97 protein-coding genes, 4 tRNA genes and 11 pseudogenes are annotated in these 114288 nt (G+C 63.8%); 40 read left to right on the top strand and 72 right to left on the bottom strand.

All coding sequences use genetic code 11. From position 1 onward, the window contains the following. From V5B44_RS11105 to V5B44_RS11145, 10 genes and pseudogenes are all read right to left on the bottom strand, one after another. A partial coding sequence (locus V5B44_RS11105) for a hypothetical protein (RefSeq protein ID WP_332359124.1) occupies positions 1-203 on the bottom strand: 203 nt, incomplete at its 3' end. Further along, positions 203-757 carry a patatin-like phospholipase family protein gene (locus V5B44_RS11110; RefSeq protein ID WP_332359125.1) on the bottom strand — a complete coding sequence of 185 codons (555 nt, stop codon included), beginning with the start codon at positions 755-757 and terminating at the stop codon, positions 203-205. The genes V5B44_RS11105 and V5B44_RS11110, both read right to left, overlap by 1 nt. A 105-nt stretch (positions 758-862) precedes the next feature. Continuing rightward, on the bottom strand, positions 863-1375 hold the full coding sequence (locus V5B44_RS11115; RefSeq protein WP_332359126.1) for a patatin-like phospholipase family protein: 513 nt from the start codon (positions 1373-1375) through the stop codon (positions 863-865). Between the two features lie 151 nt (positions 1376-1526). After that, on the bottom strand, positions 1527-1742 hold the full coding sequence (locus V5B44_RS11120; RefSeq protein WP_434735449.1) for a TIGR02647 family protein: 216 nt from the start codon (positions 1740-1742) through the stop codon (positions 1527-1529). 115 nt (positions 1743-1857) lie between these two features. After that, positions 1858-2442, bottom strand: a complete 585-nt coding sequence (locus tag V5B44_RS11125) for a protein adenylyltransferase SelO family protein (RefSeq protein WP_332359127.1) — start codon at positions 2440-2442, stop codon at positions 1858-1860. A 62-nt stretch (positions 2443-2504) separates the two neighbouring features. Next, positions 2505-2741, bottom strand: a pseudogene (locus tag V5B44_RS26645) (protein adenylyltransferase SelO family protein); the annotation flags it as partial. Next, positions 2665-3204: a protein adenylyltransferase SelO family protein gene (locus V5B44_RS11130; RefSeq protein ID WP_332359128.1), complete on the bottom strand. Its 540-nt coding sequence runs from the start codon at positions 3202-3204 to the stop codon at positions 2665-2667. The pseudogene V5B44_RS26645 and the gene V5B44_RS11130, both read right to left, overlap by 77 nt. A 316-nt stretch (positions 3205-3520) precedes the next feature. Then, positions 3521-4462: a GTPase gene (locus V5B44_RS11135; protein WP_434735437.1), complete on the bottom strand. Its 942-nt coding sequence runs from the start codon at positions 4460-4462 to the stop codon at positions 3521-3523. A gap of 271 nt (positions 4463-4733) precedes the next feature. Further along, positions 4734-5006, bottom strand: a complete 273-nt coding sequence (locus V5B44_RS11140; RefSeq protein ID WP_332359129.1) for a hypothetical protein — start codon at positions 5004-5006, stop codon at positions 4734-4736. 29 nt (positions 5007-5035) lie between these two features. Further along, positions 5036-5335, bottom strand: coding sequence for a histidine kinase dimerization/phospho-acceptor domain-containing protein (locus V5B44_RS11145; RefSeq protein WP_332359130.1), 300 nt, complete (start codon positions 5333-5335; stop codon positions 5036-5038). A gap of 1 nt (position 5336) precedes the next feature. Between V5B44_RS11145 and V5B44_RS11150 the strand changes: the two genes are divergently transcribed. Further along, entirely contained in the window at positions 5337-6050 is a 714-nt protein-coding gene (locus V5B44_RS11150) for a hypothetical protein (RefSeq protein ID WP_332359131.1), read from the top strand. Here V5B44_RS11150 and V5B44_RS11155 read toward each other — a convergent pair. Continuing rightward, positions 6029-6700, bottom strand: a pseudogene (locus V5B44_RS11155) (response regulator); the annotation flags it as partial. The gene V5B44_RS11150 and the pseudogene V5B44_RS11155 sit on opposite strands and share 22 nt — an antisense overlap. A gap of 196 nt (positions 6701-6896) precedes the next feature. Here V5B44_RS11155 and V5B44_RS11160 point away from each other — a divergent pair. Continuing rightward, positions 6897-7403: a periplasmic heavy metal sensor gene (locus V5B44_RS11160; RefSeq protein ID WP_332359132.1), complete on the top strand. Its 507-nt coding sequence runs from the start codon at positions 6897-6899 to the stop codon at positions 7401-7403. A gap of 221 nt (positions 7404-7624) precedes the next feature. Here the strand turns inward: V5B44_RS11160 and V5B44_RS11165 are convergent. From V5B44_RS11165 to V5B44_RS11175, 3 genes are all read right to left on the bottom strand, one after another. Next, a tRNA-His gene (locus V5B44_RS11165) sits at positions 7625-7700 on the bottom strand. Positions 7701-7708: 8 nt separating this feature from the next. Then, positions 7709-7785, bottom strand: a tRNA-Arg gene (locus V5B44_RS11170). A 75-nt stretch (positions 7786-7860) separates the two neighbouring features. Then, positions 7861-7937 (bottom strand) — tRNA-Pro (locus tag V5B44_RS11175). A 238-nt stretch (positions 7938-8175) separates the two neighbouring features. Between V5B44_RS11175 and V5B44_RS11180 the strand changes: the two genes are divergently transcribed. Beyond that, complete coding sequence (locus tag V5B44_RS11180; protein ID WP_332359133.1) at positions 8176-9282, top strand: M12 family metallopeptidase; 1107 nt, start codon at positions 8176-8178, stop codon at positions 9280-9282. A gap of 256 nt (positions 9283-9538) precedes the next feature. Here the strand turns inward: V5B44_RS11180 and V5B44_RS11185 are convergent, their stop codons facing one another. Together V5B44_RS11185 and V5B44_RS11190 are read right to left on the bottom strand one after the other, a co-directional pair. Continuing rightward, complete coding sequence (locus tag V5B44_RS11185) at positions 9539-10714, bottom strand: benzoate/H(+) symporter BenE family transporter (RefSeq protein WP_332359134.1); 1176 nt, start codon at positions 10712-10714, stop codon at positions 9539-9541. Positions 10715-10768: 54 nt separating this feature from the next. Next, the gene (locus V5B44_RS11190) at positions 10769-11635 is read right to left on the bottom strand and encodes a patatin-like phospholipase family protein (RefSeq protein ID WP_332359135.1); all 867 of its coding nucleotides are present in this window, start codon (positions 11633-11635) and stop codon (positions 10769-10771) included. Between the two features lie 444 nt (positions 11636-12079). On the opposite strand from V5B44_RS11190, the pseudogene V5B44_RS11195 reads away from it, so the two are divergent. Then, a pseudogene (locus V5B44_RS11195) lies at positions 12080-14692 on the top strand (glycogen/starch/alpha-glucan phosphorylase). 54 nt (positions 14693-14746) lie between these two features. Here V5B44_RS11195 and V5B44_RS11200 read toward each other — a convergent pair. The 6 genes and pseudogenes from V5B44_RS11200 to glgA form a co-directional block, all read right to left on the bottom strand. Then, the gene (locus V5B44_RS11200; RefSeq protein ID WP_332359589.1) at positions 14747-14953 is read right to left on the bottom strand and encodes a hypothetical protein; all 207 of its coding nucleotides are present in this window, start codon (positions 14951-14953) and stop codon (positions 14747-14749) included. Beyond that, positions 14929-15885 (bottom strand): annotated as a pseudogene (locus tag V5B44_RS11205) (alpha-1,4-glucan--maltose-1-phosphate maltosyltransferase); the annotation flags it as partial. The gene V5B44_RS11200 and the pseudogene V5B44_RS11205, both read right to left, overlap by 25 nt. Beyond that, positions 15839-16318, bottom strand: coding sequence for a hypothetical protein (locus V5B44_RS11210; RefSeq protein ID WP_332359136.1), 480 nt, complete (start codon positions 16316-16318; stop codon positions 15839-15841). The pseudogene V5B44_RS11205 and the gene V5B44_RS11210, both read right to left, overlap by 47 nt. Before the next feature lie 88 nt (positions 16319-16406). Beyond that, entirely contained in the window at positions 16407-16514 is a 108-nt protein-coding gene (locus V5B44_RS11215; RefSeq protein WP_332359137.1) for a maltotransferase domain-containing protein, read from the bottom strand. Positions 16515-16521: 7 nt separating this feature from the next. Further along, the gene (locus tag V5B44_RS11220; RefSeq protein WP_332359590.1) at positions 16522-16638 is read right to left on the bottom strand and encodes a maltotransferase domain-containing protein; all 117 of its coding nucleotides are present in this window, start codon (positions 16636-16638) and stop codon (positions 16522-16524) included. Between the two features lie 92 nt (positions 16639-16730). Next, a pseudogene (gene glgA / locus V5B44_RS11225) lies at positions 16731-17941 on the bottom strand (glycogen synthase). A gap of 231 nt (positions 17942-18172) precedes the next feature. Here glgA and tsaB point away from each other — a divergent pair. From tsaB to V5B44_RS11255, 6 genes are all read left to right on the top strand, one after another. Next, positions 18173-18850 carry a tRNA (adenosine(37)-N6)-threonylcarbamoyltransferase complex dimerization subunit type 1 TsaB gene (tsaB, locus tag V5B44_RS11230; protein ID WP_332359138.1) on the top strand — a complete coding sequence of 226 codons (678 nt, stop codon included), beginning with the start codon at positions 18173-18175 and terminating at the stop codon, positions 18848-18850. Beyond that, a complete protein-coding gene (gene rimI, locus V5B44_RS11235) occupies positions 18847-19323 on the top strand; it encodes a ribosomal protein S18-alanine N-acetyltransferase (RefSeq protein ID WP_332359139.1) in 477 nt (158 codons plus the stop codon). Before tsaB ends, rimI begins: the two co-directional genes overlap by 4 nt. Next, entirely contained in the window at positions 19320-20168 is an 849-nt protein-coding gene (locus V5B44_RS11240) for a uracil-DNA glycosylase (protein WP_332359140.1), read from the top strand. Before rimI ends, V5B44_RS11240 begins: the two co-directional genes overlap by 4 nt. 87 nt (positions 20169-20255) lie before the next feature. Further along, complete coding sequence (locus V5B44_RS11245) at positions 20256-20900, top strand: LemA family protein (protein WP_332344837.1); 645 nt, start codon at positions 20256-20258, stop codon at positions 20898-20900. 2 nt (positions 20901-20902) lie between these two features. Next, complete coding sequence (locus V5B44_RS11250; protein ID WP_332359141.1) at positions 20903-21784, top strand: TPM domain-containing protein; 882 nt, start codon at positions 20903-20905, stop codon at positions 21782-21784. Continuing rightward, entirely contained in the window at positions 21784-22278 is a 495-nt protein-coding gene (locus tag V5B44_RS11255; protein WP_332359142.1) for a TPM domain-containing protein, read from the top strand. The genes V5B44_RS11250 and V5B44_RS11255 overlap by 1 nt, the downstream gene beginning before the upstream one ends. 81 nt (positions 22279-22359) lie before the next feature. Here V5B44_RS11255 and V5B44_RS11260 read toward each other — a convergent pair whose 3' ends face one another. From V5B44_RS11260 to lplT, 3 genes are all read right to left on the bottom strand, one after another. Further along, positions 22360-23286: an ISAs1 family transposase gene (locus V5B44_RS11260; RefSeq protein WP_332359143.1), complete on the bottom strand. Its 927-nt coding sequence runs from the start codon at positions 23284-23286 to the stop codon at positions 22360-22362. 229 nt (positions 23287-23515) lie between these two features. After that, positions 23516-24037: an Lrp/AsnC family transcriptional regulator gene (locus V5B44_RS11265; RefSeq protein ID WP_332359144.1), complete on the bottom strand. Its 522-nt coding sequence runs from the start codon at positions 24035-24037 to the stop codon at positions 23516-23518. 85 nt (positions 24038-24122) lie between these two features. After that, the gene (gene lplT, locus V5B44_RS11270) at positions 24123-25385 is read right to left on the bottom strand and encodes a lysophospholipid transporter LplT (protein ID WP_332359145.1); all 1263 of its coding nucleotides are present in this window, start codon (positions 25383-25385) and stop codon (positions 24123-24125) included. Between the two features lie 190 nt (positions 25386-25575). On the opposite strand from lplT, the gene V5B44_RS11275 reads away from it, so the two are divergent. From V5B44_RS11275 to radA, 4 genes and pseudogenes are all read left to right on the top strand, one after another. Next, positions 25576-25809 (top strand): LysR family transcriptional regulator, encoded by a 234-nt coding sequence (locus tag V5B44_RS11275; RefSeq protein WP_332359146.1) that lies wholly within the window; start codon positions 25576-25578, stop codon positions 25807-25809. Then, positions 25806-26444 (top strand): LysR substrate-binding domain-containing protein, encoded by a 639-nt coding sequence (locus V5B44_RS11280; RefSeq protein ID WP_332359147.1) that lies wholly within the window; start codon positions 25806-25808, stop codon positions 26442-26444. The genes V5B44_RS11275 and V5B44_RS11280 overlap by 4 nt, the downstream gene beginning before the upstream one ends. After that, positions 26444-27551 (top strand): annotated as a pseudogene (alr, locus tag V5B44_RS11285) (alanine racemase). Before V5B44_RS11280 ends, alr begins: the two are co-directional and overlap by 1 nt. A gap of 2 nt (positions 27552-27553) precedes the next feature. Beyond that, a complete protein-coding gene (gene radA, locus V5B44_RS11290; RefSeq protein ID WP_332359148.1) occupies positions 27554-28933 on the top strand; it encodes a DNA repair protein RadA in 1380 nt (459 codons plus the stop codon). Positions 28934-28991: 58 nt separating this feature from the next. Here radA and V5B44_RS11295 read toward each other — a convergent pair whose 3' ends face one another. Continuing rightward, positions 28992-29591, bottom strand: a complete 600-nt coding sequence (locus V5B44_RS11295; RefSeq protein ID WP_332359149.1) for a PEP-CTERM sorting domain-containing protein — start codon at positions 29589-29591, stop codon at positions 28992-28994. 472 nt (positions 29592-30063) lie between these two features. Here V5B44_RS11295 and V5B44_RS11300 point away from each other — a divergent pair, with 472 nt between their 5' ends. The 3 genes from V5B44_RS11300 to V5B44_RS11310 all read left to right on the top strand — a co-directional run bounded on the left by V5B44_RS11300 (position 30064) and on the right by V5B44_RS11310 (position 34892). Next, on the top strand, positions 30064-31068 hold the full coding sequence (locus V5B44_RS11300) for an SGNH/GDSL hydrolase family protein (protein ID WP_332359150.1): 1005 nt from the start codon (positions 30064-30066) through the stop codon (positions 31066-31068). Positions 31069-31232: 164 nt separating this feature from the next. Further along, the gene (locus tag V5B44_RS11305; protein ID WP_332359151.1) at positions 31233-33773 is read left to right on the top strand and encodes an ABC transporter permease; all 2541 of its coding nucleotides are present in this window, start codon (positions 31233-31235) and stop codon (positions 33771-33773) included. 147 nt (positions 33774-33920) lie between these two features. Next, complete coding sequence (locus V5B44_RS11310) at positions 33921-34892, top strand: histidine phosphatase family protein (protein ID WP_332359152.1); 972 nt, start codon at positions 33921-33923, stop codon at positions 34890-34892. A gap of 19 nt (positions 34893-34911) precedes the next feature. On the opposite strand, the gene V5B44_RS11315 is transcribed toward V5B44_RS11310, so the two are convergent. From V5B44_RS11315 to V5B44_RS11325, 3 genes are all read right to left on the bottom strand, one after another. Further along, positions 34912-35070 (bottom strand): hypothetical protein, encoded by a 159-nt coding sequence (locus V5B44_RS11315; protein ID WP_332359153.1) that lies wholly within the window; start codon positions 35068-35070, stop codon positions 34912-34914. Positions 35071-35237: 167 nt separating this feature from the next. Further along, the gene (locus tag V5B44_RS11320) at positions 35238-36410 is read right to left on the bottom strand and encodes a phosphoglycerate dehydrogenase (protein WP_332359154.1); all 1173 of its coding nucleotides are present in this window, start codon (positions 36408-36410) and stop codon (positions 35238-35240) included. Between the two features lie 70 nt (positions 36411-36480). Next, a complete protein-coding gene (locus V5B44_RS11325) occupies positions 36481-37596 on the bottom strand; it encodes a phosphoserine transaminase (RefSeq protein ID WP_332359155.1) in 1116 nt (371 codons plus the stop codon). A gap of 474 nt (positions 37597-38070) precedes the next feature. Between V5B44_RS11325 and V5B44_RS11330 the strand changes: the two genes are divergently transcribed. From V5B44_RS11330 to V5B44_RS11350, 5 genes are all read left to right on the top strand, one after another. After that, a complete protein-coding gene (locus V5B44_RS11330; RefSeq protein ID WP_332359591.1) occupies positions 38071-39516 on the top strand; it encodes a DEAD/DEAH box helicase in 1446 nt (481 codons plus the stop codon). Positions 39517-39581: 65 nt separating this feature from the next. Further along, positions 39582-39836, top strand: coding sequence for an RNA recognition motif domain-containing protein (locus V5B44_RS11335; protein WP_332359156.1), 255 nt, complete (start codon positions 39582-39584; stop codon positions 39834-39836). Between the two features lie 117 nt (positions 39837-39953). Continuing rightward, complete coding sequence (locus tag V5B44_RS11340; protein WP_332359157.1) at positions 39954-40424, top strand: YchJ family protein; 471 nt, start codon at positions 39954-39956, stop codon at positions 40422-40424. Positions 40425-40454: 30 nt separating this feature from the next. Next, positions 40455-41255 (top strand): pseudouridine synthase, encoded by an 801-nt coding sequence (locus tag V5B44_RS11345; RefSeq protein ID WP_332359592.1) that lies wholly within the window; start codon positions 40455-40457, stop codon positions 41253-41255. Positions 41256-41418: 163 nt separating this feature from the next. Further along, positions 41419-42129 (top strand): serine aminopeptidase domain-containing protein, encoded by a 711-nt coding sequence (locus tag V5B44_RS11350; protein ID WP_332359158.1) that lies wholly within the window; start codon positions 41419-41421, stop codon positions 42127-42129. 9 nt (positions 42130-42138) lie between these two features. Here V5B44_RS11350 and paaI read toward each other — a convergent pair whose 3' ends face one another. Further along, a complete protein-coding gene (gene paaI, locus V5B44_RS11355) occupies positions 42139-42663 on the bottom strand; it encodes a hydroxyphenylacetyl-CoA thioesterase PaaI (protein ID WP_332359159.1) in 525 nt (174 codons plus the stop codon). Between the two features lie 130 nt (positions 42664-42793). On the opposite strand from paaI, the gene V5B44_RS11360 reads away from it, so the two are divergent. Further along, positions 42794-42884 (top strand) — tRNA-Ser (locus tag V5B44_RS11360). Positions 42885-43491: 607 nt separating this feature from the next. Here the strand turns inward: V5B44_RS11360 and V5B44_RS11365 are convergent. Continuing rightward, a complete protein-coding gene (locus V5B44_RS11365) occupies positions 43492-43929 on the bottom strand; it encodes a hypothetical protein (protein WP_332359160.1) in 438 nt (145 codons plus the stop codon). Positions 43930-44370: 441 nt separating this feature from the next. Between V5B44_RS11365 and V5B44_RS11370 the strand changes: the two are divergent. Continuing rightward, positions 44371-45116: pseudogene (locus V5B44_RS11370) on the top strand (PD-(D/E)XK nuclease-like domain-containing protein). Between the two features lie 93 nt (positions 45117-45209). Beyond that, positions 45210-45953 (top strand): recombinase RecT, encoded by a 744-nt coding sequence (locus tag V5B44_RS11375; protein WP_332359161.1) that lies wholly within the window; start codon positions 45210-45212, stop codon positions 45951-45953. Positions 45954-46717: 764 nt separating this feature from the next. Here the strand turns inward: V5B44_RS11375 and V5B44_RS11380 are convergent. From V5B44_RS11380 to V5B44_RS11415, 8 genes are all read right to left on the bottom strand, one after another. After that, positions 46718-47587, bottom strand: a complete 870-nt coding sequence (locus V5B44_RS11380; protein WP_332359162.1) for an NHL repeat-containing protein — start codon at positions 47585-47587, stop codon at positions 46718-46720. A gap of 90 nt (positions 47588-47677) precedes the next feature. Further along, positions 47678-47956: an HU family DNA-binding protein gene (locus V5B44_RS11385; RefSeq protein WP_332359593.1), complete on the bottom strand. Its 279-nt coding sequence runs from the start codon at positions 47954-47956 to the stop codon at positions 47678-47680. 63 nt (positions 47957-48019) lie between these two features. Further along, positions 48020-49225: an IS701 family transposase gene (locus V5B44_RS11390; RefSeq protein WP_332359594.1), complete on the bottom strand. Its 1206-nt coding sequence runs from the start codon at positions 49223-49225 to the stop codon at positions 48020-48022. A 565-nt stretch (positions 49226-49790) separates the two neighbouring features. Then, positions 49791-50054, bottom strand: a complete 264-nt coding sequence (gene avs1c / locus V5B44_RS11395) for an AVAST type 1 anti-phage system protein Avs1c (protein ID WP_332359163.1) — start codon at positions 50052-50054, stop codon at positions 49791-49793. A 14-nt stretch (positions 50055-50068) separates the two neighbouring features. Further along, positions 50069-55894 (bottom strand): AVAST type 1 anti-phage system protease Avs1b, encoded by a 5826-nt coding sequence (gene avs1b, locus V5B44_RS11400; protein WP_332359164.1) that lies wholly within the window; start codon positions 55892-55894, stop codon positions 50069-50071. Then, on the bottom strand, positions 55891-57069 hold the full coding sequence (gene avs1a / locus V5B44_RS11405) for an AVAST type 1 anti-phage system MBL fold metallo-hydrolase Avs1a (RefSeq protein ID WP_332359165.1): 1179 nt from the start codon (positions 57067-57069) through the stop codon (positions 55891-55893). Before avs1a ends, avs1b begins: the two co-directional genes overlap by 4 nt. A gap of 786 nt (positions 57070-57855) precedes the next feature. Next, positions 57856-59340: an IMP dehydrogenase gene (guaB, locus tag V5B44_RS11410; RefSeq protein WP_332359166.1), complete on the bottom strand. Its 1485-nt coding sequence runs from the start codon at positions 59338-59340 to the stop codon at positions 57856-57858. Between the two features lie 151 nt (positions 59341-59491). Then, the gene (locus tag V5B44_RS11415) at positions 59492-60427 is read right to left on the bottom strand and encodes a LysR family transcriptional regulator (RefSeq protein ID WP_434735450.1); all 936 of its coding nucleotides are present in this window, start codon (positions 60425-60427) and stop codon (positions 59492-59494) included. Positions 60428-60640: 213 nt separating this feature from the next. On the opposite strand from V5B44_RS11415, the gene V5B44_RS11420 reads away from it, so the two are divergent. From V5B44_RS11420 to V5B44_RS11440, 5 genes are all read left to right on the top strand, one after another. Next, complete coding sequence (locus tag V5B44_RS11420) at positions 60641-61285, top strand: lysozyme inhibitor LprI family protein (protein ID WP_332359168.1); 645 nt, start codon at positions 60641-60643, stop codon at positions 61283-61285. A gap of 4 nt (positions 61286-61289) precedes the next feature. Further along, positions 61290-62441 (top strand): hypothetical protein, encoded by a 1152-nt coding sequence (locus tag V5B44_RS11425; protein WP_332359169.1) that lies wholly within the window; start codon positions 61290-61292, stop codon positions 62439-62441. Positions 62442-62692: 251 nt separating this feature from the next. Then, entirely contained in the window at positions 62693-65974 is a 3282-nt protein-coding gene (locus V5B44_RS11430) for a S41 family peptidase (RefSeq protein WP_332359170.1), read from the top strand. Between the two features lie 24 nt (positions 65975-65998). Then, positions 65999-66643 (top strand): aquaporin Z, encoded by a 645-nt coding sequence (gene aqpZ / locus V5B44_RS11435; RefSeq protein WP_332359171.1) that lies wholly within the window; start codon positions 65999-66001, stop codon positions 66641-66643. Between the two features lie 588 nt (positions 66644-67231). After that, positions 67232-67852: a hypothetical protein gene (locus V5B44_RS11440; protein ID WP_332359172.1), complete on the top strand. Its 621-nt coding sequence runs from the start codon at positions 67232-67234 to the stop codon at positions 67850-67852. A 276-nt stretch (positions 67853-68128) separates the two neighbouring features. Here the strand turns inward: V5B44_RS11440 and V5B44_RS11445 are convergent, their stop codons facing one another. From V5B44_RS11445 to V5B44_RS11455, 3 genes are all read right to left on the bottom strand, one after another. Beyond that, the gene (locus V5B44_RS11445) at positions 68129-70297 is read right to left on the bottom strand and encodes a transglutaminase family protein (protein ID WP_332359173.1); all 2169 of its coding nucleotides are present in this window, start codon (positions 70295-70297) and stop codon (positions 68129-68131) included. A gap of 9 nt (positions 70298-70306) precedes the next feature. Next, positions 70307-71098, bottom strand: coding sequence for an SDR family NAD(P)-dependent oxidoreductase (locus tag V5B44_RS11450; RefSeq protein WP_332359174.1), 792 nt, complete (start codon positions 71096-71098; stop codon positions 70307-70309). 100 nt (positions 71099-71198) lie between these two features. Next, complete coding sequence (locus V5B44_RS11455) at positions 71199-71339, bottom strand: hypothetical protein (RefSeq protein ID WP_332359175.1); 141 nt, start codon at positions 71337-71339, stop codon at positions 71199-71201. Positions 71340-71455: 116 nt separating this feature from the next. Here V5B44_RS11455 and V5B44_RS11460 point away from each other — a divergent pair, with 116 nt between their 5' ends. After that, a complete protein-coding gene (locus tag V5B44_RS11460) occupies positions 71456-71974 on the top strand; it encodes a rhodanese-like domain-containing protein (protein ID WP_332359176.1) in 519 nt (172 codons plus the stop codon). A gap of 361 nt (positions 71975-72335) precedes the next feature. Here V5B44_RS11460 and V5B44_RS11465 read toward each other — a convergent pair whose 3' ends face one another. From V5B44_RS11465 to V5B44_RS11520, 11 genes are all read right to left on the bottom strand, one after another. After that, on the bottom strand, positions 72336-73460 hold the full coding sequence (locus V5B44_RS11465; protein ID WP_332359177.1) for an ABC transporter permease: 1125 nt from the start codon (positions 73458-73460) through the stop codon (positions 72336-72338). Between the two features lie 4 nt (positions 73461-73464). Then, positions 73465-76236, bottom strand: coding sequence for a ribosome-associated ATPase/putative transporter RbbA (rbbA, locus tag V5B44_RS11470; RefSeq protein WP_332359179.1), 2772 nt, complete (start codon positions 76234-76236; stop codon positions 73465-73467). Then, a complete protein-coding gene (locus V5B44_RS11475; protein WP_332359595.1) occupies positions 76233-77306 on the bottom strand; it encodes an HlyD family secretion protein in 1074 nt (357 codons plus the stop codon). The genes rbbA and V5B44_RS11475 overlap by 4 nt, the downstream gene beginning before the upstream one ends. Positions 77307-77632: 326 nt before the next feature. Continuing rightward, on the bottom strand, positions 77633-79093 hold the full coding sequence (locus V5B44_RS11480) for an efflux transporter outer membrane subunit (protein WP_332359596.1): 1461 nt from the start codon (positions 79091-79093) through the stop codon (positions 77633-77635). A gap of 403 nt (positions 79094-79496) precedes the next feature. Further along, positions 79497-80846: a cation:proton antiporter gene (locus tag V5B44_RS11485; protein ID WP_332359180.1), complete on the bottom strand. Its 1350-nt coding sequence runs from the start codon at positions 80844-80846 to the stop codon at positions 79497-79499. After that, entirely contained in the window at positions 80843-82156 is a 1314-nt protein-coding gene (locus tag V5B44_RS11495; protein ID WP_434735438.1) for a beta-ketoacyl-[acyl-carrier-protein] synthase family protein, read from the bottom strand. The genes V5B44_RS11485 and V5B44_RS11495 overlap by 4 nt, the downstream gene beginning before the upstream one ends. After that, a complete protein-coding gene (locus V5B44_RS11500) occupies positions 82156-82446 on the bottom strand; it encodes an acyl carrier protein (protein ID WP_332359181.1) in 291 nt (96 codons plus the stop codon). The genes V5B44_RS11495 and V5B44_RS11500 overlap by 1 nt, the downstream gene beginning before the upstream one ends. Next, a complete protein-coding gene (locus V5B44_RS11505; protein ID WP_332359182.1) occupies positions 82443-83780 on the bottom strand; it encodes an NAD(P)/FAD-dependent oxidoreductase in 1338 nt (445 codons plus the stop codon). Before V5B44_RS11505 ends, V5B44_RS11500 begins: the two co-directional genes overlap by 4 nt. After that, the gene (locus V5B44_RS11510) at positions 83780-84523 is read right to left on the bottom strand and encodes a methyltransferase (RefSeq protein ID WP_332359183.1); all 744 of its coding nucleotides are present in this window, start codon (positions 84521-84523) and stop codon (positions 83780-83782) included. The genes V5B44_RS11505 and V5B44_RS11510 overlap by 1 nt, the downstream gene beginning before the upstream one ends. A 49-nt stretch (positions 84524-84572) precedes the next feature. Then, positions 84573-85628, bottom strand: a complete 1056-nt coding sequence (locus V5B44_RS11515; protein WP_332359184.1) for a 3-oxoacyl-[acyl-carrier-protein] synthase III C-terminal domain-containing protein — start codon at positions 85626-85628, stop codon at positions 84573-84575. A 52-nt stretch (positions 85629-85680) separates the two neighbouring features. Then, complete coding sequence (locus V5B44_RS11520; RefSeq protein ID WP_332359185.1) at positions 85681-86187, bottom strand: hypothetical protein; 507 nt, start codon at positions 86185-86187, stop codon at positions 85681-85683. A gap of 458 nt (positions 86188-86645) precedes the next feature. On the opposite strand from V5B44_RS11520, the gene V5B44_RS11525 reads away from it, so the two are divergent. The 3 genes from V5B44_RS11525 to V5B44_RS11535 are packed head-to-tail and all read left to right on the top strand — an operon-like array spanning position 86646 to position 88754. Then, positions 86646-87356 (top strand): TIGR04283 family arsenosugar biosynthesis glycosyltransferase, encoded by a 711-nt coding sequence (locus tag V5B44_RS11525; RefSeq protein ID WP_332359186.1) that lies wholly within the window; start codon positions 86646-86648, stop codon positions 87354-87356. After that, positions 87331-87984, top strand: a complete 654-nt coding sequence (locus V5B44_RS11530; protein WP_332359187.1) for a TIGR04282 family arsenosugar biosynthesis glycosyltransferase — start codon at positions 87331-87333, stop codon at positions 87982-87984. Before V5B44_RS11525 ends, V5B44_RS11530 begins: the two co-directional genes overlap by 26 nt. Continuing rightward, the gene (locus V5B44_RS11535) at positions 87972-88754 is read left to right on the top strand and encodes a DUF3047 domain-containing protein (protein WP_332359188.1); all 783 of its coding nucleotides are present in this window, start codon (positions 87972-87974) and stop codon (positions 88752-88754) included. Before V5B44_RS11530 ends, V5B44_RS11535 begins: the two co-directional genes overlap by 13 nt. 104 nt (positions 88755-88858) lie before the next feature. On the opposite strand, the pseudogene V5B44_RS26650 reads toward V5B44_RS11535, so the two are convergent. The 5 genes and pseudogenes from V5B44_RS26650 to V5B44_RS11555 all read right to left on the bottom strand — a co-directional run. Beyond that, positions 88859-88954 (bottom strand): annotated as a pseudogene (locus V5B44_RS26650) (type II toxin-antitoxin system HicA family toxin); the annotation flags it as partial. Positions 88955-89088: 134 nt separating this feature from the next. Next, positions 89089-89475 (bottom strand): VOC family protein, encoded by a 387-nt coding sequence (locus tag V5B44_RS11540; protein ID WP_332359189.1) that lies wholly within the window; start codon positions 89473-89475, stop codon positions 89089-89091. A gap of 130 nt (positions 89476-89605) precedes the next feature. Then, positions 89606-90220: a cold shock and DUF1294 domain-containing protein gene (locus V5B44_RS11545; protein WP_332359190.1), complete on the bottom strand. Its 615-nt coding sequence runs from the start codon at positions 90218-90220 to the stop codon at positions 89606-89608. Positions 90221-90297: 77 nt separating this feature from the next. After that, entirely contained in the window at positions 90298-90930 is a 633-nt protein-coding gene (locus tag V5B44_RS11550; RefSeq protein WP_332359191.1) for a LysE family translocator, read from the bottom strand. Between the two features lie 102 nt (positions 90931-91032). Further along, positions 91033-91353 carry a hypothetical protein gene (locus V5B44_RS11555; RefSeq protein WP_332359193.1) on the bottom strand — a complete coding sequence of 107 codons (321 nt, stop codon included), beginning with the start codon at positions 91351-91353 and terminating at the stop codon, positions 91033-91035. A gap of 511 nt (positions 91354-91864) precedes the next feature. Here V5B44_RS11555 and ltrA (V5B44_RS11560) point away from each other — a divergent pair. Further along, on the top strand, positions 91865-92959 hold the full coding sequence (gene ltrA / locus V5B44_RS11560; RefSeq protein WP_332359194.1) for a group II intron reverse transcriptase/maturase: 1095 nt from the start codon (positions 91865-91867) through the stop codon (positions 92957-92959). Between the two features lie 42 nt (positions 92960-93001). Continuing rightward, positions 93002-93208: a maturase gene (locus V5B44_RS11565; protein WP_332359195.1), complete on the top strand. Its 207-nt coding sequence runs from the start codon at positions 93002-93004 to the stop codon at positions 93206-93208. Between the two features lie 81 nt (positions 93209-93289). On the opposite strand, the gene yfcF is transcribed toward V5B44_RS11565, so the two are convergent. The 6 genes from yfcF to ltrA (V5B44_RS11590) form a co-directional block, all read right to left on the bottom strand. Next, positions 93290-93922 (bottom strand): glutathione transferase, encoded by a 633-nt coding sequence (yfcF, locus tag V5B44_RS11570; RefSeq protein ID WP_332359196.1) that lies wholly within the window; start codon positions 93920-93922, stop codon positions 93290-93292. 89 nt (positions 93923-94011) lie between these two features. Next, positions 94012-95046: a DUF4365 domain-containing protein gene (locus V5B44_RS11575; RefSeq protein WP_332359197.1), complete on the bottom strand. Its 1035-nt coding sequence runs from the start codon at positions 95044-95046 to the stop codon at positions 94012-94014. A gap of 839 nt (positions 95047-95885) precedes the next feature. After that, entirely contained in the window at positions 95886-96617 is a 732-nt protein-coding gene (locus tag V5B44_RS11580) for a transposase (RefSeq protein WP_332359198.1), read from the bottom strand. A 604-nt stretch (positions 96618-97221) separates the two neighbouring features. Beyond that, complete coding sequence (locus V5B44_RS11585) at positions 97222-97938, bottom strand: hypothetical protein (RefSeq protein WP_332359199.1); 717 nt, start codon at positions 97936-97938, stop codon at positions 97222-97224. Beyond that, complete coding sequence (maoP, locus tag V5B44_RS26655) at positions 97853-98206, bottom strand: DUF413 domain-containing protein (RefSeq protein ID WP_434735439.1); 354 nt, start codon at positions 98204-98206, stop codon at positions 97853-97855. Before maoP ends, V5B44_RS11585 begins: the two co-directional genes overlap by 86 nt. 257 nt (positions 98207-98463) lie before the next feature. Beyond that, the gene (ltrA, locus tag V5B44_RS11590) at positions 98464-99798 is read right to left on the bottom strand and encodes a group II intron reverse transcriptase/maturase (protein WP_332358919.1); all 1335 of its coding nucleotides are present in this window, start codon (positions 99796-99798) and stop codon (positions 98464-98466) included. Positions 99799-100379: 581 nt separating this feature from the next. Between ltrA (V5B44_RS11590) and V5B44_RS11595 the strand changes: the two genes are divergently transcribed. After that, positions 100380-101393, top strand: coding sequence for an IS110 family transposase (locus V5B44_RS11595; RefSeq protein ID WP_332359200.1), 1014 nt, complete (start codon positions 100380-100382; stop codon positions 101391-101393). A gap of 972 nt (positions 101394-102365) precedes the next feature. Here V5B44_RS11595 and V5B44_RS11600 read toward each other — a convergent pair. Further along, positions 102366-103202, bottom strand: a pseudogene (locus V5B44_RS11600) (IS91 family transposase); the annotation flags it as partial. 362 nt (positions 103203-103564) lie between these two features. Here V5B44_RS11600 and V5B44_RS11605 point away from each other — a divergent pair. Then, positions 103565-103994 (top strand): annotated as a pseudogene (locus tag V5B44_RS11605) (reverse transcriptase domain-containing protein); the annotation flags it as partial. Positions 103995-104102: 108 nt separating this feature from the next. Here V5B44_RS11605 and V5B44_RS11610 read toward each other — a convergent pair. The 3 genes from V5B44_RS11610 to V5B44_RS11620 all read right to left on the bottom strand — a co-directional run bounded on the left by V5B44_RS11610 (position 104103) and on the right by V5B44_RS11620 (position 105331). After that, positions 104103-104432 carry a hypothetical protein gene (locus V5B44_RS11610; RefSeq protein ID WP_332359202.1) on the bottom strand — a complete coding sequence of 110 codons (330 nt, stop codon included), beginning with the start codon at positions 104430-104432 and terminating at the stop codon, positions 104103-104105. Beyond that, positions 104419-104712, bottom strand: coding sequence for a toxin (locus V5B44_RS11615; RefSeq protein ID WP_332359203.1), 294 nt, complete (start codon positions 104710-104712; stop codon positions 104419-104421). Before V5B44_RS11615 ends, V5B44_RS11610 begins: the two co-directional genes overlap by 14 nt. Before the next feature lie 343 nt (positions 104713-105055). Next, positions 105056-105331 (bottom strand): group II intron maturase-specific domain-containing protein, encoded by a 276-nt coding sequence (locus V5B44_RS11620; protein ID WP_332359204.1) that lies wholly within the window; start codon positions 105329-105331, stop codon positions 105056-105058. Between the two features lie 271 nt (positions 105332-105602). Here V5B44_RS11620 and moaA point away from each other — a divergent pair, with 271 nt between their 5' ends. Both moaA and V5B44_RS11630 read left to right on the top strand, forming a co-directional pair. After that, the gene (moaA, locus tag V5B44_RS11625) at positions 105603-106682 is read left to right on the top strand and encodes a GTP 3',8-cyclase MoaA (RefSeq protein WP_332359205.1); all 1080 of its coding nucleotides are present in this window, start codon (positions 105603-105605) and stop codon (positions 106680-106682) included. 88 nt (positions 106683-106770) lie between these two features. Next, positions 106771-108297 carry a mechanosensitive ion channel family protein gene (locus V5B44_RS11630; RefSeq protein WP_332359206.1) on the top strand — a complete coding sequence of 509 codons (1527 nt, stop codon included), beginning with the start codon at positions 106771-106773 and terminating at the stop codon, positions 108295-108297. Between the two features lie 20 nt (positions 108298-108317). On the opposite strand, the gene V5B44_RS11635 is transcribed toward V5B44_RS11630, so the two are convergent. From V5B44_RS11635 to V5B44_RS11650, 4 genes and pseudogenes are all read right to left on the bottom strand, one after another. Further along, positions 108318-109424 (bottom strand): lipocalin-like domain-containing protein, encoded by a 1107-nt coding sequence (locus tag V5B44_RS11635; RefSeq protein ID WP_332359207.1) that lies wholly within the window; start codon positions 109422-109424, stop codon positions 108318-108320. A gap of 11 nt (positions 109425-109435) precedes the next feature. After that, positions 109436-111946 (bottom strand): ABC transporter permease, encoded by a 2511-nt coding sequence (locus tag V5B44_RS11640; RefSeq protein WP_332359208.1) that lies wholly within the window; start codon positions 111944-111946, stop codon positions 109436-109438. After that, positions 111943-112604: pseudogene (locus tag V5B44_RS11645) on the bottom strand (ABC transporter ATP-binding protein). The gene V5B44_RS11640 and the pseudogene V5B44_RS11645 overlap by 4 nt, the downstream one beginning before the upstream one ends. Before the next feature lie 28 nt (positions 112605-112632). Then, positions 112633-113937, bottom strand: a complete 1305-nt coding sequence (locus V5B44_RS11650; RefSeq protein WP_332359209.1) for an HD-GYP domain-containing protein — start codon at positions 113935-113937, stop codon at positions 112633-112635. Between the last annotated feature and the right edge of the window lie 351 nt (positions 113938-114288).

The raw sequence follows: 114288 nt of genomic DNA on the forward strand, positions 1-114288 counted from the left end.
GTTGAGCCAGGTCTTCTGGTAGGCAGCGCGCAGGTGTAGGTGGAGTCGGTCTTGAAGTTGCTGTCGAGGTTGATGCCATAGCGCAGGTAATCGGGGCCCCAGCTCTTCTCGAGCGGCGTCACGCGCAGGATGTTGCGGTCGCGCAGCGTGTCGTCCAGCGAGTAATCGACCTGCTCGTAGTAGCCGTCGCCATAGGCGCGCATCAGATCGGCATTGATTCACCGGGTCGACGGTGTCGCCCGGCTTGATCTGAGGTAGCGCTCGACCATGCCGGGTTGACCCGCTTGAGTCCGGCGATCTCGATTTCGTTAACCTCGCGGTGCGGCGCGCATCGGGCGGCTGGACCTGTCCCGACCCAGGCGGCGTAAGCGGTTTCGCTGACCGCCAGCGGGCGCAGGCGATCGGCGACCGCTTCGGTTGCCGCAACGCCGCGATCGGCGGTTTCCGAGGTGCGCTTGAAGTCGCCCGCCGTGATCCCTTCGAGGTCGGGCTTGATGTAGATGTCGGTCGGCTTGAGCGTCGCCAGCGAGCGGGTGACATTCTGCTCGGTGAGGATGTTGACCATCTGCGCCGAAACGCTCAGCAGGCCGCTGATATCTTCGGCCTTGAGCAGCGGCGAGCCGACGTTGACGGCGATGACGATGTCGGCCTGGCAGCGCGCACGCGCTTCGTCGATCGGCACGTTGTCGACCAGGCCGCCATCGACCAGTTTCTTGCCATCGGCCTCGACCGGCGACATCAGGCCGGGAACCGACATGCTGGCGCGCATCGCCGTGCGACAGGCTGCCCCGCGGAAGACCACTTTCTCGCCGCCGACGATGTCGGTGGCGATGATCGACAGCGGCAGCGGCAGGCCTCGATTTCACGTTCGCCGAGATAGTCGCCGACCAGCTGGTTGAAAAACAGCTTGATCTTCTGACCGGTGACGATGCCGGGTCTGCCCTTCACGCCTTGCGGACCGACGCCGGTTTCCGAAGCCGGCAGGAAGCGCTTGTCGTAGCACCTTCTTGCGGAAGTTCTGCTGGTCCAGTGGCGGATCGTCCTGGAACAGGTCGTCCCAGTCGGCTTTGGCCAGCTTGCTGCGCATGGTTCGCCGGCTCAGGCCGCTGGCGTAGACGCCGGCGACCAGGGCGCCCATGCTGGTGCCGGCGACGCAGTCGACCGGCACGCGCAGTTTTTCGAGCACTTCGAGGACGCCGATGTGCGCCGCGCCGCGCGCGCCGCCGCCGCCGAGGACCAGGCCGACGCGCGGCCTGGCCGGTTCGCTGGCGGCCGTTTGCGCGGCAACGCCGCCGGCAAAAAGAAGTATCCCGGCGGCGAAGGCCATGCGCCCCAGCCTGACTGCCACGGTCGATTCGAACACGCTTGTACTCACTCCCAACTCCTTGTTTTGATCCGGTCGACAATGCGCTTGCCGCGAGTCGAAGGCTGCGCGCGCCACCCGTCGCCACGCAGTTGATCGGGCATTTAGTGCTTCAGGGCTCGACGCGAAGGTAGCCGCCGCCCCTGGCCTGACGGCCAGGGAATTACTGCAGAGCGGTCATCGGCAGCGAGTCGAGAATGGTCAGCGCGGCGTGCGCGTTCTCGGCGGCATCGCGGCCCAGGCTGGTGAGATAACCGCCATCGACCTGCGTCAGCAGGCCTTTGGCGTGTAGCCGCTCGGCGGCAGCGATGATTGCCGGGTGCGGCGGTCTTGTGGATCTTGATTCCCTGCTGGGGCTTGCCAGGTCAAAGCGGGCCAGGTGTTGAGTTCATCGACCAGATCGGGCGTGAAGGGCATGGCAAGTCCTCGTTGGTCGGAAACGGCGCGGTTGCGCTTGTGGGGCGCCATTCTAGCGCGACCTGCACGCCTCACGCTCAGGAACTGCACGAGAGCGTCGAGCAGCCGGCCCGGTGGCGTGCCCAGTCGGGGCGTTTGGCGCTGAAAGCTTCGCGTCCCGGCTGCTCGTCGTAGGGCCGGCGCAGGACTTCGAGCAGTTCATGGATCATCTGCGTGTCGCCCTGTTCGGCGCGGTCGATCGCCTGCTGCGCCAGGTAGTTGCGCAGTACGTAGCGCGGGTTGGCGGCGTTCATGGTGCGCCATGCGGCGTTCTGCCGGCTGCCCGTCCGTGGCGCAGGCGAGCGCGTAGCGCAGCAGCCAGCGCGCCAGGTCGGGGCAAAACGCTGGCGGAGATCGTCGCGGTAGAAGGCTTCACGCACGACTTCGACCTCGGCTTGCTCGATGTCGAGCGCGCCAGGCTGCGGAAGAACTCGGTCATGTCGATCTCGGCCAGGATGCATCAGTTCGAACAGGTCTTCGAGCAGCTCGACATCGTCGTGCTGCCAGCTGCGCAATCCCAGCTTGGCGGCGAAAGCCGTGCAGAACTCGGCCGAATAGACTTCGTCGTAACGCTCGAGCCGCGCCAGCTGCCAGGCGCCGTCTGTCGGTTTCGGCAGCAGCACGGAAGCAGCGCGTCGGCGAGTCGTTCGAGGTTCCAGCGCGCGATCGCCGGCTGGCGGGCAAAGCAGTAGCGCCGGCTCGAGGCGTCGGTGGTGTTCGGCGTCCAGCCGGGGTCGAAGTTGTCGACCCAGCCGTAGGGGCCGTAGTCGATGGTCAGGCCGAGGATCGACATGTTGTCGGTATTCATCACGCCATGCACGAAGCCGACGCGCATCCAGTGGCCATCAGGCGCGCGGTGCGCTCGCAGATTTCGCTGAACCAGGCGCGAGTCCAGCCGGGTGAGCTTTTGTTCGCGGGGCAGTGGCCACCAGTTCGGGGAAGTCGCGGGCGATGGTGAAGTCGACCAGGCGCTGCAGCAGGGCGCGATCGCCGCGCGCGGCCAGCAGCTCGAAATGGCCGAAGCGGGTGAACGAGGGCGCGACGCGGCAGACGATCGCGCCGGGCTCGGCGACCGGATGGCCGTCGTAGAACATGTCGCGAACGACCGTCTCGCCGGTGCCGACCAGGCTCAGCGCGCGCGTCGTCGGCACGCCGAGGTGATGCATCGCCTCGCTGCACAGGAACTCGCGGATCGACGAGCGCAGCACCGCGCGCCCGTCGGCGCGGCGCGAGTACGGCGTCGGGCCGGCGCCCTTGAGTTGCAGTTCAAAGCGCTGCCCCTGCCGGTTGACCGCTTCGCCGAGCAGGATCGCCCGGCCGTCGCCGAGCTGCCCGGCCCACTGCCCGAACTGGTGGCCGCCGTAGCAGCTTGCATAGCTGACCATGCCAGGCAGCAGCGGTTGCCGGAAAGGGCGCGAGCATCGCCGGCGAGGCCATCGCCTGTTCGTCGAGATCGAGGCCGCCGCGACTTCGCGCGAATGGGCGAGCAGCGTCGGTGCGGCGACCGGTGTCGGATCGACCGGCGACCAGCAGGCGCCGAAGACCTGCCGCGGCTGTTGCGCTGTTCGGGGTCACCGGGCAGCTCGCGCACGAAGCGGTTATCGAAGTTCAGCATGAGCGCTGCCATCAGCATCTGTCCAGAGCGGCCGACCAGTCCGGCGGAGAGGCGTTCATCCAGAATCGACGCCTCACCTTCGCCCATCAGCCCTGGCGAACCAGGTCGACGATCTGGGCCGTGTCCAGCGTGCGTGCCCGGGCCTGCATCTCGGGCAGATAGCGGCTCTGCAGGCCCTTGGCTTCGCCGAGCACGTTGTCGAAGCTTCGCGCAGCATCTGCGTCGAGAAGCTGCGGCCGCCGGCGTAGTAGCGTTTGGCGACGTGGCCGAGCGCGTAGGTGCTGGCGAAGCTCATTCCCGAGCTGACCGCCTGCTTGCCCGAGGCCGCCCAGCAGGCCGCCGCCGACCTTGCCGAGCAGGCCGCCAAGCAGCTTGCGCCCGGCCTGTTCGAGATACTGCGAAGTCAGCCCGACGCCGAGCGTGGCGAGAAAATCCTTGATATGGCCGCGGTCGAGTTCGAAACCGTAGGACTTGCCGATGCGGTAGACGAGCTTCATCTGCAGCGGAATGATGGCCATCGTCGACAGCGATTCGGGCAGCAGTTCGAGCGCGCCGTTGAGGATCGCGGCGTTGAGGATGGCCTGGTCCATTTCGGCCTCGCTCATCGTCGACGCGTAGCCGGCAGCGGTGGCCTGGCACGGCGGTGCGGGGCGTGCGGCGGTCGTCGGCGCGCGCTGTCGCTGGCTGCCGCCACCGGCAGTGCGGCGATCGCTTCCGCCTGCGGCTGTAGGCGCCTGGCCTGCTGCACGTCGAGCCCCAGGGCGCCGCGCAGCTCGGCGAGAAAGGCTGTTCGGCAGCCGATTGCACGCCGTCGGCGTCGCAGACGCAGACCGCCATTTCGAAGGCGAGTTGGCGCGTCTCGGGGTCGTCAGCGCTGCCGCGGCCGCCGGCATCGAGACGCGTTTGAGCAGCACGTCCTGATAGAGCGCGGCGATATTGATCGATCCCTCGCCGGCCAGGGCGTCGGCGATGCGCTTGAGTTCGGCACGTTCGCTTTCGTCCTTGTTGCCGTCGGCGAAAGCGGCCATCAGGCTGAGGGTGAGGATGGCTTGTCTGTTCCTGCTCGTTCATGCGAAGTGTCTCCTGTCAGGTCGGGGTGGTTTGGGCCCGGCGAGTATCCACAAGTTCCCGGATCAAGGCGGCGAGCAAGCGATCGCCAGCATAGCGCAAGGCGAGGACTGGGCGACCCCAGCGTAGCGCGCGGGGGGTCGGCGCGGCGGTGCTCAGCAAGTCGGCAGCAGGCGGGCAAGCGGACGACGACTTCCAGGCCGCCGCCAGGCGCGTCTGCCGAGCGTCAGCTCACCGCCGCAGCCGGTGGCGATTCGCCGCACGATCGCCAGACCGAGGCCGCAACTGCCGTCGGTGGCGCGGCCGGTTCGAGCTGGGCGAAGGGTTCGAGCGCGCGCTCGCGATCAGCGCCGGCGATTCCCGGCCCGTGGTCACGTACGCGCAGGTGGCGAGCGATCGACTGGCCATGCTCAGGGCGACCTCGACCGGCGGCGCGCCGTGCTGCAGGGCGTTGTCGATCAGGTTGTCGAGCAGGCGCTGCAGATTGCCAGGCGCGATCGCCACCCGGCATTGCGTCGCGCCGTCGCTGACGGTCAGCGCTCGAGCGGCCGGCCGAGTTCGCGCTGGCGGGCGACCTCGTCGATGCAGCAGCGTCGCGAGGGCCGATCGGCGCCGGCGCTCGGTCGGTGTTCTTCGCTGCGCAGGAAGGCCAGGCACTGGCCGACGATGCGCTCCATGTCGTCGATGTCGCGCACCAGGCCGGCTCGCTCGAGATCGCTTTCGAGCAGGGCCAGGCGCAGACGCAAGCGGGTCAGCGGTGCGCGCAGGTCGTGCGTCAGCCCGGCGAGCATCTCGCGCCGCTCGGCTGCCGCGCTCGCCAACTGCCCGAGCATCGTGTTGTGGCGCTCGGCGAGGCGCGACCTCGCGCGGACCTTCCGGCGTTGCCGTGCGCGCCGCGCCGTCGCCGGTCGCCGCGACGGCTTCGCCGAGGCGCGCCAGCGGCCCGACGATGCCGCGCACGAAGAGGCCGGCGATCAGCAGGACGGCGATCAGGTCGCCGCCAGAAACAGCCACAGATCGGAGGGCAGCGCCTGCGGCTCGAAGCGCGGTGGCGGCAGCAGCAGCCACCAGCGCTCGCTCGCCGGCCATGAAGCCGATCCACAGGCCGCTGCGCTGCCGCGGCCGCCGTGCCGCAGCAGTACCGGCTCGCCGAGACTGGTCGGCAGATCGCTGGCAGGCGGCGGGCAAAGGGAACTGTGGCTGAGTGGCGCGGGACGCGCTGCCATCGGGCCGCAACTGCAGTCCCTGCTCGCCGGCATCGGCAGCGCTCAGAGCCTGCCGGGCGCCTGCGTCGAGCCCTGGCAGGACGATCTGCAGCAGGCGCACCTGGCCGGCGATCAGCTGGACCGTCTGATTGACGTGCGAGGTGCGGCGGAAATGCCCGAGGAGCGAGAAGGTGGCGAATTCCGCGACGGCGATGACGGCGATCACCAGCAGCACGGTGCGACCGGCCAGCGAGGCGGGAAGGAGTCGCAGCTTCATTCTGCGGGCCGCTTCCGCTGCGTCGGGGACGAAGACGTAACCGATCCCCACACCGTCTGCAGGTAGCGCGGGCGTGCGGGATCGACCTCGATCAGACGACGCAGGCGGTGGATCTGGACGTCGATCGCGCGGTCGAAGGCTTCGCTCATTTCGCCGCGCGTCAGTTCGAGCAGACGCTCGCGCTTCATCGGCTGGCTGGCGTTGGCGACCAGGGCGTTGAGCAGCGCGAACTCGCCACTGGTCAGCGGCACCACCTGTCCGTTCCTTCGACAGCTGGCGGGTGCCACGGTCGAATAGCCAGTCGCCGAAGCGGGACACCCCTCCCTCGGGATCCGGCGCGGCCGGCGGCGCGCGTGCCGCGACGCAGCACGGCTTCGATGCGGGCGACCAGTTCGCGAGGATCGAAGGGCTTGCCGAGGTAATCGTCGGCGCCCATCTCGAGCCCGATCACCCGGTCGACGGGTTCGTCGCGCGCGGTCAGCATGATCACCGGCCGCGTCTCGCCGCGCGCGCGCAGGCGCCGGCAGGCTGCCAGGCCGTCCTCGCCAGGCAGCATCAGGTCGAGTACCAGCAACTGCGGCTGGTAGCGCTCGAGGAAGGCGTCGAGCTGGCGCGTGTCGGGCAGCAGCAGCGTGTCGAAGCCGTGGCGGCCGAGATAGGTGGCGAGCAGGCTGGCGCAGCTCGGCATCGTCGTCAACGAGGAGGATCTTTCGCATGGTTTTGGCCAGTTGGGCGATGGGGGTCATTCTATGCCGCCAGCAGCGTCTGGCTGACAAGCAGAAACAATTTGCAATCACGTACCACGGCCGACGAAATCGTTTGCAATGAGTGCCAGAGGACAATGGCTCCATCGCGAGAGAGGCAGGAAGAACTGCTCGTCGCGATCAATCAACCTCAGCCAAGGAGTTCACCATGAAATCAAAGTTTTCACCCCGCCTTCTCGTTGCTGCACTGGTTCTGGCGCTCGGCGCCGGCGGCGCGGCTTTCGCCATGAGCCCCGAGCGCTGCGGCGCCGGCGGCGGCCGCATGCAGCACGGGATGGGTTATCACCTGCAGGACATGTCGCGCCTGCACGGCGAGCTCAAGCTCGACGCCCGGCAGGAAGCGCTCTGGCAGGACGCCGAGCAGTTCAGCCAGACCAGTATGCGCGACATGCGCGAGCAGATGCGCAAGCACCGCGAGGAAGCGCTGGCCGCGGTCAGCAAACCGGGGGCCGACTTGCGCGCCGTCCTCAAGCAGATGGACGATCTCAGGGATGGCGGCCGCCAGCAGCGCGAGGCCGGCCGCGACCGCTGGCTGGCGGTATACGACAGTCTCGACGCGGCACAGAAGGAAAAGGCGCGCCTGTTCTTCAAGAGCAAGCTCGAACGCATGGGGCAGGGCGGCCGCTACGGACCTCGCGGACCGGCTGGCAGCTGATCCGTATCGAAGCAGGCGGCGCCGGCGCCTGTGGTGACCGGGGCGGCGGCATCAGCCATCGCCTCGGTCGGTCGCGTCAAGGCGAGCAGGAAGACGAACCAGCGAGGCGCGGGTTGGACGACAGCCTTGTCTGGTTCGTGCTGCGGCAGCAATTGCCAACAAACCGGCAAGCGGCGAAGGCTTCGGGCCGATCCCTGGATACTGTTGACCTGCAGGCTTGTTGGGGCGATGTACGGGATTCGAACCCGTGACCACTGGAATCACAATCCAGTGCTCTACCAACTGAGCTAACACCGCCGCTAATCTGGCGCGCCCGGCGAGACTCGAACTCACGACCCCCGGCTTAGAAGGCCGGTGCTCTATCCGGTTGAGCTACGGGCGCAAGTACGATACGTCCTGGCAACTGCTTCCCGCCGGTACCGCATCTTGAAGCTTTTGCAACTGATACTTGTCGAACTGGTCGGGGCGGTGGGATTCGAACTCACGACCCTCTGCTCCCAAAGCAGATGCGCTACCAGGCTGCGCTACGCCCCGAGAAAGGGCGCATTCTACAATCTGGCACCCCTATGGTCAATGACGGTCGACTCGATTCCGGAATCAGGGGCACGGCGCCGGTTCCTGGCTGATCGCTTGCCGTCCGGCTTGAAGCAGGACTTGACCATGGCGGGGGCAGGCGGCATCCTGCTGCCTCGCGGCAGGCATCGCGATGTGGTTGGCGCGGAGAGCGGGTGCCAGTGGCGGCTTGATCAATCAATTGCTACAGGAGAACGAGATGCCCAATGATCCGAGGACTGAAGAAGCATCAGCGGCAGCAGATGCCGCGACCGCGTTGCGCTATTGCTGTCAGCCGATACAGCCGCAGCGGCAGTTCGATGCAGCGGTCGATCCGCAACGCGTCCGTGCCATCGTTGCCGGTGGCAAGAAGTGGGTCAACGGCACGCAGTTGAGCTTCCATTGTTACCAAGCGGGCGATGCCGTCGCCAGCACGTGGTGGGGCAGCGCGACCGACATCGCAGAAGTACGCCAGGCGTTTCAGGCCTGGTTCAATCTCGGGATAGGGATCAGTTTCAAGGAAGTGGCCCGTCCCGAAGAAGCGAAGATCCGGATCGCTTTCGACCGGGCAGGTGGATCGTGGTCTTACGTCGGGCGGGATAATCTGACCATCCGTGACTTGCGGCAACGGACGATGAACTTTGGCTGGGCGCTCGATACCCCCTACGGACGCGATACCGCAATGCACGAAATCGGCCACGCCCTGGGACTGGAGCATGAACATCAGAATCCGTACGCCGGCATCACCTGGGATAGCGAGGCGGTCCGCCGCTACTTCCAGGGTCCGCCAAACAACTGGGATGCGAAGTACATCGAGTGGAACGTGCTGAGAAAGATCCACCCGGCGGAAGTCAAGGGCTCCACCTGGGATCCCGATTCGGTCATGGAGTATGCCTTCGGCGCGGGTCTGATCATCGAACCTGCCGCCTACCGCAGCGGCCTGCAACCGAAGGGTGGGCTGTCGGCAGCGGACAAGGAATGGATCGTGCAGACCTACCCGGGGACGGCGGCACCGCCGCAGATCCCGTCTCTCGAAGTCGGTGTGGCGCAGAAGCTGGCGATCAAGGCTGGCGAGACCAGAGTCTTCCGTTTCTCACCAAAAGAGACCCGGACCTACCACCTCGCGACGGCGGGCGACTCGGATACGGTGATGGTGCTCTTTGCGGTCACGCCATCAGGCAACGTTCAGATCGCTGCCGACGACGACAGCGGTACCGATGCCAACGCCAGCATCAAAATGCCCTTGAGCAGCGGACGCGATTACCAGATCGGCATTCGCTTGTACTACGCAGGAGCGGCGTCGGAAACGACTCTCATGGTTCGCTGAAGCGCAGCAATACGGCGGGGAACCGTTGCCAACCTTCAACCGGGCAAGGCGATCCGTCGATCGGCCGGGTCGTCCACTGTGCCTTTGGCTTGCTCGGGCGGCTTCGTCGCCTGTTGAAGGCGGCTGAGTCGTGCCTGAGCACCACCGAAACAATCGCCCACCTCGCTGCCGCTCAACTGACGTTTCGGCAACTGGCGCAGTTCCTGGACAGCTTCCCGGGCGTTGGTCAGCGCAACGGCGGCTGGCGAACAGCGGATCAGCGTCGTTGCTGCGGCGCCGCCCGCAGAACGACCAGCGCCGCGAGACCGGCCAGCAGCCCCCAGAAGGCCGAACCAATGCCGGCCAGAGCGATGCCCGAGGCGGTGACGAGGAAAGTCAGCAAGGCTGGTTCACGTTCGGCTTCCTGACCGAGGGCGGCGGCAAGACCACTGCCGATCGTGCCGAGCAGGGCGAAGCCGGCGATTGCCAGGACGAGTTCCTTCGGAAAGGCGAGAAAAAGCGCGCCGACCGTGGCGCCGAAAAGTCCGATCAGGACATAAAAGACGCCGGCGGCGATGGCGGCAACGTAACGCCTTTCAGGGTTCTCGTGCGCTTCACGACCCATGCAGATCGCCGCGGTGATTGCTGCTAGGTTCAAGGCAAAGCCCCCGAAGGGGGCGAGCAGCAGGTTGGCGGCACCGGTCCAGCCGATCAGTGGTGAGATCGGGACCTGGTAGCCGGAGGCGCGGATGACGGCGACGCCCGGAATGTTCTGTGACGCCATGGTGACCACATACAGCGGTAGCGCGATGCCGATCAGCGCGCGCCACGAGAATTCCGGTGTGGTGAATACCGGCCTTGCCAGTTCCAGTCGCAGCCCATCGACGTGTAGCAGCCCCTGCGTGGCGGCGATGCCGACGCCGAGCAGCAGCGTCACGACGATGGCGTAGCGCGGCAGCAGCCGGCGGCAGATCAGGTAGGCGCAGAACATCGGAAAGACGAGCACGAACTGGCTCTTCATGGCGATGAAGGCGTCGAGACCGAAACGCAGCAGGACGCCAGCCAGCATACCGGAGGCGATCGAGATCGGGATGCGGCCGATCATCCGCTCGAACCAGCCGCTGAATCCCGAAATCGTGATCAGCGCTGCCGAAACCAGAAAGGCGCCGATCGCCTCGGGCATCGAGACGCCCGCTGCGCTGGTGATCAACATCGCTGCGCCAGGGGTGGACCAGGCCGTCAGCACCGGCACGCGGAAGCGAAGCGAGAGGGCGATGCTGGTCAAACCCATTCCCAGACCGAGGGCGCACATCCAGGAGGCGATTTCCGTCGGTGTGGCCTGCAGCGCCTGGGCGGCCTGGAAAACGATCACCGCCGAACTGGTGAAGCCGACCAGGACGGCAACGAAGCCGGCGATCAGGGCTGACGTCGAAAAATCTTTGATCAGGCGCATCGTCTTCCTCGCCGGAAGGGCAGGCGGGAGCGCTGTCGGCAGTGGCGCACGGCCTCAGATCCGACCGGCTCGGCGCAGGGCCTCGCGAATCTGCGGCAGGGCCGCCTGGGCAGCCTTTTCTCCCTCGAGGATCGAGTCATGGCGCGCCTGGAAATCGGTCGAACCGACGCTGCCCACCTGCGGGCGGATGACCACGTCCGCTTCCTTGAGCTCATAGCGGCCGAGGCTCTGGCCCATGATGGTAAAGGTCTGCATCAGAATGTCGAAGGTGCTGCGAACCGGCTGGTTGCCGGGACGCGCCGAGATATCGACGGCAATGACGACGTCGCTGCCCATCTGGCGCGCCGCGCGCACCGGAATCAGGCTGGAGAGACCGCCATCGACGTATTCCCGGCCGCTCACCTTGACCGGCTGGAAGACCCCCGGCACGGTTGCCGAAGCGCGTACCGCGATGCCGGTATTGCCGGTGCGAAAGACGATGCTGTCGCCGCTGTGGAGATCGGTGGCCACCGCCCCGAAGGGCTTCTTCAGTGCTTCCAGCGGACGGTGGCCAACGGCTTCGTTGACGAACTGCTGCAGCGACTCGCCCTTGAGCACGCCGCGATCCGGCAGTGACCAGTCGCTGATCTTCTTTTCGTCGAGCCGGTGTGCCAGCTTCTGCAGTTCAAAGCCGTTGTGGCCGGCGGCGTAGAGCGCGCCGACTACCGCGCCGGCGCTGGTGCCGACGATGATGTCGGGGAAGATGCCCTGGCCTTCCAGTGTCTTGATGACTCCGACGTGAGCAAAGCCGCGCGCCGCACCCCCACCCAGTGCGAGTCCCAGCTTGACCGGTTTGACAGCCGTTGGCGGTGGCGGTGGTGCCGACGCACAGCTGCTCAGGACAAGAGCGGCGAGGGCGGCCATGAGCAGCAGATGGGGCATGGAGCTTCCTTTCCTGGTTGCAGGTTCCTGTTTCGAGGCTGGGATGATTGTGATCATTGCGGGCCCTCAGCAGTCATTCCAGGATGGCTGCCGCTATGTCCACCGGACTTCGCAGGCCCACAATGGTACGACTTTGGCTCGACGGGGGCCATCTTCTCTCTCGGCCGATACGTCATTTTCGCCAACTCAAGGCGAAGGCTCAGCACCGGGAAGTGCGTCTTCCTGACTGCGCCTGGGATGACCGGTCGGCTTGGCCTTGCACCTCATGCCTGGTGGACTGCTCGGCCGTTCCTTGGCCCTAATCATCGAGCTTCCCCCAGGGAAATTCAAGCGCTCGTGCGCAGTTTCGAACAATCCTATAGACTCGCCCCTGGCGTGGGTCGCTGGGCATGGATTCACGATTTCTCATACGACAGTGAACAGCAAAATCGCGGGGGTGATGACATGAACGATAAAATCAAGGCGAAGAACGGTCCGCCTGTGGAGATTGATCCGGGTCTCTTGCTGGGGCGTGAAGATCGGCGCACCGGACTCAGCGCGGACGCGCTGAAACGCGCTCTATTCGACAAGCTGGTCTATGTACAGGCGCGCTTTCCGCAGGTTGCGACGCGCCGTGACTGCTTCCAGGCGCTCGCGCAGGCGGTGCGCGACCGCCTGCTGCAACGCTGGGTGCAAACCGCGCGCACCTATCGGGATCGGGGCAGCCGTACGGTCTGTTATATGTCGGCCGAGTTCCTGATCGGTCCGCAACTCGGCAACAATCTGATCAATCTGGGCATCTTCGACACCGCCAGGCAGGCGACCAGGGAACTCGGGCTCGATCTCGACATGCTGCTCGATCAGGAAGAGGAGCCCGGGCTTGGCAACGGCGGTCTCGGACGCCTGGCCGCATGCTACCTCGACTCCCTGGCGACGCTCGAGATTCCCGCCATCGGTTACGGCATCCTTTACGAGTTCGGCATTTTCACGCAGGCAATCCGCGATGGGCAGCAGGTCGAACTGACCGACAAGTGGTTGCGTGCCGGAAGCCCGTGGCTGATCCACCGTCCGAACGTCGCTTTCGAGATCAAGCTCGGCGGTTATACCGAACATCAGTACGAGGCGAGCGCCAATCGCCGCCTGCGCGTGCAGTGGGTGCCGGCCAAGGTGGTGCGCGGTACCGCCTGGGACATGCCGGTACTCGGCTACGGGGTGAATACGCCCAACCGGCTCCGACTGTGGAGCGCCGAGGCGCCGGAGTCATTCGATTTTGCGGCTTTCAATGCCGGCAATTACTATCAGGCGGTCGATGCACAGATTCTCTCGGAGACCATCACCAAGGTCCTGTATCCGAACGATGAAATGGAAGCCGGCCAGGAACTGCGGCTTGAGCAGCAGTACTTCTTCGTCGCCTGCTCGCTGCAGGACATGATTCGCCTGCAACTGCAGCGCGAGAGCAATCTCGATCACTTCGACGAGAAGTTCGTCGTCCAGCTCAACGATACGCATCCATCGATCGCGGTGGCCGAACTGATGCGCCTGCTGGTCGATGAGTACGAGATGGAATGGGACATGGCCTGGGCGATCACCCGAAGGACCTTCGCCTATACCAACCACACACTGCTGCCCGAGGCGCTCGAGAAATGGCGACTGAACCTGTTCAAGCGCGTGCTGCCGCGCCATTACGAAATCATCTGCGAGATCAACGAGCGTTTCCTCGACGATGTGCGCATTCACTTCCCGGGCGATGACGACAGGCTGCGGCGGATGTCGCTGATCGACGAGGATGGCCACGCTACGTGCGCATGGCGCACCTGGCGGTCGTCGGCAGCTTCGCGGTGAATGGCGTCGCCGCCTGCACAGCGACCTGCTCAAGTCCGATGTCCTCAAGGACTTCCACGAGATGTGGCCGGAGAAGTTCAGCAACAAGACCAATGGCGTGACACCGCGCCGCTTCGTGGTCTGCTCGCCAACCCGACGATGTCGGGGCTGATCGACGAGACCATTGGCACCGGCTGGGTCACCGACATGATGCGGCTGCGCGAACTCGAGCCGTATGCCGACGATCCGGCCTTCCGCGAAACCTGGCGGCGGATCAAGGGCGGCAACAAGAACACCTGGTCGGCGAGATCAAGCGCTTTGCCAGTGTCGATGTCGATCCGGCATCGATGTTCGATATCCAGGTCAAGCGCATCCATGAGTACAAGCGGCAGCACCTGAACCTGCTGCACGTGGTCTCGCTGTACAAGCGCCTGAAGGACAACCCGACCTCCGGTGGCGCCACGCACCGTGATCTTCGGCGGCAAGGCGGCGCCAGGTTACTTCATGGCCAAGCTGATGATCCGCCTGATCAACGCCGTCGCCGACGTGATCAGTCGCGATCCGGTGATGCGCGGCGAGCTGCAGGTCGTTTTCTACCCGAACTACAACGTCAAGAACGCGCAGTCGATCTTCCCTGCTGCCGATCTGTCCGAGCAGATCTCACTGGCCGGCAAGGAGGCATCGGGAACCGGCAACATGAAGTTCCAGATGAACGGTGCGCTGACCATCGGCACGCTCGACGGCGCCAATGTCGAGATCCGCGATGAAGTCGGCGACGAGAACTTCTTCCTCTTCGGGATGACCACGCCCGAGGTCAAGGAACTGCGCAACTGCGGCTACCGGCCACGCGACCTACTACGACGCCAACCCGCACCTGCGGGAAGTGATCGACCTGATCGCCAGCGGCTTCTTCTCCAAGGGTGACCGCGAAGTCTTCCGGCCGCTGGTCGATCACCTGCTCAATCACGACGAGTACATGCTGCTCGCCGACTTCCAGTCGTACATCGATTGTCAGGAGAGGGTTTCCAGGCCTACCTCGATCCCGAGCGCTGGTCGCGGATGTCGATTCTCAACGTTGCACGTTCCGGGTTCTTCTCTTCCGATCGGGCAATTCGGAGTATTGCGACGGAGATCTGGAAGGTCAAGCCGGTACGCATCGAACTCAGGGAGCTCTCGGGAGAGGACATGAAGTTCAACGCGCCGCAGCGGGCTCTGACGGAAGCAGGCCGGCTGGGGACTCCCCTGCTGCCGCAGTAGCAGCCAGGTGATACGCCGGCCGGGTTTAGCGCCAACCCGTGCCGCGCTCGTCGTTTACCAGCGGCGGATCTTGATGATGTGCGCCATCTTGGTGCTCGGGCTCAGTTCGACGTAGGCGGTCGGACCGCGCCAGCGGTAGCGCTCGTCGGAGAGCAGGTCGTGTGCCTGGTATTGCTCGTCCTCGTCGATGCCGAAAGTGCGCCGAGCGGAATGTGCAGCATCGAGTAGTGCTTGTGGAAGGGATCGAGGTTGACGACGCAGACGATGATGTCCGAGCGATCCTCGTTCATCTTGGCGTAGGCGAGGATGTTGGGGTTCTCGGTTGCCAGGAACAGCACGTTGTTGTAGGTCTGCAGGGCAGGCGACTCGCGGCGGATCTGGTTGATCCGGGTGATGATGTCGACGATGTTGCCCGGTGCCTTCCAGTCGCGCACCTTGATCTCGTATTTCTCCGAGTCGAGGTACTCCTCCTTGCCCGGGATGGCCTCGTTTTCGCACAGCTCGTAGCCGCTGTAGATGCCATAGACACTGGACAGCGTCGCCGCCAGAACGGCGCGCATGATGAACGCCGGACGGCCGCCGAATTGCAGGATCGGCGGCAGGATGTCCGGCGTGTTGGCGAAGAAGTTGCCGGTAAAGTACTCCTTCATCTCGCCAGCGGTCAGCTCGCTGACGTACTCGGTCAGGTCATGCTTGTGGTTGCGCCAGGTGAAGTAGGTGTAGGACTGGGCGAATCCCACTTTCGCCAGCAGGCGCATCATCTTCGGCTTGGTGAAGGCTTCGGCGAGGAAGATGACTTCCGGGTGCTGCCGGTGCACTTCGCCGATCACCCATTCCCAGAACGGCACCGGCTTGGTGTGCGGGTTGTCGACGCGGAAGGTGGTGACGCCCTTGTCGACCCAGAACAGGAAGATCTTGAGCATTTCCTGCCACAGCCCGGCACGGTCGCTGGTCCCGAAGTTGAGCGGGTAGACGTCCTGGTATTTCTTCGGCGGGTTTTCGGCGTACTTGATCGAGCCGTCCGGGCGATGGAAAAACCAGTCCGGATGCTCGGCCACGTAGGGATGGTCCGGCGAGCAGTTCATCACGTAATCGAGGGCAATCTCGATTCCCAGCTCGCGGCAGGTGGCGACGAACTGATCCCAGTCACTCCCAGGTGCCGAGCTGCGGTTCGAGCGCCATGTGGCCGCCATGCTCGTTGCCGATCGCCCATGGACTGCCGACGTCACCGGGTACGGCAACCAGGCTGTTGTTCTTGCCCTTGCGGAAGCTGTGGCCGATCGGGTGAATCGGCGGCAGATAGACGACGTCGAAGCCCATCGCCTTGATCTGGGGCAGGCGCGAATGCTGTCCTGCAGGGTGCCGTGCCGGTACGGCATGGTGCCTTGCGAACGCGGAAAGAACTCGTACCAGGCGGCAAAGCGGGTCACCGGCCGATTGACCATGATCGTCAGCGCCGGCGCCAGTTCGTAACCCTCGCTGCGGTCGGGGCAACTGGCCATCAGGCTGCGCATCACGCCGCCAGATTCCGAGATCGATCGCGCCCTGCTGCTCGCCGACCGCCAGCGCACTTTCCATCGCGATGATCAGGCCGTTGATGCGGGTTCGCTCCGGGCCCGGCGCCAAAGCCGCAGACGTCTTCAGATGATCACCAGCCCCTCGAGGAGTTCGCTGTTGAGGTTGGCCCCCGGCACGTTCTTCTTGGTGATCTCGTCTACCCACGACAGGTACGTTCGGCGTAGGCCTCGATGGTGTACTCCCAGCGACCGATGGCGTTGACGGTGAACTCGCCGTACCAGCGGTCGTTGTCGCCCAGGGTCATCGGGCTTTCATGCCACCTCTTTCTCGCCGACCCTGCGCACCTTGAGCACGGCCGCCAGCTTGTCGTGGCCTTCCTTGTAGATGTCGGCGCTGACGGCGACCTTCTCGCCGACGACGCGCTTGATGGGAAGCGGCCGCCGTCCACTTGCGGCTCAACCGCTTCGATGATCACACGGGGGTAGTTCTGGGGAATCTTGGGGAACCATGATGTTCTTCCTCATTTGACCAGCGAGTCGTAAAGTCTCTTGGTTTGCTGCGCGATGCTCGACCAGCTGAAGACATCTCGCGCGCGCTTCTGGCCGGCGGCGGCCATCGCCTCGGCGAGTTCCGGGTTGTCGAGAACCTTGTTGATCGCTGTCGCCAGATCGCGCGAGAAGGCATCGGGGTTTCGACCGGCTCGAAGGGCGCGACGTGCAACTGCTCAAGCGGCACCAGATAGCCTGTCACCCCATCGACGACGACCTCCTTGATGCCACCGACGGCACTTGCCACGACGGCGGTGCGGCAGGCCATGGCTTCGAGGTTGATGATCCCGAAAGGCTCGTAGATCGACGGACAGCAGAAGACCGTGGCGTGCGAATAGAGCTCGATCGCTTCTTCCTTGGTCACCATCTCCTGGATCCAGATCACGTTCTTGCAGCCCTCCTGCCGAACATGCTTGACCGCGGCTTCCATCTCGGCCAGGACCTCCCTGGTATCGGGAGCACCGGCGCAGAGCACGACCTGTGCGTCGGGATTGATGTACTTGACCGCGTTGACCAGGTGGACGATGCCTTTCTGACGGGTGATGCGGCCGACAAAGAGGACGATGGGCTTAAGCGGGTCGACACCGAATTTTTCGAGCGCGGTCGTCTCTTCCGTTGGATGGTACTGGTCGACGTTGATGCCGTTGTAGATCACCGTGATCTTGGCCGGATCGATGTCGAAATGCTCGAGGATGTCGTTCTTGGTGCCCTGCGAAACGGCGATCACCGCGTCGGCCATGCCGAGCGAGGTGCGCTCGATCCACGACGACATGTCGTAGCCGCAGCCGAGTTGCTCGCGCTTCCACGGACGCAAGGGTTCGAGCGAATGCACCGTATGCACCAGCGGGATGCCGTAGAGCGTCTTGGCCAGGATGCCACCAAGGTGGGCGTACCAGGTGTGCACGTGCACCAGATCGGCGTCGACCTGCTCGCTCAAGGTCTCGAGGTTGGTCTCGAAGGTGTCCAGTGCGCCACTGAGCTTCTTGTCGACGTGGGCGAAACTGCCCTTGCCGAATGGGAAGCCCTTGACCCGCACCCCGTCGCTGACGGTGTCCTGGTCGCCAAACGAGCGGACTTCGACATGCATCAGTCTGGCCAGTTCGCCAGACAGATACTCGACGTGAACACCGGCTCCGCCGTAGACGTAGGGAGGGTATTCTCGCGTCAGTAGCAGTACTTTCATCGCGGCACTTTCTATGCTGTGGTTGTGAGGTGAACGCGCCGTCGGCGCGTCGTTTGAATTCCCTGCCATTGTATCGGGAAAGCCGTTTGGCGACCATCTCATCAGGCCCGGCAAGCAGTTTTGCTGCGACGCACAACCCGGTCAGCCGTGAGTTGGCAATGCCTGGACAGCTGCCGCGAGCGGCATCGTTGACGGGCGACGTCGGCAGTCAGGACGGGTAGAATACCTGGCATGAATCTGCTCGCCATCGAAACCTCGACGGAGCTTGGCTCGATTGCCATCTGGCGCGACGGCGACCTGGTCACGCGCCGATGCCCGCCAGGAATTTCTCATTCGGAAACGCTGCTGCCACTGATCAGCGGCACGCTGCGCGAAACCGGTCTGGGCTTCGCCGATCTCGACGGGCTGGCTTTCGCTGCCGGCCCCGGCTCGTTTACCGGCCTGCGTGTTGCCTGCGGTGTCGCGCAAGGTCTGGCGTTCGCCCACGAACTGCCGCTTGTCCCGGTCGGTACGCTCGATGCGATGGCCTTGGCCAGCGGTGGCGAACAGGTGATCGTCCTGCTCGACGCGCGTATGGGTGAGATCTATCACGGCCGGTTCTCTGCTGCCATAGCGCTTGCCCCGGTAGCCGTCTGCTCGCCGATGACGCTGCCGGTTCCCGACTCGGCTGGCTGGCTGGCCTGCGGTAACGGGCTGGCCGCCTATCCGGTCTTGCGGCAGCGACTGGCGGCTTGCGTACAGCACTGGCAGCCCGAGCTGATGCCCGACGCCGGCGCCGTCGCCCGTCTCGCTGCGCCGCGTCTGGCACGCGGCGACTGGGTTGATGCGGCGGCGGCGGCGCCTGTCTACGTGCGCAACAAGGTGGCACTGACGGTGAGCGAGCGCCTGGCCAAGGGGGGGAGGGCGTGAGCGCGGTGCTCGCGTCGCGGCTCAGAATGGTGCCGCTGAGCCATCGTGACCTTGACGAGATCCTCGCTATCGAAAACGGCGTCTATCCCTTTCCCTGGACGCGCGGGAACTTTGTGGATTCGCTGGCTTCCGGCTATTTGGTCTGGGGCTGCCGCGTTGCCGACGAGCTGGTCGGCTACTTCGTACTGATGATGGCCCTCGACGAGGCGCACCTGCTCAACCTCAGCATCGCCGAGAAGCGGCAGGGCACGGGATTTGGGGCACGCCTGCTGTGCCACGCCATGAGGGCGGCGCATCAGGCCGGAGCGACGAGCTTGTTGCTCGAAGTGCGCCCTTCGAACACCTCGGCCCTGGCGCTTTATCGGCACTTCGGCTTCCAGCAGATCGGCGTGCGACGCGGCTACTACCCGGCAGAAAAGGGGTTGGAGGATGCACTGGTGATGAGACATGTCCTGGGGAGGGTATCGGTATGATCGCCAGCAACCGGCCTGGTCGCCGACTGACGCGCGTCCAGCTGCTGCGCGAGATCGGCCTGTCACCGCACTGGCAACTGCGAGAGTCGGCGACGGCGGTGGGTGCGAAGCCGGTTGTGACAGCCAGGCCAGAAGTAGCGCTGTCCCACAGCGGGGGGGTAGACGAAGTCGCCCCCGCCCATACCCCGGTTCTCGCCGATGGCCGGGCGGAAGAGATTGCCGGGATGGGCTGGGAGCAGTTGCGCGAAAGCGTTGCCACCTGCCGTGCGTGTGCGCTGTGCCAGGAAAGGCGTCAGGCGGTGCTCGGGGTTGGCGACGTGACTGCCGACTGGCTATTCATCGGTGAAGGACCCGGCGCCGAGGAAGACGCCCGCGGTGAGCCTTTCGTCGGTCCGGCTGGCAAGCTGCTCGATGCGATGCTTGCGGCCATTGACCTGCAGCGCGGCAAAGACGTCTACATCGCCAATGCCGTCAAGTGCCGTCCGCCCGGTAATCGCACGCCGGAGCCCGCGGAAATCGCCAGCTGCGCGCCCTATCTGAAACGACAGATTGCTCTGATTCAGCCGCGGCTGATTGTGCTTTTGGGCAGGGCGGCAGCGCATGCGCTGCTCGGCGACGTTGGCTCGCTGGCCAGTCTGCGTGGCCAGTCCTTCGCCTATCCTGCGCCCGCCGGCAGTGCGTACGGAATTCCGGTCGTCGTGACCTATCATCCGGCCTACCTGTTGCGCACGCTGCCGGACAAGGCAAAAGCCTGGGAGGACCTGTGCCGCGCCCGGACCCTGATGCGGGCCGCAAAGACCGCTGCCGCGGAATCGGCTTCGCAGCCCGCTACTCGCCCCACTTGAGCGGCTGCGTGGCGCGGGGACCATTGAGAAATCGTTGAAAGCCTCCATCTGAATGTTGCTCTGTTCATCCCCGTGAAGGAAACTGTCATGCGTCTACGAATCCTGTCCATTCTGGTTCTGCTTGCGGGCCTGCTCTCCGGTTGCGGCTACAACACCTTTCAGACCGGCGACGAAGCGATCAAGTCGGCCTGGTCCGAGGTACTCAACCAGTACCAGCGGCGCGCCGACCTGGTCCCCAATCTGGTCGCCACGGTGCAGGGTTACGCCAGTCACGAAAAGGAGGTCCTGACCCAGGTGACGCAGGCGCGGGCGCAGGTTGGATCGATTCAGGCGACGCCGGAACTGGTCAATGATCCGGAGGCCTTCGCCAGGTTCCAGCAGGCGCAGGCGGGGCTGTCGAGCGCGCTGTCGCGCCTGCTGGTGGTTGCCGAGAACTACCCGCAGTTGAAGGCCGATGCCGCTTTCCGGGACCTGCAGGCACAGCTGGAAGGGACCGAGAACCGGATCACCGTGGCCCGCAACCGCTACATCAAGTCGGTCGAAAGTTACAACGTCTCGGTACGCACTTTCCCGAACAATCTGACGGCGATGATCTTCGGCTACACGGTCAAGCCGAACTTCAGTGTCGAGAACGAGAAAGCGATCTCGACGGCGCCCAGGGTTGACTTCGGAAAACCGGCGCCGGCCTCCCCTGCCACCGCCGGGAAACCTGCCCCAGCGCCCGGTTACTAGTCGTGTCAGGTCGTAGGGCGCGTCTGGCAGCCTGGCTGCTGGGGCTGTTGCTGCTCGTCGGTGCCGGCTTCGCCCGCGCCGACGAACAGCAGGCGATTCCACCCCTGAGGGCCCGGGTCACCGACCTGACCGGCACGCTTGCCGCGGAGCAGCGGGGGTCGCTGGAGGCCAAGCTGGCTGCCTTCGAGAGCGGGAAGGGCTCGCAGATTGCCGTTCTGATCGTGCCGACGGTCAAACCCGAAACCATCGAACAGTACGCGCTGCGCGTCGCCGAGTCCTGGCGGCTGGGACGCCGGGGCGTCGACGATGGCGCGCTCCTGCTGGTGGCCATGGGGGACAGGAAGGTTCGCATCGAAGTCGGCTACGGCCTCGAGGGAGCGCTCAACGATGCAACGGCCAAGCGGATCATCAGCGAGATCATCAGCCCGCGTTTCAAGCAGGGAGATTTTGCCGGCGGCATTGACGCCGGCGTCGACGCGATGATCAAGGTGGTTTCCGGCGAAGCGCTGCCGGCGCCCAGCGCGGAAACGAGCAGGCGCGCCAACGTCGACGACGGTTTCGAGACCCTGCTGTTCGCCGGTTTCGTCCTGGTCTTTGTGGTTGGCGGTGTGTTGCGGGCCATCTTCGGGCGTTTCCTGGCGGCCGGCATGATCGGTGTCGCCGCCGGGGTAATCGCTTCCTTGCTGATCTCGTCGCTGCTGGTCGCGGTCATCCTTGGTCTGGTGGCCGGCGTCATTTCCCTGTTTCTCGGTATGGTGGGTGGCGCGGGCTGGTCCTCGGGCGGCATTTACGGGGGTGGGGGCGGAGGCCGTCGTGGCAGTTCCGGCGGCTTTTCGGGTGGTGGTGGCGGCTTCGGCGGCGGTGGCGCTTCGGGAGACTGGTGATGCAATTGAAGAGACTGTTCCGCCATCTGATTCTGCCACACTGGTGGGTGCTGCGTGCCTTTCCACCACAGATCCTGCGCCGCGTCGAGGAGGCAGTCGCGGCCTCGGAGTCGGTGCATGGCGGCGAGCTGCGGGTGGTGGTCGAGGCCAATCTGCCGCTGCCTGATCTGTTGCAGGGTCGCTCGACGCGCACGCGGGCAATCGAGCTGTTTTCGCAGTTGCGCGTCTGGGACACCGAGCACAACAGCGGCGTGCTCGTTTACCTGCAGTTGATCGATCGGCGCGTCGAGATCGTTGCTGATCGTGGAATCGACGCCAGGCTGGGTCAGGCGTTCTGGGACGGCGTCTGCCGCCGAATGGAGGCTGCTTTTCGCGCCGGGGATTTCGAGGACGGTATGCTATGGGCGCTGAGCACGATCACCCGGGCCTTGCATGAACAGTTCGCGGCGGTCGGGGGAAACCCGGACGAGTTGCCGAACGCGCTGGTCCTCTAAGTCCGTTCCGCCAAACCAATTACATGAAATCGCGCCTTCTCGCGCCATGCGGCGTTGCAAATCAGGGCAATTGCATGAATCTTATACAAGACCGAGCAGTTCCGCGCGGAAGGTATCGGAGGTAGCGGCGATGAGGCGCTGAACCTTGAGACCGCCCTTGCGCTTGACCGGGGAGAGGCGGATGAGGTTCAAGACGAATTGGCGCACGACGGCGAGGTTGTGAGCGGCATGATCGGTACGGGCCCGCATCTGGTCGTCGCCAAAGACCACGTCCATGCACCAATGCAGACTGTTCTCGACACGCCAGTGCTGGCGGACGACGACTTCGTGGAACTGGTGGGGCGTCTTGGCTGGTGCCGCCTCGAAGGCGATGAAGAAGTCGTCGATCGATTCGGCCAGCTTGGGCTGATTGTCCTTGACGGCCAGGAGGTAGTCCGCGCCGCGGTCCCGAATGGCCTGTGCAATGTTCGGCTGCGTGCCCATCGCATCGATGGTGACGATGCTGCCTTGCAGTGCCAAGGTCGCCAGCAGTTCCGGGATGGCGGTCTTCTCGTTCGACTTCTTGGCGGTCGCGCGCTGCCCGAGCACCACACCCGCTTGGGCCGCAAAGGCGCTGACCAGGTGAAGGGGTGTGGCGCCCACCTTTCCCGACCGACGACTGGTCTTGCCGTCGATGGCCACCACGTCGCCGTTTGCCAGCACGGGCAACACCTGGCCCACCCAGCGCACGAAGGCCGCCCCGAATTCGTCGGGATCAATCGCCGCAAAGACCCGGCCAAAGGTGTCGTGCGAGGGGATGCCCTGTTCGAGTTTCAGATACTCCCGCAACCACTCCAGCTTCTCTTTCGCCCAAGCCTCGATTTCGACAAAGGTGTCGGCCCCTGACAGGACCGCACTGACTGCAACCACCAGCAACTCGATCAGGTCGTGCTCGACCTTCGTACTCTGCCTCGGATCGCGCACGCCCACCCAGACGTCGACCAACCGGAACTTGCTTTCTGCCCTCATGGAAAACCCCAAAAAGACAGAAAACTACACAAATCAGGGGGCTGTGAACAGCCCCTTTGTAACTCGTTGAGCGTAAAAGATTATTTCGGAGGGTTCACGACGATGGCATTCATGCGATTGCCCTGCGTTGCAAATCCTCGCCATAGCTACGGCTATGGCTGTGGTTTGCGCCTTGCCTTGCAGGAGAATGCATCAATTTCATTTGTAATCTTATTGGCGGAACGAACTACTAGCCTTCGGCATAGCGTACGCGCTTGCTCGATTTGCTTGGTTGCGTCAGGTGATCGAGTGGCAGGGCATGCGTCTGTTTTACCGTCTGCAGGGCGATGTTGGTCTTGATACGGGCAACGCCGGGGAGGTGCAGCAACTGCTTGAGCATCAGTTCGGAAAACGTGGCCAGATCGGGAACGACGATGCGCAGCATGTAGTCGCAGTCACCGCTCACCGAGAGGCAGTCCATTACTTCCGGCATCGCCGCGACAGCAGCTTCGAAGGTTTCGTTGGCGGTATCCCCGTGCCGTTCCAGAATCACCTGGGCAAAAGCGGTAACTCCCAGGCCCAGCGCTGAGGGGGCGAGCAGGGCGACATAGCCGGCAATGACCCCGTCCTCTTCGAGCCGCTGGATGCGGCGGCTGATTTGCGACGCCGAAAGGCGGATCTGCTCGCCGAGCGTCGCGTTGGTCGCATTGCCCTTCCGTTGCAGTGCGTCCAGCAGTGCCAAATCGTAACGGTCTATGGTGATTTTTGACATGATTTGCCCGATCCATGCATGAAGTGTGCACAGTATAGGTAAGTTCTGCAAAAAAGCTACAAGGTGGCCGGATTCTCTGCGGCGCTCAGTGTGCGCTGTCGTCGAGTTGGCTCACGTCATCCCGGATTTCCTGGTTGGCCTCATGGCGACCCTTGACGAGCCACATCGCGCCGCTGACAAACATGCCGAACAGGGTGATCACCAGGTAAATCGACACGTCAGAGCGGATCATCAGGAAATACAGGCCGGTCATCGCCAGAATCGACAGGTTTTCGTTGAAGTTCTGTACGGCTATCGAGTGGCCGGCGCCCATCAGGATATGACCGCGATGCTGCAGGAGCGCGTTCATCGGCACCACGAAGAAACCTGAGAGCGCGCCGATCAGGACCAGCAGGGGAACCGCCAGCCAGATGTGCTCGACGAAGTTCATCACCAGCACGATGACCCCCATGGCGATCCCGAGCGGGATGACGCGCACCGACTTGCGCAGGGTAATCATTCGTGCCGCACCGATGGCACCAAGGGCAACGCCGACAGCGACCACACCCTGCAGCATGCTTGATTTCGAGAGGTCGAGCTGCAGCGCCGTCTCGGCCCACTTGATGACGATGAACTGCAGGGTGGCGCCGGCGCCCCAGAACAGGGTGGTCACGGCCAGCGACACCTGACCCAGCCGGTCACGCCAGAGGAGCATCAGGCAATGATTGAATTCGCGCACCAGATACCATGGGTTCTTGTGCAGCACCCGGTGATCGACGCCGGTATCGGGAACATAGATGTTGAACAACGCCGCGAGCAGGTAAAAGGCGGCGACGAAGCAGAGCGCCATCTCGCCGGTCGTATCGACTCCCGTATCAATCAGCGGAAAATCGAATGCGAGCAGGTTGCGGGCAATCTCCGGCTGGATCAGCATGCCGCCGACGACGACCCCGAGAATGATCGCCCCGACCGTCAGTCCCTCGATCCAGCCGTTGGCGACTACCAGCAGACGGTGCGGCAGGTATTCGGTCAGGATGCCATACTTGGCCGGCGAGTAGGCGGCGGCTCCGAGTCCGACGACGGCATAAGCCAGCAAGGGATGCACGTGCCAGAACATCATCGTGCAGCCGACGATCTTGATGCCATTGCTGATGAACATCACCCGCCACTTCGGCATCGAATCGGCAAAGGCGCCGACGAAAGCAGCGAGGGCGACGTAGGAAACGGTGAAGAAGGTTTTCAGCAGCGGTTCGTACTCGCTCGGCGCATGCATTTCACGCAGCACCGAGATGGCGACGATGAGCAAGGCATTGTCGGCCAGCGCGGAAAAGAACTGCGCCGCCATGATGATGTAGAAGCCGAAGGGCATAAGGTATTCTGAATGCGGCTGTTCTTGGTGTGTTGGCCTTATACCATGAAAGGCGCCAACTTGTTAGCGCCAAGCAGTGGCGTGCAGAGCGGGCTCGTCACTGGCCGGCAGCGCCGTTTTGTGTTTGAATCTAGGCTCAAAAAGAAAAGGGGGGCTTGTGGCTGACCGTCGATTACAGGTGTTTCACGCTGTGGCAAGGCACCTATCCTTTACCAAGGCTGGCGAGGCGCTGCACATGACCCAGCCGGCCGTGACTTTTCAGATCAAACAACTCGAAGAACGCTTCAATACGCGTCTTTTTGAGCGTGGTGGCGGGCGAATCTCGCTCACGCCCGCCGGCGAACTTGTTCTCGACTATGCGGAGCGAATCCTCGGGCTGTCGAGCGAACTGGATATCCGCGTTGCCGAAATGACGGGCAGATGAGCGGCAGCCTGCTTGTCGGGGCGAGCACGACGATAGCCGAGTTCATGCTGCCGCCCATTCTTGGCGAGTTCAACGTACGTTATCCACAGGTTCGGGCGCGGCTGACCGTGGCCAACTCGGAGACGATCAGCAATGCTGTGGCCGCGCACACGCTCGATATCGGTCTGATCGAATCACAGACGAATCATCCGAGCCTGCAGTCCGAGGTCTGTGGTGATGATGAACTGCAGGTCGTGTGCACCCCGGGTCATCCGCTTGGCAAGCAGAGCGAGGTCGATGCGCGGATCCTGCTGGCGCACGACTTCATCGCCCGCGAGCCGGGTTCCGGCACTCGTGAAGTGACCGACGACTATTTTCGCGCCTGCGGCGTGGACCCTGAAAAGCTCAGGACGTTGATGGAGTTGTCTAGCCCGGAAGCCCTCAAAGGCGTTGTCGCGACCGGTCTCGGTTGCTCGATCGTGTCACGCGCCAGTTTCGAGAAGGAGCGGCAGCTGGGGACTCTGGTCGCCATTCCACTGCGCCCGCGGCTGAAACGCACCTTGTCGCTGATCTATCCAAAGGAGCGTTTCCGCTCCAAGGTCGTGCTGACCTTCGTCGAATTCGCCAGGAACAAGTTGCGCGAGCTGTCTGCCTGATGCCGCGTCCAATCGAAGCCCGCATCGACCTTGCCGCGCTGCGGCACAACTATCTGGTCGCCCGCCGGCATGCTGCCATCGACGGTGGCGGGACGAAGGCATGGGCGGTGGTCAAGGCCGACGCCTACGGCCACGGCTTGCTGCGCGCTGCTGCCGCCCTGGCGGAGGTTGCCGATGGTTTCGCCACTGCTCGATCTCGCGGAGGCGGTCGCGCTGCGTGACGCCGGCATTCGCCAGCCGATTCTGCTACTCGAAGGCTTTTTCGAGGCGGCTGATCTGGCCGTCTGTGCCGAGCACGACCTGACGGTGGTGATCCATCGCCTCGAACAGCTGCAGATGCTGCGCCAGGCCGCGCTGCCGCGTCGCCTGTCAATCTACCTCAAACTGAACAGCGGCATGAATCGCCTCGGTCTGACCGGTGACCAGCTGCCGGCGGTCAGGCGCGAGCTGGCGGCGATGACCTCTACGGTCGGCACGGTGACGCTGATGACGCACTTTGCCGAAGCAGACGCCGAAGGCGGCGAGGCCTGTATCGTCTGGCAAGTCGAGCGCTTTGCCCGGATGACCGCTGATTGGCCGGCGGCGGCGAGCTTTCCCGTCTCGATGGCCAACTCCGCGGCCATCCTTCGCTACCCGCAGACCGCTCATGCCTGGGTGCGGCCCGGCATCATGCTCTACGGCGGCAGCCCATTTGCCGCCCAGGATGCCGCGAGCCTTGACCTCAAGCCGGTGATGACCCTGCGCAGCCGGATTCTGGCGGTGCAGGAAATCGCCGTCGGCGAACGGGTCGGCTACGGCGGCACCTTTGTCGCGCAACGGCCAACGCGGGTCGGCGTCGTGGCCTGTGGTTATGCCGACGGCTACCCGCGACATGCGCCGGGCGGTACGCCGATCGTCGTCGCCGGCCGGCGCACGCAGACCCTTGGCCGGGTATCGATGGACATGCTGGCCTGTGACCTGACCGACCTGCCGGCGGCCGGGGTCGACAGTCCGGTCGTGCTCTGGGGTGAGGGCTTGCCGGCGGACGAAGTGGCCACCGCCGCGGGAACCATCAGCTACGAGCTGTTCTGCGCCCTGGCGCGTCGTGTGCCGGTGGTCGAAGTCTGAGCATGGCACGCCCAGGAGGCAGCCAGAAGACCGTTTTTTCCTGTACCGAGTGCGGCGCCAGCGCGGCCAAGTGGCAGGGACAATGCCCCGGTTGCGGGGTGTGGAACACCCTCGTCGAGACGATTGCCGAAGCGCCCGCCGTCGGCAGCCAGAGACGTTTTGCCGCCCTTGGCGGCAGTGCCGGACTGCAGACGCTTTCCGAGATCGAAGCCCGCGAAGAGGACCGCTTGCCGACCGGCATCGGAGAATTCGATCGAGCGCTTGGCGGCGGGCTCGTCAGCGGCGGCGTGGTGCTGATCGGTGGTGATCCGGGAATCGGCAAGAGCACCCTGCTGCTGCAGGCGCTTTCCGAGCTGTCCAATGAGCACAATGTACTCTACGTCAGCGGCGAGGAATCCGGCCAGCAGATTGCGATGCGCGCCCGGCGTTTGTCTCTTGATACTGGAAGGCTCAAACTGCTCGCCGAGATCAATCTGGAAAAGATCCTCGTCACTCTACAGTCGGCGCAGCCGCAGGTAGCGGTGATCGACTCGATCCAGACGCTGTGGTCCGACCAGCTCAGTTCGGCGCCCGGGTCGGTGGCGCAGGTACGCGAGTGTGCTGCGCAGCTTACCCGGCTGGCCAAACAGAGTGGCATCACGGTCATCCTTGTTGGCCACGTGACCAAGGAGGGCGCCCTGGCCGGGCCGCGAGTCCTCGAACACATCGTGGACACCGTCCTCTATTTCGAGGGCGACACACACTCCAGCTTCCGCCTGATCCGGGCGGTCAAGAACCGCTACGGGGCGGTCAACGAAATCGGCGTCTTCGCGATGACCGACCGGGGGCTGAAGGGCGTCAGCAACCCTTCGGCGATCTTTCTTTCGCAGCATGGGAGCGATGTTCCGGGCTCCTGCGTGCTGGTCACCCAGGAAGGCACGCGGCCGCTGCTGGTCGAGGTTCAGGCGCTGGTCGATCAGGCGCACGGCAACCCGCGACGGCTGACCGTGGGCCTGGATGCGCAGCGTCTGGCGATGCTGCTGGCGGTCCTGCATCGCCATGCCGGAATCGTCTGCTTCGATCAGGACGTGTTCGTCAATGCCGTCGGCGGCGTCAAGATCGGTGAACCCGCCGCCGACATGGCGGTATTGCTGGCGATCGTTTCTTCACTTAAAAACAGATCATTACCCGCGAAACTTGTGGTATTCGGTGAAGTTGGGCTGGCGGGCGAGATTCGCCCGGCACCGCGTGGCCAGGAGCGTCTCAGAGAAGCAGCCAAGCTAGGTTTCACGCGCGCCATGATTCCGGAAGCCAACACGCCCAGGCAGCGCATCGCAGGTATCGAGGTGATCCCGGTGCGACGGGTCGAAGAAGCTGTCGCTCGGCTGCGGGAGATCGAGTAAGGCGGTCCGTGCAGCAACAACCCCGCCGCGGCGGGGTCCGTATGCGCGGTTTTCGGGCTTAACGCCGGCGCCTGGAAAAGCCGAACCCGGCGAGACCCAGAGCGAGCAGGGCCAGCGCGTTTGGTTCGGGTATAGCACCATTCCCAGTCTGAAGCAGCTTCAGGGTGTTGTTGTCGGACGAGAACTGGAGGGCGCCGCAGCCGTCGCATACTCCTGTGGTGACATCCATTAGTAGAGTCCACTCGCCGGAAAGGCTTGAAAGCGCGGGAAATTTAAACTGCAGGAGACGGTCTGCCACGTCACCCGGGAGATAGCTTGTTGTGTCGATCCGTTGGTTGTTCAGGTAGAAGCTGAATGTTAGCGGACCGCTGGTGAGCCAGTTTCCGCTGCCAGCGAGGTCACCGTTATTGGGGATGCGGTCCAAATTGAGTTGGAGCTCCAGCTTATCGACTGAGGTTAGCCCCGTCGTGAAAAGCTGTGAGGCCTTGTGTCCCAATTTATAGTAGATGCCCGACAGTTGCGGGTCAATGATTAACCCCTGCTTCCCAGCGGCGCTGAAATTGTCCTGATAAACCATCATCGCCCCGCCGCTGGCTGCAAATCCCATGGCCGAGACGAACAACAATCCCTGGATCAGTTTCCTGAACTTGATGGCCATGTTTCTTTCCCCCTTCCGCCGGTCGAAAATTGCGCCACATCCTAGAACCCTCTGATTTATTGTAGCAGTTGCAGGAATCGGGCGTGGCGGTTTTTGCCGCTTCGACGGCGCTGACGGGGGGGAACTGCCGCGCTTCGGCTGCCCGATACCCGGGTGAGTGGCACCACTTCGCCCTGGTCGGCGATCCGTGCTTGTCATCGCCGCAGGATCACGGTAGGGTCGGCCCACTGTGAAGGCGACCGATCTCTGGTATCGGGTGACCAAGTTCTGATTTGTCGGTTTTCTTTACACTGACTCATTGCCAGCAGCCCTTTTTTTTGCGGAGAGATCGGAGAAGTATCGGATTTATAGTGCCTTTATCTGACAGCAAGACATGTGGTCCGATACTTGCTTGCTTAAAAAATTCGGCGCTTGAATCGCCGTATGCCGCCGCCGCGGCGGAACTTACTACAACTTCCAACGAGGAGAACCGATGAAATATGCCCTGGGCCGCAGATTTACCACACTGGTGGCCGCATCCGTGTTCCTGGCTGTGGCTGCTCCGGCAGGCGCAACCATCTATCGAACGCCTACCGGTTATTCGATCAAGAACTTGTACGTGTTTGGCGACAGCCTGTCAGACGTTGGCAATATTTTTGCCTCGACCGGCGGCGCAATTCCGCCTGCTGCGGCTGGCTACGTTGGTGGCCGTTTCACTAATGGTGGCAACTACACCGATTACCTGGCGGCCTCTCTGGGGGTGGCCAACACGGCTTCGCTGCTGGGCGGGAGCAACTATGCCTTCGGTGGTGCCAAGATCGATGCCGGCCAGTCACCGCCGGGGCTGCTAGTGCAATACGTGGGAATGTACGCTCCTGCGCATGCGGTTGCCGACCCGAATGCCCTGTTCATCGTCTATGGCGGCGGGAACGACATCAACAGCCTGAGCGTGAATCTGAATGACTCGGTGAACAATCTGGGCCTGATAGTGGGCGGCCTGATACAAATGGGCGCAACCAATATCGTCATTCCAAACGCGCCTGATCTGGGGCGTACGCCAGACAATATCAATACGCCGGACGCCGCAGCGAAGACGGCTCGCTCGAAGGCGTTCAACGCGGGGCTGGCGGCAATGGTTGCGGCATTGGAGTCGACTTTTCTCATTGATCTGCTAACTCCGGACGTCTTTGGTTTCAGCGCCAACATTCTCGACAATCCGGCGACATATGGTTTGACCAATGTCACGGATAGTTGCGTTGGTAATTTGGCGTGTATGGCTGATCCGAGCCACAATTTCTATTGGGATGGCATTCATCCGACTACAGATATGTATAAACTCATGGCCGATGACTTGCTTGCACTGATCGATCAACATGCCGTTCCGGCACCGGCAACGCTGGCATTGGTCGCGCTGGGCTTGCTGGGCCTGGGTTGGAGTGGTCGCCGGAGCAACCGAGACCGAGCAGTCATCAGCATTCAGGTCGGGTCAAGGGCCTGATTTGCTTCTGTGTGACGCCGCGGTTCGGTTGGTTGACCAACCGGGCGGCGTTGGCGACGGGCTGATGTGGTTCAGCTTTCCGCGTCAGCGTGGTTGCCGCCCGGTCTGCCCGGGCGTTTTCCGGGCCAGCCGGGTGATGGCGGAATAGGGGCTGCGAACAAGTCATGCATCTGTGGTCCTTCTCCTGGCGAATGCTGCGCCGCGACGCGCTTGGTGGCGAGTTGCGCCTGCTGGCGGCGGCGCTGGTCGTTGCCGTCGCCGCCCTGACGGCGGTCGGTTTTTTCGCCGATCGCGTGCGGCAGGCGCTCGACCGCGAGTCTCACCAACTGCTCGGCGCTGATCTTCTCCTGACGGCCGACCATCCGTGGCCGGCAACTTTTGCCGACCAGGCACGCGCAGCGGGCCTGCAGGTCGTTGAGACACGCACCTTTCCGAGCATGGTGACGCACGGCGAGGGCGGCGAACTCAGGGCGCAGTTGGCGGAGATCAAGGCCGTCGGCGCGGCTTATCCACTGCGCGGTTCCCTGCGCACCGCGCCGGCGCTCAATGTTCCCGATGCGCCGGCGCGCGGTGTTCCCGGCCCGGGCACGACCTGGATCGACGAGCGACTGGCGTCGGCGCTTGGCGCGAGCGTCGGCGACCGGATTGCCGTCGGGCAAAGTTCGCTGCGCGTCGAGGCGGTGCTGACCCTGGAACCCGATCGTGGCATCAATTTCTTCAGCGTCGCGCCGCGCCTGCTGATGAACCTCGACGACCTGACGGCAACGGCACTGCTCCAGGTTGGTAGCCGCGTCGCTTACCGCCTGTTGCTGGCCGGCGATACGCCGTTGGTGAAGCGCTTCCAGCGAGAGATCGGGCCGCAGTTGGGGCGCGGGCAGCGGATAGAAGATCCGCAGAACGGCCGGCCGGAAATCCGCACGGCGCTCGACCGGGCGCAGAAGTTCCTTGGCCTGGCAGCGCTGCTGACGGTGGTGCTGGCGGCGGTGGCCGTGGCGCTTGCCGCGCGGCGCTATGTCCAGCGTCATCTCGATCCCTGTGCCGTGATGCGCTGCCTCGGCGCGACCCAGACCCTGCTGCTGCGCCTCTATCTGGGCCAGTTTGCTGTGCTCGGGGTGCTCGCTGCCGCCTGCGGCTGTGCCCTCGGTTACGTGGCCCATTTCGCCCTGCACGCCTGGCTGGCGCAGCTGCTGGCGACGCCGCTGCCGGCACCAGGCTTGCTGCCGGCGGTGCAGGGCGTCGCGGTCGGCCTGCTGCTGCTCTTCGGCTTCGCCGTGCCGCCCCTGCTGCAGCTCAAGAAGGTGTCGACCCTGCGCGTTCTGCGGCGTGAGCTGGGGAGTCCCCGCACGGGTCTGCTTGGCGGCTATCTGCTGGGCTTCCTGGCGCTCGCCGGGCTCATGTTCTGGGTCGCTGGTGAGGTCGAACTCGGCGCCTACGTGGTCGGTGGCTTCAGCATTGCACTGGTCGTCTTTGCCCTGATTGCCCGTGTCGCCGTCCGGCTGGCGGCGGCGCTGCGCGGTGGCGGGCGATCAGGGGCCGGAAGGGCAGCGGGAATCGGCTGGCGCTATGGTCTGGCGAGCCTTGAGCGGCGAGCCAGCGCTAGCGTCGTCCAGATTGTTGCCTTGGCGCTCGGCTTCATGGCGCTGCTCCTGTTGACCGTCGTTCGCGGCGATCTGCTCGACGCCTGGCGGCGCGCCGTTCCTCCGGAGGCGCCGAACCGCTTCGTGATCAATATCCAGCCCGACCAGGTCGAGCCGGTACGCGCAGCGCTCGCGGCACAGGGCCTGTCGCCGGAACTGGCACCGATGGTTCGTGGGCGCCTGACGAGGATCAATGGCGTCGAAGTCAGCGCCGCCAGCTACAGCGACGATCGTGCGCAGCGCCTGATCGACCGCGAGTTCAATCTGTCGATGCGTCCCGACCTGCCGGAAGGCAACCGCCAGACGGCCGGGCGCTGGTTTTCGGGCGCCGATCTGGCGGGCCAGGGAAAGGATGCGGTCGCCTCGGTGGAGGACGGTCTGGCGAAGACGCTGGGGCTGGCGGTCGGCGACCGGATGGAGTTCGTCATTGCCAGCGAAAAGGTCGTCATGACCGTGGTCGGCTTACGCAAGGTCAACTGGGACACGATGCGTGCGAACTTTTTTGTCCTGACGCCGCCTGTGGTTCTCGAGGGCTATCCGGCCAGCTGGATCACCAGCTTCTACCTGTCGCCGGAAAAGGCCGAGTTCGTCAATCGCCTGATTCGTGACTTTCCCAACCTGACGGTGATTGACGTCGCGGCGATCCTGCGCCAGCTGCAATCGATCATGGATCAGGTGGCGCGGGCAGTCCAGTTCGTCTTTCTGTTCACGCTGGCTGCCGGTGTGATTGTTCTCTATGCCGCACTGGCGACAGCGGCCGAGGAGCGACGCTACGAGCTGGCGGTAATGCGTGCGCTCGGCGCGCGCCGGGAGCAGCTACGGCGGGCCTTGCTGGCCGAATTCGCAGCGATCGGTGGACTTTCCGGCCTGATAGCCGCGCTCGGGGCCATCGGCGTCGGCCAGTTTCTGGCGCGCCAGGTTTTCCGGTTCGAGGTGGCAATCGATCCCTGGCTGCCGCCGCTAGCGGTCTGCTGCGGCGCATTGCTGGTCACCGCGGCCGGCTGGTTTGCCGCCACCCGGCTGTTGCAGGCTTCGCCTCTGGAGGCATTGCGCGGCGGCAGCACCTAGCGCCCTGGCGGTTTCATCGGGTACTGTGGACGGCGACTCGTCACGCCATCGATTATCATACGCGTTGCGGCAAGGAGCGGCACGCCGGTAGCCGGCGGGGTCCTGCCAGCGTTCTTGATCAATACTGCGGGAATAAGGAGTTATGCCATGAAGGGGAGGACATTGCTGGTGTTGCGGCACGGGAAATCGGACTGGACGACAGGCCACGAAGACTATCACCGCCCGCTGGTCGACCGTGGCCGTCTCGGCAGCCGGAAGATGGGGGCCTGGATCAAGCGTCAGAAGCTGGTTCCGGATATGGTGCTGAGTTCGCCGGCGGAGCGTGCGCGGGCCACGACGGTGACCGCCTGCAAAGCGATGGGCCTGCCGTTGAAGTCGGTACGCTGGGACGAGCAGATGTATGCTGCGCCAGTGGAAGATCTGCTGGCGGCGCTGGCTGATTGTCCGAAGACCGCCCAGCGTGTGATGGTGGTGGGACACAATCCAGGGCTGGAAGACCTGATCCACTATCTGACCGAAGGCCGCCTCGAGATGCCTGCGGATGGCAAGGTGTTGCCGACGTCGGCACTCGCCCAACTGGAGATGACCAAGGAATGGCAGAACCTGGAACGTGGTTGTGCCACCCTGATCTCGGTCACCCGCCCCGGACAAGTGCCGGACGAATTGGCCGCTGAGGCCGCCGAGGAGGTGGAGTATGGTCCGGTTCCCGACTACTTCTTTACCCAGTCGGCCGTTCTTCCTTATCGCCAGGTCGGTGACAAGCTCGAGATCATGGTCATCGCCTCGCGCAGAGGGACCCGCTGGGTGATTCCAAAGGGTGTCAAGGAGCCGGATCTGTCGTTGCGTGATTCAGCCAGCAAGGAAGCGCTCGAGGAGGGCGGCATCCGCGGCCAGATCGACGATGAGCCGCTGGGTCATTACGAGTACAGGAAATGGGGCGGAGTCTGCAAGGTCGCGGTGTTTCCGATGGCGGTCAGCGAGAGCATCCCCGAAGACGAATGGGAAGAAAACCACCGAGAACGGCGCTGGCTCGACGCGAAGGAAGCCCGGCGACTGCTCGACGAGAAGGCGCTGCGCAAGCTGGTCGAGAAGCTGGAAAAGAAGCTCGGCAAGCGTTGAACTTGCCGCCGTGGGGCCGCTAGAATCCGGGCTTCTCTGCAGCCAGCCAGTCCTCGATTTCCAGAAAATCCTTCTGGTTCTGTCGGATGACGAGGAAGAAGACAAGAGCGAGGAGGAGAGCAAAGATCAGGATCGGCAGCTCCTGCCAGCTCAAGGTCGCCAGCAGTTGAGTATTCATGGCTTTCTCCAGTCGGCAAGGCGGTGATTTCTGGGGCAACAGGCGCCAGGCAGTCTCCACCGACCTATGACCTGCGGTTGGCTGTCCGGGTTCCAGCGCCGGGCAGTGGCTGTTCGACCGGGAACCGAGCGGGCGCGCCCAAGGGCGCGCCCGCTCGGCTCGCAGGCTCAGATCACGCGAAGGCGAATCACGTGATCAACCGCCTTGATGGCGTTGATCACCTCTTCACCAGGCACTCGCTCGACATCCACGATGTTGAAAGCCAGTTCGCCACGGCTCTTGTTCATCATGTCGACGACGTTGACCTTGTTGTCTGCGAGAACGGACAGCACACGGCCAAGGACTCCCGAAACGTTGTCGTTCGAAAAGGTGATGCGCGAGGTGCCGGGGCTACGTTCCATGCTGATCTTCGGGAAATTCACCGAGTTGACGATATTGCCGTTTTCCAGGTAATCGACCAGTTGGTTGGCGGCCATCACTGCGCAGTTCTCCTCGGACTCCTCGGTACTGGCGCCGATATGCGGCATGGCAATGATTTTCGGGTGCCCGAGCAGGACGGGTTCCGGAAAATCGCAGACGTACTTGCCCAGCCGGCCAGTGTCGAGACTGCGCAGGACCGCCGCCGAATCCACGATCGCATCACGGGCGAAGTTGAGCAATACCGCACCCTGCTTGATCACTGCCAGGGTGTCATCGTTGATCATGTGCCGCGTGCCATCGACCGCCGGCACGTGCAGCGAAACATAATCCGAACGGGCAAGCAGCGATTGCAGGTTCTCCATCCGGCTGACTTCATTCGACAGCCGCCAGGCCGCGTCAATTGACAGGACCGGGTCAAAGCCGACCACCGTCATGCCCATGGCCAGAGCCATGTCGGCAACCATCGAGCCGATCGCGCCAAGCCCCACAATCCCGAGCGTCTTGCCGCGAAGTTCGGTGCCGGCAAAACGCGACTTTGCTTTTTCCACCAGGGGTGACATTTCTGCCGGATCTTGCAGGCTGGCGAGCGATTGCACGTAGTTCATGCCGTCGATGATCCCGCGCGCACTGAGCAACATGCCTGCCATCACCAGTTCCTTGACGGCGTTGGCATTTGCCCCCGGGGTGTTGAAGACGACAATGCCCTGCTTGCCGTACTCGGCGACCGGCACGTTGTTCACGCCGGCGCCAGCGCGCGCGACCGCCAGCAGCGATACAGGGACTTCAATGCCTTGCAGCTTCTGGCTGCGCAGGAGAAAGGCGTCGGGGTGGGCGATGTCGCTACCGACTTCATAGGATTGACGAGGAAACCGATCAAGGCCCTTGATCGAGATCTGGTTGTAGGTTCTGACCTTGTACATGGCAATATGACTCAAAAAGAGTGGTGGTGATGCTAAGGCGGGCAAAGTAAGGCGGGTGAAGCGGGAGGATTCAGTTCGCGACCTGCGCGTAAGCCCAGGCGAGCCAGGGCATGAGCGCCTGCAGATCGGCGGTGTCGACGGTTGCCCCGCACCAGATGCGAATGCCCGCCGGCGCGTCCTTGTAGGAGCCGATGTCGAAGGCCACCCCTTCGCCGTCAAGCAGCTTGACGAGTTTCTTGACCTGCTCTGCCTCAAGTTTGACGCTCAGGCAGACGCTGGTATTCGAGCGCGTCGCCGGATCCGTGGCCAGGAAGGAAATCCATTCATTGGCGGCGACGAAATCGGCGATCACCGCCAGATTGGCCTCGCTGCGCGCAATGGCTGCCTGGACGCCACCAATCGTCTCGATCCACTGCAAGGCGTCAAGATAGTCGGCAACGCAGAGCATCGACGGGGTGTTGATCGTCTCCCCGCGGAAGATGCCCTCACTGAGCTTGCCGCCCGATGTCAGCCGGAACACCTTGGGCAACGGCCATGGCGGGCTGTAGCTCTCGAGGCGGGCAACGGCACGCGGACCGAGGATCAGCATGCCGTGTGCCCCTTCGCCGCCCAGCACCTTTTGCCACGAGAAGGTCACGACGTCCAGTTTGTTCCACGGCAGATTCATCGCGAAGACGGCCGATGTCGCGTCGCATATGGTGAGGCCGGCGCGGTCATCCGGGATCCAGTCACCGTTCGGCACCTTGACGCCCGAGGTTGTGCCGTTCCAGGTGAACACCACATCGTTGTCGAAGTTGACCTGCGAAAGATCGACGATCTGGCCGTAGTCTGCCTTCAATACCCTGGCGTTGGCAAGTTTCAGTTGCTTGACCACGTCCGTCGCCCAGCCCGAGCCAAAGGACTCCCACGCCAGAACGTCGACGCCGCGTTGTCCCAGCAGCGACCACATCGCCATCTCGACGGCGCCCGTGTCCGATCCCGGTACCACACCGACGCGGTAGCCCTCGGGCAGGCCGAGAATGCGGGCCGTTTCCGAACACGCCAGGCCAAGCGCCTTCTTGCCCAGCGCCGAGCGATGCGAGCGGCCCAGGGTGTTGAGCTGGAGGGCGTTAACGTCGTAGCCAGGCCGCTTGCTGCAAGGCCCCGATGAGAAATTGGGGTTCTTTGGTTTTGCTGTGGGTTGCATGATTGCCTCTATCTGGGAAAAAGAAAGCGGGGGATAGCGCTGCCCCGAAGGTCCGCTAGCCTGCGTCGAACAAACGCGAAATTGTAACAGAGTGTGTTTTCGCGAGCAGCAGGAGGCAGTCGCCGTCAGCAGTTATCAGCCCGAACCGGGCTGAAGCGGGAAACCGTCATTGGCCGGACGGCCTCGGCACGGGATCGCCTTCCGGCCAGTGCCGTGCCGGGGCTAAGTGATGGCCGGGAGGGCGCCAGCCGATATTCTGCCTGTGCCATCGCAAACCGTGTATAGTGCGCTCCGGAAACGAGCTGTGTGTCATCCGGTCGGCAGTTCGCTCCCCTCGCGGTTGTCTTCCCCCCGGCAAATGCCGAACGCCCCGAAGCACCCCATCCCAAAAAGTAGTTCCGCCTGAACCGGCTCTGTTGGCATCAAGCCGCAGCAGGTCGTTCGCAGGAGATATTCTTGTCCCAATCGTTTGCCATGCTCGGCCTGTCGGCCGAACTCACCCGTGTTGTCGCCGAACAAGGCTACAGCGAACCGACGCCGGTACAGGCGCAGGCCATTCCGGTCATTCTTGCGGGACGTGACGTTCTCGCCGGAGCGCAGACCGGCACCGGCAAGACCGCTGGTTTCACGCTGCCCCTCTTGCAGCGGCTGTCCGCCCCGGTGGTTACCGGCGGCGCTCCTGCGGCGCAGGCGCCGCGGCGCGTGCGGGCACTGATCCTGACGCCAACGCGCGAACTCGCCGCGCAGGTCGAAGAGAGTGTACGGACCTACGGTCAATACCTGACCCTAAAATCCACCCTGATCTACGGCGGCGTGAACATCAACCCGCAGATCGATGCGCTGCGGCGAGGTGTCGACATCCTGGTTGCCACGCCCGGCCGTCTGCTCGACCACCTGCAGCAGAAGACGGCCAGTCTGGCGCATGTCGAGATTCTGGTGCTCGACGAAGCCGACCGCATGCTGGACATGGGTTTCATCCGCGATATCCGGCGCATCCTCGCGCTGCTCCCGGCACGGCGCCAGAACCTCCTGTTCTCGGCCACCTTCTCGAATGAAATTCGTCAGCTTGCCGACGGTTTGCTGCATGCACCGGCGCTGATTGACGTGGCCCGCCGCAACGCCGAGTCGGAACTGGTGGCGCAGCTCGTCCATCCGGTCGATGCCTGGCGCAAGCGCGAATTGCTGACCCACCTGGTGTCGTCAGGCGACTGGCGGCAGGTGCTGGTTTTCACGCGCATGAAGAGCGGCGCGAACCGCCTGGCGGAATACCTGTGCAAGGCCGGCATCGAGGCGACGGCGATTCACGGCAACAAGAGCCAGCCGGCACGCACGCGTGCGCTGGCTGGCTTCAAGACGGGAACGGTGCGTGTCCTGGTGGCGACGGACATTGCCGCGCGTGGCCTGGACATCGAAGAACTGCCACACGTCGTCAACTTCGAGCTGCCGAACGTGCCCGCGGACTATGTTCATCGGATCGGCCGGACCGGCCGCGCGGGCAGTACCGGCGTCGCCATTTCGCTGGTCTCGGCCGAGGAGGCCCCGCTGCTCGCCGACATCGAGAAGCTGCTTACACGGCGTATCGAGCGCCAGATCGTGGTCGGCTTCGAGCCTGGCCAGGTGCAGCCGCCAGCCGCAGCCGAAGCTCAGGCTGCTGCGGAACGAGCCGCCCGCGACGCCAACCGCCGCGGCACCGGTCACCCGGGCAAGCCGGGCAAGCCGGGCAAGCCGGGGGCGGCGAGTCCGTCAGCGCCGGCGGCGAGGCCGCCGGCACGCCCTGGCGCGCCAGCGGCGCAACCGGCGCGTGGCAGCATTCCGGCACCCCTGCCAGGCAGCGCACCGCGGGCGCCGCAGCGCGCCAGAGCGGGTGCCGCGGTGGCCTTGCCGGCACTGTTCCGCAGCCCCACCCGGCGCGGCAGCTAGGCCGTGGCAGACGCCACAGACCATTTACAGAAACGTCAGAACAGGAGCCGGTAATGAACATTTTCGTGGGCAATCTCGCACCCGAGACGGACGAAACAGAACTCACCGATCTGTTCAAGGCCTTCGGCCAGGTGAAGTCGGTGCAGGTCATGCGCGAGCTGTTCAGCGGCGCATCAAAGGGCTTCGGCTTCGTCGAGATGCCGGGCAAGGCGCATTCGCTCGCCGCGATTGCCGCCCTGGACGGCAAGGATCTGCACGGCAAGCCGCTGCGCGTGAACGAGGCCATGGCGCGAGGCAGTGGCGGCATGCGCCACCGCTAGCCGGTCGGGTTCGCAGCAAAGCTGACCTGGACAGCGCGCGGGCGGAAGCTGCGTCTGGCATCCTGAACGGCGCTGTGGCATGCTTGGCCGGTCGAGAACCTATCCTGCAAGCAAAGTATGACGAGAAGAAAGCGGGCCCGCAGCGCAGCATTGCGCGACGGGCCAGATCAGTTCGACGCTTGCCCCTGCGGCAATCGGCGTCCCTACGCCGATTGCTGCCGGCCGCTTCACGAGGGCCTGCCGGCACCTGACGCTGAGGCATTGATGCGCTCGCGCTACACCGCCTACGTCATCGGCGCCTACGCCTACCTGCGGGAAACCTGGCACCCCAGCACGCGCCCGCTGCAGCTTGATCCCAACTTCCAGCCTTCACCGAGGTGGCTTGGGCTCGAGGTCAGGCGGCATGTCGTCACCGGTCCCGACACGGCAATCGTCGAGTTCATTGCCCGCTACCGTCTTGCCGGCCGCGCCGAACGACAGCACGAGGTCAGCCGCTTCCAGCGAGAAGATGGACGCTGGTACTACGTTGACGGCGACTTCCCTGGCCGGGTCAGCGGCGACGCAGCCCCGGTCGGTGCGGCTTCCTGATCGCGCGGATCGCTGATGGCCGGCAACGACATGCTTCCCATCGTCTTCTGCGACGAGCATCTGGTCGCCATCCACAAGCCGGCAGGCCTGCTGGTGCACCGGACAGTGCTCGACGCGCACGAACGACGCTTTGCGCTGCAGATGCTGCGCCAGCAGATCGGTCGCCGGGTGTACCCGGTGCACCGACTCGACAAGGGGGCGTCAGGCGTTCTCCTGTTTGCCTTGAGCAGAGAGGTTGGGCGCATGCTGGGCGCGATGTTCGAGCAGCGGCAAGTGGGAAAGCGCTATCTCGCGGTGGTTCGCGGTTACCCGGATGCTGCCGGTGAGATTGATCACCGACTGCGGCGCCATTTCGACGCGGTCGAACGTGTCGCTGAAGCGGCGCTTACTGCCGCGGCGCAGGAAGCCATAAGTCGTTACCGGCGTCTCGCCACCATTGAGCTGCCGTACCGCGTCGATCGCTATCCGACCAGCCGCTATGCGCTGGTCGAGCTCGAACCCCTGAGCGGCCGCCGCCACCAGTTGCGCCGGCACCTAAAGCACATCGCGCATCCGATCATCGGCGATGCCACCTATGGCAAGGGCGCCCACAATCGCCTGTTCCAGCAGCTCTTTGCCTGCGACCGCCTGCTGCTGGCGAGTACCGAGCTACGTCTGGCGCATCCGGTGACAGGCGATTTGCTGACGTTGACGGCGCCGCTGGCAGCCGATTTTGCGCGCTTGCTCGATCGCCTTGGCTGGACGGGCGCGGTTCCGCCGCAGTGGTTACCGGCCCGGACTGACCCGCTGGAGGCTGAGGGGGGTGGAGAACCCAGCCCCGGACAGCGCTGAAAGGCTAGTGTCCGATTCTGCGACCGTTATGGCAGCCGTCATCCCGAATGCCTCTGGTTCATCCAAGGAGCATCGCCATGCAACCGCTAGTCGTTAACGGCGCGCCGCAGAAGGGATCTGATCTGGCACTGCGGCTTCCCTGTGCCGTGGTAGAGGTGGCGCCATGAGTGTCACCGTCGAGCACGCACGATTTGCAGAGATACCGCTGTTGATCGCACGCCCCGCGGGCATGGTTTCACCCTTTCCGACGGTGCTGTGGTTTCACGGTTTTGGCGCGGACAAGGAAGTCCACCTGCCCGAATTGTGCCGCCTTGCCGAGCTCGGGCTGCTGGCCGTCGGCGTGGATGCGGTCGGCCATGGTCAGCGTCGGCTTGCCGATCTGGCGCAGCATGCCTGCCGGCCGCCACACGAAACCCCTCGACTCTTCGCGCGGATCGTCAACGGTACGGTGGCCGAGGTGCCAGCACTGATCGACAGGCTCGTCGAACTTGACCTGACCGACCAGCAACGCGTCGGCGTCGCCGGGGTGTCGATGGGTGGCTGCATCGCCTACGGAGCGATCGCCGGTGATCGGCGTCCGTGCGCGGCAGCGGTGCTTCTTGGCTCCCCCGAATGGGCGCTTGCCGAACTTCCCGACCTGGCCGTCGAGCGCTTCTTCCCCGCCGCCCTAATGTCGATCACTGCCGAACACGATACGGTCGTTCCACCGGCGGCGGCCCGCGTCCTGCACGAGAAGCTTGAACCCCGGTATCACACGCATCCTGATCGCCTGTCCTACCGCGAGATGGCGGGGGCGTCGCATTTCATGCAGCCACAGGAATGGGCCAGCGCGGTCGACCTGACGAGCGCCTGGCTGACCCGTTTCCTGGCCTGATGGCCCGGCTCACTGCGGATTCCCCTCCACTCTGCTGACTGGCGGGCTGGCTGAGGCCGGGCGCGCCTCTTCGGCTTCCAGTCCGGCGATGACTTCGCCAGTGATCAGGTATGACTTGCCGCGGAAGAGGGCGATGATCTTGCCGTTGTGGTTGCGGATGGTGGTGTCGTAAACACCGGTCCGGCCTGAACGGGATCGTTCCTCGCATTCGGCTTCGAGAAGCTCGCCCTCCCTGGCCGGGGTAAGGAAGTCGATGTGGCAGGCCGAAGCAACCGTGTTCCGGTTGTAGGCGTTGCAGGCATAGGCGAAAGCCGAGTCGGCCAGAGTGAAGAGAAAACCGCCGTGACAGATATGATGGCCGTTGACCATGTCCGGTCGAACGACCATCGTCAGATGCGAGTAACCCGGGCGGACGGCGATGATCTTAAGGCCAATCAGCCTGCTTGCCGCATCGCGGCTGTACATCGCCTCGGCAGTCTGTTCAGCAAGCCGGGTTGCCGCTGCCAAGTCGGCGGCAGTGGTGGTTTTGGGCATTGGACTTCCTTGAAAAAAGGGCTTCTCGGCAATACGAGGGTGATCCGGGGCGGATCGTCACCGCAATGTTAAACCTCGCCGCCGCAAGTTTGGTGTTCCCGATGCCTTCTGCTAGAATTCGCCTCCTTCCGGAGAGATGGATGAGTGGTTTAAGTCGCACGCCTGGAAAGCGTGTGTGGGATAACATCCCACCGCGGGTTCGAATCCCGCTCTCTCCGCCAGTATATTGTCATAGATAATTGATTATTAAGAGAAAGTGTCAGTCAACTGTCTCGTGACTAGCAATATGACCCACAATAAGGCATCCTCCAACGGGCCCCGCCGAAATGACGTGGGTGGCATCCTGATGGCGCTTCCATTCTGGTCGGGAGAGTGGCCGAGGGGCTGACGAGGCGCGATGCCGCTGAATGAATCCCATGTCAGCTATCGTCCCGCAGGGAAAGCGGCTGAGAGTCGGCAAGGAGTATGCGATACGGACCTTCGGTAAGCAAAAGGCGTCCCCGTCATCGGTCCGGTTCTAGGAATAGTCGGCCTTCGCGAACAAAAGGGGTACCAGGGAGCGCAGAAGCGCCCGCAACCCAGCCACGATGCCACTTCGGCCGGACGAATAACCCCTGTCGATGGGTTGAGCGGTGGCTGCGATACCATGGGACGAGGCGCCAGTCATCCGACGACGAGCCCAGACTCGTCCGTAGTGTTGTCGTTGACACTGCCGCCACTTTGTTCCTGTGCCATGGGGAACTGAGAGGACACCTCAATCTGCAAAGTCAGTCGCTGGATGGCTGTCGACCTCATCTCCGGCTCTCGGCCAGAGCTTGGCGCCTCACCTCAACCGCAGCGAGGGGCCAACCCTGAGCTTGGCGGTCGAAATTCCGTTCGCGGGGAAAGGACCATTGGCAGTGGGCATTCGTAGGCCGCTTGTTTCTGGAACGGGGATCGTGCCCGCGCTCTACTCGCTTTTATGATCGCCAGATGCCGGATCGCCTGCGGCGAGGTGATCTGAGCGTCGACGGTCCTGGTGCTGGTGTAACCGATGGCAGTTTGGATCCCGTTGCTCTCGACGACCTCCAGGATGCGCAGGGATTCCTGGCGCAGAGCCTCCAGGGTTTGGTCGATCAGCGCATCGACCAGGGTGTCGACTTCCTGCGCCTGCGCTTCCGTTCCGATGAACCGCAGGACCACGCTCAACGAGAACAGCGCGTTGGCGCACATCTCGTAGCCGCGGTCGAAGACCTGCTGCGCATGCAGCGAACTCAGTATCGTCAAGAGTGCTCCGTCTGATCAGGAGTCTCCCGATCGCACCTGCCTGTGATCTCCACCAGAGACTCCAGGCAAGCCGCACCGATCCGGAAACCCGCACCCTGCTGCGCAAGGCAATCGCCCTCGCGCAGCAGGCGCGAACGGCCGACTGAACCCAGCCCCGGCTTGCCGGGGCTTTCCCGAGGGCGTTCGCCGAACGCCTTCCGGAAAGCAGCCTATGAGCGAGCGCCATGGATTTTCATGCGCCCGAGCAAGTCGCGGTCGCTGGCCGCACAAAACAAGCAGCACTTCATCCACCCTGCCGGGGACGCTTTCCCCGGCAGGGGCAGGTGACTCCGGCAACTTCTTTCTGGAGGCACCATGCATCCGAGACATCCTGGCCTGCTGCACATGCCGGCCAATCAGTATCACGCCGATCAGTCGATCGGACACTCCGGCATCCTCAAGATGCTCGAGAGTCCCGCGCATCTGCGCGAAACGCTGGACCATCCGCCGCCACCGACACCGGCGATGGCGTTGGGCAGCGCGGTTCACACCTACGTCCTCGAGCCGGACCGCTTTCCCGAGGAGTTCGTGGTCGCCGAGAAGTTCGACCGCCGCACCAAGGAAGGCAAGGAAGCTGCTGCCCGGTTCGAGGAGGCCACCCAGGGCAAGACCCTGATCACCCCCGAGGATCTGGCGACCCTGAGCCGGATGCGTGCAGCCGTGCTCGCCCACCAGGGAGCGGCCAGACTGCTGGAGCAGGGAGAAGCCGAACTATCGGCCTTCTGGAGCGATCCAGCCACCGGCATCGCCTGCCGGTGTCGTCCCGACTGGTTCAACGAGACAGCCATCGTCGATCTCAAGAGCTGTCTCGATGCCAGCAGCCGCGGCTTTTCCCGCGCCATAGCCAACCTCGGCTATGACGTCCAGGCGGCGTTCTACGTCGATGGAATCAAGCGCGTGACCGCAGGGTACTGCCCTTTCTCTTCGTCGCCGTCGAGAAGGAGCCACCGCATGCCGTCGCCGTGTATCGGGCCGATCCGGAAATCATCGAGATTGGCCGCAGGAAGTACCAGGCCGCGCTGCCGCTCTTGAAATTGTGCCAGGAATCCGGCACCTGGCCGGCGTACCAGCCGGCGGGGGAGGTCGAACTGATCTCCCTGCCGCGCTGGGCGGCCAACGCCGAAGCCTTCGAGTTCGACGCCGCCTGAGCGGCACTTTCCAGAAGTTCATCCATCCCGGTGGGGAACCAGTCCCCGCTTCGGGCGACAGGGTGTCTCCGCCATTCTTCTTTGGAGAAAGCCATGTCACAAACCTTGCGCCATCTGCAGAAGTCCCGTCAGGGAACGCCGGCCAACGCGGTCTCGTTTCCGGCGATGCTCGAACAGTTCAAGGGCGAAGTCGCCCGCGCCTTGCCCCGGCATCTCAGCCCGGATCGTATCGTTCGGGTGGCGCTGACCGCCTTTCGGCTGATTCCGAAACTCGCCGATGTCGATCCGCGCAGCGTCTTCGCGGCGGTCATCCAGTCCAGGCAGCTCGGCCTCGAAGTCGGCCTGATGGGCGAAGCGCACCTCGTCCCGTTTGGTAGCCAGTGCCAGTTGATTCCCGGCTATCAGGGCCTGATGAAGCTCGCCCGCATTCGCCGCTTGTGCCATCTGCTGCCGAAATCACCCGAGCTGGCGATGGCGCTGGCCATGGATGAGATCAACGAGCGCGGTGAGACCCAGAACCTCGGGATCGCCGAAGCCATCGACGGCTCCTGGGCGCCGGTCCTCGACGAGCCACCGGATGACGCCGGCCAGGCGTCCGACCCGGCACGCGTGGCGACCCGCAAACCGCTCGGCGATCTGCTGGCGAGCATCGATCAGGCGTTATCGATCGAGGCCCTGGACGAGGTCTACGCGCAGGCGGAAGACTTTGTCGCCGGCGACGATCTCGAGCAGCTCCTGCGCGCCTATCGCAGCCGCAAGGCCGCGTTGATGCCGTCGCCATCGGCATCGTCGCCCTCGTCACCGATCCGCGGCGTGGTGAACAGCGCGTCGGCCTGACCAGCCAGGCCGAGGTTCTCCCCGTCCCGGGCGAGCACCTCGGCCGCTCACCTCGGAGACAGTCATGCACGCGGACGACGAACCCATGCCACGGTCTCCGGCGTCTGTAAGAGGGAAGGGCGGGGCAGTAGCCGAGAGAAACGCCTTGTGGACAGACGAAGATCTTGTGCGTCTGCATGGACATCTCCTGGAGAAATCCCTGCACGATCTCTTCGATGCGCGGATCTCCGCGGCGACGCGGTGCGAGACTCTTGCGTGGCTGCGAGCACCGCAGGAGCGGTCAGGAGCCTTCTCGTACCGCACGTGCTGCACTCTGTTTGGCCTCGACCCCGACGAGATCCGCGAGCGGGTGTTGGCGCGTCATCGGCATTGTTTTCCTGATTGATCAACCCGTCGCGGCAAAACGACCCAGCCGCGCACGGGAACCACCGGTTGCCCCGGGGACTCCTGCCTGACCGGGCAGTAGTTCCCGGGGTGTTTTTTTGCCGCCGTCTGCTGCGGGGCCAGGTGATTGGCGCCATTCGCTGGCCAACGGATTGCCTCGCGGAACAACGGCCCTCGGCGCGCGAGTTCCCGCGCCTGCTCCCGCCAGTTGGTCGCTGCGTAGTATCTTTGCCAGACAGAACCGCTGCAGCCTCGACCACAGCAGGTCGCACAAGCGGAAAACGCGCTCGTGAAAGCGCCAGACGATGCTCTGAACTAGGGTCTTGGTATTCTGGCCGGTGACATCTTCGACTGTCGACGGCGCGCCGGACCGCCGTGACTCAGTCGATGCGCAGCAGCACGACGCGATCGTTGTAGGTATCGATGACCCAGACGTAGGGCGCGCGGGCAAGCACGGCCTCGGGCTTGTGGAAGGCATCGGCGGCGCGGCCGCGCTTGCCGCTGCCGAGCACACCGAGCAGTTGATGGCTGCGATCAAGGAGCAGGATGCGATGGTTGTACTCGTCGGCCAGCCAGACGCGATCGCCGTCGATGGCGAGGTATTTCGGCCCACTCAGGCCGAGCGCAGCGCCGAAGCTGGCGCGATGCTGCAGTGCGGCGTCGAACACCTGGACGCGGTTATTGGCCGAATCGACGACATACACCGTGCCATCGCTTGCGACTTCGACGTCATGCGGATTGCGCAGCTCACCGTCCCGGCTGCCTGGGCCGCCGGCCGTTTGCACCAGCTTGCCGTCGCGAAACAAGCTGAGCGTCGCGTTGCGCGTGTTGGTGACGAGGATCCGGCCGTCGGGCATGACCGCTACACCTTCCGGGCCGGCGAGCCCCTTCAGTTCGCCGACCAGCTTGGCCTCTGCGCCCTTGATCTCGTAGATTGCCACGCGGTCGTTGCCGGTGTCGGCGACGAGCAGTCGACCGGCTTGGTCGAACTCGGCATCGTGCGGATAGGACAACTCACCGGCACCGAAGCGGCCGACCGGTTTCAGCGTCATGGCTTCGAGAACCTGGATGCGGCTGTTGCGCATGTCGGTCAGATAGATGAGTTTGCCGTCCGGCGAAAAGGCCGCGTCGTGAGGTTGCGAAAGCCCGTCTGCGAACTCGGCCAGCTGCGTTACGCGCAGGGCCGGTTGCGCAAAGGTTGGCAGAGACAGCAGGAAGAGGGCGGCCAATACGAAGATGCGCATGCTCATTTGGTCTTGGCGTCGATGCGGCTGGCTACGCGGCGATGCGCTTCTGTTTCGGGAACGGAGAGACGCGCTCTGCGTCTTGCTTCTCCCATGTCACTCGCCTGCAATAGCCTCGGCCAGGGCCTTGCCTGGCTTGAATTTAACGACCTTCTTGGCGGCGATTTTCAGGGCAGCGCCAGTGGCTGGGTTTCGTCCTTCTCGGGCCGCGCGTTCGGTGACCTCGAACGCACCAAAACCAATCAGTTGCACGGACTCGTTCTTGACCAGAGACTCCTTGACGGCTTCAATGAAGCCATCGAGCAGCGCCGCGGTGGCCGCTTTGGTTTGGCCTGTCTTGGCGGCCACGGCATCAACCAGTTCGGTTTTGTTCATGTCATTTCCTTTAGGTTTGGGTTGTTTCAACGCTGGCGTCGAAGGGTAATCGCATATTGTGCCTCAAGGGATCGCCCAAGCCGTCTCGCGATGGGCCAGGCGCTCCTTGGCCAGGAACATGGTGGCGATCATGACCAGGGCCATGTGATGGTGCCACGCCTGCCAGCGGCGGACCTGATACTCGGCCATGCCGCAGGCGCTCTTGGCCTCTCGGAAGGACTGCTCGACGAAATGGCGCGCTCCCTGCATTTCCGCCAAGCGGCGCAAAGACGCCCTGGGCTTGGCATTGGACAGGCCGAATTTGAGTTTCGTCCCATCGAGTTCCCGTCGTACCAGGAGATGCCAACGGCTCGCCAACGGCGCCTCGCCGTCCCAGACCCACACCCGCTGGGTGAGATAGTCGGCCATCACCTCGCCCTTCTCGCCGTCACGGATCGACAGACGCCCCCAGGCGGATGCCGACTGCGTGGCTGCCCACGCGGCCACCGTCATGGGCACCGCCGTGGTCCGCAGCCGACGGGGCGCTCGACCCTTCGACGAACGACGAGCCGCCACCGCGGGTGCGGGATCCTGGAGATAGATCGCCTGATCCGAATGCACCTCAGCGAAGAAGATCTCTCCCTCGACATCCAGTTCCCCGAGCAGCCAGGGCAAGTGCCCGTAGCCGCCATCAAAGGCGACGAAAGAGAAGTGCAAGCCTTCCCGCCTCAGGCGAATTACCATGTCCAGAGCGATCTCGCCCTTGGTGCGGAACGTCTGCGCCTCCTCAGGCACCCCCACCGCCTCGCAACGTGTCGTATCTTTGGCCCACTTCTCCGGCAGATACAAGTCGGCATCCACCACGCTTGCTACGCCATCGCGCGTCACCGCCGCGAAGACGCCCACCTGACAGTTATCGACCTTCCCCAAGCGACCGTTCCACTGCCGCGCCACGCCCGCGGACATGTTTCCCTTCTTCCCGAACGCGCTCTCGTCCAGGAGTAGAGCGCTGGGATAGCCGAAGTGGGCGTTGGCATCGACCACCAGTTGCCGACGCACCGCGCGCCGATCCCAATTGGATTCGCTAAGCATATGATGCAGTGGCTGATAGCGGCTGTCGGATACGGTTTCCGCCATGCACTCCAGGTTACGGCGCGAACTCTGGAACAGCCCGTGCAGATACCGGCGCGCGGTGTCTTCTACCGAACGGGTCCGGCTTCGAAAGCAATGGAGATAGGGCGCGAAGTGCGAATCGAAGTGCTCGAGTGCCGAAGCGACCAGCGAAGATATGCTATCGACGTAATGGAGTTGACATTGTCATTTACAACTCCATGAATAGATTAAACAATCACGACGTATGGCATTCTAGCACATGACAAACGCAGATCACAGGAAGGCGAATACGAATCTGACAAAGTAGAACTAGCTCGGGCAACTTTTCGTCATTCTGGCGCTTCGTCATTCGAGTGCGCGCGGCCAGATAAAACGCAGTGGGCCGGAACCGACCCTGAACAGATGGTCGGGCCTTTTGAAGGCGGTCACTCATCGCAACGGCCCACCACGCGAGAGCGGCCGTTCGGTTTTCGGCGGTGCTGTTCTCGCCTGACCGGCCGTTACGCCGCGGGAAGCGGTAAGTGGGGGTACGATGGTGTCGGTCGGCTAACGGCCACAACCAGTCATAGCGACCCCAAAAAATCGTGCTGCGCGAACGGCAGGTAGCTCATCAGATACCGGTCGCTCGGCCCTGCACTAGGTCGGCCCGCTCGTCGGCCAAAGCAGTCGCTCAAGGAGTTCCGAATGAACGACAGCTCTTAACTTCTCAGCTGAACTTCATCACACTGGACTAGCAAGCCTGTCACTGCCCTACGTCATCTGCGTGCATGCCTCCAAAGTCTGCATTACGCATCTGATAGGTCATGTTCGCATTCAATCGTGCTGTCTCGTCGATGCTGAGAAGGTCGATTCGTTGATTTGGGAGATAGCGCACGTTCAATAGGTTCTCCGGGCCTGGAACGGTTCTCGAAAAGTGCATCAGCCCCTGCTTCAAGTGCTCGCGCAGGTAGTTCATGCGTTCTTCAAACTCTGCCCTTGTTGAGGGTGTGTGCATCGGTGTAAACATGATTTCTTAACTCTCTAGAACTTATTCAGCACTGCTCGAACATCCCCGTTCACTTGCAGCATCCATCTGATTTGCCAGCCGCTAGGTAGAGACAGGGCGTCACGTCGAATCGCAAGCAAGGCCACTTCATGGCGACGACTTGAAGCCAAGCTATTCACCGTACTTCCATCCCTCCAATGATACCGAACGGAGTCTGCCGGTTTCGCTCCAGTAAGGTACAGGAAACGAGGTGTCGGGATGGCAGGGCTGATGGAGCCGAAGTATGCGACGGTCGGCCGGGCTCTGTCGCAGACCATCATGGACTCATCGTGTCCAGATCGTGGCAGCTCAGTAGCCTTAAACGAGGGCTGCATGTGTCGCAGGGGCTGAGGGGGGCCGGGGGGAACGAGGTGCGAAATGAGCTCCACATGGACTGTCTCACGGTCCAACTCCAAGAAGCATTGAAGGTCGAGGTAAACAAGGTCTTCGTTGGACGGCTGATAGCTTCGCTCCCTCCCTGTTTCCAATGAACCCACTAGGCTTGCCAGAAGGGCTTTGCCGTTATCGGGCTCTACGAGGTTCCCGGGGTTGTAGATTCTAAGCGTAGCCTCGGCTTTGCTAAGCAGGCTGGCAGGCATCGGATAGAAGAGAGCCGTGTTCAGGGCGTAGCGTATTGTTGTAGCCCAACGACCGGTCGATAGTCTAGGGTTCTCCCTGCCACCTGTTGCGACAAGCTCCTCTAGCTCAAAGGCCAAATTGATATCAAGGGGCGAACAGGTCTCAGCCAAGCTTGCCACGAACGCATGCAGTGCGTTCTCGGTAAGGACACCGAGGTTGAACAGGTCGCGCCATAAAGCGTAAAGCGTTGGCGGTACGAAGCTGGGCGGCCCCGTGTCGGGGACGGACGTGGGGGGGGTGCTGGCCTCAGTGAACTGCTCTTGTAGCGGCTTGAGAGCTTCAGCTGCCGAGTTAACCCCTCGCTTGCTCGCACGTTCAGCGATTCGTATGAAGGTCGCGAATCTGCTCACGTGCCGACACTGTTCAACGACCCGTGGAACCTCAAGGTGCGGCGAAATGCGTTGCCACAACCCCGCAGGGTCCTCACGGGACAGAATGTCCAGCGCTGCCGAGGCGATGTCTGCTCGATTCCTCCTGTCCATGGAGACAGCGAGGCGGGCAAGAGCAGCAAGCCAGTCTTCGCTCGTACGCGCCAACCACAGTACCATGGCCGCGCCACTATCTCGGCGCTCCCATGCCGGGTGGTCTAGTGTCCAAAGCAAGAGTTCAAAGAGAGCCTCAGACGCCCCGCCAGTTACTGATCCCTCGATGTAGGAGAACGACGCGGGTGAGGCATCACCCACGATCTGTCTGACGTGGTCAATGGCATCCGCCAACAGAGCCGCCTGCTGTGCTGAGTCGACCTTTTCGCCAAACAGAGTGACGAGGTGTGATGCAATGACCCAGCGTTGAACGTGCCGCTCTTCGAGAACCAGCGGTCCGTAGAATCGTGCAAGTTCATCGGCGCTCTGTACTTGCGTGCTGATGAGACGGTCGGCTTCGCTGCACGAGTGGTTGTCAGACCAGACCGACCAGCCCCCGGCCTGCAGTGTTCGCAAGGCACCGATGCAGCCTTGTATCGCCTTTGAGGAGTTGCGGCGGGCTAGGTGTGCACGTGCCGCAGCTATCTCAGCGCGGGCAGCTCTTGCCGCAGACTGCCTGCCAAATGTCCCTGGCATGAACAGGCGGTCGTCATCGTCTTCGGGCTTGTCGTTGGCATTGCCCTCAGGCTGTGCATCAGTACTTGGCTCCTCGTGCTCTTTTTCTTTCTCAGAGCGCAGACCGAAGCCCGAAGTCAACTTCTCAATCTGATATTCATGGAGGCTGGCCTTAGCCTCTTCTAGGAGAACTTGGAAGTCGGGACGAATGTCGGCCGAAAGATGTTGAACAAGAGCGCTAAGCGTCAGCGAAGCTCGCTCTGTGTTCAGCGAGTACGCAATCGAACGAACTCGTGTCCTTGCCCACGCTAAGTCAGCGTAGTTGGCTCTCAGTTCGGCGATGATTTCGGCGTACTCGCGCCCCCAGTCGTTCAGGTACCGCTCGTCGCCATGCTGGTAGGTCTCAAGGAGTGCCCAACGCAAGCGCCAGTCCGCCTGCCCCCGAGAGTGGCGCAACAGCGCGAGCAGGGCGGCCTGTTCCTCCAACGCCGCCCCCGGAAAGCGCATGCCTACGAGAGGTGAAACGCGGTCGAGGTTGCCGTCCGTCGCCTGCGCGTGTAGCTCGCAGAGCGTGCCGCAGGACTGGTGCTGGAAGTACCTGACGGCGTCCGCGAAAAGCGACCTGCGACAGAGCTGCCCAATGAATGTGCCCTTGTCGGCACGGACAAATCGCTGAAAGGTCATCTCGCCAGTCGCGCGCTCCAAGAAACCGGCGATTTGGGCAAGTGACGAGGCCGGGACGGGCAATTCCGCAGGAAGCGCCGCCAACGTGCCGCTCATCATCGAGAGTTGGTCTTCCTTGTACCAGCTTGGCCCCATTGAGAACGACAAAACCAACTGGTAGGTCTTTAGCGCCTCCTCCGTCGCCCCCAATCGAGCTAGCAAGGGGACAATTAGGAGAAGCTCCGGGACGAGTTCGAACCTGTTCTGTACGTTCGCTGCGACGTAGTCCCTCCAACGTAAGACGAGTGCGAAAGCCTTGTCTGCATGCGGCCCTTCGGGAGCCATCTTGATGAGGAAGCCGAGCACCTCTTGCAGTGACTGTCGAAAACCTTCGTTGTAGAGACCTAGCTGCACGTCAAACGCACGCTCGATTACCTCGAGAAGGACGAGCGCCTTTGTTGGGTAACAGTCAAGGAACAGCTTGGTCAGGCGCCCGTACAGCGGTGGAACGATGGTTTCGGGGATGGCATAGCTGGATCCCCAGTAGATGCGAGATGGAAGGCCGAAGGAGAAACATGGGAGGAGGGCATCGACTACGAAAGACCATACGTCGTCCAAGCCGCTTTGATCCTTCGAGGACATTGCCTTCCGCGCCTTACCATCGCTCCAGGCCACCCCCCGTGCAATGGCTTCAAGGGACTCTTCCCAGTCGTCCCGTGAAGGCATTTGCACGACCGGCCTAGCATGACCTTCCTCCAAGAAGTGAGACGCGCGAAGACGCAACATCGCACTTTCAAAGATGGCCTTGTCAGGGTCTGCTCGATTCGTCTTGTAGAACGGTAGCGTCTCGTCGCCCAGTTTCACTCCGACTGAGTACGCTTCAACGAGACCCGGAGCGGCTCCAGCCTCAATCAGGGCATTGGTAAAGACGAAGCGTCGGTCTTCGGGTTTCAGGGACGCGTCGATTGCTCTTTCGATGTCGGAGAGGACGAGCTCGACCACCTCGTTCTTGAGCGCGATGCCGTAGTGCTCCGAGTACATCTCCGCATACACCAAGGTGTTGAGAAAGACAAGCAGTTGGTGTCGCAATTCCACGTCGCCAGGCACGCCCAGCTGCGAGTAAGGGCGATACCGCCCCTTGAAGCAAAGTTGGGAGCCAATCATCTCACCGGTCAGTTGTCGACAAACTTGGCCCCCCTCATCAGGCGAGAAGCTGCTATCTGGGCCACGCAAGATGCCTTCAACGACGGCGCGAAGAAATGAGGTAACTGGTGGATTCTCACCTGCTGCCTGAGCGAGTGAGAAGGCGTGCAGCCGCAGATTCACCGCACCGAGCAGGTCGTCGGCGTTGACGCCATCTTCGGTCCTCAGCTTGTCAAAGACCTCATTCAGCGCGCGTTGAACAAGCTCAAGCACTTCTTGGGCCTGCTCAGTGTTGCCCTCTGTAGTCAGCGCATGAGCCACTGCGAAGGCTTCCTCCGCCCTGACGATTAGGCGTCCGTTGCGTACGACGTGTCGAAGCGCTTCCTCTGTCTTTCCCAGTGAGATGAGCGCCAAGGCCACGAGCTCGGCGGACTGCGCAAAGAGGGTGTCGTAGCGGAAGGTCAGGCGCTGGGAGAGAAGGAGCAGACGAAAAACCTCCGTTGCAGCCCCCATCCTGGTCGCGGTCGCGAGCGTGTCTTCGATATCTGCGAGCAGGACGGCAGGCTCGGCGCCAAGGAGCACGGAATCGTCAACCCAAGACTGCTGGCAGTCCTGAATTGCCTGCAGCTGCGGCTCACGGCTCCCCTTCAGGCCGTGGTAGACCTTGTTCAAAACGCCATAGTCCCCGCTCTGAGGGGCGCCGCAGAAGGCTGCAAGGCGCTTGTGCACCCATTCGTCGATAGGAGATGTCTTGTGAACGACAAACTCCGAGAACGAGGGGTGATAAATCGCTGTGTTCTCAGGGCTGGCAAGAAGATGGCGGATGCGGACGAGCGTAGTCGTGAAGACTCCCGATTCGGCGGCGGTCAACATGCCCATCAGGTCAGACGGCGGGATGCCCCAGCGCAGGCGAGCGATGATGCCGAGCAAATTGACGACAGCGTCGTCACGAACGAGTTGCGCCCAGATGGTTTCGTAGTAATTCTGGATGGACCCACTGAACACAGGTAACGCCGCGATATCGCCCTCGGTGGCGCCGCTATTCACCAAGTCGGCCAGGTATCGGAGGTATAGCGGATGTCCCATTGCTCGGTCGCAAAGGGTCGCCACAATCTCCGCGGTGGCCTTGTCCTTATCCAGAAACTCCATGCAAACACCGTACTGGATATCGCGCTCAAGGGTCGGTAGGGTCAGCCGCTCCGCACTTTGAAGGATGCTGCCGAGGCTGCTTGCGATTGCGTCCAGTCCAACACCGGTGACGACCACCACAAGGCCGTCATGCACTGTCAGCGGCAATAGATTGACGAAGCGCCTGAGAGTCTCCTCCCCCGCGGCCACCGCCTCGTTGATGCCGTCGATGAAAAGGACGCCAACCCTGCCGGCCTTCGAGCAGCGCTTCGCCAAAGCTTGAAACACCTCGCCAGTCTTCTCTATGAGCTGGGTATACGACAGCTCCATCAATCTGGCTGGCTTGCCCGTCGCCCTAGATGAGAGCAGGGAGTTTGCCCAGTCGAAGAAAACTTCCGGTTGCGCTTGGTGTGCCGGCGTGGAGCCGCGGGCGAGTTCCGTAAATGGATACACCCCAATAGCGTCCAGCTTGGGTGACTCTGGCCTGAATCGTAAGCAGTACGTCGACTTGCCGACGCCGTGAGAGCCATCAACAAAGATGTATCCACCACCTCTCGCGATAATGGTGGATTCAAAGAGTTCGTCAAAAGCCGGTCGGCGCCCCACCGGCGTAGGCTCTGCATCCTGGCTGACGTCCTCCGGCAGCAAACCGTTCGCCTCAAGAAACGGCCTCAGCATCGCGAGGCTCACTGCCCCGATGGCGCTATCGACGTTTAGACGAAGTAGGCCCTTGCAGACCGCGCCGACCATGAACGCGGAGCCCGAGAGCCCTTGGTAGTTCGACAGGTGGGTTCCCGGCTCAACCGACAGGTCCAGGTCTACGCGGTGCAGCCGCTCGGTCAAGACCTGCTGTACCTCGCCACTGAGGACATGACCCAGTTCCAGCTTCACGGCCGGATATCCGAACGCAAACCACTTCTCTCCCGGGCGGAGGCAGTCGGTGTCGATGCGGATGGGATCTACCGAGAGCGGAGCCGGTAGCCGGAGTAGGCATACATCGAGGTTATCGTCGTACGGGCCAAGGACCACGGCGTGGTCGACTGCTGACGAGCCGGCACCAAACCGAACTGTGATTGCCTCGCCCTCAGCCGCAGCAGTCGCGACGCAGTGATACGCCGTGAGGACGAGGTCTGAAGAGATGAGCCACCCCGTACCCGATTCTTCTTTGCCAGCGACTTGGCACGTTGCCAGCTTAACTTCCTCTTCCATCATGAACTGGCTTCTCCTATTTGAATCCAGTCGTGCTCAGCCACATGGACGCTGAAAGCTGCGCCGGACCTCGATTTGTGCGCCTGAAGCTGGTTCGATGCAGCAGTCTCGTAGTTGAAGAACAGCTGTCGCTTGAAGGACGCCGGGCGGTCGACGATTTCCGCCAGGACCTCGAAGTCAGGATGGCCGTGACACGTTCCATCGGACGAGACGAGGAAGCATGGCGAGTCTGCGATTGACAGCAACTCCACGCTGGTGTTGCGCAAGCTTCCGTGGTGCGAGACCTTGATGGCATCAAAGATGACCGGCGCTGATGTGGTTCGCAGGGGTTTCAACTTGGACACGGCGTCTTCTGCCCAGGCATCACCAAGAAAGAGCATTCGTGTGCTCCCCGACGAGATGATGAGCGCGATGGAGCTTCCATTCGAAATGGATGTATCGTGCGTATAGACCTCAGCAAGTCGACGACTTGCTTTGGCCGCCATGGGAGTGGCCAAAGGAACCACCGGGTCAGGCGCTGCCGCACACAACATCTCGTACGCATCATCAAGGAGGTCGGCTGCCTGGGAGCTTCCGCCATAGCCAAGCTTTTGCACGTCCCTCAACCATAGCGCCCGCAGCGCTTCAAGACGCGCGTATCTGGGGCCAATGACTTGAATACTCAGGTCGCTTGCCAGTGCGAGCGGTTGCGCGCCGTCGTCAATGCTGCTAGAGCCATCCCCAGCGTTCCAGGCGTAGCCGTTTTGCCGAAGGAGCTTGGCTAGTGAGCTTCCCTGTCGAGCGTTGATGGGATTCGGTGACGTGGCCGCCGCCCCTTGAAAGCCACGTCGACGGATAGCTTCAAGGATGGCTTGATCACGGGCGCTGCTCGGTGGGTCAGCAGGAAACGGCAGAGACCGGAGGCTGTTGTGCCAGACCGTATCCACCTCGATACCCCGTCCGCCGGGTCGGCCGTTAAGTGAGAAGAGCTCTAGGAGCCCGCCAATGTGGTCGGCATCGATGTGCGTACAAACGACCAGACTCAACCGACCACCGCCCCCAGCAATACTCGCTAGGTCGGCAGCGATGAAGTCCTGATAGGTGCTCGCGAAGCCAGCGTCAATGAGGATGTGTGTGCCAGAGGCGTCTATGAGGAAGGCATCGCCGTTCCTGGCGGGGTACATCTTCAGCTTCAGCATGCGCGTGGACGAGAACAGGTGGCTTATGTAGGATGACAGGATCAAGGAAGTTACTGTAGCGGTCAAGTCATCTTCGGACACACCGAAAAGCTTTTTCCAAGCCTGTGCTTGCAAGAACCAGTGCAGATTACGCGGCCTGCCAGTGAGAAGGAAAGAAGCGGGAACACTGGTTCCACCGCAAGCACAAGCCGCCCAGCAGCATGCAGACCAGTTACAAGCAAGCTCTCGCTCGCTTGTATGGCCAACAGCTCACCAGATGATAGGCAACGTAGCCGGCCAAGTACCCGAGAACTCAATGCCCATTTTTGCAACATATTTGGACTTGCCTAGCAACGCCCAATCGGTGCTGAACAGCAGGTAAGTAAAGAAATACGGACCGATTCCGCGACATAGGGCAACGCCTGCAATGGCCGATCAGCCGACGAAGTCAGTTTCCAGAGAAGGGCAGCTTGAGGATCAGTAAGCTGCCACAGCACTTGAAAACGCCATCAGGCGCCTTTGGGTCGACTGCCGACAGCAAACCACGAAAACTCGGTGGCCGCTCAGGGCCGGGAGCGGTCATAGCAATGGTCAAAAAAGTGACCGCGTCGAACGGCGACTGAGTCCTGGCGAAGCAGATCATCATCGACGCGAGCCGCCAGACTTCTCGTCGGCCCGAACCGTCGTTTGCTCAATGGGAGCCCAACGACGGGTCCTGGCCCGCAAGCAGCCTGCCATGAAAGCGTGCATGGCGCTCGCCTCGACGGCGCCGGCCGCCGGCGTTCAGATTGGAGCACTCGCGGGCTCTCAGCGCTCGTAGGATTCGATGCGCGCGGCCGCGCTCAGCGGCACCAGGAACGCGGTCGGATCAAGCAGCACTTTCTCCCGCACCGCCGCCAGCGTGATCTCGCCGCCGTAGCTCACCGATGACTGCAGGTGGCCGCGGATGCGCTGCAGGATGCTGCTGACGCTGCCGCGGTAAGGCACCTGGATTTCCTGGCCTTCGGGCGGGGTTTCGAGCGCCGCGTCGAGATCTTCGCTGCTGCCGTTGTCGTACAGCGTTTCCAGCACGGCCTCGGGCGAGGTCATGCCGCGGTAAATCTTTTTCTTCAGGTGGGTCGCCGGATCCTCTATGACGCGGCCCGGCGCCTCGTCGGTGCCGGACAGCGCGCTGCCGAGCATCACCGTCGACGCCCCGCAGATCAGGGCGAGAAAGATATCCTTGTCGGTTTTCACGCCGCCGTCGGCCATGATCGGCACGCTGTCACCGACGGCGAGATAGGCCTCGCGGATGGCCTGCAGCTGCGGCACGCCGGCCGCCGTTTCCAGCCGCGTGCGGCAGCCGCGGCCCGGCCCGACCCCGACCTTGACGGCATCGGCGCCGATATCGCGCAGGAAGCGCGCGCCGGCGCCGGTCGCGACGTTGCCGCAAACCAGCGGCACACCGCCAAACTTGGCCCGCAGCGCGGCGACCGCCTGCTCCATGATGACCGAGTGGCCGTGGGCGATGTCGATGAACAGCAGATCGGCGCCGGCCTCCAGCAGCGCGGCGGCCCGCTCCAGGTAATCGCCGCGCGCACCGACCGCCGCGGCGCAGCGGAGGTGGCCGGCGCTGTCCTTGCTGGCGCCAGGTTGTTCGCGCTTGAGATTGATGTCGCGGCGCGTGATGAGCCCTTGGATGCGATTCGCGCCATCGATCAGCGGCAGGCGCTCGATGCGGTGCTCGAACATCAGCCGTTCGGCGTCGTCAGTGGAGATGTTCGGCGCACCCGTCACCAGGCGGGACAGCGGTGTCATGAAATCGTCGACCGGTCGTTCTTCGTCAGCACCGTGCACCGGTGTGTCGCGGTTCGAGAGCAAGCCGGCCAGCACGTTCGAGCCGCTGGCCGTCTCGATCAGGATGCCGGTGATGCCGTTCTGCCGCGCAAAACGCCTGGCCTGGCGGATAGTGGTGCCCGCCGGCAGGCACCGCGGACTGACGATCACAGCGCTCTGGCTGCGCTTCACCACGCCGACTTCGGACGCCTGGCGCGCGATGCTCATGCCACGATGCACGACCCCGATGCCGCCGTGCATGGCCATGGCCCGCGCCATGTGGGCGCCGGTCACGCTGTCCATGTTCGACGAAACGATCGGCAAATCCAACGCCACGTCCGCCGTCAGCAGCGAGTTCACGCTGATATTGCGGCGGGTCTGCAAATCCGTCTTCTGCGGCCGGAACAGGAAATCGTCGAAGGTCCTGCCGGTCCAGAACGCCGCCTCGTCCGGCGCAGCGGCGAAGGCGCCGTCCACGTTCGGCCACCTGCTCGTTGCCATGTGTCAGTCTCTCGTTAGGTTACGGTTGGACTCGGGAATATAGTCGATCTGGCCATCAAGCGACAGTAACGCGGCCGGCGCGGCGCCGAATGGCAATAGCCATGGCATTGCGGACACAGATCAGCAATCAACGAGCGGGGCTGAAAGGCGAGGCGGCCGGGAAGCCCTCAGCCAGGTTCGCGCAGCACAGCTGCAAGTGGTCGCGCAACAGCATGACAAGCGGCGACAACTGACGACGATCGGCACAGACCAGTGACAATGGCGCCGCCTCGGTCGTCCATTCGGTACAGAGCGGCACCAGAAGGCCGGCTGCTATGCTGTTGCCGACATCCAGCGCCGACTTGTAGGCAATGCCGTGGCCAGCAAGGGCCCAGCGATGCACGGCATCACCGTCGTCAGCGATCCGGTTCCCGTTGACGGTTACCACGATCTCCTGCCCCTGCAGACTGAAGCGCCAGTGTTCGTGCAGGGCGTTCCCGAGGCGGAATCGCAGGCAATTGTGTCGCGACAGGTCTCCCGGCACGGTCGGTACGCCGTGGCGCGCCAGGTAGTTCGGTGCCGCACAGAGAACACGCCGGTTGCCGGACCGGATGGGCAGCGCGACCAACCCCGAATCCGCCGTGTCCGTATAGCGTATGGCAATATCGACCGGTTGTTGGTAGAGGTCTGCCGGGCGATCGGAAACATGCGTGCGCAGCGTGACGTCGGGGTGTTGAAGCAGGAAGCTGTCGAGCCAGGCCAGCAGATGATTCCGCCCAAGGTCCGATGGCATCGAAACGCGCAACTCCTCGCGCAGGCTGCTGCGCACCTGGGCAATGTCGTCGAGCGCATTACTCAGTTCAGCCAGCGCGCAACGGGCTGCCGGCAACAGGCTTTCTCCCTCCGGACTCAGCCGCAGGCTCCTGGTGGAGCGTACGAGCAATACGGCACCCAGATCGGATTCCAGCCGTTTCAGGCTGGCACTGGCCACTGCAGGAGACAAATCGAGCATGTGGGCCGCGGTCGAGAGGCTCCCGCTGTCGGCAGCCAGCACGAAGACGCGGAGATCCTGCAAATTCCTGATTTTCAATTTTCGATTAAGAGTGTTTCGTCGTGGCGCTAGTGTAAGGGCGAAAGCCGCTGACCGATACTCATAGGGCCATCGGGAGCGGCGGAAGATGCTTCCCCTTGGCCGTGTGGGCAATACTTGCGATGGCAGCTGCAGCGATCGGCACGCAGGCAGCCGCTAGACCCGCAACCAGAGCGATGCCGATAGACTATCGAGTGGGGAGAACCAATGAAGAAGCCAGTGCTTGTTGCTTCATCTTTCATCGCCGGTGCGGTGGCCTTTCCGGTGACTGTGCTAGCGCAGGGGCCGACTTTCAACTGCGCGAAAGCGAGCGGTGAGGTTGAAACGCTGATCTGCGCCGACCCCTCACTGGCGGCTCTCGACCGCACGCTTGGCGAGGTTTACAAGGCGGCATCGGCCAAGGCCAAAGGCAAGGTCGCGACACGGTTGCGCGAGGATCAGCGAGGCTGGGTCAAGGGTCGCAACGACTGCTGGAAGGCGAAAGGGCAGCAGACCTGGATCACGGCAACCTGGACCGTCGACACGGTGAAGGGGTGTGTCGATGCCCAGTACAGGCTCCGCACGTCGGAACTGCAAGCGGTTTGGCAACTACTGCCGCCGAAGACCGTCTTCCATGCCTGTCAGAACAACCCCGCCAACGAGGTGGCGGCAAACTTTTTCGCCACCGACCCGGCGACGATCCGACTGGAGCGCGGCGATCGTACCGTGACGATGTGGCTCGTCGGCTCTGCGAGTGATGGGCAGTACGAGGGGCAGAATGTCAGCCTCGTGCATCGCGGCAACGAGCTGAAGGTGAGCTGGCTGGACACGAATACGGGCAAGACCGACGAACTGCAATGCAAGGCGAAATGACACGATGACCACAACCAAGGCGACGACAAGCAAATCCAGCGCCAGCAACTGGTCAGCGCGTCTCAACGGCGCGTTCTGGCTGGCGCTGATCCTGTTCGCACTGGCCGGCCTGCTGGTGGTGGGCAAGCTGCCGCTATGGATCGTCGGCCTGGTCGTCGTCGCGGGCGTCGTCCTGGGCGCGTTGCTGTTCCTGCTGCGCTGGCTGGCCAAGCGGCGCGACCCGGCCTACTCGCCGGGCCGGTCCTTCGGCGCCTTCGCGCTTGCCGGCGCGCTGGGCATGGTCGGACTCGCCTCGCTGCCGGTGTATTACCTGGCCTTCTGGGTTCAGAGCGGGCCGACCGCGGTGCCCCTGGCCACGCTCTCCAACGGACAGAAGACCGTGGTTTTCCAGGGCATGCAGCACATCGGCTCGGAGGAGTTCTACAAGTCGGTCGTGTTCGACCTCGAGCAGGCGCTCGCGGACGGCTACACGCTGTTCTATGAGGGCGTGACGCCGGTGGACGGGCGGCCCGACCTGACCGACTGGTTCAACCAGACCCTGCGGGGCAGCAAGCAGGACCTCAGCGCAGGCTACAAGAAGATGGCCGAGCAATGCGGCCTGAGCTTCCAACTGAACTACTTCGACCCCATCAAGGCCGACATGGCGATCCACCCTTCGCGGCACATCACCGCCGACGCGAACTTCCTCGAGATGAAGACCGAGTACGACCGCCTGTTGCGCGAGGACCCGGCCTTCGCGACTGCGATGGCCGCCAGGGCGGCCAAGGCCAAGCAGGCGACGCCCGACCCCGGCGATCCGTTCGCGCTGTTCCTCGGCATAGTGGAAGGGGCCACTCCCGAGCAGAAGAAGCTCGCCGGGATCGTCTGCCGCGGCGTGCTGGGCATGGCCGTCTCCGGGGAGCTGGGCGAAGAGAAGGATCCGTCCAGCCGTATCATCCTCGACTTCCGCAACCAGACGCTCGCCCGCTTCGTCGCCGAATCGAAGTCCGACAAAATCTATATTACCTACGGCGCGGCGCACTTCCCGGGGTTTTTCGCCGAGCTGCAGAAGCTCGACCCGAAGTTCGCCATCCGTTCGGTCAAGGGCGTGCGTCCGATGACGCTCCCGGACGAGGCCAACCTGGCCCCGTCCGCAGTTTCCGGGTCGGGTGGGTAATTTGGCTAGCGTGCGCGCCCGCTTTGAACGTTCGGTCACGGGCTTGGCGCCGGCCGCCTTCGTTGCGAGTCGTCACGGGGAAACCGACGTCTGGCTTGAGGTCGATGCTGGTCGAAGCGAGGCTTGGCGAGGCGCCATCGTTTCTTGATAGCAGATCGTGCCGTTTCGTCCAATCCTCAAAAAGGGTCCGAGCGCGGTCGCAGGCAGCTTGTTCACGCCACACCGAGTAAGGTTGAAGGGAAATGTCAAACATGAGCATTCGAATTTACGGCTTGGTTCTTTCACTCGTCTTTGCAGCGAGACTGTCGTCTGCAGCGCCCCTGCCGCCGCCTGACCCCGAGCGGCCGCTGTGGCTGCGCACCCCGGCAGTGTCGCCCGACGGCAGCCGCATTGCCTTCGCGCATGGCGGGCAGATATGGGTCGTGCCCGCTGCGGGCGGGGAGGCGAGCGCGCTGACCTCCGGCGGGTTCTACAGCCACCATCCTGTGTGGTCGCCCGACGGGCAGCGCATCGCCTTCGCCTCGCGCCGGCATGGCAGCGACGACGTGTTTGTCATGTCCGTCGACGGCGGCGCGATCACGCGGCTGACCTTCCACTCGGCCGCGGACCTGCCGCAGGCGTTCAGCCCGGACGGCCGCGAAATCCTGTTCGCGTCCTCCCGGCTGGGCTCGCCGAAGGCGGATGCCCTGGACGCGGCCAAGCCCCTGGGCGGGCTGCAGCAGCTCTACGCCGTGCCGGTGGCAGGCGGCCGGCCGACGCTGCTGTTGCCCACGCCGGCGCTGGACGTAGCGCCCAGCGCCGATGGCCAGCGGCTGCTCTACACCGACCGCCGCTCGATCGAGAACGAATGGCGCAAGCACCACGTCTCCGAGGCGGCGCGCGACGTCTGGTTGTACGACCGGCGCGACGGCAGCCATCGCCGCCTGACCGATTTCCGTGGCGAGGATCGCAACGCCGTCTGGAACCCACAGGAAGACGCGGTCCTGTGGCTCAGCGAGCGCAGCGGCAGCTTCAATGTCTGGCGCCAGCCACTGGCGGGGGGTGACGCACAGCAACTGACCTTCCATCAGGGCCAGCCGGTGCGCTTCCTGAGCACCGCGCGGGACGGCAGCCTTGTCTACGGCTATGCCGGAGAGATCTGGCGTTTGCCCGCCGGCGTCACGCAGCCGCAGCGCTTGCCGGTGCGCATTCGCCAGGGCAATCTGCTGGCCGGGCTGTCCAACGCCAAGCTGACCGGCCAGGCCACCGAATTCGCGGCCTCGCCTACGGCGCCGGAGTTCGCGGTGATCGCGCGCGGCGAGGTCTTCGTGGTCTCGGCCCAGACCGGGCAGGCGCGCCGCATCACGAACACGCCCGCTGAGGAGCGGTACCTGAGCTTCGCGCCGGACGGCCGCACGCTGGTCTACGCCAGCGAGCGCAACGGTCGCTGGGAGGTGATGGCCGCCCGCCTGCGGCGCGAGCAGGACACTGGCTTCACCGGCGTCGCGCCATTCGACGAGAAGGTATTGGTGAGCGCCGAGGGCGATACGTTCCAGCCCCTCGTGAGCCCCGACGGCACCAGGCTCGCCTACCGCCAGGACCGCGTCACGCTGCGGGTGCTCGATCTCAAGTCCGGCCGTTCGGTGGAGGTGCTCGGGCGCGACGCCGTCTATTCCTACACCGATGACGACCTGCACTACGCCTGGTCGCCCGACGGCCGCTGGCTGGTCACGCGTACCGGCTTCGAGGCCACGGCCGAGATCGAGCTGGTCGATGCCACCGGGCGTGAGCCGCGGCGCAACATCAGCAATAGCGGTTTCACTGACAAGCTGCCCCAGGTCGGCGCGGGTGGCCAGGCGGTGCTGTGGACCAGCGACCGGGCCGCCTCGCCGACACCCGACGGCAACCCGATCGGCATGGACGTTTATGCCGCCTTCCTCACCCCCGAGGCCTTCGAGGCCTTTGGCGCCAGCGCTGAAGAACGCACTCGCCTGGCGAAGGCAGGCCAGGCCGCTGTCGCGCAGGACAAGGCAGCGAAGGGGGCGTCTGCTGCCGAGTTGCCGGACCTGCGCGGCATCGAGCGCCGCACGCTGCGCCTGACGCCGTTCACCGTCGATGTCCAGTTCTACCGCCTGACGCCCGACGGGCGCACCTTGCTGCTGGTGGCGGCCGATGCCATCGGCAACGACGTCGGCTACGCGATCGATCTTTCGTCGCGCCAGCCGCGTGTGCTGTTCCAGCGGCCGCACAGCGCGACGACGATGTACGAGGTGGATGCCAGGGGCGAGACCGTGCTCGCGCTCGGCCCGGCCGGCATCGACCGCTACGACGTGGCCACCGGCAAGCCCGGCAGCACCATCCCCTTCAACGCCGAGATGACGCGCGACGCGCAAGCTGAGATCACCGCGATCTTCGATCACGCCTGGCGCCTGACCAAGGTGAAGTTTTACGATGCCAAGCTGCACGGCGTGGACTGGGACCTGGTCGGCGCCGACCATCGCCGCTACCTGCCCTACGTCCAGCACTGGGAAGAACTGGCCGAGATCCTCAGCGAGATGGTGGGCGAGCTCAACGCTTCGCACCAGGGGAGCCATTTCACGCCCAACAGCAGCGACGGCGACGCGACCGCGTCGCTCGGCGTGTATGTCGACGAAAGCTGGCGCGGTGCCGGCGTGCGCGTCGTCGAGGTGATGGCCGGCGGGCCGGCCGACCGCGCACACAGCCGGATCAAGCCGGGGGCAGTGATCCTCGCGGTAGATGGCCAGGCCATCACGCCGGACACCGAGCTGGCGCAATTTCTCAACCGCAAGGCCGGCCAGGCGGTGCTCTTGAGCGTGCGGCCCGCGCAGGGCGGCCAGCCGGTCGAAGAGACGATCACGCCGGTGGCCCTGCAGGAGGAATTCACGCTGGCCTACCAGCGCTGGGTGGACAAGCGCCGGTCGCTGGTGGAGAAGGCCTCGGGCGGGCGCCTCGGCTACGTGCATCTCCCGCGCATGAACATGCCGTCGTATCTGAGCGCCTACGGCGACCTGTTCGGCCGCCACCGCCATGCTGAGGCGGTACTGGTGGATGTGCGCTTCAACGGCGGCGGCAACCTGCACGATCCGCTGGTGGCCATGCTCACTGGCCAGAGCGTGGCCGAGTTGGTTACCCGCGACGGCGTGCGCATCGCCGAGATTCCCGTTTCACGCTGGACCCGGCCAAGCGCACTGATCGCCAACGCCGGCAGCTACTCCGACGGTTCGGTGTTCCCGGCGCTCTACCAGCGGTTGAAGATCGGCCCGCTGTTCGGCCAAAGCGTGCCGGGTACCGGCACCGCCGTGGTGTGGGATATTCAGCTCGACAAGCGCCTGGACTATGGTGTGCCACAGCTGGGCTTCATGGGGCGCGACGGTCGCTTCTTTGAGAACCAGGAGATCGTGCCCGACGTCCCGGTCGCGGCGGACCCGTCCGCTGTGGCGGCCGGACGCGATCCGCAGCTCGAACGAAGCATCGAGGTGTTGCAGCAGCAGATTGGCCCCAGACCCGCAGTGCGATCGATACCGCGGGATTGAGGTAGTGGCCGGAAATTCTGGCTTGTGCTGGGCGGATGCGGTAGTGCCGTGCTTGCCGCTGCCTTTCCCGAGCTTGGTATCGGCCTGCTCGGGGTGTCCCTTGCGTTCGGCCTGACCGTTCTGACCATGGCCTATGCCATTGGCCACATTTCTGGTTGTCACCTTAACCCGGCCGTATCCGTCGGCTTGTGGGTCGGTGGCCGCTTCCCGGCCAGTCAGCTTCTTCCTTACGTCGTGGCACAGGTGTCCGGTGCAATGGCAGCCGGCGCTGTGCTCTATGTCATTGCCAGCGGAGCGCCGGGGTTTGAGGTCGCGAAGGGTTTTGCTTCGAACGGTTATGGCGCTCACTCCCCCGGGGGCTATTCCCTGACGGCTGCTCTGGTTACGGAAGTCGTGATGATCATGTTCTTCCTGCTGGTCATTTTGGGAGCCACGGACAAGCGTGCTCCTGCCGGCTTCGCACCTCTGGCGATCGGCCTGAAATTAACGCTGATTCGCCCGATCAGCATTCCCGTCACCAACACCTCAGTGAATCCCGCGCGGAGCACGGGCGTTGCGTTGTTTGTCGGTGATTGGGCGGTAGCCCAGCTCTGGCTATTTTGGCTGGCGCCGATCGTTGGTGCTGTCCTGGGCGCAACGATCCATCGCGCCGTTCTTGCGAAGGAGTGAAGACAACTCAGCCTGGCATGCCGAATCGGCAAAGCGGATCTGCTTCGGTTCCAGCTTCAGTTCGAAGAAAATGTCGCCACTTTGCGACAGCAGCCCGCAACGAGTACTATCGGACACCATGCACCGTTGGCAACTATGTGCAGATGGCAGCAGATTTACAGCGCCTATCGGCGTTGGTTAGGAAAACAGGGATGTCGGGAACAGCATACGAAATTACTCGTTCCGACACCAAAGTGAGGGGCCGGGGTGCCCAGAAAAGGCGTAGCTGCCCTCAGTGGGAATTGCCCATACTGTCCCCGCCTCCCGACAAAGCCCGCATGCCCGCCGCGTGGGGCGGGACTGCGGACCCACGAAGTCACGCAGCGTCTGCTAAAGGCGACGGCATATCCTGACCTCGGGCCGTCGAGAAAGCCGGCAATGCTGCCATGCACGGCCGTTTGCCGAGGAGGATGCGAGCTTGACAGGCGGTGAACCCGTCACTGATACTCGGGCGCTTGAAACTCCCGTCCCTGGGGAAGGTGGTGAGGCCTTGTTCCGCCTTTTCCTGTTCAGCTCAAGGGGTCCGCCTTCGCAGAAAGCAAGACGACGATGAAGACCTATACTGCTTTGGTTGTGCTGGCCTTGCTCGTGGTTGTAGGGCTGCAGCTCTGGCTGGGCATGCCCCACTGGGTGGCGCTCGTGATTGCCCTACTCGTGATCGCGATTGCCCGTCTGCCGCCGAATCCGGAGATGAAACTGTTCTTCTATGCCATTGTTCTCTACGTGGTGAGCGCGGTGCCCCTACTGAAATACATGCTCGACCTATCCACCCTGGCGGCGATCGCCATTGCCGTGGTGGTGGTACCGGTGGTTGCATTCAACTGCATACCGCGGATGAGTTACTCCGTGCTTGCGGATGCCGCGCTCAAGCGCCTCGCGCAGGATCTCCGAAAGGAACTGGTTGCCCAGGGCATGGGGATCCTCGAAGTCGAAGGCATCTGGGGTTACGGCTGGCCCAAGATGGCGATTTTGTTTGAATCGCCGGAAGCTCTTGAGCAGGCGGGGAAGAACGGCTTGCTCGACCGGCTTGCCGGTCGCATCGCAGAGGCTGTGCGGGGCGACCCGGCTTATGGGCGAAGCCGCAAATCGTTCGACGCCAAAAAGGCGGTTTGGGGCCTGAGCGAGCAAGCCAGCTGGGATGCTCTGGTCGCGAAGGGCTCTTTCCCTTAAGGGAATTTCGGTAGAGTCGAGATGTGGCGCGATAGCCGTGGGTTCGGCTTGTCTGTTTCCGTCCCTTTCGTCTGACTGATGCTCTTCGGCGAGGGCCGGGTGCCAATGTAGGCGCGCCCGGTCTCGCGGTTGTAGCACCGCCCAAAGGTGTATCCCAGGAAGTCAAGCCGCTCTTGCCATGAGGTTGGAGGCCCGGGGAAATGCCACAAAGACAGCGAATCGACGGGTTGCTGCAGAAGGCCAGGCGCCAACTTTTGATTGGTCTCGCCGCGAGCATCAGCCGGGCAGGCAGCGCAGGTCGAGGCAGAAAGGGCCGAGACCGCGGACCGGGGCAGGGCGAACTGGCACGGCCGGGTCGCGCGGCAGGGCTTCGAGGGTCACGCGCTCGGCGCGGCGCGCAGCGGCGGCTGCCAGGTCGGCGGGGAGGCCGGCGTAGCCCGCCCCGTCGGGGCGCCATTCGTGCAGCGTGACGAGGTGATCGGTGGCCTGTTCGGGATGACGCAGGCGTAGCCGCAGTGGCGCCTGCGCGGGCAGCGCAGGATGCAGACCCCAGCCGGGGACGAAGCTGCGGTAGCGCAGGCCGAAGACGCCAAGCTCGCCGCGGCCATCGCCCTCGCGCCGCAGCGGCAGGGCGACACCGGCGGCGAAGATCTGCCAGTCGTCCCAGCCGCTACCGTCGGCAGGCCGCAGGCGCAGTTCGATGCACGCCGTGCTGGCGTCGACCAGGCGGGAACTGCCGCCCTGCTCGGGGCTGGCGGCGTCGCCGAGCAGTGGCCAGAACTCGAGGGCGCGTCGTATTTCCAGGCTGCAGCCAGGCAGCGTGACCTGCCCCCAGAAGCGGCATTCGTCGCGCAGAAGCACCGCCTCGATGGCCTCGTCGAGGCCCAGTCCGGCGGCGGCCAGTTCCTGCAGGACGGCGTGCAGGTCCTGTTCGAGGTAGAAGGGCAGGGCAAAGCGTTCGTGCAGTTCGCGGCCCCAGTCGATCAGCGGCACGGCCGACGTTTCCCGTGTCAGCATGGCCACGATGGCACGCAGCAGGCAGGCCAGGGCGGTGGCCCGCTGCGGCGTGTGCTGCATGCGCAAGGCTCGGAATTCGACCAGTCCCTGCCTGCCTCGCCCGGCCAGGAAGGGATTCCACAGTTTCTCGATGTTCATTTCGGCGCGATGGCTGTTGCCCGAGGCATCGCAGAGAAACGGTGCCAGGCTGTGCCAGAGGAGTTCCGGCGAGATCTTCTCGCTACGTTCGAGCAGGGCCAACGTCAGATCCAGTTCGTCTACCGCGTCCATGCCGCGCTCGTCGGCGCGCACCGACTGGCCGCTGCTGCCGACGAAGTCGTGCGAATAGAGATAGGACAGCGCCGGGTGACGGTTGAGGAAGCCCACCAGGCGGGGCAGCAGGCGGGGCTCGCGCAGGAAGGGGCTGGCTGTCGGTGACGGGCCGCCGAGGGTGATCTGGCCGGCGCCGCCGGAGTCGGCGACGGTGCCGTTGAAGTACAGCCGATACGGAGCCAGACCCTGTGCCACTGCCGCGGCGTGGATCTCGCTGCTGCGCCGCAGGAAGTCGGCAGCATCCTGGCTCGGGGCGCTGTTGATCTCGATCACCGCCGGGTCCGGCGTGACGGTGGTCCACTCGACCGTCGCATCGACCGGCGGCGGGTAGCCGGCGAGGAGGAGCGTCGGCAGATGGCTGGCGAGGGAGGCTTGCGCGACGGTCTCCAGAATCGCCAGGAACGTCGAAACCTCGGCGATCAGCGGCAGTTCGAGGCGCGCCGTCGGCACTCCGTCCAGCTCGTGCAGGTGCAGCACGAAGAGATAGGCGCCCGCCTCGGCGAGTTCATCGCGCAGACCGCTGGCCGGGATGGGGCGGGTGTCGACCGAGTTGCGCCGCAGGCGAGGATCAGTGGCATCCGGCGCGACGACAGCGGTATCGGTGCGCATCAGCAGGCGTCGCTCGAGCGGTTCCTCGATCGCCAGCGGGGTGACCAGCCAGCCGCGCGCTGCCAGGCCAGCGGCCAGGGCGGTGGCCCAGCGAGTGAGGTCGGCTGGAGCAGGTTTTGTGGCGTCTTTGCCGGGCCGGGGCAGGCTGGCGCTCGCGCGTGCGGCCAACATCGGGTCGGGGGGTCCCGGCCAGACCGGCTCGCCGTTGCGCCGCCGGTAAAGGCCCAGGTTCCAGCGGGGTCGATCCTCGCCGGGATACTGCCGTCCGACGCTGCGCAGCAGCAGGCCGCCGGGGAGGCTCTGGCAGAACTCGCTGAGCAGTGCTTCGGCCCGTTGTTCCTTGGCGCCGCCCAACGCCCTGGTCAGCCATTCCGGCGACTGTGCGCACGGGTCGGTAAAGGTCGGCTCGGAGCCGACCCAGATGCTCAGGCCCAGGGCAGCGATCCGGGCGTCGTGACGGCTGACGGCCGCGGCGAATGCTTCATCGAGGGTAGACGCTGGGGTCATCGCCTCGCCTCAGAACGCACTCTTGATCACCCCGCCGTCGACGCGGAGCGCCGCGCCGGTCGTGGCCGAGGCCAGCGGGCTGGCGATGTAGGTCACCAGCGAGGCCACCTCCTCGGGAGTGGCGAAGCGCTTGATCAGCGACGTCGGCCGGACCTGCGCAAAAAAATCCTTCTCGAACTCGTCAAAGGACTTGCCATCGGCCTTGGCGAGCGCGTCAACGAAATCCGTCACGCCACGCGATTTCGTCGGCCCCGGCAGGATGCTGTTGACGGTGATGCCAGTGCCGGCGAGCGACTCGGCCAGTCCGCGCGCAATGGCAATCTGTGCCGTCTTGGTGGCGCCGTAGTGGATCATCTCGGCCGGAATCTGCACGCCACTTTCGCTGGAGATGAAGATGATGCGCCCCCAGTCGGCGCGTCGCATCGCGGGCAGGCACAGGCGAGCCAGACGTACGCCGCTCAACACATTGGTCGCGAAGAAGCGCATCCAGTCGGCGTCGGGGATTTCATCGAACGGCCTGGGCTCGAAAATGCCGAGATTGTTGACCAGGATTTCAATACCGGGATTTTCCCGAACCAGCGCCTCGGCTGCATCCGCCGTGCTGAGGTCGCCGGCAAATCCCGACACGTCGCTGCCCGTCGCCGATCGGATCGCCGTCACCGCCGCGTCAACCGCGGCCTGCGTGCGGCCATTGACGATGACCCGGGCGCCTTCGCCGGCCAGCGCCGTGGCGATCGCGTAGCCAATGCCAGCCGTGCTGCCAGAGACCAGCGCGAGCCTGTTCGTGAGTTTCATGTCCATGCGAGGTGACCTTTCAGTGGTTGGCAAAGCCGGCTTCCTGCTTCGGGGAGCTTGACCTGCACTCCTGACTTCCCGAGGAGTGCGGCCTGGAGCGTGCAGTCTAGCTCTGCCCGGCCACCTTGGCCAATAGCGGTGCGAGCAGTGGCGCGCGACGGTATCGCTCTGCCTTCTTCTGGCGGTGACCGGCGTCGCGGGCGTAAGCGCGGCCATCGCACGCAGTGACCCGCAGAGCGTGTATCATCCGCTGCCGCCACGGACTTTCGCATGGACTCGCAACCGGTGCCAAGAGCCGGTGTGTCTGCGTTTGTGGCGCAGTGCAGAGCGCCGTTCGTCCAACCCTATATGAAGACGAATCACATGAAGATCAGACAACTTGTCCCCGCCTTGCTGTGTTGTTTCCTGCTGCCAGACCCGGTCGTTGCCGAGACCAGGTTCGAGGTCGAAACTGCCAGGGAATCGGAGGCCGTAACACTGACCCGTGATACCCAGGCTGGTGGCTACCAACTGCTGACAGCGGTCGAGCTGAAAAAAATGCTCGATGAGGCAAAGCCGATGGTGCTGGTTGATACCATGCCCTACGACGCCAGCTACACGAAAGAACACCTGCCGGGGGCGAAGCACTTTCTCTTCCCGGTCGCACGCATGAGTTCCTGGGACACGAAAGAGACCGGTGGCAAGACGGAAGCTGATTTCGCCGCCTTGCTGGGCTCGGACAAGGACAAGCCGGTGGTGTTCTACTGTGGCTTTGTCAAATGCACGCGCAGTGATAACGGCGCCGCATGGGCGCGCAAGCTCGGCTACACACAGGTCTATCGTTTCCCAGGCGGCCTGTTCGCATGGAAAGGTGCCGATTTTCCGCTCGAAGCGGTGAAATAGCACGGGCTCATCCCGGCGCGCCATCCAGGAGAGCCTGCATCACAGCGCTTGCTTCGCTCGCGGTCGCGCTGCTTCCGGGAACGACGTACGGATGTGGGACCGGAACTGTTGCAACCGCGGATGCTCGGGCCGAGCGGAGGATTCGCTGAGCACTGCTCGTTCGAGGACCTTGCCGTCGTCGCTGAAGGGTACCCGGGTTCGCCCACCGCTCGAGCAGGAAACGGGTGTTGTGTGGGCCGATGCGCAGATCCTTCACCGTGCAGGCGCGGTGGCCCAGCGAGCGCGACCCGTCCGGCAGGCCGACGGCCAGAGCAAATTGAAGCCGATACTCTTCAGGCGACCCTTCGGCGCAACCGAGTGCTCACGCCATCTGGCTGATGGTCTTGCGAAAGCGGCTCAGTGAGGTGATGAACAGGAGGCTGCCAATCGCCAGAATGGCCAGAAGCTGCGGCCATACCACGTCGATTCCGGCACCGCGATAGAGAATCGCCTGGCCTGCCGAAACGAAGTGCGTCGTCGGCGCTACCTGCATGATGCCCTGCACCAGTTGCGGCATGCTCTCGTAGGGCGTGCTGCCGCCCGACAGCATTTGCAGCGGCAACAACACCAGGACCAGCAGCATGCCGAACTGCGGCATCGAGCGCGCCAGCGTCGCCAGGAAGATTCCCATCGAGGTGGTGGCGAACAGGTGCAGCGCAGCAGCCAGCATGAACAGGGCCACCGAGCCCTGGATCGGCACCCGCAATGCCCCCTGGACGACGAAGACCAGCGCCACCAGAGCGGCCAGCAGGACCACCAGGCCCATCGACCAGACCTTGGCCAGCATGATTTCGGTGGGCGTTACCGGCATCACCAGCAGATGTTCAATGGTGCCGTGCTCGCGTTCGCGGATCAGCGCCGCACCCGTCAGGATGATCGACAGCATGGTCACGTTGTTGATGATCTCCATCAGCGAGCCGAACCATGCTTGCTCGAGATTGGGGTTGAAGCGCATGCGCAGCGCGAGATCGACCGGCGGCACTGCCGAGCTGCGATAGCGCTTGATGAATTCATTGACCTCGCTGGTGACGATCTGCTGGATGTAGGCGTTGCCGGTGAAGGCCTGGCCCATGCGCGTGGCGTCGATGTTGAGCTGCATTGCCGGCATGCGCCCGGCCAGTACGTCGCTTTGGAAGTTCGGCGGAATGTCGAGTGCAAAGGTGTAGTCACCGCGGTCCATGCCAGCATCCACCTCGGCCAGCGAAACCATGTCCGGCATCTTGAAATGCGGCGGGTAGAAGCTCGACACAATGCGTGCCGAGAGCGGCGAACCGTCCTCATCGACAATGGCGATCGGCGCATTGTGCAAGCTGTCGGGCATGGCCGTGGCAGCAACGTAGATTGCCACGGTGAAGGTCCAGGCGATCAGCACCAGCATCATCGGGTCACGCACCAGGCTCCACAGTTCCTTGACGCCGAGACGGAATACGTTCTTGCTGCTGATCACGGGCTCAGGCCTCCTGCTTCCTGAGCAGCGCGATGGCCAGGCCGAGGATCACCGGGACGGCGGCGAGCAGGGCCCAGAACGAGGGGCCGAGGCTGAAAATGCCAAGCCCCTTGCTGAACACGCCGCGGCTGATGGTCAGGAAATGGGTCGCCGGGTAAATGTGCCCGATGAAGGCGCCCATGCCTTCGAGCGACGACACCGGGTTGAGCAGGCCGGAGAACTGCACGCAGGGGATGATGGTGCCGATCATGGTCACGAACATCGCGGCGATCTGGCTGCGGGTGAAGGTCGAGACCAGCAGGCCGAAGCCGGTCGAGCAGACGACGAAGATCAGCGCCCCCAGCGCCAGGGTGAGGAAGCTGCCCTTGATCGGCACCCCGAAGACCGTCACCGCCATCAGCGCCAGCAGCAGGAAGTTGACCATCGCCAGCGCGATGTAGGGCAACTGCTTGCCGAGCAGGAACTCGCTGCGCGTCACCGGGGTGACGTAGAGATTGATGATCGACCCCAGTTCCTTCTCACGTACCACCGACAGCGCCGCGAGCATCGCCGGAATCATCATCAGCAGCATCGGGAGCTGGGCTGGAACCATGGCCGGCAGGCTCTTGACGTCCGGGTTGTAACGGTAGCGGGTTTCCAGCGTGCTGGGCGAGGTCAGCGTGATCCCCAGCCGATGTTTCGCCATGTCGGCGAGCCACATCTGGTGCATGGCCTGAACGTAGCCGCGAACGGTCTCGGCGCGCGTCGGCATGGCGCCGTCGACCCAGGCGCCGATCGCTACCGGCGTGCCGCGCTCTATGTCGCGTGCAAATCCCGGCGGAATCTCGATGGCCAGGGACAGTTCGCCGTTGCGCATGCGCCGGTCGAGGTCTTCGTAGTCGGCAATCGGCGGCTTCTCGAGGAAATAGCGCGACCCCGACAGGTTGAGCGAATAGTTCTGGCTGAGCACGGTCTGGTCGCGGTCGAGCATGGCATAAGTGAGGTTCTCAACGTCCAGATTGATGCCGTAGCCGATGATGAACATCAGGATCGCCGAGCCCAGCAACGCCAGCGTCGCGCGCACAGGGTCGCGCCGCAGTTCCAGCGTTTCGCGCAGGGTGTAGCTGAAGGCGCGGCCCGGGTCGAAGCCCCAGCGCGGGGTGATGGAGCGGGGCAGGGCGGTCGGCGACGGCGTCACGGCGGCCGGCGCGGCGACTTTTTCGGTGCTTGCCGAGGCTTCCTCGAGATGCGAAACGAAAGCCTGCTCCAGGCTTTGGGTGCCGCGCTGGCGCATCAGTTGGGCCGGGCTGTCGCTGACCAGCACGCGGCCGGCGTGCATCAGCGAGATGCGATCGCAGCGCGCCGCCTCGTTCATGAAGTGGGTCGAGATGAAGATCGTCACCTGGTCCTGGCGTGAGAGGTCGATCATCAACTGCCAGAACATGTCGCGTGCGATCGGGTCGACGCCCGAGGTGGGTTCGTCAAGGATCAGCAGTTCGGGTTTGTGGAGCACCGCCACCGCCAGCGACAGGCGCTGGCGTATGCCCAGCGGCATGTCGCTGGGCAGGGTGTCGACGACATGGGTCAGGCCAAAGCGTTTGACCAGTTCGTCGACGCGCGCGGCGATCGCAGCTTCGGGCAGGGAAAACAGCCGCGCATGCAGCACCAGGTTCTGGCGCACGGTGAGCTCGCCGTAGAGCGAGAAGGCCTGCGACATGTAGCCGACGCGGCGCCGCGCATTGATATCCTGGGCATTGACCGGCTGGCCGAAGAGCAGCGCGCTGCCCTCGCTGGCGGGCAAGAGGCCAGTCAGCATCTTCATGGTCGTCGACTTGCCGCAGCCGTTGGAGCCGAGGAAGCCGAAAATTTCGCCGCGTCGGATGCGAAAGCCGACGTGGTCGACGGCGACGAAGTCTCCGAAGCGCATCGTCAGGCCCCTGGCCTCGATGGCGATGTTCTCTTCGCCACCCGTGGTGCTGACGGCCAGCGGCGGGACCACGATGGCCTGGTGTCCGCGCCGCTCTTCGACGGGCAGCAGCGCGATGAAGGCTTCATCGAGCGACGTCGTCGCGGTGCGGCTGTGCAGTTCAGCCGGGGTGCCGGTGGCCAGCACCTTGCCTGCATCCATCGCCACCAGCCAGTCGAAGCGTTCGGCCTCCTCCATGTAGGCGGTGGCGACGATGACGCTCATGGCGCGGCGTTCGCCCCGGATATGGTCGATCAGGTCCCAGAATTGCTTGCGCGACAGCGGGTCGACGCCGGTCGTCGGTTCGTCGAGGATCAGCAGGTCGGGGTCGTGGATCAAGGCGCTGCAGAGCCCGAGTTTCTGCTTCATGCCGCCCGAGAGCTTGCCCGCCGGGCGCGGCAGAAAGGGCTGCAGGCCTGTGCTGGCGGTCAGTTCGTCGATGCGCTGGCGGCGCTGGGCGGCGTTGTGGCCGAACAGGCGACCGAAGAACTGCAGGTTCTCCTCGACCGACAGCGTCGGGTAGAGGTTACTTCCCAGGCCCTGTGGCATGTAGGCGATGCGCGGGCAAATGCTGTCGCGGTGGCGCTTGCTCGCCATGTCGCCGGCCAGCACCTGCAAGGACCCCTGCTGCAGCTTGCGCGCGCCGGAAATCAGCGCCAGCAGGCTCGACTTGCCGACGCCGTCGGGACCGATCAGGCCGACCATGCAACTGGCCGGGATCGCCAGCGTGATGTCGTCGAGCGCGACAGTCTTGCCGTAGCGCAGGTTGATACCGTCAAGCCGGACCACCGGCGCCGGGCCGCTGGCCGCCGGCTTGCTGCCTGCGTTCATTGCGGGACCTTGACCGCCAGTTCAGCGGGCCATGCAGCCTGGCCGTCGAGCTTGAGCCAGGCGATTCCGGGCAGGCCGGTCTTGATCTGCGTCAGGTTCTTTTGCAGCAGGTCGCGGCCAATCTGCGCCTTGACGCGGAACATCAACTTTTGCCGCTCGCTGGCCGTCTCGACGGTCTTCGGCGTGAATTGCGCGGTACTGGCGACGAACGAGACCTTGGCCGGGATCACGTACTGCGGCGCGGCGTCCAGCACGATATGGACTTCGCTGCCCATGGCCAGCTGGCCGGCAATGGTTTCGGGCACGAAGAAGGTCATGAATACGTCGCTGAGATCCACCAGGTTGAGCACTTTCCCGCCACTCGCCAGCACTTCGCCAGGCTGGGCAATGCGGTACTGCACGCGGCCGTCGCGTGGCGCGGTGAGCGCACTGTCGTCGATGTCGACCTTGATGCGGGCGATGGTGGCCTGGGCGGCGTCAACCGTTGAGCGCGCCCCGGCGACCTGCGCACGTGCGGCGGCGATGGTCGCCTGCGCTGCCTGTACCTGCGCCCTGGCCGCGCCGACCGCCGCCTGCACGCTGCGCACGCGGGCCCGATCATCGTCGAGTTCCTGCCCCGACGAGGCGCCTTCGCGGGTCAGTGTCTCCGAGCGCACCAGACGCCTTCTTGCGGCGTCCAGCTCGCTCTCGCGCTGTGCAACGAGGGCCAGCGCCGCTTGCCGCTCGCTTTCCCGCACCGCGACCTGGGCTTCGGCGCTGGCTACCGCCGTGATCGATTGCTGGTGCCTGGCGCTCGCTTCGTCGCGTTGCGCTTCGAGGGTCTGCACCTGCATGTGCGCCAGCGTCTGGCCCGCCGCGACGAATTCGCCATCGGCCACGAGGATGTCCTGCACACGCCCGCTGAACTTGCTTGACACGTCGATTTCCGTAGCCTCGATGCGGCCATTGCTGCTCACGAACCCTTCACCAGGCCCCTTTGGGCGCAGCATTTGCCAGGCCAGCAGGGCGGCCACTACGACGGCGCTGACGATGAGAGCTGGAATCAGCCACTTTTTCCATTTCGTCAGCATTGACCCAGCCGCTGACCTGGGCGGCGCGGCAGTCGCTGGCTCGGCTGGCGGTGCGACCCTGGCGGCGGCCGGGATGGCTTCGGGTATGACTTCGGGACTGGCTGCGGCAGCGCCCGTTGCAGCGCCCGTTGCAGTGACTTCTGCGCTGGCGGGTGCGGGGGCAAGTGGTGCAGCCGTCGGGCTGACTGTGACGGTCACCGGTTCGGCTGCCATCGGGGTATCCGCCGGGGCGACTGCGGCGGCGAGCGGCGGGGCAAACGTTACCGTGACCGTTACTGAAGCCGGCGGCGTAGGCGGTGCGATGACCGGTGGGGTGGCGGTAGTGTTCATGGGGCGCTCGTGGCTCGTGGGGGGTCAGGCTTGTCGCCTGCGACTGGCGAATCGAAATCCAGCGCGCCACCGCCGAGAGCGGCATACAGGCTGACCTGGCTGCTGAGCAGTTCGCGCCGCGTCTGCACGAGTTGTTGCTCGGCGTCGAGCAGGTCGCGCTGGGCATCAAGTACGTCGAGAAAGGCCGAGGCGCCGTTGTTGAAGCGCAGTTGCGAAAGCCGTGCGCGCTCCGCCTGCGTCGCCAGCGCGGTGCGGGCAATCGCCACCTGCTGCCTTAGCCAGACACGTGCGGAAAGCGCATCCGATACGTCACGGAAGGCCACCTGCACGGTCTTTTCATACTGGGTCACGGCCAGATCGCGACGCGTTTCAGCCAGGCTCAGGTTGTTCTTCCGGCGCCCGCCGTCGAAGATCGGCAGCGAAATGCTCGGCGAAAAAAGCCAGGCGAGGCTGCCCGAGGCGAACAGCTCATTGAGTTCGACACTCGCAGTGCCTAGCGAGCCAAGCAACGCAATGCGCGGAAAGAATGCGGCACGTGCGGCACCGATGTTGGCATTTGCCGCTTTCAGCAGATGCTCGGCAGCAACGATGTCGGGGCGTTGCAGCAGCAGATCGGAAGGCAGGCCAGGGCGCAGTTCGCGAAAGACATTGCTTTCGTCGAACTCGCCTTGCTCGGGGGGCAGCTCGACGGGAGCCCCGACCAGCAGGGTCAGGGCATTGAACTGTGCTGCTCGCGCCAGTTCAAGCTGGGCGCCAAGCGCCTGCGCCTGGGTGAGCAGGGTTTGCACCTCGGTCAGGTTGAAGCGCGAGGTCGAGCCGACCTCGACGCGGCGGGTGAATATGCGAAAACTTTCCTCGCGGCTGGCGATCGTCTGGCGTGCCAGTGCGATGCGCTCGTCGAGTCCGCGTAGCGCGAGATAGCCATTGGCAACCTGTGCAACCAGTCCGATGCTGGCCGCACGGCTTGCGGCGTCGGTGGCCAGGTAGGTTTCCAGCGCCGCGTCCTCCAGGCTGCGGACGCGCCCCCAGAAATCGATCTCCCAGCTTGCCAGGCCCAGTCCAACCTGGTACTGGCTGGCGACCAGCGGCCTGCCGGTGAGACTCATCCTGGCCGGTGTTCGCGAGCGGTCCCCTCTGGCTTCTGCGCCAATGGTGGGGAACAGCTCAGCCCGTTGGATACCGTAAGCGGCGCGCGCTTCCTCGACGCGCAGCACGGCGCTGCGCAGATCACGATTGTTGTCCAGCGCCAGGCTGATCAGGGACTGAAGTTGCGGGTCGGTGAAGTAATCACGCCAGCCGATGGCCGCAACGCTTGCACCACCCTGAGTGGTCACCGACGCATAGCGGGGTGACACCGGCAAGGCGGGCACCTCGTAGGGCGGCGCCATCGAGGCGCAACCCACCATAAGCAGGGCGAGGGCAGCGAGCCTGAAGCTGGGCGATGCCGCATGGACCATCAGCACGCTCGGCCCGATCAATGGTCAGGCGAGCAGGGCCATACTGATAGCGGAATGTCGCGCGGGGTGCTGTCGCTGAAGAGGTATTTCACCGGCCCAGTGGTTGTTGCTCTTTGTGTTGTGCGTGCCATGGTTCGAATATTGGCGCAATTTGGCTGCGCTCCTCTGTTCGCTAGCGCACGCAGTGTTCGGCTGCTTGCGCTGGCCCCTGAATACACAAACCGCTGGTGGCATCCACACGTGAGGACCTGAATCACGACTGGACTTCCTGTTGTTCGATCAGGAAGAGGCCGCTCGAGTCGAAGACGAGCGGCGACGTTCCATCTCAGGTCTGCCGGGTCCTTGACGGCGGTCAGGCGGGCTTGCCATTGACGGATCAGCGCTCATCGCCAGGCAAGTCGCATCAGCGCGTCTCGTCGCGGCGCTTGCCGGTTGAGGCGCGGTGGCTCCGGCGGGCTCTCCGCCTGGTGTACAGATTCATCAAGGGCGTCACGGAAATGCCATGGATGACGATCGAAACGGCCACTGCCGTCAGTGTCAGCGTGATCGCCTGCTCGACGACGGGGCCGGACAGCCCGTGGTTGAGGGCGAACATCAGATAGTAGATCGACCCGATGCCTCGGATGCCGAACCAGGAGATCAGAAAGCGCTGATCGCGCGACACCGATGCGCCGAGCAAGCCAAACCACACCGATAGCGGGCGGAGCACGCCGAACAGCAGCAGCAGGAAACCGAGGGTGGTCCAGTCGGGGCGCGCATAGGGCAGCATCGCGCCAACCACCAGAACGATCACCAGTTCGGCAATACGCTCGAGTTGCTCGTTGAAGCCGCGTACCGCCTGCCGCATATAGGCGCCGGCCAGGCCAGGATCGGTGGCAACGGCAAGGTGTGCCGTCTTGCCCTGCAAGCCGGCCGGCCCTTCTTTTGCAGCGCCCGGCGAGCCGCTGTCCTCCCTGACGCGCTGCAGGGCCAGACCGGCGGCAAACACTGCCAGAAATCCCAGAGTGTGGGCAAGCTGCGCCACGCCGTAGGCCAGGGCGACGAGACCGAGAGCCAGGAACTCATCCAGCCCGACGGCTTCCTGGTGATGGGTGCGCAGATAGAGCACCAGTTTGCCGATCATCGTGCCAAGCAGAGCGCCAATGCCGAGACCGCCCGCCAGCCCCCAGAGGACATCGATGGCGAACCATCGCCAGCCGGCGACTCCGAGATCGTGCAGACCAAGCAGACCGAGACCGAGAAAGACGAACGGGAAGGCGGCGCCGTCGTTCAGCCCGCCCTCGCCGGTCAGGCTGAAGCGCAGCAGGTCACGGTCTCCGGGCTCGTCGACCTGGACGTCAGACGCCAGCACCGGGTCGGTCGGCGCCAGAATTCCCCCGATCAGGACGGCGGCGCCCAGCGGTAGTCCCATGAGAAAGTAGGCGACGGCGGCGATCAGCCCGACCGTCAGCGCCATCGACGCAAATGCCAGGCGGACCGGCAAGCGCCACTGCCGGCTCGAAAGCGGCAGGCCCAGTTTCAAGCCGACGGAAAAGAGCGAGATCAACAGCGCGACTTCGGCAACACGTTCGAGAATATCCGGTACCTGTCGCGGGTCTGGCGTCATCAGCCCCCAACCGGCAGTGCCAAGGCCGAAGCCGACCGCCAGATAGAGCATCGAAGCGCTCACCGGCAGGCGCTTCAGCAACGAGCCGGCAAGGGACATGGTGACCAGCAACGCACCAATGACGAGCGCCCAGAGGGGGAAAGTCATCGCCCTGGCATCCGCATCGCCTGCCCGGGCACCGCCGCCGTTGGCTGGCGAATCCCCCTCACCGTGGGCGTCCCGTCAGTCCTACGACGCCGCACCGAGGACGAGGACCGCGTTCGTTCCTCCGAACGCGAAGGAGTTCGACAGCATCGTCCGCACGGCGGGGGCTTTGCGTGCCGCGTTCGGCACGTAGTCAAGGTCGCACGCCGGATCCGGCACCTGCAGGTGCATCGTCGGCAAGACAACCGCGCTCTCCATGGCCAGCAGCGACAGCACGCATTCGAGCGCACCGGCTGCGCCCAGCAGGTGTCCGTGCAGCGCCTTCGTCGCACTGATCGGAATACCGCCTGCCTGCTCGCCAAACACCGCCTTGATCGCCGCGTCTCGATCGCATCATTGGCTTGCGTCCCGGTGCCGTGCGCGTTGATGGCGTCGACCACCGAGGGCACGATGGCAGCCGCTCGCAGGGCCGCGTGGATCGCCGCCGCCTGTCCTTCGACGCTTGGACGCGTGATGTGACTGACATCCGTCGACAGCCCGTAACCGAGAATCTCCCCATGGATGGACGCGCCGCGTGCGACGGCGCGCTCCCACGGCTCGAGCACGAGCATCGCCGCGCCCTCACCGAGCACCATGCCGCTGCGGTTCTTCGCGAACGGCTTGCACGACGCTGACGGATCGATCGTATCGATGGCGGCGAGCGTATGCAGTGCCTCCCAGGCCTTCAGGGAGCCGAACGAAAGCGGCGCTTCGGCGCCGCCAGCGATCGCCACCTCCAGGTCACCACAGGCGACGCGCCGCCAGGCCTCGCCGATCGCCACCGCCGACGACGAGCAGGCGGTCGAATACGTCAGATTCGGGCCACGCAGATCGTGCTCGATGCCGATCCAGGCGGCGGGCGCGTTGTGCATGCCCATCAGCACGGTGAACGGCTTGATGCGATCCGAGTCGTCGCCGTAGAGTGTCTTGTAGCCGTCGTCGCTGGTTTGCGAGCCGCCCATCGCGGTGCCGACGAAGACGCCGGCCCGGCTGCGATCAAGCTGACTCAGGACATCGCACGCACCGGCTAGCGCCTGCCTGGCGGCGACGACGGCGAACTGGCTGACGCGGTCGAGCATACGCAGCTTCGGTGGCTCGAAATGCCCGGCGCCGTCAAAGCTTGCGCTGGCCGCAAGGGGTGCGACGAGTCGTGCGGCGAACGGGGCAGCGAGGCGGTGGATACCCGAGCGGCCCGCCTGCGCATTGGCAAACGCCGCGGCCGCGCCGTTGCCGAGCGGCGAGACGACACCCATGCCGGTGACCGCGACCCGCATCAACGCATGCCTGACGGGTGCATCAGGGCAGCGCCAGTCTGTGCATCGCCGCCCTGTTGTATTGCGGCAAGCTCGTCGATATGGCGAACCACGTCGCCGACGGTCGTCAGTGGCACCGAGTCCGGTGATAGCCGGATCCTGAACTGGTCTTCGACGGTGAACATCAGCTCGGCGACGCCGAGCGAGTCGATACCCAGCCCTTCCAGCGGTGCATCCAGTGTCACCACAGCCGGATCAAGCTGGTAGTCCTTGACCAGAATGGCTCGCAGTCCTTCGAGTGTTGTCGTCATCTGTTTTCCTCGGTGATCATCATTTCGTGTTTTCCAGACCCGCCCCGGCTGGCTGGCAAGGCGAACGCCCGGCCAGGGCGCGGCGCCGCCGACGCCGCGATAGGCGCCAGGGCGGCCATTGTCGCCGCGTCCACAGCGCAGCGGGTCTTGTCACCCCATTGCGCGCCCAGCGTCAGCACTCCTGGCCAGTTGCGTGCCAGCCCCATCAGCAAGGTGGTGGCAGCGGGACGCATCGCGAGGTGAGCGAAGACCGCGGCCAGACGCAGTCGCGGTGCAAACTGGCTGCGCCATGCTGCTGCATAACGACGGGCGACGTCGTCCTGCCAGGCCTTGCCGGCGAGCTGGTCGCACCGCTTGTCAGCGAGCAGCTGCGCACAAAGGAGCCAGGCGGACTGCAGCGCCATGCTCATGCCCTCGCCGATGATCGGATGCGCCTCGCCGGCAGCATTGCCGATGCGGAACAGCGGGTCGTCAGCGCGCAGGCGGACCCCTGGATCGAGCGGCCCGGCGGCCAGCCAGGGACCTGCACGCGACGCGGCCTGCAACGCCCGGCGAACGCCGCGACAGTCGCGCCGGAGCAGCGCTTCGACGGCATCGCCGGCGCGCAGCGCGGGCGACGCCTGTCGACAGGCTTCGAGACGGTCGCGTCGGATGCAGCAAGCAATGGTGGTCAGGCCGCCATCCGCCACGACCATGCCGCCATAGCCGCCGGCGAATGACAGTACGGGCAGGACGCCCTCGTCCAGCGACGCATCGCGGAAGTTCGCCTTGAAGGCCAGCAGGTCGGAAGCCCGGCGAGTCTCGCGCCGACGCTGACGATCCAGTGGCAAGGCCTCCCACGAGCCGTACGCAGCAATGGCCACCGGCGCGCGCAAGCTCACCGCCGCGCGCGTCTCCAGCGCCTCGACGGCGCAGTGCCAATCGCCGGCGACGCCTTCGATGGCCAGCGCGGACCAGGGCTGCAGTACCTGCGCGCCGGCTGCCCGCGCCTGTTCGAGAAGCAGGGTATCGAGGGTCTCGCGGCCGAGGGCTCTGCCCCATGGGTATTCCGGATGCGACATGGCCGGCAGATCGGCGACGACCATGCGCTCGCCGGACATCAGTGCGACCCGGCGCAGTTCCGGGCCGGCGCTCGCTGCGAACGCCGGTCCCACACCGAGGGCGGCGAGCAGCGGCAGGTTGCTCGCGGCAATGCATTCGCCGCAGACCTTGCGGCGCGGAAAACGCTGCTTCTCCACCAGCGCCACCGACCAACCGGCGCGCGCCAGCAGGATCGCTGCCGAAGAACCAGCCGGACCCGCGCCAACGACGATCGCATCGAAGTGAGTGCGCATCAGTTCACCGCGGCGCGCTCGGCGCGAAAGCAGTGGCTGAAAAGGCCGGCAGGATACTCGCGCAAGCGCCATTCGGCCGGGCGACTCGGCCACAGCGCGCTGAGTTCACTGCCGTTGAAGCCTGCATGGACGCTGAGCACCGCGTCTTCGCGCGTCACCGCGTTGACGCCGAGCGCCCCGAGCAGATGGCTGCCGGCAAGCGCGAACCAGGCACGCCGCGGCTCGCAGGCGAACAGGCGATCGCTGCGCGCAGCGATCGCACCGAGCAGTCCAGCGAGGTCCGCATCCTCGAAGTGGTGCAGAAAGAGGTTGGCGACGACCAGATCCCAACGCGCCGTCACGCTGTTCGGGAGGAGTGGGTCCCTGAGGGCGGCCGCCCAGTCGAGGACGTCGCGAACGGTCGGCACGACCTGCCACCCCAGTTCAGCGTAGCGTTCGATCGTTTCGCGCTCGACCAGGGGCCTGGCGTCGAGCAGGGTCAGGTCCACCGGCGGCCACGCCGGCGCCAGGCGCCGGGCAACGCCGAGCAGGAGGCTGCCATCGCCGGCACCGATTTCGAGCACCTGCAGCGGCCGCGTCGCTGGTGTCGACCCCATTGTCGCGCGCAAGGCGCGCGCCACGATCGAACGGGTGGCCATGGCACGATGCACGCGCCGCAGGTCGCGACGCGAGCGCTTCGCTGCCGGGTCGTCGGCAGCCAGGCCGTCGAGAATCTCGGCGCCAACCACCCTTGGCATGGCCATCAAGGCTTCCTTCGCCCGGTCACCCGGGAGTTCATGGCGGAGGACCCCATCAGCTCACCCGCAGCAAGGCGCCGTGGCAACTGAAGCCAGCGCCGAACGACGACAGCCACCACCAGCCGGCGGGCGCTGCGTCGGCCAGCGCCGCTTCGAGGACGAAGTAGACGAAGGCGCTCGACAGGTTGCCGTACTCGCGCAACATCGCCGCACTGTAGCGAAAATCATCGGCTTCAAGCCCGAACTCTCGCTCGAGCGCGAGCAAGACGTCACGCCCGCCCGCGTGCAGGATCCACGCGTGCACGTCGGTGGCGCGCAGGCCGGCGCGGCCGAGAACGGTATCGAGCACCTGTCGCGCATAGGCCGCCGCCAGCGCCGGCACGGCGCGCGTCAGGATGTTGCGCAGCATGCCGTCGCGCTGCTCGAACATCAGCGCCTGGCGTTGGCTCGGCTCGATCAGCGACGTACTGTCGATCCATTCGATACGGCGCCCGGCGGCCGGTTGCCGCGAGAGAATCGCCGCCCCGGCGCCGTCGCCAAACAGACAGGCACTGATCAGGACGCCGGGGTCGTTGTCGAGGTACATCGCGGCGCTGCTCACCTCGACGCAAATCGACAGGACATGGGCGCACGCGTTCGACGCCAGCAAGGCGTGCGCGAGCTGAAGATTCGGCAGCGCCGCGGCACAGCCCTGGCCGACCAGATCGAAGGCGAGCACGTCGGCGCGCAACCCGAGACGCTCGACCACATGCCCCGACAGGCCCGGACACAGGTAGCCGGTACAGGTGCTGACGATGACCGCACCCAGGTCCGGTGCGGTCAGGCCGCTGCAGGCGAGGGCGCTGGCAGCGGCGCGCGCCGCAAGCGCCGGCGCGTGCGCAAGAAAGCGCTGCGCCAGCGTGTTCGGGTCGATCGCGAAGACTTCTTCGAGCGAATCCACGGCGAGCCGGCGTGCCTCGATGCCGTTGTCGCGCTGCAGGACGGCGCGCGCCACGCAATGGGCACGCGCGTCCAGCCGCGCGAACCAGTCGGATTTCTCGAAGGCGGCCAGGCACTCCGCCTTGGTGTAGCGCGTTGCCGGCGTTGCCGTGCCGATGCCTCGGAAATACATCTCTAGCGGGTGTTCATCGGAGCGAGTACGGTGCCGTAGCCAGGATGCTTCTTCACGCCACGGTCGTCAGCGAATCGCCGACAATGTCGCGCACCAGCGTCGTTTCCGCTTCAGTCCGGGTCTGCGCTACGAGAACGACGTGGCCACTGCGGATGGCATCCAGCACGAGATCGGAGAACTTCCCTTCTTTCTTCTCTTCCGGCTTCTCGGCACCGACGGCGGCACCCACCAGGCCACCCAGGGCAGCTCCCCAGCCGAGCATGGCCAGCGGCCCGATCAGCGGGCTGGCGACGAACAGCGTCACGTTGGCGGCGATCAATGCCACTTCTGCGACAACCCCGAGGCCAGTGCCGACTGCGGCACCGACGGCACCATCGACCAGGACATCCTTTAGGGCTTCGTCGTCCTCCACCATTTTGCTGTTGCCCGCAGCATGCGCGTGATCAACGATCCTGACCTGTTCGCGCGGCACACCGGATCCGACCAAACGGTCGCAAACGGCTTCGGCTTCGGCACGACTGGTGTAAATCCCGCTGATGATATGAGTCTGCTGATCCATGATGATGTCTCCTGCGTGTGGATGGAACGTGGGATGGCTTGCGCCAGGGCATCGCGTAGCCAGTGCCCGCTGGCCGACGCGATCCAAGGTTTGATAAGTTCCCGCGAGCAGGCAGCCATCGTAGCCAGGGAGCGCACGGGTGTATGTGCGCCAGCGAACCGAAGGTCGGCTGCGGGGAGGCATGGGGTGTACTCGCCGACAACGTTCCAGGATTTTCTCCAAGTGCGTTGCAGAACCGCGCGGTGCCCTTCGGCTGCCGAGGTCCTGCCGCGAGCCGCCGCGCCGCACGTATTTCTCGCCTGCGGTAAGATGGCGCACCCGGATCTACTCACTTGCAGCCCTGGCCCCGGGTCAGGGAACGCTGATCGCCTCGCCGGCCGTTGGCAGGCTCGCCCAATCAACCGGTGCGGGCTTGACGGCAGCCAGATGACCTCGCTCCGAACTCTTCTCCGAGAACCATGCAAACACCTCTCGATCGCCCTTTTCTCTCGCTGATCCTGCCCGTGCTGAACGAAGCGGCGACGCTTCCAGCTCAGTTGGCGGCACTGCAGGGGCTGAGGACGCGCGGAACGGAGCTGATTGTCGTCGACGGCGGCAGCGGCGACGGTACGGCAGAGCTGGCGCGGCCGGCCGCAGACCGGCTGCTCGATGCGCCGCGCGGCCGCGCGACGCAGATGAACGCGGGAGCGAAGGCTAGCCGGGGCGAGGTTCTGCTCTTTCTGCATGCCGACACGACGCTGCCGCCGGCGGCCGACGACCTGATCCGCAGCGCAATTGCCACCGGTGCCGCCTGGGGGCGTTTCGACGTGTGCATCGACGGCCGCCAGCCGCTGCTGCGCATCGTCGAGCGGATGATGAACTGGCGCTCGCGGCTGAGCGGCATTGCCACCGGCGATCAGGCGATCTTCGTTCGTCGCGATTTGTTCGAGCGGGTTGATGGCTACCCCGAGCTGCCCTTGATGGAGGACATCGCCCTGTCGAAGCGGCTCAAGCGGTTTGCGCCGCCGGCCTGCCTGCGCCAGCGCGTGATCACTTCCGGGCGCCGGTGGGAGAAGCATGGCGTTCTGCGCACCATTCTGCTCATGTGGCGTCTGCGGGCGAGTTATTTCCTGGGTGCCGATCCACAGCAACTGGCGATTCGCTATGGCTATGTGCCGCGTCAGAGCTGAACCGCTGGCCATCGCCATCTTCGCCCGGGCGCCACTGCCCGGGGCCGCCAAGACCCGCCTGATTCCCGCCCTGGGGGCAGCCGGCGCGGCCCGGCTGCAGCGCCGCCTGACCTTGCATGCGCTGGCCGTCGCGCGGCGGGCAGCGATCGGCAGCGTCAGCCTGTGGGGGTCGCCGGATGACCAGCAACGCTTCTTTCGCGCCGTCCAGCGCTGCTCTGGCGTCGATCTGCGCTCGCAGTCGGGCCCTGACCTGGGTCAGCGCATGGCCAACGCCTTCGCGGCGCAGGCCGGTCCCCTGCTGTTGATCGGCACCGACTGCCCGGCGCTGCAGCCGGCGCATCTGTCGGCCGCCGCCAGCGCTCTGCTGGACGATTGCCAGAGCGCCAACGACGCGGTTTTCATTCCCGCCGAGGATGGTGGCTACGTGCTCGTTGGCCTGCGTCGCCCGCAGCCGGGCCTGTTCGCGAGCATCGATTGGGGCACCGAGCGGGTCATGGCGCAGACGCGGCAGCGTCTTTGCGAGCTGCGCTTGCGCTGGGCCGAGCTGCCGCCCCTGTGGGACCTTGATCGGCCGGGCGACCTGGCGCGCCTGGCCACCCTGGAAGGATTTGCCGCATGGATCCGATGAACAACCGGCGTCGCCGGACCTCACTGGCGCTGCTGGCGACGCCGGTCATCAGCGCCTTCAGCCTGCTGCCGACGCCCGCTGCCCGCGCCGAGAGTACTGGCGTTGCGCGGGTGGATCTGCCACGTTTCTCTGCCGAGCCGGCGGGTAACCGGCTGCCGGCGGGGTGGACGCATCAAACGCTGCCGTCCGTTGAGCGAGCGAACCGTTTTGACCTGCTGGCTGACGACGGCCGGACGGTCCTGCGGGTGCTGTCCGATCGCTCCGCGTCCAGCCTGGCGCTGGCGAAACGGATAGATCCCGCGGCCACGCCACTGCTCAGGTGGCGCTGGCGAGTCTCGCATCCCGTAGCGGGCTCGGACCTGCAGCGCAAGACGGGCGATGACTATGCGGCCCGCGTTTATGTGCTGTTTGATCTGCCACCCGAACGGCTTGGCGTCGGCGACCGGATGAAGATGGCGGCGGCGCGCCTGCTGCACGGTGCCGAGCTGCCGGCGGCGGCGCTGTGCTACGTCTGGGGTACGGCGCAGGCGGCCGGCGAGTCGGGATGGAATGCCTATACCGATCGCCTGCGAATGATCGTCGTCGATTCCGGGAAGGCTCATGCCGGGCAATGGCGGGACGTCGTTCGCGATGTCGCCGCGGATTTCCGTGCCGCCTTCGGCGACCCCCTGCCGCTCATCTCGGGCATTGCTCTCGGTGCCGATACCGACAACACCGGCGAACGCGTCGAAGCCCGCTTCGGCGACCTCTGGTTCGAGGCCCGGCGGTAGCCGGGCGGTGCGGCATGAAACCAACCCGGCCCAACACTTGGGCCAGCAACGCCTGCGGAGGAATCGACTCGGGTTGTACGGCGGCGTGGATACGAGAATGGCGCCTACAGATCCTCGGGCGAGAGGCCTGTGTGCTTGGCAATGCGGGCAAGCATGCGCGGGCCAAGCTCTTCGCCGTCGTGAAAGGCAAAGACACAATCCAACCGCTCTGCGATGGCACGTAGAGTCAACACCCCGGCTTCGGCATCGCCTCTTCGGCATGCCGGCCGTAGTGGCGTGTGGAGCGAGGGGTCAAGCGGCACTTCCAGCAGAGCGAACGCGGGCCTGAGGAGGGCTACCTGCTGAGTGACACCTCGTACGTGGTGATCTCGTACGGATTGCCATCCGGGTCCGCGAAGTAGAGCGACACCGAGGCCTCGTGATCCTCGACGGTGACCGCTCCAGGCAGTTCGTGCTCGAGATGGGACTGCCACTGCCTGAACAATGAGCCGTGGACGCGCAAGGCGATGGTTGACCTGCATGGTTTGGCCGGACGCTCGAACAGGGCTATGTGGATCTGTGCTGACTCGTCCTGGAGCGTGAGCGGCCCACCGTCGTTGGCCCAGAACTCCAGCTCAGGCGTGCGCCTGAGTCCGAGCACGCGCTCATACCAGCGCTCTGACTCCGCCCGGTTAGCGACGAAGACGTGAATGTGGTCGATAGCCAGGAGCTTCGGAGGCATGGGTGTGGGTGGTAGGAGACGGTGCGTTGTGTCGCCTAACATTTGGCTTGAGGGGCGGCCGGAGCCCGAAGGGCGGAGGGTACCTGCAAGCGCAGCTTGCAGGCCGTCCCCTCGAAGCGATGATTAGCCCTCACGCGGCACCCAGTACAGACTGAAGCGTTCTTGCGCCAGAGGGCGAAAACAACCAGCCGAGTGCTCCGCAGTTGAGCACAACGGTGGCCCAAAAGGTAGCTTGAAAGGAAGCCTTCGCCGACTTGTGCCGAAGCAGCCGCTGTGCCGCCAAGGCGCCGGGCCACCCACCGAGAAGAGCGAATAAGTGCAACGTGCTTTCTTGTGTTCGCCATTGATTTCTCAAGGCGGCTGACTTGTCGAAGGCGTAAGCGAAGAAGGCCACGAGACTTGCAACAAGGTAGAGCGCAAGAACGACAACCGGGAGGCGACCGGCGATAACTGCCCCAACAACAAATGCCAGAAAGCAAACGGCAAATAGCGGGGGGATGTTGCTGCGACCGGGCGGGGTCGACGGAGTGGGCTTTTCACCGACAAACGCAACGGTATTCGCCTGCGCTCGGCCCTTGCCGTCGGTTTTGAGTTCGTAGGTTACGAGTTCGTTTCCTTCCGGTCGGCGCTGGCGATTGGAAAAGGAGCTGATGTGTACGAAGACTTTCTCCCCACCCCCATTGGGTGTGATGAAGCCGAAGCCTTCGTCATCCGTCCATTTGGTGATACGACCTTGGTAGCGCATGGCAAGTGGGTATGAGGGCTTGTAGTGGAAGTGAGGGGGCGAGCGGCTTCATTGCGAAGCTCCCCTCGACTGCCAAGTTAGCCCTTTCGCTCCATGGTAAGAAGCCTCGCAGCAAGGCCGAGAAAGACAACACCCATCAGGCGCTCAAGCATTACCTGGCGACGGGGACTCGATAGTAACCATTGCCCAAGGCTACCGCTGGCGATAGATAAAGTAGCCTGGACTAGTAGGCCGAGAAACGCCAAGACCGCGCCAAGGCCAACGACTTGCTGGAAGATCGACCCATAGGATGGGGAGGCAAACTGCGGAAGAAACACGCCAGAAAACAAGATGGCCTTGGGGTTTAGCAAATTAGTAATGAACCCACGGCGGAAATTTTCTACAGGGGAGCGAGCGGTAACTTGAGTGCCTGCGACGAACGGTTTTGAGCGAAAGGATTTATACGCGAGAAAGATCAGGTATGCGGCGCCGCCGAAGCGGATGACATCAAAAGCAAGGGGCGACGTGGCTACGATTGCCGCAACTCCGGCAGCAGCAAAGACTGAATGAGCAAACATGGCCAACGAAATGCCGGCAGAAGCCCAAAGCGCAGGTCTTCGACCCTCAGAAACGCCCGTGGCAACGATAAATGCCACATCAGGTCCGGGGGTGACGAGCAGAACCAAAGACGCCGCAAGGAAAACAGGCAGAACAGAAATGTCAAAGGGCATGGCGCCTCCTTTAAGTGAAAGGGCTAAGCTCAGGGGCGCGAAGCCGGCTTGCCGGCGAAGCGTCCCTCTCGAAGCGTTTGTTAGGACAGCGGCAGGCTGACGTCACTGCTTGTGCTTTGACATGAGCTGGTAGTACTCAGCTTCGGAGAGCAATCGCTCGGTGACCCAAAGCCCATGCTCTCCTTTATCGTTTTTCATGCTTCCCATCCTGTAGGCAGCAACATCTCCGGTGGCGGTGTCCAGCACCCATAAGAAGTTTGCGTAAGTTTTGTCACCAGCAGCAGGAGGCGCGATCGGTACGAAGCGACCAATCTCTAGTTTTTGCGGGGTTGATTGTTTTGGCTCTGCAGCGCTTGCGGGCGATGCTATTGATAAGCAACTGGCAACGAAAAAGACTAAAAGAAGCTGTCGCGCTAGATTCATAAAATTCTCCTGAGAAAAGAGAGCGGGGATGTCCTAACGTTCGAGGTAACCGGCGACCGGAGCGCGAAGCGCGGACGCCCGGTAAGCCGCGCTTGCCGGGCGTCCGGTTGACCGAGGGTGTGCGCCCAGCATGGGCGCGATGTGATGGGGTGGAAGTCCCCTGTGGGAGTACCGACATGATTTCATGATGAAGCCATGATAACTACTAGCCAAAGGCAAGGGCAAGGCCGCGAGGACTTGTCTGAAGGGTGAAAGCGGGGTTTGCAGGCTCACGCGCCTGCCCGCTTGAACGACGCGAGCGCTGTGAGCGGCTGCCAGCCGGAGCGCAAACGTGCGCGGCGACGGACAGGAACTGCATAGAAGGCCGAGGGAGCCGAGGCGAACTGGCACCTGACAGCGAAGCCCACCGGTACGGCGCCTACGGTAAATGCAGCGCTGGTGCGCGGAAACATCGCGTTCTTACCTGGGGAGACCTGATCGGCGAGCGAGGACTCGACGTTTCGCAGGAGCAGTGCGGACCGCTGCTATAGAAGAGGGCCCAGGCGCTGCGGCAGGCTGTCGGCCGCAGACGAGCGAACAGGGTGGCGAGACCCGCGACAACCTGTGGCGGGCGTGGAAGCGGGTGAAGGCCAACCGGGGAGCGCCAGGAATCGATGGCGTTCGCCTTGAGGACTGTCCCGCCTACGCCCGGAACCACTGGCCGGACGTGCGCGAGCAGATCAAACAAGGGCGATACGCCCCGCAGCCGGTGCGTCGGGTAGCCATCCCGAAGCCGGACGGGGGCGAACGGCTGCTGGGCATCCCGACCATCCTGGACCGGGTCATCCAGCAAGCCATCGCGCAAGTGCTGACACCGATCTTCGGGCCGACCTTCTCGGTATCGAGCTTCGGCTTCCGACCCGGCCGCTACGCACACCAGGCGATCCGGCAGGTACAGACCGACGTCAAGGCAGGCTATCGCATCGCGGTAGACCTGGACCTGGCCAAGCTTTTCGATACGGTCGATCATGACCGGCTTATCAACCGGCTGGGGCAAACCATCCGCGACCAGCGGCTGCTGGCCTTGATCGGAAGCTACCTGCGCGCCGGGGTGCTGGTCGGAGAGAACCTCGAGCCTAGCGAGATCGGCACGCCCCAGGGCGGTCCGCTTTCGCCACTTTTGGCAAACATTCTGCTGGACCAGTTCGACAAGGAACTGGAAAGGCGGGGCCATCGCTTTGCCCGCTACGTGGACGATAGGGTCATTCTGGTCAAAAGCCAGCGGGCCGGGGAGCGCGTGATGCAGAATCTCACGCGTTACCTGGAGACCCGCCTCAAACTCAAGGTCAATCCTGCCAAGAGCAAGGTGGCGCCGATGAGTGACTGCCGTTTCCTCGGATTCACCCTGCGCGGCACGAAGATACGCTGGAGCGACAAGCCGCTGGCAAACTTCAAGCACCGGGTCAGGGAACTGACGGGGCGAAGTTGGGGGATTTCCATGACCATTCGACTGAACAAACTGGGGAACTTCCTGCGGGCTTGGTTCGGGTACGTTGGCATCAGCCAGTATTACCGGCCGATCCCGGCGCTGGATGAGTGGCTGCGCCGCCGCGTGCGCATGTGTTAGTGGAAACAGTGGCGCTGGCCGTGGACGAAGATCAGCCACCTGGTGGCTTTGGGCGTCCGCCTGAAGACGGCGATCCAGCATGGCGTCAGCAGCCAGTGCTACTGGCATATGGCGCGAACCCCGGCGGTACAACAGGCCCTTTCCAATGCCTGGCCGGAGGCGCAAGGCGTCCTCAGCGTCAAGGCCCGGTGGTGCAAGGCCCAGGGCTACTCGGCTCAAGTCACTTCGTCGAGCGCGCCAACTCGTTGAACCGCCCACTGCGGACCCGCAGGGTGGGTGGTGTGGGGGCCGGAGGAGAGAAACCTCCGGCTACCCGATTAGCCCCCGTGCTCATAGTGGCGGACGCTCTTGATTAACCCACAACTGGACGGACGCCCGTAGCCACTGATGCTTTGCATAGGCAGCCAACCTTTCTGGTACCGAATCACCGTTAAAGACAAGGCGACCGAGCATAAGCGCAAGGTCGACGTCGGCGATGCACCACTCACCGAACAGGTTCTCAGAGTTGGCAGGGAGCAACGACTCTGCGGCCGCGAACAGTTTCTGGGCGGACGTCCGCGCCTCAGCAGTGAGTGGCGTAGGTGTTGGACCGTAGAACACGACCTCCGTGGAGCGCTCTTGCCTAATGGGCATGAGGTCGCTGCGAAGCCAGGCCTGAACTTGACGCGCTCTCGCTCGGTTTTGCGGCTTTGCCGGGTAAAGCGGCGTGCCGGGAAAGACATCGTTGAGATACTCAGCGATTGCTGAGGACTCAGACAGCGAGAAGCCGTTGTGAGCCAAGGTCGGCACGCGGTGAGTGAGCGACGTGGCGGCGAAGTGTGGCTCGTGGTTCGCCTTGGCCGTGAGATCCACGGTCGCGATTTCGAACGGCAAGCCCTTCTCATGCAGAGCCACAAAGGCCGACATCGCATACGGGCTTGCGAACTGGGCATCAACGTAGAGAAGGAGTTTCGGGGGCGGCAATGGAGGCTCCTGCGGGGGCTAACGTGCGAATTCAGGGACGCTGCGCGGCCTTATCGCGCAGCGTCCCGTGGAATGATGGGTTCGGCATCTTATGCATAGGGATTAACGGCTCCATATGTTTTGATGTGCTCAATGAGTTCGCCAGCGTACCAAGAGCCTGTGTCGGCTAGTTGCTTGATCGTTGGAATAGCTGCCGGTCCTTCGTTCATCGCGAGGATTATCGCTGCGCAATCTCGCGTGAAGGGTTCCAGCGATTTGTCGAGAACAATGCCTTCCAAGAGCTTAGATGCGTTGGGCAGCGATGAAATGATGGCCTCTACCGATTGACCGACAGCACCACGAGAAATGGAAGACTCTTCGTCGATGAACTCCAGAAGCTTCACAACTTGCTCGCGGGAAAACCGCGCAAGCAAGTTCTTAGCGTGAGCCTTAGTTTCAGCTGTGATTGCTTCGCCGAAGTAGGCGATGTCACCATGCCACGGAATGTGTGCGAGGAAGTAGACCAACACAGGAGGAATCTCCTGGGCCGGCGTCTCAACAAGATGCTGAATCAACCGGGTCCAGACTTCAAGAACATTCGGATAGCGACGGAACAGGACGATCAACCCGAGGTACGACTCATCCGGCTTTGGGGAGCCAAAGAGGGTGAATGCTTCGGGTAGCGATAGATCCGGAACTTCACGAAGTACGTTCGGAACAAAAATCGTTGAGAAAGCAGATTGGTCGAAACGGTTTGCTCTACTGGTGCGGAAGCGAATGACGGTATTGGTCGGGTGGTCCTTTAGGTAGCTCTTGATATTTACCCAGTGAGCAACGCCAAGTGCAGGAACAAAGACAACACCCAAGACCGGAAGGGGATGATTGAGCCAGTAGTCCCGGTGGCTCTCAATCGGAATTAGGCACTCCTCGCCGGAGGAGTTGTAGTACGACGGGCCAGATTTGATCTGTACGGCGACTTGCCGATTTAGCGGCCTTTCGTCACGTATGAGTTCAATGAGCCCGTCAATTCCAAGATCGTTTTCTCCTTCGATCTTGTGAAACAACGAGCCAGCACCTTCGACCGCCGAGCGGACGAAATTGATTCCGTTCTTTGCTGTGACGTTCGTCTTCTTGTACAGGACCATAGAGATCAAGACGCTGAACGTTCAAGGTGACCGGCGCTGCGCGGCTTCATCGCGCAGCGTCCAGCGACCGAAGGGAGCGAGGTCGACCGCCGGGTGTGCGCCCAGCATGGGCGCGATGTGATGGGGTGGAAGTCCCCTGTGGGAGTACCGACGTGACTTCATGATGAAGCCATGATAACCACTAGCCGAAGGCAAGGGCAAGGTCGTGAGGACTTGTCTGGAGGGTGAAAGCGGGGTTTGCAGGCGCATGCGCCTGCCCGCTTGAACGACGCGAGCGCTGCGAGAGGCTGCCAGCCGGAGCGCAAAAGTGCGAGGCGACGGACAGAAACTGCATAGAAGGCCTGGTCTGCGGGCGAGTTGGCACCCCATGACGAAGCCCATCGGATACGGCGGACAAGGTAAATGCAGCGCTTGTGCACGGAAACATCGCGTTCTTACCTGGGGAGACCTGATCGGCAAGCGATTGCCGACGTTTCGCAAAAGCAGTGGGGATCGCTGCTCAACAGAATGATCCGGGCGTTGCGGCAGGCTGCCGGCCGCAGACGAGCGAACAGGCAGTGAGCGAAGCGAAGGCCATAGCGCGACGGCGAGCAATCGCCGGCGTGACTGATCAGGAGTCAGCAGAGGCCATAGTAGCTGCACCGAAAGGTAACGCGAAGGGCCGAACATGAACAGCAAAGGAGGATCCGTGAGTTACTCGAACCCGACAACGAACCCGACCGGGGAAGCCGGGGATCGGCGTGATCTTGCCCAGCCAGCCTTGCACGACGCCCCGCAGGAAGTTTGTTTGGGGAAGGACTTGATTGGAAGAAGGAAAGATGAAGAAAAACGGGCCTGGCTCACACATCAGGTGACATCTGGTCCTGTGGCCCCGTTTCCTCAAGCACTGCCTTCCGCGGCCGACCGCGCGGGCGAATTTCTCGCCGCTGTCCAGTGGCCCGTTCGATACTGTCGATGAACCGCGCATCCCCGAGCGGCTGCCCCTGATCCAGGGCCATGCGGATGTCGCTGATTGCGTCGGTATCCAGTTCCGGGCGGAACAAGGACCGATAGTTCGCCAGCCGGTCAGCCTCGTTTGTCCCCAGACTGGAATACACCACATGCGGAGTCAGCAATGAGTCAGGTTGCCCCAGTCCGTTCGCCCGATAACTGCTCCAGCGATAATGCGCCGGGTCATCGACCATCGTTGCGCGCACGGGATTGAGTTCGATATAGCGCTGACAAAGAAGCAGATAGGCATCGGCCTGCACCAGAGAAGACTTGTAGCGGCTGTCCCACAAGGTGCCGGTGCGATGGTACGTCTTGTTGATGTACTGCACATAGCGCCGGCCCAGCGAAATCATCAGCCGGGAGACAGCCTCGGGTTCCGGCGGAGACAGCAAGAGGTGCACGTGGTTGGTCATCTGGACGTAGGCGTGCAGCGCGCAGCCGGTGGCCTTGCACGCCTCGCCCAGCCATTCGCGGTAGACAAGGTGGTCTTCCTCGGCGAAGAAGCAGGCGTCGCGGTTATGTCCCCGCTGAACGACGTGCAGGGGAAGGCCTGGGAGATGGATGCGGGGGCGACGGGGCATGTCGTTGAGGATAGCAGGTTCTGCCAGTTAAATCGAGCCTGGCCCCTTTTGTTGCTTTTTTCTTTGCAGGCTAGCAAAAATGACTTGAACAAGCATGGTCTGGGGCATGTGATCATGAAAGGTTGCGACTCGTAATCATTCACTCCCACTCCGAAGGATAAGAAATGGGATTACTCCGTTTCGTGTGGAACCGCCTCGGCGCCACAACTCCTCCCGCAGAGCCCTTCGGGCGCTCGACCCCTAGCCCCGCCCCCGAGGGCGAGGAAGCCCTCGCCGCCGGACGGGCTCGGGAGCTGGCCGCAAACAGCCGCGACCAGCCCCAAACCCTTGAGCGTATTAGCGTTTCGGACGCTGTCAAGGGTCCGCTTCGCCGGGCTTCGCCCTGCCGACAGCAAGCCACGAAAACTCAGTGGCCGCTTGTGGTCCCGTAGCGGCCAGTTCGATGGGAAACCGACGAAGTCGAGCATCAACGGCCGGATCAGACTGGAAACAGTCGTTCAGATGCTCTAGGCCACCGGCTCCCACCGACCCAATCCAGCCATTGAGCTTCGATTGGTCAATGTCCGCAACGCCCAGCAAGCAGACTGCAACGACGGGTTGGGCGTCACTTTAGGCATGTTTTTGCAAACTCGCGAAGTTCGTGCTCGTGCTGAAGCAAGAGTTCAAGGTCCATTGGAATCGCACCCGACAACTCATTGGCGATGCCATCGACAAGGACGCCCAGCGATCCACGGACTCGCACTACCCAGGGGTTGTTCCCGATCGTTTCGGAGTAGTTCTGATCGGCGTACTTGCGGTCGACGAAAGCGGGGAAGAACGTCTCGTATGCCTCAAGCGAGTAGCGGATGTGCACAGGAAGTTGGGCAAGCTCGGCACCCAAGTGCTGGTACGCGGCCCGATCGGGAAGATAGGCTGCGAGCTTAGCGAGCCGGTGGATGTTGTGACCGCAAGACCGAACTTCGCGGTAGGCCTCGGCCGGCGGCAAATCTTGGAGACTGAGCAACGCGTGGCTCTTCAAGCTGCACTCGCATGCCATGAGGAGGTCAACGAAGGACTTGGTGCGACCCATCTTGTGCATGAGTTGCCCGTTCTCCCAGAGAACGTCAAATCGCGTTGCGAAATAAACCGCGTCGCGGTGGAAATGCTCGGCGATCGAATGCAGCAGCGAAAGAGGCTTCTCTTGCATCACCCAGTGGAATGATGGGTTGGGCAGATGTTGCGGATCGGTTTGTGATTCATGGGTTATATGCATCTGAGTTCGGGCTTCCGAAATATCCGTGAGCGCGCGAATAGTTTTGGCCTCCAGAAGTAGATTGCTCAATCAAGCTCCGAGCAATGCAATTCTTGTATCGAATCCAGACCTTCTCGTGTGACGTCGTTGGAGTTGTTCGGCCATTTACGGCTTCGACAAAGTGATGCTGCGCTTCTGAGATTATTGGCAAAGCACCGGATTCGAGGGCCTCAAGCCAACAACCGTATTTTTGCAATAGCTCGACGTCTTGACCGGACATCGCTCTCGCTATGTCTTGATCAATTGCGAAGGGCTGCCTCAAAAATCCCTTGTGCAACGTTTTCACGTCCTCAGTCATAGCGATGCCCAACGTCACCGCTCAAGGGCGCTGCGCGTTCTTTGCGCGCAGCGTCCCTTGGAGCGCCGAGTTGGGCTATTACTTTGCATTTAATCCGGTAGAGTAGAGAACAGACTTGTCATTCTTTAGGCATAACCTAGCTGTTACCGCCCCTTTCGTCTGGCGGTGCCTCAATAGCCTTGCCATAGTTTGCGTCGCCTGCCCTCCCTCATCAAACCGTGCATGCGATTTGCCCGCACACGGCTTTCCGATGTTCTTCACACCGAGGCATGCGCCGTGTTCCAGCCTGCCGTCATCGGGACTTTGTACAGCCCATAGTTCGCATAGAGCTTCTGACGCGGAAACCGTAATAGCGCGGTCCCCCGATCACTGATCTTGTAACGGTTCATCAGGTGCGTCCGCAGACGTTCTTCCGCCTGCGTTTTCACCTTGCCGAGCACCTTGCTGGAATTCCGGTAGTGGAAATAGGCTACCCACCCGCGAAGGCTGGCATTCATATTCCTCACCACGTCACCCAGCGGCACTGGCGTGAGCCGTCGATCCGTCTGTTGCTTGATACGTTCCTTGATTTTCGCAAGCGATTTTGGCGCCGGGCAGACATGCGGATAACTTTTGCCCGACTTCCAACTCTTGCTCACCCTGATTGCAAATCCCAGGAAGTTGAAGCTTTCCTTCCGGGCATCAATGATGCGGGTCTTGGTCTCGTTTAACGTGAGTTCAAGTCGATCCAGCACTCGCCGCACCGTGGCGAGGGGCGCGTCAACTTCGCCCCCGCACAGCACGACAAAATCGTCCGCATAGCGAACGATCCGCGCCTTCAATTTCCAGCAGAGTTGATGCCTGTCCCAGATCCGATCCAGCAGATGCAGGTAGCAGTTCGACAACAGCGGTGAAATCACACCCCCTTGCGGAGTGCCTTTGCTGTTGGCTTTGCCACCGCCGACATGCTTCCGTGTGCCGTCCGCGTCCTCACCAATGACCGGCGCTTTGAGCCATAGCTTGATGACGTGCAAAATCGCACCATCAACAATGCGCTCGGCCACCACGGCCAGCAGTTTGGCATGCGGAATGCTGTCAAAGTATTTCGACAGATCGGCATCGATGACTTCCGTGTAGCCGCGATAAAGCGCTTCGGCAATTGCATCGACCGCATCGTGGGCCGATTTCTTCGGCCTGAACCCGTAAGAGTTCGGACAGAAGTCGGCTTCAAATATCGGTTCGATGACGAGCTTGACGGCCATCTGGGCAACACGGTCACGGATCGTCGGTATCCCCAGCGGACGCAGGCTGCCGTCCGCTTTAGGGATCATGACGCGCTGTACCGGACTGGGGTGGTAGGTCTTTTCTTTCAGGTCTTGGGCCAGCTCCGACAAAAACGCGTCTATCCCTGTCGTCTGCTCTATGGCCTCGAAGCTGATCCCATCGACACCGGGACTTCCCTTGTTGGCGCGGACAAGGCGGTAGGCATGATTGAGGATGTCTGCTCGCCAGACCTTGTCATATAGCGCATAGAAGCGATAGGCCGGTTCCTGCTTGGCCTTGGTGTAGAGCTTCCTCTGTAGTGGCCTGATCATTTCAGGGGTGGTTAGCATGACGCAATCCCCTTCTCCTTCACTCTTCGGTTGCATGAACAAAGTAGGGTCCCTTCCCTCGTCCGGGGTTGTGTTGTCCCGCGAACTCCAGCAGTACTATGAACCCCTCCGACTCCCGCTACGGTCTGCGGCGCTTTCGTTTCCTTATACGCTTCAGTCGGTGGTCTCCCCACCACCGTAACGGGTCTCCCGTGCTGCACGGTATTTCCTCCACAACATGCCACCCCTGCTACCCCGGGAGTCGATGGACGCCACTTCCGTTATTCCAGCGTCCTTCCAGCGGCCTTCCCCTTCAGGATACAGGGTCGGCTTCCCCATTTAGTGTGACGAGGCTACGTCTAGGTTCACTTGCGTTGCGGCCTGCTGCTTTGCCCTGGGAAACTTACGACCTCCGATTACTCGAACGCCGCTTCCCGGTGCTAGAAAGGCGTACGGACAACTCCTTTCACGGGACTTTAACCCGCTGGATATACCGCCGATCACGGCGAACACCCTGAAAATCATCTAGCCGGCCTCCCACCAGGTGAGACGGTGGGGTTAAAGTGAGTTTGCGAACTTGCATTAACCACAGGAGGCCGGACATGAAATATAGCGGAATTGACCTGCATTCAAACAACAGCGTGGTGACGGTGACGGACGAAAGAGATCGGGTGGTGGCGGAGAAGCGGCTGCCGAATGACCTATCGAAGATTGTCGCATTCTTGCTGCCCTGGCGCGATGAACTGGCGGGCGTGGTCGTTGAATCCACCTACAACTGGTACTGGCTGGTCGATGGTTTGCAGGAAGCGGGGTTCGAGGTGAAACTGGCCAACACTGGCGCGATCAAGAAATACGACGGTCTCAAACACAGTGGCGACGAGGCGGACGCCCGACAATTGGCGCACCTGCTGCGCTTGGGGATCCTGCCCACGGGTACGATTCTGCCGCCGGAACACAGAGCGACACGTGATCTGGCCAGAAAGCGCATGCAACTCGTACGCAGCCGCACCAGTCACATCCTGGCCATCGAGAACATCTTGGCGCGCGAACGGGCGGTCAAGATCACCAGCAACCAGATCAAGCGCCTGACGGCGGTCGACGTGGATCAGATGGGACTGTCGGCGGATGTCGCACTGGCCGTTCAAAGCAATCTCGCGGTGGTGACCACGCTCGGTGCGCAAATCGAACTGCTGGAAAAGCGTCTGCAAGAGAAGCTCGGGGAACGACCCGAATACGCCTTGCTGACCAGCGTTCCCGGCATCGGCCGCATTCTGGCCGCGATCATCCTGCTGGAGACCGGACCGATCGAACGCTTCGATGCGGTGGGCAATTACGCGTCCTACGCGCGCTGTGTCGATAGTCAGCGCCTGTCCAACGGCAAGAAGAAAGGCGAGGGCAACGCCAAGAATGGCAACAAGTACCTGGTCTGGGCTTTTGTCGAAGCCGCCAACTTCGCCTTGCGCTTCAATGCCGAAGCCAAACGCTTCTACGAACGAAAGAAGGCCAGAACCAATAACGTGGTGGCGACCAAGGCGCTGGCGCACAAATTGGCACGGGCCTGCTTCCACATCCTGAAGGAGCGCGCACCCTTCGACACGAGGCGCTGCTTCGCATGAGTCACGACGGCGGCGGCAAGCCCGGTAAGGGGCCTGGACGACGAGCCATGAGCCTGAATGGGATGCCGCTGTCCGTCACCCGGGCAGCAACGCGGATCGCCCGTAACGTGAGCCAGCAAGGGGTTGGCGCCGGGAAACCGGCAGCCACGAGTCTGTGCAATCCAGTGGACACGAAACGGCACCAAGGTTCTTCTGGGGCGGCGTGGCCGCCAGGGCGAAGGCAGAGCACCGCTGATCGCTTGATCCTGATGGGTGACTGGCGCGATTCGTCGCAGCCATTATCTGAAGAAACGGGCGCGGTTCAGATGCTGCAATGGGAGAGCTTGAGACATTGGGATAATCGACCATCGCATGGGTCATCATGGCTGCGGGCGGAACTGCTTCGCCCGCAGCCATGATCCAGCGTACGGTCTCTACGCGGCGTCAAGGGTGCGCTTCGCCGGGCTGCAAAAACGCAGCCCGCCCTTGACCCCGCTCCGAGACAATCGGCTGCCGACCGTGCGACGGACATTCCAATACCAATCGCGCTATTGGCGCGAGAGTTTTGTTTGCACACTTGACACGGGCCGGCTAATGGGTGGCCCCTTTGATTGCCTTGATTGCCTTCTTTGATTGCCTTTGATTTGATCCTTTGATTTGATCTGCCGCGCCGAAAGCGTCCGGCCTTGCCGCTCGCGTATCCGCGGCAGATAAACCTCGTTGGACCGAAGCGCCTCGACGGCGGTACTTATGGGGATTGTAAGCGTCCGGTGCTTCGGGTCAAGCCACGGGCAGGGGTCAGACGGGTTGGCCGGAGGCAGCCGAGCGGCTTCCTGCTGTTCGCGGGAGTGTGACAGGAACGAACAGGGCGCTCTGGCAGACAGACCGCAGCGCCAGAATCGTCACTTCGCCACGCTGCCGACGAGGCATCTCCTGGCGGCCGGAACTGCCATTGAGCACACGGGAAAGCCCCTCGCCAAGCGCTGACCGTTTTCATGGGGGTCCGCGAACCGATGCGCTCTGCGGCGCCGCCTGGCGCAGGGGCGGAATCGCCGCCGTCGGCACGAAGCGTCCCTCGTGGCAATGCGTGCAGCGCGCCCACGCGGCGCCGCCGACGCGCTGCAGGAAGTCTTCCACCGTCGCCGTGATCACCGGATCGGGTTCCGGTACCAACAAGGCCTGCCGTGCCAGCGCCAGCCTCGTTGCCTTCGCCGCCGGGGCCAGCAGGCCGTAGTGCCGAATCCGCTTGAAACCGCTCGGCAACACGTGCAACAGGCAACGCTCGATGAATTCCTCCGCCGGCACGCTGAGCACGCGCTTGCCCGGCGCGGCGCGTACCCGGAAACGGACCGTCGTCTCGTCCATCCCGACAAGACGCTCGTTCGAGATCGCCACTCGATGGGTATAGCGACCCAGGTATTCGAGGACCTGCTCCGGGCCGCCGAGGGGCTGTTTCGCATAGACCACCCAGTCGTGCGCCAGCAACTGCTGGCGCAGGGCCCGCCAGGCCTTCTCGTCGGCCAGCTCTGCCACCGGTGGCCGCCCCGAGCTTCGGGCTTCACTCAACGTCGCGATGAACTTGCCGCGAAAGACTGTTGACAGCGCACGACAGAACGCCAGTTTCCCGCCCAGCCAGCGGGGATTGGCGCCGAATTCGGTGAGGGTGGCCGACCCGACACCAAAGAGGACCTCGTAGATCACCCGCGGGCGTAGCGCGATCAGCGCATGCAGCGCGTGCGGCAGGGTGAACACCAGATGGAAATATGGCACCGGTAACAGCTCCTGGCGCCGTTTCGCCAGCCAGTGCTCCTTGGCTCGGGTCTGGCGCTGACCGCCGGGTGGCGTGGCGGGTTCTCCAGGAACGGCAGGTTCAGTTGCATGATGGTTCTCCTCAGAAGACGATGGACGGCGGAGGAGAGCGTCAACCAAAGTGCGGGTCCGGAGCAAGTCGGATAGGGAGGTCAAGCGAGTCCCGTCACGGTCGGGTGTCTTGCCGGGAGTCTGGTTAGTGCCCCCCCAATCGGTCCATTCTGCTGGAATGAGTGACCGGCTCTGGTCCGGCAGGATCAGCAGGAGACACGGGCCACTAGCTCGGCGCGTATAACTCAAGACCCGCAGGGCGCGACCCGCGAAAGGGTGGCCCGGGCGGACGATGGTGACCTGTTCGGGAAAGTCTTCGGAATGGGTAGTGTGTCGCGGTTTCCTTCGACAACGTCGGTCACGACATCCTGATGGCCCGAGTGGCCAGAAAGGTAAGCGACAAGCGGTTGCTGGCCCTCATCGGCCGCTACCTGCGGGCGGGTGTCATGATTGGTTTCACGCTTCAACCCAGCGAGTTGGGAACGCCGCAAGGTGGACCTCTCGCCGCTGCTGGCCAACATCCTGGTTGACGATCTGGATCGGATTCTGGAAGGGCGAGGCCACCGCTTTGCGCGGTACGCCGACGACCTCGTGGTTCTGGTCAAGAGCGAACGGGCCGGCCAGCGCGTCAAGGCCAGTCTCACCGCCTACCTCGGCCGGCAACTCAAACTGCCGGTCAACGAGAAGAAGAGCCAGGTGGCAAAGATCGAGCAGTGCGTCTTTCTGGGATTCACCTTCAGGAAGAAGAAACTGCGCTGGTCGGCCTGTTCATGAACCGCCCGGTGCGGACCCGCATGCCGGGTGGTGTAGGGAGGGCCGGTTAGACGCCGGCCCTTACCCGATTGGGCGCCTGTACCGAAGAGTACGCCATCAGCTTGCAGATGTGCTGCGCCCCTTCGGGGACCGGCTCGCCGCTGACTTGGCGCTCGGCAGGGGGCGCTCGGTGAGACGGCCGGTGACGTACTTGTGGAGAACGCTGGCGATCAGCGTTTGATACGGAACGCCTTCTTCGAGTGCCCGGACCTGAATGTCACACAGATCCCCCGACGACAGACGGATGTTCACACGGCGGTCTTTGATGGCAGTGGCACGCGCAGCCGCCTTGAACTTGGCAAGCTCAGCCTTGGTAGCGACCGAGTTAAGCTTTCCCCTGTCGAACGCAGCAAGAACTTCTTCTTCGTAGGCATCAGTCTTCGGCATCGGCTTCACCTTCGTTTAGATAGTCCCGAGTCGCTTTGCGACTGGGGATGATTGTCTTGAGGAAGAAGTAGTTTTCCTCCTCGACGAACGGCACCAAGTAAGCGTAGTTGTCCGCAGCGACGACGAGGATGCGCTGCCGCGGGTACTGCGCTTGGTTCGGATGGGCCAGGATGTCAAGGAGCCCGCCGGACTCGATTGCCACCACGACGCTCTCGAAGGAAATGCCCCGATCAACCTTGAGCGCTTCGTTCTTCTCTGTGCCCCACCGGAATGGCTTCATTGCGGCATGCTACACCGCTGTGTGCCTTTTGTCACCAGATGACCCCTGAGACTGAGACACCCAATCGGGATAGGAAGAAGCCTCACGGCCCCTCCTTCCCACACCACCGGACGTACGGGTCACGTATCCGGCGGTTCTATGAATTGAATTCCTACCGTGGTGGCGCCAGGTTCGGTAGTCCCAAGTTGATGAAGAAGCGCAATGGTAGCGCGATTGCCAATGCCGGTGTCTTCGACAGCCGCCACGGGCCATGAGCTGACTTGCTGGTGTTCCACGCTTCGCGCACCGATACCCCGCGCTTGCGCAACTCCCGATAGCCAGCCGGCCCCCATTGTTTCCAGAGTTAGCAGCGCAACTTGCGTCGTACCCACTTGTCGATGTCACGCAGAGGACTCAGCACCTCGGCAATGCCAAAGTACGCTTTCCAACCAAGCAGGGTTTGTCTCGGCTCTGCGACGATAGCGCCAATGCTGGTGCCTCGCGTACGACGGGTCAGTTCCCGCACCCGGTCCTTCAGCTTGTCGATGGCCTTGTTGGCGACCTTGAGCCTCGCCCCGTTGCGACTGACCGTACTCAGACGGTCATCTTTTCTTCTGCGTCCTTTCCAATCTCGGCCCATTGGGCATGAACTGGAAGGGCGACTGCGAGTACAGCGGATGCAACTAGTACGTGTTTCATATGTCGATTCACAGGACGAGTGAGAAGGAAGACAGTTTAAAGCGAGCATCGGCGTGAAATCGAGTTCCTCCCGGTCAGGCGATGGACACTGCTGCCGGTTTCCCCTGAGGTGAGCTGCGAGAGAGGCGTTTGCCCGCCCATCTCGGCTATAATCGCCGGCCAACCCTGCTTGTCTTCTCTCCACCGCGGGTACGCCCGAGAGACTTTCTCCCATGCGCAATGAGTCGCTGACGCCGGAAGCCGTTTCCGATTCGCTGATCGGTTGCACCCCGACCGTTTCGCCGGCGAACGCGCGGCACGCCGACGGGACGCTGGTCGACAGCTATGGGCGGCACGTTACCTACCTTCGCTTGTCGATCACCGACCGTTGCGACTTCCGCTGTGGTTACTGCATGGCCGAGGAGATGACCTTCCTGCCGCGGGCGCAGGTGCTGACGCTGGAGGAATGCCTGCGCATCGCCAGGGTTTTCGTCGACCTGGGCGTGACCAAGGTGCGGGTCACTGGCGGTGAGCCGCTCGTCCGGCAGAACGCCGTCTGGCTGCTCGAACAACTGGGACGCCTGCCGGGTTTGGACGAACTGGTGATCACCACCAACGGTTCGCAACTCGACCGCTTTGCGCCGGCGCTGCGCGCTGCCGGCGTCAGGCGCATCAACCTCAGTCTCGATACGCTGCGCGCCGACCGCTTCCGGGAGATTACCCGGGTTGGCGACCTCGGCAAGGTCCTGCGCGGTCTCGACGCGGCGCAGGCAGCCGGTTTTCAGCGGCTGAAGATCAACACGGTGATGATGCGCGGCAGCAACGACGACGAGTTGATTGACCTGGTCGAATTTGTCCTGGACCGCGGCATCGATATTGCCTTCATCGAGGAAATGCCTCTCGGCGATACCGGACACGCGCGTCAGGCCAGCTATTTCAGCAGCGAAGAAGCGCTCGCCGGGCTGCGGAAGCGATTTGTCCTCCTGCCGTCCGCCGATAGCACTGGCGGACCGGCCCGTTACTGGCGGATTCCAGGCAGCTCGACGCGCGTCGGCTTCATCTCGCCGCACAGTCACAACTTCTGCGACACCTGCAACCGGGTACGCATCACTGCCCGTGGCGAACTCTACCCGTGCCTCGGCAACAACCAGTCCATCCAGCTGCTGCCGCTGCTGCGCGCGCACCCGACCGACGACGTGCCCCTGCGCGCGGCCATTGTTGACGGCATGGGGATCAAGGCCAGGGGCCACGACTTCAGCGGCCAGATGGCGGCGCCGCAGGTGCTGCGCTACATGTCGATGACCGGCGGTTGATCGCTCGTCGCCGCCTTGGATCAGCGCGTTCGGCGCCGTCCGCCGTCCGCCGTGATTCGCCTCGATCCCTGAATCGACAGGAGGAACGATGGACACCCTGATGCAAAGGACCTGGGCGTATTTCTGGCTGCCCGAGACGAAGTACGTCATCGCCGCGGCAGTGATGCTGACGCTGATTGCGCTGCCGCTGCTGGCGAAGGAGCGGCGGCGGGCAGTCGCCACCTTCCTGGCGTTTGTCCTCTGCCTGGTCGGCCAGCTTGCCGGCGCGGTGTTCGAAGCGCTCGACTACTCACGTTTCGCAGTGATGGTCCACGAACTGTTTGTCATCGGTTCGGGAATGGCGCTGGTCCGGCTGCTGGCCATGCTCGTCTTTCGGGGGATTCTGCCACGGCTGGGCATCGTCGTCGTGCGCATCGCCGAGGACATCAGCGTCCTCCTGTTCTACGCAGCGTTCATTCTGGCGCGATTGCACTTCGTCGGCCTTGACCCGTCGAGCCTGCTGACGACCTCGGCGGTGATCACGGCGGTGCTGGCCTTTGCCATGCAGGACACGCTTGGCAATGTGCTTTCGGGTGTTGCCCTGCAGCTCGACAACTCTTTGCGCACCGGCGACTGGATCAGGATTGACGATCTCACCGGTCGAGTGGCGCAGATACGCTGGCGGCAAACGACGATCCGGACGCGTAACGGCGAAGTGGTCATCGTTCCCAACAGCCAGTTGATGCGCGGCCGTTTTACCGTCTATGGTCGGGCGGACATCCCGAACTGGCCCTGGCGGCGCTGGATCTGGTTCAACATCACCCATGACTCGGCGCCAAGGCAGGTAATCCAGGAGGTGGAGAAGGCGATCAGCGCTGCCGACATTCCCAACGTCGCCGCCGATCCCGCGCCGACCTGCGTCCTGATGGAGTTCGGTCCAGGTTACGCCCGCTACGCCCTGCGCTACTGGATGCTCGATCCGCAACCGGATGATCCGACCGATTCGGCGGTCCGGGTGCATGTCCTCGCGGCCCTGCAGCGCGGGGGGATGCAATTGGCGGTACCGGAGCAGTCGCTGCTGGTGACCAAGGAGAACGAGGCTTACCGCAAGTCGATCCGGCGGCGCGAAACCGAGCGCCGGGTGGCCGATCTGCGCAAGCTGGAGCTGTTTTCCGGCCTGCAGGAGGAAGAGTTGCGGACGATCAGCGAACATCTGATCTTCGCCCCATTTGCCAGCGGCGACGTCATCTATCACCAGGGCGACGCGGCCCACTGGCTCTACCTGCTGGCATCCGGCGAGGCCGAGGTGTGGATGGAGATCCCTGAACAGCCAAGGCAGCTCTTTCGGACCATTCACGCCGGCAGCACCTTCGGCGAGCGGGGTGTGATGACCGGCGAGAACCGGCGCGACACGGTCATCGCGAAGACCGAGCTGGTCTGCTACCGACTGGATCAGTCGACGGTCGACGAGATCATTCACTCGCGGCCGGAGATCTCGCGGGCGTTTGCCGAGATTCTTGGTCGCCGCGAGCGCGAAATCAACGCCTTCATGCGCCGATTCGTCGATGTTCCCAACGCCCCCGTGCCGCAGGAACACGGCATACTGGAAAAGATCCGCAGTTTCTTCGAGCTCTGAGCGCGCTTGCGTCGTCGCGCTCAGCCGGTGGCGACGGTGTCGGGGGCGACGGCGACCCCCCGCGGCCCGGCATAGCCGGTCATTTCCAGGTAGCCACGACCGCTGAGGCTGCCCTCGACCCTGACCAGCCCCTCCCAGTAAACCACAGGCGCCGGACGACTGGTCGACAGTTCCTGGTCGTCGAGGACCGGCAGCGTGCGCAGCGTCTGCTCGCCGCAGCGGATTTCGAGCTGCACTGGATAGTTGGCGCCGCTTCGTGGTGACGACCAGTGGCGCCGGGGCGTGAAACTGACCTCGTCGGCAGCGAACTGGCGCAGGCGGCCAGCGGCATCACGCCAGGCCGCGTGCGCGTAGAGCGTTTCGCCGGCGGCATCGCGCATGCGGAACGCCATCAGCGCGCCGCCGTCGGTGAGGTTGATGCCCAGCCAGTCCCAGCCGACGGCGCGGTCGCCAAGCAGTGTCGTCGACCACTCGTGGTCGAACCACGCCTGGCCGCTCACCGCCTGCCGGCGGCCGTCGCGCAACAGGGTTCCGCCGACCTGCAGCTGCGGCCAGCTGACGTAGTAGCTGGCCAGTTCCGGCCCGTGACCCTTGCGCGAGTAGCCCTGGTCACCCTGCAGCAGCAGGGGTTGCGATGGCGTCAGCGTCAAGTCAAAGGAAAACTGTGGGCTCTGCATCTGCAGCCGGAGCACCTCGCCGGGAGCCTGCAGCTGCCGGACCATCCGCCAGGCGCCGATCGAGACATCCAGGTCGAGGCTGGAAAAGCTGGCGCCGAGGTTGGCCCGGGCGGCACGTTCCGCATGGCGCAGCCGCTCACCGGGAATGGTCAGTGCCGCATGGGCGAAGAGGATCTGGCGCGCGGCAATCGGCGAACGTAGCGCTTCGGCGGTTCCCGGCCGACTACGGAAGAAGGTGAGCTGAAAGCCGACGTCGGCCAGTGGCGAGTCCAGTGCGCCCGTCACGTACCACCATTCGGTACGAAACTCCGGGTGCGCGCCGTGGTCGCGCGGGAGCGCCAGTGGCACGCCAGGCGTTACCGGTGCATAGGTAACAGCGGCGGCGGCAGGTGCAGCGTGCAGCAGTGCCGGTAGCAGCAAGGGAGTGGCGAGGAAGTGGCGGCGGCGCATCGCAGTTGTCCTTACTGGGCGCTGGCGAGAACCTGCGCCACCGGCAGCCGGGTCGCCTGGCGCGCCGCGTAGTGACTGGCGACGACGGCCGCAGCCAGGGTCGACGCGGCGCCGGTGAGCAGAACCAGCCAGGGAATGTCGAGCGGCATCCGCCAGTGGAAGGCCTGCGGATTGATCACGTGGGTCAGGATGGCGCCAATTGCGACGCCGCAGGCGAGACCGATCAGCAGTCCGACCACCGCAATCAGCGCTCCTTCGAGCATTACCGCGCGGCTCAGCATCCGGCGGCTGAAACCGAGGGCACCGAGCGTTGCCAGTTCGCCGGCGCGCAACCAGACGCCGGCCGCCAGCGTCACGGCCAGCCCGAAGAGGCCGATCAGCATTGCCGCGGCCTCGAGCGCATAGGTAACGGCGAAACTCTTGTCGAAGATTGACAGGCTCAACTGCCGAATGTCGGCAGCCTCGGCGAGTTCGAGTCCGTAATTGACGGTCCAGGGCGCCAGCCAGGCGACGGCAGCGGCTTCCTGGCCGGTGAGCGGCCAGAGCGCGAGGTCGGTCGGCTGGAAAACGCCACCGAGTCGCAGATAATCGTCGCGGCTGATTACGATGGCGCCGAACTGCCTGGAATAGTCGCGCCAGACGCCGCCGACGAAGACCTCGAACTCGCCTCCGAGCAGTGGCAGGCGCAGCGTCTCGCCCGGGCTGATGCGGTAGATCTCGTGCAGTGGTTCGCTGATCCACACCACTGCCATCTCCGGCGGCGGCGTCAGCACTACGCCGGTGAAGGGAAGCCTGGCCGCCGGGTTGCGTCGGTCGATTTCTCGCACCAGCAGCCCAACGTTGGGTCGCTGCGGATCGAGCGTCAGCGAGGCGTGCGCCGTTCGTTCGACGCGGGCGAACGGCGCCTCGGGCCGGGTCAGGGCAGCGAGCAGTTCCTGTGGCAGGGGGGTTGCCTTGCTGCGCAGATAGAGCGGCGCTGGCAGGACTTCGTCGAGCCAGTGGTCCACGGCGACGCGAAAGCTGGCGACCATGATCACCATGCTGGCGGTCAGCGCGAAGCTGACGATTAGCCCGCTGGCTGCCACCTGGGCCATCAGCGGGGCCTGCGCGACGTTCTGCAGCGCGATCTGTTGCGGTGCCGGCAGGGACTGTCGGGCGAAGTAGCCAAACACCCGCTGCGTCAGCAAAGGCGCGGCGGCAATGCCGATTACCAGTACCAGGGCAATTGCGGCATAGCCGGCAAGGGGCAGGTCGAACAGCGGTGGCAGGCGGGTCAGTCCAAACACGCCCAGGGCGAGCAGCATCGGCAGCAGCAGTCTGCTTCGTGCGCTGCTTCTGGCAGGCGGGCTCTGCGCAAAACCCGTTTTCAGAGCCTGCGCCAGTGGCTGCATGCGGTTCAGGTAGGCCGGATAGAGCGCGCCGGCGAGGCTGGCGATGCAGCCCAAGGCGAGAAAGCCAAGTGCCGGAGCGAGTTGCGGAACAATCAGCGGGGCACTGGCCGAGAAATAACCACCGCCGAGATCGCCGCCGAGAAGCTGGGTGAAACCCAGCGCCAAGCCGTAGCCGAGAGCCAGCCCGAGCAGCGCGCCGGGAAGACCGATCGCCAGCCCTTCGAGCAATATCTGCAGCAGGCGCATGCGCGGTGACAGGCCGAGCACGCCGAGCAGCGCAAACTGCGTCGAGCGCTGCGCGACTGCGGTCAGTTGCGTGGCGAAGACGAGGAAGGCGCCGGTCAGCAGGGCGACCAGCGCCAGGACGTTGAGGTTGACGCGGTAGGCGCGTGACAGGTTCGAGACGCGTGCGCGGTCGTCGTCGGCCGCTCGCAGCAGCAGGCCGGCCGGCAGGCGCTGTGCCAGCGCTGCCCGCCAAGCGGCGACATCGGTATTCGGCGCCAGGCGGACACGCGCCTCGCTGACCGCGTCGTCAGGCCCGAAGTGCTCCTGCACCCAAGCGATGTCGGCGACCAGCAGCAGGTCGTCCGGTCCGGTGGCGGGCAGGTCTCCGGCGACCATGGTCGACCATTGCTTCTCGCCGCGCGTCAGCGTCACCGGGGCACCGATCTGCAGTCCGAGCTGGGCGAGCAACGCGGGCGAAGCATGGACGCCGCCGTCGACAATACTGCCTGTCGCCGGGCGGTCATCCTGTCGCGGCAACAGCCGGGGCATCACCGCTGGGGCGCTGAAGACATCCAACCCGATCAGGCGGATCGGCGTTCGCGCCTGGGCGATGCGGACGCGCGTCTCGATCACCGGGGCGATGATCAGCACCGCCGGGTCGCGCGCGATTTCGTTCACGGTCGCCAGCGGCACGCCTCCGGCGCTATCGCGAGCCGCAATCACCGCATCCGGATCGCCCTGGACGGTATTCATGGCGCGCGAGAAATCGGCCAGTGCCGCGTCGTTGATCAGATGAATGGCGTAGCCGAGCGCGACGCCGAGGGCGATCGCCAGCAGCGACAGCAGCGTCGCCGCGCGCCGGCTGCGGAACTGGGCGCGGACCAGCCACCAGGCGAGGGTCTTCATTCCAGCCCGTCCGGCGTCAGCGTCAGGGTGCGGTCGCAGCACTGCGCGACGTGCTGCGAATGGGTGACGACCAGCGCGCTCGCCTGCTGCTCGCGAACGCGTTCGAGCAGCAGCGACAGTACCCCGCCGGCGGTACGCGGATCGAGGTTGCCGGTTGGCTCGTCGGCCAGGATCAGCGACGGGCGGTGCACCAGCGCGCGCGCGATCGCTACCCGCTGCAGTTCGCCGCCCGATAGCGAAGCCGGCCAGCGATCGCCGAAGCCCGGCAGACCAACGCGCTCGAGCAGCAGCCGGGTGCGCGGCGCGTGTTCCCCGGCCGGCACGCCGCCGAGCAGCAACGGCACGCGGAGGTTTTCGCCACGGTCAGCGTCGGCAGTACGTGAAAGGCCTGGAAGACGAAGCCGATACTGCTTGCCCGCAGCGCTGCCCGGGCTGCCTCGTCGAGCCGGACGATGTCCGTGGCCTGTGGTCCAATGCGGATCGTTCCGCTGTCGGCGGTTTCGAGCCCGGCAATGCAGTTGAGCAGGGTGCTCTTGCCGACGCCCGACTCGCCGACCAGGGCGACGATTTCGCCTGCCGCGACGGCAAAACCCAGGCCGCTGAACAACGGCCTGCTGGACCTGGCATGACGCTTCGACAGGTCGGCAACGGTCAACATCGGGTAGAGGCCAGTCGGCAGGTCCGGGTCACTTCTGTTTGGCCATGTACGACCAGTTGATCTTGCGCCGGGGCAGCAGATAATCCAGTTCCTCGGCCGGGCGATCATGCAAACGCAAGGGACGGTCGATCGTGATGCCGTCGGCGCGCGCCAGATCGAGCATGATCGATTGCCGGCGCGGCACCTCGGGGGCGTAGATCATTACCTGCGGGCACAAGGGCCGGTCGGCGGAGGCCGAGCTGATCACCGCGCCGATGCGCCCGTCGCTGAGCTGGACGATCGAGCCTGGCGGATAGACGCCCATGGCGCGAACGAAGAGGGCCAGCAGCGCCGGGTCGAAGGCCTTCTGCTCCCGCGTCCAGAGCGCTGACAGGGCTTCCGAGGGTGACATCGCACGCCGGTAATCGAGCGGATTGACGAGGTTGTCGAAGCGGTTGGCAATCGCTACCACCCGCGCCGTCAGCGGGATCGCGTTGCCACTGAGCCGGTCGGGGAAGCCGCGGCCGTCGCCGCGTTCGTGATGGTGCAGGATCGCGTCGAGCATCGGTTGCGAGAGGCTGCCAACCCGCGCCGCCTGGTCGAAGCCGCGGCGGCAATGCGTCTGGTAGATCGACTCCTCGTGCCGGTTGCGTTCGTTGTTGCGCAGGATCGATGGATTGATTCCCTGTTTGCCGAGGTCGTGCAGCAGGGCGCCGATGCCCAGCGCGTGCAGCGCCGCCTCCGGCAGCCCGGCCTGTTTGCCGAGCAGAAGCGCCAGGGTCATCACCGACAGCGAGTGCGCCGCGTGGCCGTCGTCGTGCGCCTTCTCGGCGATCAGCACGATGGCGCTATCCGGGTCGGCGAGCAGGGCCGCCGTCGACTCCTCACTGACCCTGGCGACCTCCCTGATCGCCTCGCGCGGATCGTGCACGAAGGCCTTGATCGCGCTGCCGACTGCTCTGGCGGCGCCGAGGTAGTGTTGCTGGGCCTTGTCAAGCCTTTTCCTGAGGCTGTCGGTGGCCCGCGAACGCTCCAGCTTCTCGGCCAGGCGCGCCGCTGCCAGGGCTGCCAGTCGTTCGCTCTCGGCCACAGACTCACTGTCCACCGGCGCCGCCGCTGCCTGTCTCGGCAGCGGCAGAACCTTGCAGCGCGCCGGATCGCAGAACAGTTGCGGTAGCTTCATCGCGGCGATCAGCCGCGCCTGCTCGGCATCCGCAATGACAAACGAACTGAACATGAACTGGTGTTCGATCCACGGCAGCGGCAAACGAACGTGCACCCCCGGACGCAGTTGCGATGCGTCGATACTGATTTCACCCGCTCGCTGGGTGATGTCATCCGGGGTTGATGACATGTCGTGGCCTCTCCTGTGCAGCGGTGTCGATCAGATGCCTGGTGGCAGTCGTCACTATAGGGCAGTCTGGGCGCGAGCGTTAGCCGTTACGAGCCCTGCGGATGCCGCTGCTCCTGTTGCGGCCGATTCGGATTCCCGGTCGGCAGACAGGCGATCGCGCTGGGCTGAAGACAACTTATGCCACGCTATCGCGCGATTGTTGCTCGCGCTCTGCGTTGGGCATTGTGGCCGAGGTGTATTGGTGGACCTGCACAGACCGGCTGGCGGTGAAGAGGTCGGAGGGCAAGCGTGGCGCACTGTCGCTCTGCCATTCACCACCCGAAGTCCGAGGGAGCCGAACAAGCAGGGGAG

The sequence above is a fragment of the Candidatus Accumulibacter necessarius genome, from assembly GCF_036625085.1.

What these genes read in the sequence shown, in the direction of transcription:
- V5B44_RS11110 (WP_332359125.1), bottom strand. Translation starts at nt 757, where the DNA reads ATGTCGGTTCCCGGCCTGATGTCGCCGGTCGAGGCCGATGGCAAGAAA.
- V5B44_RS11130 (WP_332359128.1), bottom strand. Translation starts at nt 3,204, where the DNA reads ATGGTCAGCTATGCAAGCTGCTACGGCGGCCACCAGTTCGGGCAGTGG.
- V5B44_RS11135 (WP_434735437.1), bottom strand. Translation starts at nt 4,462, where the DNA reads ATGGCCGCTTTCGCCGACGGCAACAAGGACGAAAGCGAACGTGCCGAA.
- V5B44_RS11145 (WP_332359130.1), bottom strand. Translation starts at nt 5,335, where the DNA reads ATGCTCGGGCAGTTGGCGAGCGCGGCAGCCGAGCGGCGCGAGATGCTC.
- V5B44_RS11160 (WP_332359132.1), top strand. Translation starts at nt 6,897, where the DNA reads ATGAAATCAAAGTTTTCACCCCGCCTTCTCGTTGCTGCACTGGTTCTG.
- V5B44_RS11180 (WP_332359133.1), top strand. Translation starts at nt 8,176, where the DNA reads ATGCCCAATGATCCGAGGACTGAAGAAGCATCAGCGGCAGCAGATGCC.
- V5B44_RS11185 (WP_332359134.1), bottom strand. Translation starts at nt 10,714, where the DNA reads ATGCGCCTGATCAAAGATTTTTCGACGTCAGCCCTGATCGCCGGCTTC.
- V5B44_RS11190 (WP_332359135.1), bottom strand. Translation starts at nt 11,635, where the DNA reads ATGCCCCATCTGCTGCTCATGGCCGCCCTCGCCGCTCTTGTCCTGAGC.
- V5B44_RS11215 (WP_332359137.1), bottom strand. Translation starts at nt 16,514, where the DNA reads ATGACCCTGGGCGACAACGACCGCTGGTACGGCGAGTTCACCGTCAAC.
- tsaB (WP_332359138.1), top strand. Translation starts at nt 18,173, where the DNA reads ATGAATCTGCTCGCCATCGAAACCTCGACGGAGCTTGGCTCGATTGCC.
- V5B44_RS11240 (WP_332359140.1), top strand. Translation starts at nt 19,320, where the DNA reads ATGATCGCCAGCAACCGGCCTGGTCGCCGACTGACGCGCGTCCAGCTG.
- V5B44_RS11245 (WP_332344837.1), top strand. Translation starts at nt 20,256, where the DNA reads ATGCGTCTACGAATCCTGTCCATTCTGGTTCTGCTTGCGGGCCTGCTC.
- V5B44_RS11255 (WP_332359142.1), top strand. Translation starts at nt 21,784, where the DNA reads ATGCAATTGAAGAGACTGTTCCGCCATCTGATTCTGCCACACTGGTGG.
- V5B44_RS11260 (WP_332359143.1), bottom strand. Translation starts at nt 23,286, where the DNA reads ATGAGGGCAGAAAGCAAGTTCCGGTTGGTCGACGTCTGGGTGGGCGTG.
- V5B44_RS11265 (WP_332359144.1), bottom strand. Translation starts at nt 24,037, where the DNA reads ATGTCAAAAATCACCATAGACCGTTACGATTTGGCACTGCTGGACGCA.
- lplT (WP_332359145.1), bottom strand. Translation starts at nt 25,385, where the DNA reads ATGCCCTTCGGCTTCTACATCATCATGGCGGCGCAGTTCTTTTCCGCG.
- V5B44_RS11280 (WP_332359147.1), top strand. Translation starts at nt 25,806, where the DNA reads ATGAGCGGCAGCCTGCTTGTCGGGGCGAGCACGACGATAGCCGAGTTC.
- radA (WP_332359148.1), top strand. Translation starts at nt 27,554, where the DNA reads ATGGCACGCCCAGGAGGCAGCCAGAAGACCGTTTTTTCCTGTACCGAG.
- V5B44_RS11295 (WP_332359149.1), bottom strand. Translation starts at nt 29,591, where the DNA reads ATGGCCATCAAGTTCAGGAAACTGATCCAGGGATTGTTGTTCGTCTCG.
- V5B44_RS11300 (WP_332359150.1), top strand. Translation starts at nt 30,064, where the DNA reads ATGAAATATGCCCTGGGCCGCAGATTTACCACACTGGTGGCCGCATCC.
- V5B44_RS11305 (WP_332359151.1), top strand. Translation starts at nt 31,233, where the DNA reads ATGCATCTGTGGTCCTTCTCCTGGCGAATGCTGCGCCGCGACGCGCTT.
- V5B44_RS11310 (WP_332359152.1), top strand. Translation starts at nt 33,921, where the DNA reads ATGAAGGGGAGGACATTGCTGGTGTTGCGGCACGGGAAATCGGACTGG.
- V5B44_RS11315 (WP_332359153.1), bottom strand. Translation starts at nt 35,070, where the DNA reads ATGAATACTCAACTGCTGGCGACCTTGAGCTGGCAGGAGCTGCCGATC.
- V5B44_RS11320 (WP_332359154.1), bottom strand. Translation starts at nt 36,410, where the DNA reads ATGTACAAGGTCAGAACCTACAACCAGATCTCGATCAAGGGCCTTGAT.
- V5B44_RS11325 (WP_332359155.1), bottom strand. Translation starts at nt 37,596, where the DNA reads ATGCAACCCACAGCAAAACCAAAGAACCCCAATTTCTCATCGGGGCCT.
- V5B44_RS11330 (WP_332359591.1), top strand. Translation starts at nt 38,071, where the DNA reads ATGCTCGGCCTGTCGGCCGAACTCACCCGTGTTGTCGCCGAACAAGGC.
- V5B44_RS11340 (WP_332359157.1), top strand. Translation starts at nt 39,954, where the DNA reads ATGACGAGAAGAAAGCGGGCCCGCAGCGCAGCATTGCGCGACGGGCCA.
- V5B44_RS11345 (WP_332359592.1), top strand. Translation starts at nt 40,455, where the DNA reads ATGCTTCCCATCGTCTTCTGCGACGAGCATCTGGTCGCCATCCACAAG.
- V5B44_RS11350 (WP_332359158.1), top strand. Translation starts at nt 41,419, where the DNA reads ATGAGTGTCACCGTCGAGCACGCACGATTTGCAGAGATACCGCTGTTG.
- paaI (WP_332359159.1), bottom strand. Translation starts at nt 42,663, where the DNA reads ATGCCCAAAACCACCACTGCCGCCGACTTGGCAGCGGCAACCCGGCTT.
- V5B44_RS11375 (WP_332359161.1), top strand. Translation starts at nt 45,210, where the DNA reads ATGTCACAAACCTTGCGCCATCTGCAGAAGTCCCGTCAGGGAACGCCG.
- V5B44_RS11380 (WP_332359162.1), bottom strand. Translation starts at nt 47,587, where the DNA reads ATGAGCATGCGCATCTTCGTATTGGCCGCCCTCTTCCTGCTGTCTCTG.
- V5B44_RS11385 (WP_332359593.1), bottom strand. Translation starts at nt 47,956, where the DNA reads ATGAACAAAACCGAACTGGTTGATGCCGTGGCCGCCAAGACAGGCCAA.
- avs1c (WP_332359163.1), bottom strand. Translation starts at nt 50,054, where the DNA reads ATGTTTACACCGATGCACACACCCTCAACAAGGGCAGAGTTTGAAGAA.
- avs1b (WP_332359164.1), bottom strand. Translation starts at nt 55,894, where the DNA reads ATGATGGAAGAGGAAGTTAAGCTGGCAACGTGCCAAGTCGCTGGCAAA.
- avs1a (WP_332359165.1), bottom strand. Translation starts at nt 57,069, where the DNA reads ATGCTGAAGCTGAAGATGTACCCCGCCAGGAACGGCGATGCCTTCCTC.
- V5B44_RS11420 (WP_332359168.1), top strand. Translation starts at nt 60,641, where the DNA reads ATGAAGAAGCCAGTGCTTGTTGCTTCATCTTTCATCGCCGGTGCGGTG.
- V5B44_RS11425 (WP_332359169.1), top strand. Translation starts at nt 61,290, where the DNA reads ATGACCACAACCAAGGCGACGACAAGCAAATCCAGCGCCAGCAACTGG.
- V5B44_RS11430 (WP_332359170.1), top strand. Translation starts at nt 62,693, where the DNA reads ATGAGCATTCGAATTTACGGCTTGGTTCTTTCACTCGTCTTTGCAGCG.
- V5B44_RS11440 (WP_332359172.1), top strand. Translation starts at nt 67,232, where the DNA reads ATGAAGACCTATACTGCTTTGGTTGTGCTGGCCTTGCTCGTGGTTGTA.
- V5B44_RS11445 (WP_332359173.1), bottom strand. Translation starts at nt 70,297, where the DNA reads ATGACCCCAGCGTCTACCCTCGATGAAGCATTCGCCGCGGCCGTCAGC.
- V5B44_RS11450 (WP_332359174.1), bottom strand. Translation starts at nt 71,098, where the DNA reads ATGGACATGAAACTCACGAACAGGCTCGCGCTGGTCTCTGGCAGCACG.
- V5B44_RS11455 (WP_332359175.1), bottom strand. Translation starts at nt 71,339, where the DNA reads ATGATACACGCTCTGCGGGTCACTGCGTGCGATGGCCGCGCTTACGCC.
- V5B44_RS11460 (WP_332359176.1), top strand. Translation starts at nt 71,456, where the DNA reads ATGAAGATCAGACAACTTGTCCCCGCCTTGCTGTGTTGTTTCCTGCTG.
- rbbA (WP_332359179.1), bottom strand. Translation starts at nt 76,236, where the DNA reads ATGAACGCAGGCAGCAAGCCGGCGGCCAGCGGCCCGGCGCCGGTGGTC.
- V5B44_RS11475 (WP_332359595.1), bottom strand. Translation starts at nt 77,306, where the DNA reads ATGCTGACGAAATGGAAAAAGTGGCTGATTCCAGCTCTCATCGTCAGC.
- V5B44_RS11480 (WP_332359596.1), bottom strand. Translation starts at nt 79,093, where the DNA reads ATGGTCCATGCGGCATCGCCCAGCTTCAGGCTCGCTGCCCTCGCCCTG.
- V5B44_RS11485 (WP_332359180.1), bottom strand. Translation starts at nt 80,846, where the DNA reads ATGACTTTCCCCCTCTGGGCGCTCGTCATTGGTGCGTTGCTGGTCACC.
- V5B44_RS11495 (WP_434735438.1), bottom strand. Translation starts at nt 82,156, where the DNA reads ATGCGGGTCGCGGTCACCGGCATGGGTGTCGTCTCGCCGCTCGGCAAC.
- V5B44_RS11500 (WP_332359181.1), bottom strand. Translation starts at nt 82,446, where the DNA reads ATGACGACAACACTCGAAGGACTGCGAGCCATTCTGGTCAAGGACTAC.
- V5B44_RS11505 (WP_332359182.1), bottom strand. Translation starts at nt 83,780, where the DNA reads ATGCGCACTCACTTCGATGCGATCGTCGTTGGCGCGGGTCCGGCTGGT.
- V5B44_RS11510 (WP_332359183.1), bottom strand. Translation starts at nt 84,523, where the DNA reads ATGGCCATGCCAAGGGTGGTTGGCGCCGAGATTCTCGACGGCCTGGCT.
- V5B44_RS11515 (WP_332359184.1), bottom strand. Translation starts at nt 85,628, where the DNA reads ATGTATTTCCGAGGCATCGGCACGGCAACGCCGGCAACGCGCTACACC.
- V5B44_RS11520 (WP_332359185.1), bottom strand. Translation starts at nt 86,187, where the DNA reads ATGGATCAGCAGACTCATATCATCAGCGGGATTTACACCAGTCGTGCC.
- V5B44_RS11525 (WP_332359186.1), top strand. Translation starts at nt 86,646, where the DNA reads ATGCAAACACCTCTCGATCGCCCTTTTCTCTCGCTGATCCTGCCCGTG.
- V5B44_RS11530 (WP_332359187.1), top strand. Translation starts at nt 87,331, where the DNA reads ATGGCTATGTGCCGCGTCAGAGCTGAACCGCTGGCCATCGCCATCTTC.
- V5B44_RS11535 (WP_332359188.1), top strand. Translation starts at nt 87,972, where the DNA reads ATGGATCCGATGAACAACCGGCGTCGCCGGACCTCACTGGCGCTGCTG.
- V5B44_RS11540 (WP_332359189.1), bottom strand. Translation starts at nt 89,475, where the DNA reads ATGCCTCCGAAGCTCCTGGCTATCGACCACATTCACGTCTTCGTCGCT.
- V5B44_RS11545 (WP_332359190.1), bottom strand. Translation starts at nt 90,220, where the DNA reads ATGCGCTACCAAGGTCGTATCACCAAATGGACGGATGACGAAGGCTTC.
- V5B44_RS11550 (WP_332359191.1), bottom strand. Translation starts at nt 90,930, where the DNA reads ATGCCCTTTGACATTTCTGTTCTGCCTGTTTTCCTTGCGGCGTCTTTG.
- V5B44_RS11555 (WP_332359193.1), bottom strand. Translation starts at nt 91,353, where the DNA reads ATGAATCTAGCGCGACAGCTTCTTTTAGTCTTTTTCGTTGCCAGTTGC.
- V5B44_RS11575 (WP_332359197.1), bottom strand. Translation starts at nt 95,046, where the DNA reads ATGGTCCTGTACAAGAAGACGAACGTCACAGCAAAGAACGGAATCAAT.
- V5B44_RS11580 (WP_332359198.1), bottom strand. Translation starts at nt 96,617, where the DNA reads ATGCCCCGTCGCCCCCGCATCCATCTCCCAGGCCTTCCCCTGCACGTC.
- maoP (WP_434735439.1), bottom strand. Translation starts at nt 98,206, where the DNA reads ATGACTGAGGACGTGAAAACGTTGCACAAGGGATTTTTGAGGCAGCCC.
- ltrA (WP_332358919.1), bottom strand. Translation starts at nt 99,798, where the DNA reads ATGCTAACCACCCCTGAAATGATCAGGCCACTACAGAGGAAGCTCTAC.
- V5B44_RS11595 (WP_332359200.1), top strand. Translation starts at nt 100,380, where the DNA reads ATGAAATATAGCGGAATTGACCTGCATTCAAACAACAGCGTGGTGACG.
- V5B44_RS11610 (WP_332359202.1), bottom strand. Translation starts at nt 104,432, where the DNA reads ATGCCGAAGACTGATGCCTACGAAGAAGAAGTTCTTGCTGCGTTCGAC.
- V5B44_RS11615 (WP_332359203.1), bottom strand. Translation starts at nt 104,712, where the DNA reads ATGAAGCCATTCCGGTGGGGCACAGAGAAGAACGAAGCGCTCAAGGTT.
- V5B44_RS11620 (WP_332359204.1), bottom strand. Translation starts at nt 105,331, where the DNA reads ATGGGCCGAGATTGGAAAGGACGCAGAAGAAAAGATGACCGTCTGAGT.
- moaA (WP_332359205.1), top strand. Translation starts at nt 105,603, where the DNA reads ATGCGCAATGAGTCGCTGACGCCGGAAGCCGTTTCCGATTCGCTGATC.
- V5B44_RS11630 (WP_332359206.1), top strand. Translation starts at nt 106,771, where the DNA reads ATGGACACCCTGATGCAAAGGACCTGGGCGTATTTCTGGCTGCCCGAG.
- V5B44_RS11635 (WP_332359207.1), bottom strand. Translation starts at nt 109,424, where the DNA reads ATGCGCCGCCGCCACTTCCTCGCCACTCCCTTGCTGCTACCGGCACTG.
- V5B44_RS11640 (WP_332359208.1), bottom strand. Translation starts at nt 111,946, where the DNA reads ATGAAGACCCTCGCCTGGTGGCTGGTCCGCGCCCAGTTCCGCAGCCGG.
- V5B44_RS11650 (WP_332359209.1), bottom strand. Translation starts at nt 113,937, where the DNA reads ATGTCATCAACCCCGGATGACATCACCCAGCGAGCGGGTGAAATCAGT.